Source organism: Lentilactobacillus buchneri (assembly GCF_018314255.1).
In the GTDB taxonomy this organism is placed as follows: Bacteria; Bacillota; Bacilli; order Lactobacillales; family Lactobacillaceae; genus Lentilactobacillus; species Lentilactobacillus buchneri.
Genome location: NZ_CP073066.1, coordinates 2,305,670 through 2,421,012, shown reverse-complemented (window position 1 = coordinate 2,421,012; position 115,343 = coordinate 2,305,670). Strand labels below are relative to the sequence as shown.

The window sequence follows — 115,343 nt, the reverse complement described above, 5'->3', positions numbered from 1 at the left end:
ATAGTCATTCTGGATGAATTCAATGTATTTCACATCCGCGTCACCCAACATGAGTTGATCCTTAATGTTGTTGGCACGGGTTTGATAGGTTTCGCTGTCGGGAACCAAGGCAATTTTCTTCATCACATTCCGGTAAAAATAAGGCTCACCATCGGCAGTTTCATTTTCCTCCGATAAGTATCGGAATAAGGCTGAGAGCGCGTTCAGGGAACGATTGACTGTCCGATGAGAAATTGGTGCTTGCGGATGGGAAGCCGTTTGCTTGCCACGGTTCAGCAGGTAAGACTTATACAGTTCCATATCCTGTTTTTTGAAGTGTTCCAGCGCGGAGAGTGGAATTTCTTTGACAGTTTTCACGTCAGTAATCCCAACGTCGATCATCCAAGTGAAGAAGCGGTAAAACTCATTTAGATACTGATATAGCGTGGCGGGGGATAATGGAACCGTTGATTTGTCAAGATAATATTCATTAATATAAGTTGGCAGGGTTTGAACCAGCTGTTGATTGTGTTGAATATATTGAGATGATTTCATTTTTAAGCTCCTTAATTCAGTTAATCATATCCCAGCAAATCGCAGTAAATTTGGTGGGGCTGTTTATTTTTTGGCGTATAACTTAATAAAATCTGTATTTTATTAAGTTAAGTATATCATAAATAAGCATATTAATTGACCCAATGTTGGAATCGATTAATATTAATAAGTGAACAATCCAATTTGAAAGAGGTTTAGATATGAGATCGGATTTCTGATTAAGGAGGTTCTAAATATGGTTGATTTAAAATTAATTCATCAAGTTCAACTGGGTATTCTGGCAAATGTGGCAGCAATCAATTCTAAATACCATCTGGAATATTTTCTAACTGGTGGTTCAGCAATTGGTGCCGTGCGTCATCACGGCTTTATTCCATGGGACGACGATATTGATATTGGTTTGCCGCGCACTGATTTTGAAAGGTTTCTACAAGTTGCACCGGCAGAGTTGTCACATCGAGGATACTTCGTTGAAGAGAATCGCCTTGATCCACAATACGAATACGATTTCGCTAAAGTGATGGCTGATGGCACGCGGATCTTGGAACATGGCCGTGAGTTGACAAAAGCCAAGAATGGCATCTTTATTGATGTATTTCCGTTCGATCGAATGCCAAATAAACGTCCGCAACAGGAAAAACAGCAAGCAAAATTGGCAATGCTGTTAGAAGAGATTCGAAAGCGATTTTATCCTGACCTGTATCAGCAAAGTATCACACAATCTAAGTATGCGGATTATAATTTGAGTGAGCTATACGATATTCGACTCAGCACAATGACCCAATATAACGGTCACTCGGAATTATCGTTGATTAACATGTCATCACCGTATCAGTACGGAAAAGAATTAATCAAGCCGACAGAGATCCATCATTTAATCCCAATGGCCTTTGAAAATTTACGGGTGCCAGTCCTAGCAGATTATGATGCATACTTAACACGCTTGTACGGTGACTATATGAAACTGCCACCGTTAAATAAACGCATTCAGCGTCACGTTTTAAAAGTACGAGTGGATAATTTACCAAACGAACACTCAAGTTGAATCCGGAAATCCTCTGGAGGAAGCCGTTGGTTAATTGTTCACGAAATTAAAGTAAAGAACCAGTTACCATTGCCGAGAGTGTTGGCTTTGGTAGCTGGTTCTTTTTACCTTTTCTCTACTTCGTATAATATATATTATGTAAAGTAGAATCCGTATCAAGAAAAATGAGTCTGCACCCCGCTTCTCTGATACGTATCTAAATAATTTTATTAAAACGAATCACGTCACTTCGTTTAACAAATTTTAGATGCTGCCAAAATGATTGGCCTGCAAGATTATCTTTCATGACATTGACAAAGATTTTATGAATACCGACAGCTTGGAGCTGTTCAATCACTTTATTGACCAGTTGAGTTCCCAAACCTTGATTCTGATAACCCGGAGCAACTGCCAAATGATAAATCGTCCCGCGCCGACCATCAGTTGCACCCAGAATGCTGCCGATGATCTGTTTGTCAGTCTTGGTCTCCGCTACAAAACAGAAATTGGGATTGAATCGCAATAATCGACTGATTTCTTCAAAACTATCGTCAAATTCCCGCAGATTCATGCCGGGAACTTGTTGCCACAATGCATAAGCATTTGGATAATCTTCTGCCTGCATTTTTCTGGTGATAATTTGATTGTCCATTGTGTTGAACCTTCTTTTTAAATAATTGTATATACCAATAACCGGTTTTACAGAAACTTTTCCTTGATTTGAATCGGCTAATTGTATATGGCAATAATCATGATCTCTTATTTTTGCCAATCATATTAGTGTAAAATATGGTTGAAACTCCACCGGGGCCTCCTGCCTGGTCAACTGAAATATTGGCAGCTCAGCATGATATTTGGTATGTGGTTCAATCGAGGAGAACCAGTAGCGGAAGTCCAGATGTTGATGAGCACCCTCGCCTTTTTGCGGATTAGCCGGAATATCAATGATGTTGACGTCGATTAACGAATTGGGACTAGTTTTTAAAACCAAACCGGTCTCTTCGGTAAATTCTCTGATGGCACAATCAATCGGCATTTCGTTTGGCTCAACGTGACCGGCAGGCAATAGAATTGTATGCAGGTATGGGTGCCGGATAAAGATCCCCTTACCTCCTTCAAAGACCATCGCACTTGCAGACAGATGAAATGGCGATTTCCGGTCGCGAAGTCCTTGGGAGTTTGCCCTCAGCAACTCGATAGCCGTCTGCACTTTTTGGGTATTTATCCAGGGATATGGCTGACTTTTTAGCGTTACGATTTGGGCGATTAATTGTTCAACTAAGATGGTTGATCACTTCCTTAATCACTTAATATGTCCTTGAAGATCTGATAGGTTTTAATCAGTTCTTGGGTTTCTTTGACGTTATGGACACGGATAATTCGCCCACCCAGTTGGGTCATGTATGCTTCAAACAGTAATGTTGGGATCAGTCGCTCATCTGAGCCTGCATCAAACAGTCGTTTGGCAAAACTTTTCTGAGAAATTGCGATCATGATCGGTGCTGCAAACTGGCGCATTTGTTTTGTGTAACGCATTTTAATCAAATCAAATTCAAGCGTATTGCTATCAGAGAAGCCAACCCCGGGATCAATAACAATGTTCTCTCTTTGAAGACCAGCTTGTTCTAAACGATTAATCGAGTCAGTGAAAAATGAATGCATCGTGTCTTCAAGTGTCGTTGGTTGTTCGTCAAAATTGCGACCATTAAACATCGTGACGACTGAGGGTTGATATTGTTGAACCAAATCCAGTTTGGCTTGAGAATTAAAGCCATCAATATCATTAATGATCTGAATTCCAGATTGCAACGCCCGTTCAATCACTGAGTTGGTATTCGAATCGATTGCCAATACAATATTTGGAAACCGTTTTTGAATCGCTTTAAGATAAGGTTCTACCCGCTGCCACTCTTCATCTGGACTAATGTCATCAAAATGGGGTTTGGACGATTTGCCACCCAGTTCAAAGATTTTGGCACCATAGCCCATTTCAGTTTCGATGCGGTCCAAAACTTGATCAATACTGGTATTGACCCCACCATCGTAAAATGAATCCGGGGTTAAATTGAGAATGGAATAGATAATTGGCGTTTTAGTCAGATTGAAATCAAAATTTTTCCCTTTGAAATGGACTTCATTAGAATTAGTCATTTGAATTGCTCCTTGTCTTTATTAAATAATCTCGAATTGGGTTGATGAGATAAAATGAACCCACCACCAAAATGAGCTGATCGGGGTGATTGGCTGATTCCTTGAGGCTTGCCTTAAGGGCAGCTATCGGGTCGGAAAAAATCGGGTAAATCTTGCCAGTAATGTTTTGGAAGACCGTTTGAAGACGACGTTCGTCCAGCTTGCGCTCAGGATTAGCAGGTTGCGTTAATTTGAAAGTTGCATTGGGAATCTCTGCCAGCAATCGCACATTATCGACATAATCTTTATCCTTCAGAAACCCGGTAATAATCATTTTGGATTGGCTGGAAAATGAATGTTTCACGGATTCAGCGAAAGCTGTGATCGCATCAACATTATGAGCACCATCGATGATGATCGTCGGTTGAGCGTGAATGGTTTCAAACCGTCCGGGGACATCCAGCTTCCCCAGCGCTTGGGTTAATAATTGACTGGCGTCCAGTGATAAGTGCTGCTTTTTTTGAAAATCATCCAACCACAACAACACGGTTCGGACATTTTCCAACTGGTAATCGCCCGGCAGTCCAAATTGAAAATGACCAGATTGATGACCGACTTGATAAACGAAATGAGTTGCTTTAGTTGACTGCCGATCAATTTGAACTGTGTTGGCATCAAGGAAGTTGGCGGCTTTGTGACTCGCTTCACCTTTCAAGACTGCCAGGACTTCCGGCCGTTGGTTGGGGGCCACAATGGTTGTGTTTCCTGGTCGAATAATTTTTGACTTTGTCGTCGCAATTTCTTCAATGGTATTTCCCAGAATGCCAATATGATCCATGCCAATTTTAGTAAAGATTGAATACATGGTTGTTTTCACTGCATTGGTTGCGTCGAGCTCCCCACCCAGACCGCATTCCAAAACCACATAGTCAACTTGTTGATCAGAAAAGTACTGCATGGCCGCAACAAACATAGCCTCAAATTCAGAGAGTTCCTGCTGTCCATCACCAAATGAAGTCATCAGCTGCTTGAGGCGATTGAGATACTTATCAAATTGATCAGTTTGGATTGCCTGGCGATTAATCTGAATACTATTGGTAACATCACCGATAAACGGGCTGGTAAATAAACCAACTCGTTTTCCCATCTGCTGGAGTATTGCGGCAATCATCGTTGCCGTTGACCCCTTGCCGTTGGTACCGCAGATATGGATGATTGGATAGTCAGCATCCGGGTTGCCCAATTGGCGCAGAACTTGCTTTAACAAACCAATGCGATCACCTTGATTATATAAAAATTCGGCAAAGTGACTGGTTAAATCATCGTTCATATTTGTCCCACCTGGATTGAATTCAAAAACTCACTTCTCAGCTCATCGTTTTGCTGGAAGACACCGGTAAATTTAGTGGTTCGGGTCACGGTGCCGGTTTTTTTGACGCCCCGCATTTCGATACACATATGGCGGGCATCAACAATTACCGCCACGCCTTTGGGATGGAGAATTTTTTCCATTTGGCTGAGAACATCATCCGTAATTTTTTCCTGCAGACTTAACTTGTGTGATACAAAATCAACCAGTCGCAGGATTTTACTTAGACCGATAATTTTCCCGTTATCAGGAACATAGGCGACACTGACTTTGCCCCAGAATGGCATCATGTGATGCTCACACATCGAATAAAATGGAATCCCTTTCACCATAACCGTCTTTGAGTCATCTGACTCCGGTGAATCAAACAGTTTATAGTCTTGAAAATCTTCCAGTCCGATAGAATCAAAGATGTTGGCATACATTCTGGCAACCCGATCCGGGGTTTCAATAAGTCCCTTTCTAGTCGGGTCGTCACCAATTGCAGCCAATATGTTAGTAACGTTATTGGTGATTTCGGTGTAGAAGTTATTAGCCGGACTGATTTTTTTGATTGATTGATCATCTTGTTGGAGAGACTTAATGGCCGTGGCAATCTTATCAGCGTCTGGAAATTGTCCATCAATCAATTCTTGAATCGGAATCAACACAAATAATCGATTAAACGCTTCGGGATGTGGAATCGACAGCCCTGGTTGATCAATTTGTTCATTGCCAAAGAAGATAATATCAATATCCACGGTCCTTGGACCCCAGTGAACCTGGCGAGTTCGATGGAGACCACTTTCGATTTCATGAATCACCTTTAAGAGTGCCAGGGGTTCATAGGTCGTCCCAATCTTGACAGCTGTGTTGACAAATGCCCGTTGCTTGACCCCACCAACCGGGGACGTTTCGTACAGACTGGCCTGCTTTTCAATCATAATCCGTGGGTCACTACCCAATGCCTCGATGGCCTGTTGCAAAAATGCCTCGCGGTTCCCAATATTACTGCCTAAACTTAAATATACATCTTCCATACTAATGCTCCATTTCTATTTCGACGTCGTCCAAAACACCATCAATCGGCGTTCCTTGTTTGCGGATCCGGACATTGACAGTCATAATCCGCGAATCAATATTTTTAATAGCGGCAATCACTGTCTGGGCCAAGGTCTCAACTAAGTCGACCTGATTATTGTCGATCACCTTGGCGATGGTTGGATAGAAATCCGCGTATGACACCGTCGACTTCAAATCATCATCAGTCGGATCGGCATCGACTTTCACTTTTAAATCAATTTGAATATTTTGACCAACGACTTTTTCCTCGGGCAAAACGCCAATATGACTGTGAAACCGCATGTTGTGTAATGAGATGTAATACATCATGATTCACTCCTTTGTATACGACAAAAAGCGGCCCGCCGACCAATATGTTGGTACGGTGCGTCGCTTCTCATTTTATTTAAACAACCGACTCTGAATATTACTCATTGTCTGGGAATTCAGCATATAGTAAAGAATTGCCATTTGAATCGGTGTCATGACCAATTCTTTTAACGCTCTAACCGGTAAAAATGCCCAAAACGGTGTCTTATATAAAATTGTCAACCAATAGGTATTCAAAATTGCGTTGACGACAACCGCAATGATTAATTGGGCAATGATCACGCGTTTCCATGTGATCTCTTTGCCATAGAAAAAATAGCCATAAATGGCAGCGCCTAAAATTGCAGAGATAGTAAACCCAGGGAAATAAACACTTCCAGACATCAAAGTGCCGATGATATCCGTTAATGCAGCGATTGTGGATGACCACAGTGGCCCATACAGCATACTGGCAATCGCAGTGACAACGAAGCCGAAGCTTAACCGCCAGGACTGAACACCGACAGTAAATCGACCGAGAATTAACAATAACGACATGAAAATTCCCAAGACAACAATATCCACAACCCGCAGCTTACGAAAACCCAATGACAATGACTTCATGATGCAGCATCTCCTTATAAAGGAGCTCACCATTATTTAGAGAACTAAATAACATAGCGAATGCGGAAACAACACCGCAAATGGTCGACAAGTCGAAGTCGATCATTTTTCGTTCGAAGTTCACATTCCGTTCCTCCGACACTTAACGCATTGAATCCTACCCCATATTTATTTTATGTAACTATTAAAGTTTATCACATGCACTAAAAAATGCAATCGCTTAGTTCGTGTTTTACTGAACAATAAGCGATTGCAAGTTAAAATAGTTCATTTTAAATGTTATCCTGATCAAAGTCTCGAAGCCACGCAAGAGCTAATGCTTTGTCGCCTAAATGGGTACCAATGGTGGGACCAAAATAACTTTGTTCGATTGTCATATCAGGATAAAGTTCGTGAATTTTATTTGCCCATTCATTTCCGGCTTTAGGATCATTGCCGTTAATGACCAATGCCCGCAGAGGATAATCAGCTTTTTGTTTGGCAGCAGCAAAGAGTTCCTCCACTCGTTTGAGGGCTTTTTTACGCGACCGGATCTTTTCAAAGGCGACAATTTCATTACTTTTATCATCAAATGTCAATAACGGTTTAATTTTAAGAATTCCGCCAATGAATGCCGAGGCGTTTGAAAGGCGGCCTCCGCGAACCAGGTTTTGCAGATCATCAACGACAAACAGTTCGTCAATTGTCTGCCGAAGCCCATCAAGATATGTAAGGATCTGGTCGGGCGTGCGCCCAAGTCGTGCCATTTTGCTGGCTTGGATGGCCATATAGCCCATTAACTTAACGGTGATTTTGGAATCATATGGGATGACTTTGATCCCTTCGATCGTTGGTGCAATTTGAGTCAGAGAACTATAGAAGCCAGAAATCGTGCTGGCAAGATGAATACTAATCACGGTGTCATAGCCTTGTTTAGCCAAAGAATTGTAGAGATCAATCATCTCACCGATTGGCGGCTGAGATGTACTGGGAAAGGCCTGAGAATTCTTTAACTTATCGTAGAATTCTGCCGTCGTCAAATCGACACCTTCCTTGTACTCACGGCCATCGATAATAACAGGGATTGGCACTTCGATAATGTTGTATTTCGCTTGTTCTTCCTTGGTTAAATACGCCGTGCTATCAGTCACGATCGCAATTTTCATTAAATTCACCTGCTCGTAATTAAATTCTATCCAAACTCTTTTCAAGACGATTGATCAATATCTTTAAAAGATTTTTCTCTTCATCAGTCCAATGATTAAATACCCGGTCAGTCAGCTTTTGAATTTCGGCGGCAACATATTGACTGGCCTGAGTTCCCTTGTCAGTCACCTTATAAATCAATTGTCGCTTGTCCCGACCAACCGCGGTCTTTTCGATCATATCTTTTTCTAATAGTCGCTTCAACTGCCGCGACAAGGTTGAAATATCCAATTTGGTACTTTCGGACAATAATTCCTGGGTGGTATTGCCGGCAATGACTTGATTTAACAACTTCCATTCAGAAATTGTCAGGTTCATTGCCTTAGTAATATTGAATATTTGAGATCGATGATTTTTGGCAGCAGAATTAAGTGCCACAAGAATATCTTTCATGATGAAAAGACCTCCGAAAAATTAGTATACGCTATTTGATAATGACATACAAATAACATGTGCCTTCCTTAGCATCAGTCAAGAAAGTGCGCTATACTAGTACATGCTACTTATACGAAAGTGAGTGATAAGATGTCATTTGATGGTTCTTTTACCCATTCTATGAAAAATGAATTAACCGATCTGCTGCAAACGGGTCGGATCAGCAAAATTAATCAACCCTATCCGAATGAACTCATATTAACAATCCGAGCTCACGGAAAGAATCAACAGCTGCTGCTGTCTGCCAACCCGACGTATGCCCGGGTACAGATTACCAAAGTTCCATATGTCAACCCCAGTGTGCCGACAAACTTTACAATGATTGTCCGTAAGCATCTCAGCGGTGGAATTCTCAGTGATATTTCCCAACAGGAAAATGATCGCGTGTTGACGTTCACCTTCACGGCGCGCAATGAACTGGGTGACCAGACAAAATTAGATCTGATTGTCGAAATTATGGCCCGTCATAGTAACATCATCCTGGTTGAGCAAGCCACGGGAAAAATTATTGACGCTATTAAACACGTTGGTTCTGACGTTAACCGATATCGCTTGTTGCTGCCTGGAGCAACTTATATCAAACCGCCGAAGCAGGACTTGGAAAACCCATTTACGATGACTGACTTTGACCGGGTCCGCCAATTGATCAAAGATTTTCCAAACGTGGACGTTTTAGCTGAAAATCTGCGGAAAACAATGCAAGGATTGGGCAACGACACATCTTTGGCATTAGCAACTAGTTTGCATAAGGACGAGAAAGTTGAGACTAATTTCAAGGATTTCTTCCAAAAATTCGACTCACCAGAGCCAACCTTTAGCCATGTTGCAGGTAACAAGATTAATTTTACCGCATTTCCCTATCCGGGTACAACTAAAAATCAAACTTTCTCAACATTGAGCGAATTGCTGGATGCTTTTTACGCCAGCAAAGCCCAAAGAGACCGGGTCAGAGAACAAGGCGCGGTGCTGATTCAAGTCGTTAAAAAACAGCTTAAAAAGAATCGCACGAAACTTAAGAAACTCCAGCGGGATATGAAAGAAACTGAAAATGCGGATGATTATCGGGTCAAGGGAGAGATTTTAACAACTTATCTCAACAAAGTTCAACGTGGAATGACCAGCATTGAACTGCCCAACTACTATGATGAAAATAAATTGATTACCATTCAGCTTTCCAATCAACAATCCCCTTCCCAAAACGCCCAACGATATTTCAAGAAATACCAAAAATTGAAGAACGCTGTTAAATTTGTTGGCGAACAAATTCAACTGACCAAGCAGGAGGTTGATTACTTCGAAAATATTCAATCCCAAATTGAACTGGCTGATCCCCAAGACCTGATCGACATCAAGTACGAATTGGAACAAGGTCATTATCTCCGTGATCATGAGCAGAACAAAAAGAAGAAAAATAAGCGACAAAAGATTAACAAACCAGAAAAGTTTGTCGCAAGTGATGGGACAGAAATTTTAGTCGGTAAGAATAATCTGCAGAATGAAAAATTAACTATGCATACCGCCGACAAACGTGATACCTGGCTGCATACCAAAAATATTCCTGGATCACACGTCATTATCCGCAGCTTTGACCCGTCTGAGAAAACCCTGGCGGAAGCTGCCAATCTAGCTGCCTATTTCTCGAAAGCGCGCGGATCCGCCAAAGTACAAGTCGATTACACAAAAGTCAAAAATATTCGCAAACCCAATGGTACTAAACCGGGGTATGTGATTTATGACAATCAAACGACATTGTTCGTCACCCCGGATGAAAATCTAATTGATCAGATGCGAAAATAAGCGGGTGAGTAATCTGCTTTCAATTTCTGGCATACAAAAAATGCGCGCCATAGATATACATCAGTTGCATTTAGGAGCGTCTTTCTCACATTGTCAGTCACACTATTTAGCTTGATAATATGTAGAATACACAAAGGGTCGGGGCAAAATATCAACTTTTGCCCCGACCTTTTTGTTGTAATCTTATTCAAAATTCTTAAATGATAGTGATGAACCGACTTCTTGCTTAGTGGTTCCCTCAGTGCGACTGGATTGGAGTTCTCTGAAGGGGAAATGAGCAGTCATAATCGATGCACGTTTGTGCTCCGTTGGCTTCAAGTCTTCCCGCAAGGCTTCCATATCCAATGTGTGCAGGTATTTACGGACCAAAACGTTAATCCAATTAATCCCGGTCGTTTTGGTGAGAAAGGCGGTCTCAGTAATTCGTACAGGCCGAATGCCGGTCATCTCATATTTAGAATCACCAGTTGTATTATACAAGACTTGAACCAGCCCCTGCCATTCTTTTGGATCTACCTTGTTAGTGGCATCGGCAATCAATTTTGCTTCGTCAGACTTCCAGTTATCCATCGGTTCTTTATAGTCGTTAATAAACCGCAGGTCAGTCCGTTGATCTTTCCCCACAAAAGAAATGGTCGTAACTGGTAAAATTTCATCGCCTTCGATGAACAGATCGACAGCTGTTGTCGCATACTTTTGATTGTATGTGGCAACTTTTTGATCCGGCGGCAAAACGATGATATTAAGATTTTGAAATTGTTTTAACTGTTTAGACAAGTAGTGTCGGTTCCCTGGGAGAATGACGACATCTGGTTTCTCCAAATTAATAATGTTGAGAATATTTCCGAGTTGGATCGGCTCAATGTATTGTTTGTCACTTAACTGTGGCGTTAGTGAGACGGCATTCGGATTTGTGTTCATGATAATTGTTTTATAGCCTGACTTGTGAAGCGCCCTGAGAATCTGTGAGGTGTAATAATCCGCTGCCGAATTGGGGCCGAGTTGGTTCCCACCCCGACCAATCACCAAAGCACTCTTTTCTTCAAATGGCCGGCTTTCATTTTCCAATTCATAACTGCTGTAAAAAATATTGGTTGATTCCAGCATCTCACCGGCGCTCGGCTCAACTGCCTTGTAAGTGACGTGATTCTGGTAGTTTTCGTTCAACTGCTGAATCTTTGAAATGTTGACTTGCCATAATTCAGCCAGCATGCCGTCACCAAAACCGTATTTGTGTCCAATTTCAATGGATTGCGGTGACATTGGGTTATTGACAACAAAATCCTGAGCTCTCAATAATTGATTCAACTTGTAGAAATAGAAACGATCAATTTGAGTCAGTTCAGATAGCTCATCAATTGAAAAGCCTCGCCGCAATGCCTCCATCAAAATTAATATTCGACTGGCCAATGGATGAATGAGTTGATTAATGACCTCGTCATCATTAACCGTCGACACGCTGGGCAAAATATCCCGTGGTGAAAACTGGGAACTATGCATGGATTTAATAATCGCTTCTTCCACTGTCCGGCCAATTCCAATGGTAGATCCAACCGATTTCATTAAAGTGTTCAAATGCTGGTCAACGTCCGTAATGTCTCTAAACGGCCATAATGGAATCTTAACGACCACATGATCCATGGTTGGCTCCATGAACGGCAGAAACTTGTTATATTTACTCGGTAACTTGATTTCAGTCAGATTGTACCCCATTTCAAGAAAGCTTGAGACGTACGTTAAGGGGTACCCAGTTGCTTTAGCAGCCAAGATGGTGTTTCTGGTAAAGAACGGACTCACCTTGGTCACAAAATAATTGGCATCGGTTCTAGACTGGGCGAATTGAACGTGACAAGTTCCCGTCACATTCAGAGCATCCATAATGCGAAAAGTTGCCGATCTGAGCGCTTGATATTCTTCATTAATCAAAGTCTGCGTTGGTGCAAAAATGATTGAATCCCCAGAATGAATCCCAATTGGATCCATATCTTCCATTCCCGAAACCAGCAGCTTATTGCCGCTTTCATCGCGGATACCGACCATTTCAATTTCCTTGTAACCCACAATACTCTGTTCAATCGAGCAGCGCTTAATGTAGGTTCGCTTGAAACTCACATCCAAAGCATCTTCTAATTCGTCAGTATTATTACAAATAAACCGACTGGTATCATGACTTGATGACATCGGTTTGACAATCACTGGGAAACCAACCTCACGGACAAAGTCCATGGCTTCGTCGTCATCGGCCACAATTTTCGAGGCAATGACTCTTTCATTAATTTCGGTTAAAGTATCACGAAGTTTCTGATTGTCCATAACCTTCCGCAAATCAGCCGGTTTGATGCCCAAGAGTGAAATGTTGTTAGAGGCCAAAATGCCACTTTCAGCCAGCTGCCAAGCAATTTGCATGCCGTTAAGTCCGCCAGTGGTTGCCATAATGGCGTCCGGATTTTCTTTATCAATAATGTTGACGATATTTTGAAAATTGGCCTCTTGAACATACACGTTAGCTGGTTGAATTTCTTCAGTAGTAACGGAAAATGGATTGTTATCCACATAAATTATTTTCGCACCGGTTTTTTTGAGCGCCATCAAGCGTTCAAAAGCGGCTGCATCAAGTTCATTTTCATGGCCAATGTTGGTTGGGCCACCGCCAAGCAGGAGGACCTTGTTAATATCTATCGTCATTGCTGTCCCTTCTTCTTGCCATGATTTCCATAAAGTCGTCGAACAAGCCAACACTGTCTTTGGGCCCTGGTGCCCCATCTGGAGAAAATTGAACCGAAAATGCGGGGTAATCTCTGTGCCGTAAGCCCTGAACAGTGCCATTCACCAAATCGATATGGGTGATAAACAGTTTGGCATGGTCAATTGATTTTGGATCAACTGCATACCCCTGTTCTTGACCTGAGAAAAAGATCTCATTGGTGATAATTTCCCGAATGGGATGATTACTGCCGTGATGCTCAACGGTTAGTTGGGAAACTTTAGCACCATTGGCAAGCGCAAACAGTTCATGGCCTAAGCCCATCGCAAACAATGGCGCCTGCGACTGAACCTCTGTAATCATGTCTAATACAGACTTTGGTAAATTCTCCGGCGAACCTGGACCAGTCGATAAAACAATGCCATCCGGATCCAAATCCAAAATTTGGGCGGCGGAAAAGTTCCAAGGGACCACCGTCACGTTACAGTCACGATGGGATAACTCCCTTAAAATGCCGCTTTTTAAGCCAAAATCGACTACGACCACGTTGGCGCCTTCATCAGGGTTGGGAAACGGCTTGGGAGTTGCCACTTGAGCAACTTGTTGATTTGTCAAAACCGTCGCGTGCAGCTGATCAAAAGCATGATCATCCGCGACGTCGACAATGCTTGCTTTCATATTGCCGCGCTTCTGTAGATGATGTCTGATTTCTCGGGTGTCGACGTCATAAATTCCGGGGATTTTGTGTTGTTTTAAATATTTATCCAAAGAAATCCGCTTAAAGTGGTCAGTTGCCAGATTTTCGTACTCCCTGACAATGACACCTTTTGCGGACGGCAAAATGGACTCGTACGCATTCTGGTCGAGTCCGGTATTCCCTATAGATGATTGGGTAAAAACGATAATCTGATTATGGTAAATCTGATTTGAGATAATCTCTTGATAACCGTTCATTGTTGAATTGGCAACAATTTCACCCGTCGTTGTTGCCAGTGATCCGAATGCCTTTCCAGCATACGCGGATCCATCTTCTAAAATTAAATATCTTTCCGTCATGCTGACTCCTCGCAATGAGAATTATTTGATGAGTTCAACAGCATCCTTGTCATCAATTTCTGAAACATAAACCTTAATCTTTTCCTTTTGAGAACTTGGGATATTCTTGCCGACAAAATCGGCCCGAATTGGTAATTCGCGGTGTCCACGGTCAACCAAAACTGCCAGATTGATACTCTTGGGACGACCCAAGTCCATGACCGCGGAAAGGGCAGCCCGAACAGTTCGGCCCGTGTATAAAACATCATCTACCAAAATAACCCGTTTACCTTCGATAGAAAAGTTAATCTTGTTATTGGACATTTTGACATCACTGCTCATGGCATCGTGTTCGATATCATCACGGTAGTTGGTAATATCCAATTCACCGACAGGAATCGAAACATTTTCCAATTGTTGGAGCCGATCGGCAATTCGGTTTGCCAAAAAGATTCCTCGGGTCTTGATACCAATTAAGACTAAATCTTCAACACCCTTGTTTTTTTCAACGATTTCATACGTAATTCTCGTTAAGGCCCGCTGCATAGCCATTTTATCTAGTATTATCTTTCCCATTAGTAAAAGCTCCTTAATTGAGTAACGTTTGTACCTGATGATTGCATAAAAATGCTATACCACTTCAGAATATGAAAACAGCGCCGGATTGTCAAGATCCAAGAGCGTTGTTTAATCGTAAATTATTAAGTGTTTGTTCAAATATTGGTGGCAGGGGCGCCGAAAAGATCATCAATTGATGCGTCCGGGGGTGTTCAAATCCCAACTCCTGGGCGTGCAGAAACTGTCCATTGCCACGAATGGTTTTTCTTGGCCCATATAAAGGATCCCCAACGATCGGATGCCCGATGTATTTCATATGAACTCGAATCTGGTGGGTTCTACCGGTTTCCAGTCGGCAGGCAACCAAAGTGTAGTCAGCAAATCGCTCCAACACCTCAAAATGCGTCACGGCACTTCTGCCGTCCGAAACAACTGCCTGCTTTTTTCGATCCTTTGGTGACCGGCCAATGGGCGCGTTGACGACTCCTGAATCTTCCTTAATGCGTCCATGGACGAGAGCAACATATTTTCGCAGATTTTTTTGGGCTTGCAACTGCTGTGACAAAAACTGATGTGCTTTGTCATTTTTGGCAACCATCAACAATCCTGAAGTATCCTTATCGATTCGGTGAACAATGCCCGGCCGAAACTCGCCATTAATCGTTGACAGCGGGCTATGGTACAACAGAGCGTTTACTAACGTATGGTCCGGATGACCCGGGGAAGGATGAACCACCATCCCCTGTGGTTTATTGACGACAATCACATCATCATCTTCATAAACAATATCAAGTGGCATGTTCTCCGGTTCAAGACTGATCGGAGTCGGTTGCACCGAATCGACCTGAATTTTATCCCCCGACTTAACTTGATACTTTGGTTTGACTGGCTCACCATTGATTTTGAGATGTTGATCGTCAATTAAATTTTTTGCCCGTGACCGGCTGATTGAAGAATCAAGTTCCGAGATGACTTTATCCAAACGTCCAGTCTGGTTGGTAATAATATACTCTTTCAAAATAATTGTTCCCCTTAATCAACTTTCACGGATGATTGCAATGGCCAAAATCAAAATTCCAAACGTCAAGTACATGTCAGCACAGTTAAAAATCGGAAAATTGATAAAGTCGAGTTGAAATATGTCGACCACGTGATTGTTCATGATGCGATCAATGACGTTCCCCAGCGTACCGGCTAGCAACAGCCCCAGACCAATTCGATACGGCATATTTGACCAGTACCTCACAATAAAGTAAGTCACTAAGATTGCCGCTAAAATCGCGATGATCACGAAAATAAATTGGTGGCCGGATAAAATGCTCCAAGCAGCCCCGGTATTGTTAATTCTGGTAATCGACAAAACACCGTTGATCACAGAAAATGAATCACCTAATGCCAAACTGGCAACCACCAAGTGTTTAACAATCTGATCAATCGCAATTAAGGCAATGATTCCGATAACATAAAGTACTGGCAAAATAAACGCTCCCTTTAGAACAGCCCGGTAATCCGACCCTGTTCATCAATATCCATGTCGAGTGCTGCAGGATGAGTCGGCAGCCCTGGCATGGTTAAAATTTTTCCGGTTAAGGCGACGATGAAGCCGGCCCCCAGTTTTAGTTGCAGATCTGAAACATGGATTTTGAAATTCTCAGGTGCCCCAAGCTGCTTGGCGTCATCAGTAAATGAATACTGGGTTTTCGCCATGCAGACAGGTAATTGATCGTAACCCAACTTTTTAATTCGCTTTAAAGCAGTTTTGGCTTTATTTGAAAATTCAATCCCATCACCCCCATAAATTTGGGTGACGATTTTGGCCATTTTGTCCTCTATTGAATCATCATCGCTATATAATTCGTGGAATTCGGCTGGCCGTTCACAAGCTTCAATGACATCCTTGGCAAGGTCGACTGCCCCTTTACCACCTTCAGCCCAGCTGTTGATGATCGTCCCAGTAACCTTCAAATCATTGGTGACATAGTTTTGTAAATAAGTTAATTCGTCTTCGGTATCAGTGGCAAACTTATTAATTGCGACAACCACCGGTTTGCCGTACTGCTGCATCCCTTCAACGTGACGTTTCAAATTGACAACGCCTTTTTTAAGGGCCTCAAGATTTTCTGTGTTCAATTCATGCTTATCAGCACCGCCATTCAGCTTCAACGCACGAACTGTGGCAACGACTACGACGCAATCAGGACTCTGCTTCAGCCGTGGGGTGACAATATCCATGAATTTTTCAGCACCCAAATCGGACCCGAAACCAGCCTCAGTGATCGCATAATCACCAAAATGCAAAGCCGCTTGGGTCGCCAAGATACTGTTACAGCCATGGGCAATATTGGCAAACGGACCGCCGTGGATAAATGCTGGTGTATGTTCGATGGTTTGGACCAGGTTGGGTTTAATCGCATCTTTAAGCAATAAAGTGAGTGCTCCTTGAACGTGCAAATCAGCCACGGTCACTGGTTGCCGGTCGTAAGTATAGCCAATCAACATCCGACTGATCCGTTGCTTCAGGTCAGGCAGACTGGTTGCCAGGCACAAAATGGCCATCAACTCACTGGCAACAGTAATATCAAAACCATCTTGACGCGGCACACCGGAGGTTCTCCCACCAAGACCGATGACGACCTGGCGCAATTCCCGATCGTTGACGTCCATCACCCGTTTCCAAGTAATTTGGCGCGGATCAATGTTTAATTGATTGCCGTGCTGAATATGGTTGTCGATTAAGGCGGCTAATGTGTTATTAGCCTCAGTCAAAGCATCAAAGTCCCCGGTGAAATGCAGATTGATATCATCCATTGGGACAACTTGAGCGTAGCCGCCGCCGGTTGCGCCGCCTTTCATACCCATGACCGGTCCCAGAGATGGTTCCCGCAATGCCAGAACCACCTTTTTATGTAATTCGTTGAAAGCATCTCCCAATCCAACTGTTACGGTGGTTTTACCCTCGCCGGCAGCAGTTGGATTGATCGAAGTAACTAAAATAAGCTTGCCATTTGCCTTTTCAGTGGTTGGGTCAAAATTGATTTTTGCTTTATACTGACCATATTGTTCAATTTGGTCTTCAGCAATCCCAATTTTTTCAGCTATCTTGGTAATTGGTTCCATAACAGTTTCTTGAGAAATTTCAACATCGCTCTTCATAATGATTATGACCCTCCTAAATAACTATCGACTGACAACGGAGCAGCAATTATTTGTTGGAAATCAATTCTTTGATCTCAATAACGGAGTTGGCGGGTAAAATGAAGCTGTAGATCTTGGTGTTGGCGACAAAGGCCAGTTGGTATTTCGAGGTCTGAACGTGTGAAATCTGGTCCAGATCAACGGTTAACCAGTGAGGATTCGTGATGCGACTGACGACAAATTTGTGATCGTAGACGTGAATACTGCGAAAATGAATTTCCGCCCAGACAATCACGGCAAACAACACAAAGAAAAATAACGTAATCCACTGAAAATGAGTAATTTCCAGCCAGATAATCACGCCAATGAAAAAGACGACAAAAGTCCAACTCCAACAAATAATACTGCTCAATGGGCTTGGTTGATAAAAGAAGTGACGCTTTTGGCTTATCATAAATAAACTCCTTAAAGAAAGTGTAGATAACATGATTAAACTATATACAGACGCAGCCGTCAATCAGCATACCGGACACACCGCCATCGGCATTCTCATTGTCAACAATGGCAAACAAATTCAACTTAATCAAGTGATTACGCCAACGGACAATCATGATGCAGAGTTTAGCGCAGCAATTGCCGGATTCCAAAAATTGATCGACTTACAAATTAATCCCAGCGAACTGATTTTTTTCTATACTGACAGCAAAATCGTCATTGACAGTCTCAATAAACAATATGCCAAACATTTCGAAAAACATCTGGACAAACTACTGGGACTGCAAAATCAATTCGCAACGGTGGTCAACACCTGGATTCCAGACAAACAAAACATGGGCGCGCATACACTGGCACTTCAAGCACTGCATTCAATCTAGTCAATATACTGGCTGACCGGCTTTGTGTAATCCTGCCAATGATCGATTTCCCGTTCAAACACTGCCTGAGCAAGAAGATAGCCAATCATCGGTCCGGTAGTTAAACCTGAAGACCCCAGACCGCCACCAATCAAAAAGTTGGGCAATGTCGGGACTGCTCCAAAGAAAGGCGCAAAATCTTCCGTGTAGGCTCTGGTGCCGACCCGCATGTCACTTACTTGGGCGTCCGTTAGCGTGTTGATAAATACTTTGGCATTGTTGAGTAACTGTCGGCGAGCAGCTGGCTGAGGCGTTAAATCGAATCCCTCGTCATTCTCGTGAGTCGCACCAATCACCAATTTACCGCCATTGAACGGGATAACGTCACTACTGCCCTCTGGCATCATAACTGGCATATTTCGCCATTTATGGGGCATCTTGACAGTTAAATCGATTAATTGTCCTTTCTGCGGCCGGACCTTCACGTTCAACCCCAATGGCCGAAGCGACTCATGCATCCAAGCACCGGTGGCAATAATCACAATATCAAAATGTTTGGGCCCCGCTGTCGTGTTAATGGCGCCATTAGCCGTCAAGGAAACCCGTTCATTTTTGACATCCAGGTTATTGGCAGCCGCCCGTTCCAGCAGCTCGGAAACAAAGTGGCCGCCGTCAATCCGTGCGCCACCACTGACAAAAACACCTTCCGGAGCATCGGTGAGCAACGGCATCCGGCGTTTTACCTCTTTGGCGTCCAGCAATTCGACCCGGCCCATCGCAGTTGTATGCTGCTCTTTGATCTTGGCCTCCTGATAAAGCGCCAATAAGTCACCGTGGTTCTTGCGAGTCACGATCGTACCTGTCTGCTGATAGGCTTGGTTGCTCAACTGAGCGTCAGAAACGAGGGATGGGTATAATTCTGCACCACGTTTGGCCAAAGCGTACCAGCGCTTATTTCTGCGCTTTGAGAGCCATGGCGAGATGATGCCGGAGGCTGCCTTCGTGGCTTGCCCCGTGTCGTCGTCAAATAGTGTCACTTGAATATTGTCATTACCTTGTAGAAAGCTCAAATAAAATGCGGCTGTTGCACCAATAATTCCGCCGCCAATTATCGCGACTTGTTTAACCATTTACCCACTTCTTTTCACCAAGTTGTTCTTATTTTAGCATATATTCCGGCTTATTTGCTCTTAATTTGGTCTAATTTACGTAAATCTCGAACTTTCTTTCCCCAGAACTGAAAATAGTCCGTCCTTATTGATCCGTTGTAGAGCTTTCGTCGTTTGGTTGCTTTTTCCCCATAATACTTTTCAAAGTCAAGGTCCGAGGTTAAAAAGTATTTTGACCAACTCGTGAGCGGATTGAAGACTTTCCCCATTTGTTTGTATAACTCATGGGCATGTTCTTCGTCACTCATTCGTTGTCCATAGGGTGGATTGCCGACAATCACGCCGTTGACCTTATCAGTTTTGAAATCGGCAACTGCCAATTGTTTAAACTGAATATCAGCCAGCAGGCCGGCCTCTTCGGCATTTCGTTTGGAAATTTCGATCATATTGCCGTCAATATCGCTGGCAGAAATATCAAGTTCAATGTCATAGTCAGCCTTCGAATCTGCCTCATCGCGAACTTTTTGGGCCATATCATGATCAATCCAAGGCCACTGCTCACAGATGAAGTCACGATTAAAGCCTGGAGCAATGTTGCGGCCGATCATGGCTGCCTCGATTGGAATCGTTCCCGAACCACAAAACGGATCTAGAAATGGCATGTCGGGATACCAGCTGGTTAACATCACCAGGGCGGCAGCCATGTTTTCCTTAAGGGGAGCAGACCCTTTTTCGATTCGATAGCCACGTTTGAAGAGGCTTGAACCGGTGGTGTCCATGGTCAGCATCACATGATCCTTATTAATTGCCACTTCCAGTGGAAATTCGGCACCGGTTTCTGGTAACCGGGTGTGGCGATGATAGGCAGTGCTCAATTCATTGACAATCGCTTTTTTGACAATTGCTTGAGAATCAGGAACGCTGTGCAATTTTGAGTTTCGCGAACGGCCCTCAACTGGAAAGGCGGCATCCATTGGCAACAACTTGTCCCAGGCAATTGCAGTCGTTTGTTCAAACAATTCATCAAACGTTTGGGCGTCAAATTCATCAACAACAATTTTGATCCGATCTGCCGTTCTCAACCACAGATTGGTTTTAATAATATCTTCTTCATTACCGGTGAATCGGACCCGACCATTTTCGACCTGGACGTCATATCCCAAGTCACGCATTTCTTTGCCAACTAAGGCTTCGATACCGGCGGCACAAGTAGCCATTAAATTAAATTTCATTTTATCTATCTCCTGCATTTTCTGGGTAACAAAAAAGTGGGAGCAAGCTCCCACTCAACCTGTTTGGTGTAAATCCCTATAAGCCATGTTTTGTGCTTATTATATCCCAGGACGACATAACAAGTAGTAATCATCTATCTGAGAAATATCGAAATACTTCTCCCCCACACTTGGTTCATTTACCGTGTGTGAAGCTCCCCTACCAAAAGTTTGGGTTTCCCGCTCGAGGGGTTTACCGCGTTCCATCAGTACCGTTTCCAATACTGTTCGTCACTGTGGCACCTTAGGGAATTAAAGCATAGCAAGCCTTAGCTTTAATATCCGCCGTAACTCACAAAGAGTCCCCCGGCTTATTTTTTCACCGAGCACGAACACTACGGGCATCGCAGCCCGTGCGAGAATGGACTTTCCTCAGCCGTAATGATACGACCGCAATTACTCAGGATTTACACCATATTAGTTATATGCAAGCTTTAAAGCCTGTGTGAATCATTGGTATTATTATCAAGTTGTGATCCGAATACTCGTCTTTCAAGGTTGGAAAGGCGCTTTAAAATGTCCATATTAGTCGCACTTGACATTGGCTGACTCGGAACACTTCTGGTTGGAGCAGTGCCACCAGCTGATGGCATTGGCTGCGAACCGGATACCGCAATCTGCTTATTCAATTCATCGACTTGAACTTTTAATCGCTCATTCTCATCACTGAGGGACTGGAGTTCTTTGTTGAAAGTTTCATAATCCTTGATGATGTCGTCTAAAAAGCCGTCAACATCATTGGGATCATAGCCACGCATCTTTTGCTTGAATTCCTTTTGAAGAATATCCTTCGGAGTATAATTAATGTTTTCCATGTATGGGTTACACCTCACTATTTGCAACAAACCAACTAAAATAATATCATAAATTAGTCATCTTGAACACTATTATTCAAGTTTTCCTGATATTCATCCGCAGCACTCTGTAAATCGTCGAAAGTAATTAGCTTATACGGATATGGATGGTTGTCAGCAAATCTTTTTATTTGATCATAATCGTATTGCGATTTCCCTGGATTATCTAAATCATATATCAATAATGCCTGATCGGTATGACTCAGCATGAATTCTTGGTAATTTCTTAACTGTTGGGGCGACTGATACGGCTTTTGAGAAACTGACGCCGAAAAATCGACCCGTGCCTTTAGCGTCTGCAGCTTGGTTTGATTGTTTTCGTTCCAATTACTGCCGAAGTCAGCGAACGGCAGCATCATTGACGTCTGAAATTCGTCTGGATAGGTCTTTTTCAAATTCAGGGCCATTTCCAACGACCACTGCTCAATTCCCAACTGTCCGCCGGAAATTAACCAATCCATGCCGTCAACAATTGCCTGATCAATTTCATTTTTTAAGACCAAATCAATGACTTTTCGTTTTGGATCGTCATCTTTAAAAATTCCTAATTCATAGCTTCGATAGCCGGTTACCCACAAGCGGCTCATGATATCACCCTAACGATTAAATATTTTAAATGAAGACTCTACTTGGTATAATAACATTATTGTGGTTATTATTAAGTTAAATGAAGTACAATATAACTATTCACAAAAAGGAAGCTAACGTTCAATGACTATCAGATACCCGAATGGAAACCAGTTTCATGAGCAGCCGACTTCTTCCGGTACCCACAATGATTCGATTAACTTCTCAAATCGAGGAATGACCTTGGAGGACGAAATCAACAAGAGCAATCAGTATTATCTTCGTGCAGGAATTGCAGTTATTCATAAGAAGCCGACTCCAATTCAGATCGTTTCTGTTGACTATCCCAAGAGAAGTGCCGCCAGAATTAAGGAAGCTTATTTTCGTCGTGCTTCCACTACAGATTATAATGGCGTATATCGCGGAAAATACATTGACTTTGATGCAAAAGAGACCAAGAATAAACAGTCTTTCCCACTCAAAAATTTTCATGAACATCAAGTTGAACATATGCGACAATGCTTACAACAGCAAGGAATCTGCTTTGCGATTATCAAATTCATTTCGGATCAGGCCGTGTTTGTTTTGAAAGCCACCGACCTGATTACCTATTGGGACGCCCAAAAAAGTGGCGGTCGCAAATCCATTCCCAGAAAAGTCATTGAAAAGGAAGGCTTTTTGATTCAATACAGAATTAACCCATTACTACCCTATCTTCGCGCGGTTGATTCTTTCATCGAATAAGTTACGAAGGAGAAGGCTATGTCACAGAACAATCCGAAAAACTCACGCGCTGAAGTTCGGCGCGGACGACAGTTTAGCAATACCCATAAAAAAGGCCCCTTTCGGCGAATCTTCAAATGGGCTTTAATCCTGGTTGGTGTCCTATTTCTGTTTGGCGCCGGCCTATTCACGTACTACGCTTCCAGTGCACCACGAATCACCCGGTCTGCGCTGACCAGTGATAACTCCACTAAATTCTATGATGCCAACGGCACAGTAATTTCACGTCTGGGAAGCCAGAATCGGGACTACGTCAAATCTAAAAACATTCCAAGAACCCTCAAACGGGCCGTCGTTTCCATTGAAGATCGGCGTTTCTATAAACACCATGGCGTTGACCCCATCCGAATCGCCGGAGCAGCCATCTCGAATTTGACCGGATCTTCTTTAGGTCTTCAGGGTGGAAGTACCCTCACTCAGCAGTTAGTCAAACTGTCGGTCTTTTCAACGGCTGCCAGTGATCGAACCTTTAAGCGAAAGGCTCAGGAAGCTTGGCTGGCAATCAAAGTTGAAAATCATTACAGTAAGAGTCAAATTTTGGAATTTTACATCAACAAGGTCTATATGGGCAACGGCGTCTATGGCATGCAGACGGCGGCAGAATATTATTACGATAAGACGCTTAATCACTTAACGTTACCTGAGTTCGCTTTATTGGCAGGTATGCCACAGTCACCTACGCTCTACAACCCTTATAAGTATCCTCAGTATGCGACTAAACGGCGAAATGAAGTCCTTGATGCGATGGTCAAAACCAAAGACATTACTGAATCGCAAGCCCAAGCTGCCAAAAATACCAGTGTCAAAGCCCATCTTTCAGCGACCCACGCGAAGGCGCGAACCTCTGAAAAGACTTCTAAATACATTGATTCTTATTTAAAGCAGACCATCGAAGAACTCGAGGACAAAGGCTACAAACCAAATAGCGGCCTAAAAGTTTACACCAATTTGGACATGAGTGCGCAAAAGAAACTTTATCAGGTAAGTAATAACGATCCGACCATTGCCTACCCCAACAACCGTTTCCAAGTCGGCGCAACCATTGTCGATGTCAATAATGGTAAAGTCGTTGCCATGCAGGGCGGCCGCAAAACCAAAGTGGCGTTCGGTTTGAACAGGGCTGTCCAAACCGGCAGGTCTTCTGGATCAACAGCTAAACCAATTATGGATTACGGTCCAGCCATTCAATATCTTAAATACCCGACCTACCAGCCGGTCAAAGATACGCCGTACGTTTATCCTGGAACCGACAAATCGGTCTATGACTTTGATAACAAATACCAAGGCACGATCACGATGCGAAAAGCACTGGTTGAGTCGCGAAATATCCCGGCAATTCGAACACTTGAAAATGTTGGGGTTCCTAAAGCAACCGGCTTTTTGAAAAACCTGGGGATGTCGTTTAGCAAACCACTCGAGATTCAAAATGGGATTGGGCTCTACATTTCCTCTGAACAGCTGGCCGCATCTTACGCAGCCTTCGCGAATGGCGGAACCTATTACAAACCGTACTTAATCAACAAGATTGTTCAAGTTAACGGTGTGACCCACAAGTATCACCAGCAAGGCAAACGCGCCATGTCGCCGGCGACCGCATTTATGATCACTAATATGCTCAAGGGCGTGATGACAGATTCTGCAGGTTCCGGGACTGCAGCCAAGGTGGCTGGTCTTTATGAAGCCGGTAAAACTGGTACGACACAGTATCCCGACGATTATTTGAACAAAGTGCCGGCGATGTCGACGATGGATTCCTGGTTCTCCGGTTATACCAAGAACTATTCATTAGCCATCTGGACTGGATACGACCATCAATTCAAAGCAAATTCCTATGTCACCTCGGCACAAACATCGATCGCCCAGGAAATCTATAAAAACGTGATGGGCTATATTTCTGAAGATAAACCCAACACCGATTGGGCCCAGCCAAGTGACGTTGTCGCAACCAACCGTGGCGGGACCACTGAGTATTATGTTGCCGGTTATCCTGGGACAGTCACCGATAATAGTTCAAATCAAACGACCAGTGGCTACACAACTGAAGGTGGTTCAAGTTCCAGCTCGGCAGTTGTCACGCAACCACGGGAAAATGAGAGTTCCAGCAGTACAGAAAGTTCCAACGAGTCATCCGCATCAACGCCATCTGAGCAAAAACCGAGTGGCGATGGTGGTAACGATGATTCAAACAGTAGTGCCGCATCATCGAGTTCCACTGACAATGGCGGTACGACGCCAGACAATGGTGGCGGCAATACCAATAACAATGACAATAACGGTGGTACTGACGAAACCCAATAAAATCAGCACAGTCCATCAGAGACTTTCGACAAACACATCATTTGTCGAGGGTCTCTTTTCGTTTACCAATATTTCCTGTGGACTTCCTTATCACGGGTTTCTGAATGCCACATTGAAGAACCGATTGTCCCTTTGACTATGTACGAAAAAATCGGCTAAAAGTTTAGCCGATTTCCTAATTGTTTATTTATCTGAATTACCTGACAAGTTGATAAACGGAATTTCCGGACCGTCGTAACCGGTTGAAATATCATCCGAATGTGGACTATTCCGGTTCTTTTTGGCGGCTTCAACTTGTTGTGGGGTCTTTAAATTTTTCTTGTACCAAGTACTAATGATTCGGTCCATATAATTTAAATTATAAACCTGACTTAAAACGGCTTCCTTCAACGCCAGCTGAATTAATTCCGGTGAATAATGATCAATATCCAACCACTGACTGATAGACTCCATCTCAATCGGCGACAAAGTTCGACCAAATTCTTGTTCAATACTTTGAAAGACTGCTTGGCGGTCGGTGCTGCTGACAGTCTTGGGCTTTTCGTTTGCCGACGCCTCAGGAGAGGTTCCCGTGGGCTTGACCAATGCCAATTTTTCATACATCGGCGTGAAATCGTAGGCATCGACCTGCTGACCTTCAATCACTACTTGCGTAATTTTGGTCAGCTTCTTTTCAATCATTTGATGAAATAAATTGAACAGCTGCTGTTCAGAATAATTCGTCTGGGCTTGCAGATCTGCCATTTCCGGCATTGGAACTACCAGGTCATGATTTCCCTTAATCAGCAGGTAAATGAAAAGCTCCTGATTGGTAATTCCAATCTGATGATAATGTTTTAACAGGTAGTTGCTGACAGTAGTTTGCCCCTCATTTAGTAGATTGCGTGCATAATCTTCCATCCAATTCACCTCGAATCCACCAAACCAGTGTTTAATTTCAATTTATGGGTAAATTCGGTTAAGCAGTCTTGGGAATGGAATTGCCTCACGAACGTGGTCTTCACCTGTTAACCAGGTCAAAGCCCGTTCAAGTCCCAAGCCAAAGCCGGAATGCGGCACACTGCCGTATTTACGCAAATCCAAGTACCATGAGTATTCTTTAGGATCCAAACCAGCCTTGACAATTTGATCATAGAGATAGTCGTAATCTGTTGCTCTTTCTGAACCACCGATAATTTCTCCATATCCTTCGGGTGCCAAGAGATCAGCACAAATCACCACGTCATCACGAGTTGGATGTGGCTTCATATAAAACGGTTTAATTGCTTTAGGGTAGTTGATCACAAAGACCGGTTGGTTAAATTGATCAGCAAGGTAGGTTTCTTCAGGAGAACCAAAGTCGACTCCCCACTCCAAATCAAAGCCACCCTTTTTGAGCATCGTAATGGCTTCATCATAACTGATTCGTGGATAAGGTAAAACAGTGTACTTCTTGAGAACTTCTGGGTCGCGTCCCAGTGTCTTCAGTTCCATTTGGCAATTTTCAAGCACTCGAGTCACCAAGTAAGCAATATAACGCTCTTGGATTTCAAGACTCTCTTCTTGATGCATGAATGCCATTTCCGGTTCAATCATCCAAAACTCGATCAAATGACGACGGGTTTTTGATTTTTCAGCTCTAAAGGTAGGGCCAAATGAGAACACTTTGCCAAACGCTTCGGCACCGGCTTCTTCATACAACTGACCACTTTGAGACAAATAAGCGTCGCGATCGAAGTATTCCGTATGGAAAAGCGTCGTTGTCCCTTCAGGCGCACTTCCAGTCAGGATGGGCGCATCGATTTTGATGAAACCTTCATCGTTAAAGAAATCATAAGTCGCCTTAATGACCTCATTACGAATCCGCATAACAGCGTGGGGCCGGCTGGATCTCAGCCAAAGATGACGATGATCCATTAAGAAGTCAACACCATGTTCCTTGGGCGTAATTGGATAGTCATGGGTTTCAGAAAGGACCTCGATGGTTTCAATTTCGATCTCGTAGCCAAATTTGGAACGAGCATCTTCATGAATGATCCCGGTTACCCACATGCTGGTTTCCTGCTTGACTTCCTTCGCCAACTCGAAAACTTCCGGGGTAACATTACTCTTCACGACGACGCCTTGGAAAAATGCCGTTCCGTCACGTAATTGCAGAAAGGCGATCTTACCACTTGAACGTTTGTTGGTTAACCAAACACCAATTTTAACTTTTTCGTTAACGTACTTAGGTGCGTCAACCATGTTAATTTGTTTCAATTCCGATTCCTCCAGATACTTGTTTTTCTAAAAACTGATTCATAAATTCAGTGATCCGCTCAACGGCGGTTACCAGGTCTTCCAAACTAGTGGCATAACTCAACCTGAGGTAGCCGGGCATGCCAAAAGCAGCTCCGTCAACCACCGCAACGTGGGCTTTGGCCAGCAGCTGATCGACCAATTCCCCTGAGTCATTAAGACCTGCCAGGTCAACAGCCGCTTCAACATTTGGGAATAAATAAAACGCCCCTTGCGGTTTAGCTGCCAACTTAAACCCCGGAATTTGTTGCACCAGCGGATAAATTTGATTTAACCGTTGTTCAAAGGCCTCTCGCATTGTCTCAACGGCTGATTGGTCCGACTGAAAGGCAGCAATCGCGGCATATTGACTTACCGTAGCTGGATTACCGGTTGAATGAGATAGAATCGAATTTACCTTGCCGATTAATTCCGGCGCCCCGGCTAAATAGCCAATTCGCCACCCCGTCATGGAATAGGCTTTGGAAACGCCGTTGACCAAAACAGTTGAAGCAGCAACCTCATCGCTGATTTGAACCAATGAAACGAACTGGTTTTGATTATAGACCAATTTGCCATAAATATCGTCAGCGATTAAGGTCACATTATGCAAGACCGCCCATTGACCAATTGCCGCCAGTTCATCCCTGGAATACACGGTTCCAGTGGGGTTTTGCGGTGAATTGATCACCAATACCTTAGCATTTTTAGTTACAGCTGCATCCAAGCTTTGAGTGGTAATCTTGAAGTCCGTCCCCGTCTCAACAATCACCGGCTTGCCACCTGCAAGATTGACCTGCTGGCGGTAACTGACCCAGCTTGGCCGTGGCAGCAAGACTTCCGTGCCGTCATCGACCAATACCTGCATTAACACGTACAGTGCCATCTTGGCACCGTTGGTCACACTAATTTGATCAGCTGGGTAGACAACGCCGTAGTCCTCCTTAATGCGTTCGGCGATGGCTTCTTTTAAATGAGGTAAACCACTGGCCGGGGTGTAAAAACTGGTTTTGCCCGATCGAATAGCGTCAATTGCTGCATCGGCAATGATTTTTGGGGTTGGAAAATCGGGCTCACCGATGCCCAAATTAATGACATCGATGCCCTTTCTGATCATCGCCTTGGCAGTATTGGAAACTTTGACGGTTGCTGAAGGCGTGACCTGCATCGCCCGTTTTGAAAATTTCATTGAAGTGTCCTTTCATTTCTAGATGTTTTCAATCGATTTGTAAATGGTGCCGTTTTTGAAGCTGATTGTCGTAAAGCACAAATGATTCTTGGCGTTCATATAGCTGACCACCCAGTATGGCTGGTTCTTAATCATCGTCAGGCCAATCCCGTTTAATTTTGATGGGTGTTTTTGCCGTTGAATCACATTTTTGGCCTGCTGCTCGCTAATACCGCTGCTGCTATTGATAACGTTGACCGTGCCGCCTTTTTTAGCGACGATGACGTAAACATTTTTGTTCTTGTTATCAACACCGGAAACGGAATAATAAGTCTTCCCCAAATTAGAGGTGTAAAACGAGTCGACTTTCGTTAACCCGGCGTACTTTTTAGCAATCGTTTCGGTCTGGCCGCGGGCAATTGTCATCGGCCGCTCCGCCGTGTGCAGGATAATGAAGAACGAAAAGCAGAGAATCAAAATGATCGAGATAACGATCCAGGAAATTTTAACGTATGATTGTTTTTTAACTCTTCGATGCCGTTGCATGGTAACTTCCTCTCAAATTTCGTTATTTCTAATTATAGCAAATATCGGACTGCTCAACCGCAGATTAATTTCTGCTTTCAAAAAACTTAACCATGTCTAATACACATTCATCAATTGAACCCTTCACAACAGGAATATCGTTGCGTAAATTGGCTAGAATGGTGCTGCCATACCGCTTGGATAATAACCTGGGATCCAAAATAAAAATGGTTCCGAAGTCATCTTTGGTTCTCAACAGGCGTCCCATGCCCTGACGCAGCCTGAGAGTCGCTTTGGGGAGCGTAATACTATAAAATGGGTTCTTACCCTTACTGCGCTCAATCGAGTACAGGGCGTGATTATAAGGGTCTGATGGCGTATCAAATGGCAGCTGGGCAACAATCAGGTTTTCCAGTAGATTTCTTGGGAAATCGACTCCCTGCCAGAAAGTATTGGCCCCTAACAGAATAGCGGGTTCATGATGGATGAACTGCTTGCTGATTTTGGCAGCTGTTCCATGAACGCCTTGGGCCAAAACAAAATGGGTCGCTGTGAAGCCACTTTCCTGAAGCAGCCGATACGTCCGTTCAATCGCATTGAGTGAGTTAAACAGTACCAAGGTCTGCCGCGGTTCATTCTTATAAATAACTTCGATATTGTCGGCAACCTTTTGAAGATAATTATCGGAATTGGTTGCGAATTGCCGGTCGTCTTGATCGGTAACCAAATAGAGTCGGGCTTGATCTTTTGGATTGAAGTCACTTTTGAGTCGTTTAATCGAAGAATCATCGCGACTAATCCCCAATAAGTTGTAAATGAACTGTGAACGTCGTGAAGAGAAAATTGTCGCCCCGGTAAAAGTTGCCGGTTCAAAGGCAGAATAGACATGGTCGCGGAGATAATCTTCTGTTTTCAAAATCCCCCGGTTAAGTGTCAGGCTATTGACGTCTTTGACATTATTGACGGTGACCCACGTCACATGCTGCTCAATTGACTGGTCGTCAACATCAACGATTGCTAAGAGCAAGCGTAGTTGATGATTGAACTCATTGTAGTTTTCAAAAAAAGAATAAATGCTTAAGAAATCGTGGTTGGTATATGCGCCGGCATTATGGTCAATTTGGGCATTTAAAGTGGCCAGCAGTCCGTCCAAGCTTTCGTGGAGCGCGCGGAGACGGTTGATCGGCTCTTGATTGGCAGCGGTGGCTGCCTTCATCTCATTAATTGGAATTAAGCGCTCGAAGAACTCGGCGTTGCGGTGGAGTCGTTTGCCCTTGACGACCATTTCAAAGAGGGTCGTCGTAACGGTCGAGACCAAGGCCTTAGCTTGTCGGAGTTTGCCGTCAAGGGCTTCGATCGCGTGGTCCAAGATGGCGTCGTCTTCCACAATTTCTTTGATATTATCTCCGTGAGTTCCATTAATATCTGCCAAGATTTTGTTAATTGCGGTTGTCAGTGATAACGGATTAATCCGCTCCTGATTGTTACGAATGGCGGTTTCGGCAAACTGTTGGGTTTCATCAATCAGTAAGTAGGGTTTGGTCGGCAGATCCTTGAAATACTGCCAATTTTTAATTAAATAGCTATGATTGACAATCAAGAAGTCAGCATTTTGTGCTTTTTTCAAGTTGTAACGCAAAAAGTCGTCGTCATAAAACGGTTCGTTTGGATCCAGCCATTTCACGCCGGTATGCTGAATTTTCCAGACAAATGGTGTTTGGTCGACGTTTAAGTGGAGTTCGTCCAAATCACCCGTAGTGGTAACCGTCAGCCAGACCAAGATCTGCGCTTTAATAAACGCGGTTTGGGTCGAGTTATCAGGAACGTTTAATAAATTGCGGAACTTGTAGAGGTCAATGTAGTGACTGGCCCCCTTCAAAATGACACTATTGACTTTGAAAGGCAGCCCCTCGTTGAGCATTGGCAACGTCTGATTTTGCAGCTGAAACTGCAGATAAGTTGTCGAAGTACTGATGACTGCCGGTTTGTGGGCGGACACCAAATAACTCAATGGCAGACAATACCCCAAACTCTTGCCAATCCCGGTTGGGGCCTCAATTAAGAGGGTCTTGGCTGCGTGATGCTGTTGATCGGCATAATTGTTATAGATCAAGTTCATCATTTTATTCTGCTCAAGTCGCGACTCCAAGTTGTCTGGAAGCAGTTTTTGCTTGGCCTTTTTTGTTTTTGGATAGTGAAGACGCTGTTTATCAGACTCATCAGTCACGACGATTGGGTCCTGTTTTCGTAAAACCAGTCCTGATGAGATTCTCAGGTGATCAGGCAATTTGGCAGCGTGCACCTGCCTTTTGTTGGTTTCATCGGCATCCAAAAAAACCTGCATCGTGTCTTGAGGCAGAGACGGATTAACACTGATGATCTGTTCCAAGGTCATTTTCGGCAGCATCTTAATTTGTCGTAGTAAAATAAGCAGGAGCTTGGCGGTTGCCAAAGCATCACTATCGGCTGTATGGGGATGGTCATGTTCGATATTGAAATAACTGCTGAGATCCTGCAGCCGATAACTGGATAACGTTGGCAGCAGGATTTGACTTAAAGTGACTGTGTCAATTGCTTCAATTTGTAATTCGGGGTAGCCGACGCGTTGAAATTCCGAGTTCAGAAACGGAAAATCAAAATTCACATTGTGGGCCACAAAAACCGTATTATTGAGTAAGGAATACAGCTGAGCGGCAACCTGGTCAAAAGTTTTGGCCTTTTGCAGCCGTTCGTTGGTGATTCCGGTTAACTGCACAATTCGGTTAGGGACTTCTCGTTGTGGATTGATATCGGTCACGAAGGTTTTTATAATTTTATTGTTGGAAACCAAGCAGCAGCTGAACTGAATTGTCCGATTATCGGCAGAAATGTCTGTTCCGGTCGTTTCAATATCAACCACGGCAAAGGTGGTTTTTGAATTCATTGTCATTCACCAATCTGTTTATGAGCTGACTTTTCTTAAATATTCACTAACTTTAATCATACTACAAGCAAGATGTGATAATCTACCATGGAAAGAAGTAGAATTATTTATGAATCTCTAAAAATATCGTTAAAACGTTCTCGAATCAGCGAACTATGATAAAATTGGAATGTTTGAAAGTGAGCGGATAAAGTTGAAAGATAAAGCAACTGGAAAAAGTTACGCAAAAATTATTTGGTTTGGTGAGCATAGTGTCGTTTACGAAAAGCCCGCCATCGCCATCCCAATCTACTCCGTTGATGTGGTTGCGACCATTCAAAGAATTCCAGCCGGCCAACAAATTCACTGTCGTTACTTTGACGGCCCAATTAGTGAAATGGCGGAGAATCTGCGGGGTGTTAAAACATTAATCACTCATCTCGTTAGTTTATTTGGCGCTCAAAGGCTTGCTTTTGATCTCGACATCCAAAGCAAACTGCCTGCCGAACGCGGAATGGGATCCTCAGCGGCAACGGCAATCGCAATTGTGCGGGCTTTTTTTGATTTTTTTGAGGTCAATTTGACCAGAAGCCAATTGCTGAAGTTAGCGGGTATTGAAGAAAAGATTACCCACGGCAATCCCAGCGGCCTGGACTCTGCGACCGCCAGCTCCAACATGCCGATTTGGTTTATCCGAAACGAAATCAACGAGCAGATTGACTTTAATTTGCCAACCTCATCATTGGTCATTGCCGATAGTGGGATTAAAGGAAAAACCAGTGAGGCCGTTTCGTTGGTTCATGATAACCTGGTCGACGAACCGGAAAGTTCTCAACCATTAATTGACGAGCTTGGCAAGATTGCCGAAACGGCTCGCAATGCTTTGGCAACCACCGACGATGTGCTACTGGGCAAACTAATGACACAATCCCAACGTGACCTGGCCCAACTCGGCGTCAGCAACCACACTCTGGACACATTCTGTCAAGTTGCTTGTGACAATCACGCTTTAGGTGCCAAACTAACCGGCAGTGGTTTGGGCGGCTGTGTCATCGCTCTAGCCAAGAACCAACGTGATGCTCAACAGATTTCGACTGCCCTTCGAAAAGCCGGTGCCACTCAGACTTGGATTCAATCATTTAAGAATTATCAATTTTCAACAGGAGAAGCTCATGACAACCTCGTCAGATAAGACCGTTACAGCAGTTGCTCACACGAATATTGCCTTAATTAAATATTGGGGCAAACAAAATCCTGAACTCATCATCCCCTACACTGGCAGTCTCTCTTTGACGCTGGATCAATTTTATACTCAAACCAGCGTGACATTTAACGCCAACCTGGATAAAGACCAGATTACAATTGATGGCCAGCCGGTAACCGGAAAAAGCGGTCAACGGGTTCACAACTTCTTAAGCATTGTCCGCCGAGAATCGGGAATTGATTTAAACGCCCAAGTCAAATCGACTAATCATGTGCCAACGGCAGCTGGCTTGGCATCCTCTGCCTCGGCGTTTGCTGCATTGGCCGCCGCTGCCAGCAAAGCCGCCGGCATGAATCTGAGTTTAACGGACTTGTCCCGATTGGCCCGCCGGGGATCCGGTTCAGCCTGCCGGTCAATCTTTGGCGGCTTTGTGGAATGGCAAAAAGGGTCAGACGATACCAATTCGTACGCCATTCCAGTTGAGACGACTCATTTGAACGACATCTGCATCGTTGCATTAACCATTGAAAAGCATCAAAAACCCATTTCCAGTCGGGAAGGCATGGCCCTTTCAGTCACCACCTCCCCTTACTATCCAACGTGGGTTAAGGTCGTCGAAGCCGATCTGGAGAATATCAAAGCCGCCATCCAAGATGATGACTTCACGCGTTTTGGCACAATTAGTGAGTTAAATGCCATGCGGATGCACGCCCTAACACTGAGTGCCGATCCGGATTTTCTCTACTTCAACGGCGACACCTTGACCGCCATGAACGAAGTTAAACGGCTCAGGCATTCCGGGATTGAATGTTACTATACAATCGATGCCGGCCCCAATATTAAAGTCATTTGTCAACAAGCCAATGTTCAAACCATCACCGATACCTTCTCAAACCTGTTTGGCCCAACCAAAGTGACCGTTGCCAAGCCTGGCCCGGGTGTCAAATATTTATAAACTAGAAAGGAAATGATCCGTTGATTAAGGTTAAAGCTCCGGGAAAATTATATATCGCCGGTGAATACGCGGTAGTCGAAACTGGCTACCCTTCTATTATTGTGGCTTTGGACCAATTCGTAACTGTCGAAATTTCTCGAAGCAAGTCCTATGGCAGTATCGTTTCAAAACAATACCGAGAAGATTCGGTCTATTGGCGTCGTCGCGGTGATCAAATGATTCTGGATAACCGTGACAATACTTTTAACTACATAATTTCAGCCATTCAGCTCACCGAGGAATATGCCCAGTCCCTCGGCCGGCAGATGGAGCTCTATGATCTGCGGATCAATAGTGATTTGGATAGCCCCAACGGAAAAAAGTATGGATTGGGTTCTTCAGCTGCCGTGACGGTGGCGACCGTCAAAGCTCTCTGTCAGTTCTATAACTTACCGCTGACTAAGAGTAAACTCTTCAAACTATCGGCAATTGCCCATTTGGACGTCCAAGGAAACGGTTCTTTGGGAGATATCGCTGCCAGTGTATACGGCGGCTGGATCGCTTACCGTTCATTTGACCGCAGCTGGCTCATGGCTGCTCGAATGCAGGAAGACCTGATTTCCTTAGTCAACAAGCCTTGGCCGCATTTAAAAATTACGCAATTAACGCCACCTGACGGGTTGAAGCTGATTATCGGCTGGACCGGTTCTCCGGCCTCAACTTCGCATTTGGTTGACAAGGTTGCAGTTCAAAAGAGCAATCAACATGAGACTTACATCCATTTTCTGGCCGAAAGCAAAGCCTGCCTGGACGAATTGATTGACGGTTTCAAAAATGGCAGCCTGTCGGTCATCAAAGAGGGCATCGCCCGTAACCGGGAAATCCTTCAACATTTGGCCGCTTTTACCAAAGTGCCGATTGAAACCCCAATTCTCAAGAAGATGTGCGACATTGCCGTCGACCATGCTGCAGCTGCCAAATCTTCCGGAGCTGGTGGCGGTGACTGCGGGATCGTGGTTGCCGACAAAGATACCGATGTTGATTCAATGATCGCCCATTGGCAGGAAAATGGCATCCAGCAGCTGGCCCTTAAAGTCCATCCCGTCATCGATCTTGACAAGGAGTAGCTTATGACTTCACAACATTCCCATCGTAAAGATGAACATGTGTCCCTGGCTGAAAAGTTCTACCAACCTGTCGACAACTCGTTTGCCGGCGTTCGCTTTGTGAATGCCAGTCTGCCCAAATATCGATTAGATGATATTGATTTAACCACTCAGCTTGGCTCCCTGTCGCTGACGACCCCTTTTTATATTGAAGCGATGTCTGGTGGCAGCCCCCGCACCAAAGAGATCAACCGGCGACTTGCTGTGGTGGCAAAAGCCTGTGGATTGGCGATGGCGGTCGGCTCTCAAAGCGTTGGGTTAAGTGATCCTGAGGTGCGCGATTCCTTCAGTATTGTCCGTCAAACCAATCCAAACGGAATTGTCTTGGCAAATATCGGTGCCAACCACAGCGTTGAAGATGCCCAAAAAGCCGTCGAGATGATCGCCGCCGATGCTTTGGAGTTGCACATCAACGTCGCCCAAGAGCTCGTCATGCCTGAAGGAGATCGGGGATTTCACTTTATTGACAATATTCAAGCAATTATTGCCAACGTCGGTGTCCCGGTCATTGTGAAAGAAGTTGGCTTTGGCATGAGCCAAGCAACTATTTCACAACTGGTTGACCTGGGAGTGAAGTATGTCAACGTCGGCGGGCATGGCGGGACCAATTTCGCTGCCATCGAGAACTTCCGCCGTTCCTCAAAAGACATGGCTTATTTGACGGATTGGGGACTGAGCACCGTTGAGTCTCTATTCGAAGCCCGCGCCTTTTCTGATCGGTTGGGCATTATTGCTGCCGGCGGTGTGAAATCACCGCTGGACGTGGCTAAATGCCTCACACTGGGTGCCTCAGCAGTTGGCGTTGCGGGTTACTGGCTTCATGAGATCATCCATAAAAGTGACAATGAAATTATTGACGATGTCAGAGAATGGCAGTACGGACTAAAAACAATCATGTTAATGCTGAACTGCCGAACCGTTGCTGACTTACAACGGCAAAGGTTGATCCTTGATCCACAATTATTGAGCTATTTAAAGCAAAGAAAATTAGCCTATTAAAAAAGAGTTAAATCAAAAATCAGAAGCCACAATCTTCTGATGGTGATTTAACTCTTTTTTACATCGCAAATCTCAGCCCCTTGGGGAAGAAATTCTTGGCCGTACCATTCACAACTTTGGCAAAGCCGACTGGCTGTTGCTGGCAAACCAGGAGGTACCACCCCTTTTTCAGATCTGGTGAGACTTGGAATGTATCGCCATGCACGTACTTTTGCCAATCCGCTAAGTCTATAGTGATTTTTTGACTGACTTGATTGGGATGCAGTGCCAAGGCTAAGCCATAACTAGGTTCAAAGCGGTTCTTTTTGAAAGTGCCAATTTCCAACCCAAGTCGGACAATTTTAATGCCAGACAAGTTCGGCGTATTTTCCGGTACTGAGTAAAGATGATCTTTGAAAACCACCAATTTGTCAAAGTGAACGTTCTTTAAGGTTGCTTTGGCAAACTGGTTGAACAATTGATTCTGATCTTTGGAGGGCATTTCAATATTTCGACTGATGCCGCGGAAGCGACGCGGTCCTTTTGCGTTTTCTGCGTTGGCAGGCTTTTTCAATTTGGCAATAAAATGGCCTTCTCCGTTAAAATGATGTGGAAAGATACGCACACAGTTGGTTAAATCCTGATTGCCATCAGCCCAATCTGGTTGACCGTCATCCATTCCGGCAAATTTTTTAATCGGTTGAATTTCAAATCCGTAAGTGTCAACCAGCCAGGCAATGATCTGCTCATCCTCTTCAGGGGCAAAGGTACAGGTGGAGTAAATCAATTCTCCGCCAGGTTTTAGATTCTTAACCGCCTGGGTCAAAATTGTCCGCTGACGGGCCGCACATTCAATTGGGTAATCGACAGACCAGTATTGGACGGCGTCCGGGTCTTTTCGAAACATCCCTTCTCCCGAACACGGAGCATCCACCAAAATCCGATCGAAGAATTCCGGTAATTGGGCTGCTAAATGGTCCGGATCCGTGTTGGTGACAATCGTATTGGTCATGCCAAATCGCTCAACGTTTTCAACCAACGCTTTGGCACGCTTGCTGTCAATCTCGTTAGCGATTAGCAGGCCGGTATTTTGCAGATAGCTGCCAAGATGGGTCGTTTTACCACCAGGCGCCGCACACAAATCCAATACCCTTTCTCCCAGGTTGGGGTGGGCAACTTCACCCACATACATCGCACTGGGTTCCTGACTGTAAACCGCCCCACTTTGATGATCGACGGTTTTGCCGCTGACCTGACCATGATAGCCAAATTGGCAGTGTTCCGTGGGCTCACTCAGGTCCAAATCAATTGGTTGACTGGCTTTCAATGGATTAAGCCGAAAACCCGGGGTTGTCGGTTCGTCAAAGCTGGCAATGAACTGGGCGGCTTCTGATTTGCCCATTAATTGCTGATACTTATTCACAAAATCAGTTGGTAAGTTCATTCTAATCTCCCTTTTTGGTACTAATAATTGACGTGGTAGGTGTTTTTGGATATTATAAGTGGATATGTTAGTAAGGAGTGATCACAATTACAAAGAAATTAATCGCCCTCGACTTGGACGGCACAACCTTAAATAACGATAGTCTAATCAGCGCCAAAACTGCCGAAACAATTCGGGCAGCTGCTGAGCAAGGATACATAGTCAGTATCGTAACCGGCCGTCCCAATAGACTCTCTGAAAATTTTTATGACGATTTAAAGCTAACGACGCCAATGATTAATTTCAATGGCAACCTTGGCATTTTACCACATCAACAGTGGAATCGTGAATACCAGTACACAATTGATAAAGAAATTGTGACTGAATTACTCGCAAAAAGCAAACCGCTCGGCCTGTCGTTGATTGCCGTTGAAGGCCGGAATATGTTTCTGGCCAACCAGGGATTAAGCAGTGGTTTCGGCTTCTTCCCCAGCACCTTGGCCACCAATCAGGTACTGAGTCGCAAAAGCCTAAAAGAAAACCCTATTAGTATCACAGTTCAAGTGGAACCCGAACTCAAGCAGGGGTTGATTGACTTCGTTGAACATCAATTTGGCGACGAGGTTGAAGTCTCCCCTTGGGGCGGCCCCAATCCAATTGTGGAAATCGCCACGAAAGGTGTCCATAAATCCACCGGCCTTAAATTTTTGGCCGATTACTATGGCATCCTGCAAAAAGACATTATTGCCTTTGGTGATGAAGGCAACGATTTGACCATGATGCAATACGCAGGCACCGGTGTCGCGATGAAAAACGCCATTGATAAAATCAAGGGCCAGGCCGATGAGGTCACGAAATTCACCAATGACGAAGATGGTGTTGCCCATTATCTCCAAGATCGACTGGACATTGCGGTTGGTGCTTAACTGAGAACTAAAAACCAACCATCGAGACGAACAGCGATTTAATCCCATAATTTAATGCAGAAACGCAGTCATTCCAAATGTTGGAGTGACTGCGTTTCTTTGTTAATGGTCAATTGTCGTAAGTTTGAGCAATCAAAAGTGGTCAGTGAACTCACAACGAAAAAATGATAAATGATTAGTCTTCGTCGGGATGATACTGAATCGTTGCCTGGACGGCCTTCTGCCAACCGGTATACAGTTTTGTGCGTGTCTGCTCGTCCATTTGCGGTTCAAAAGCATCGCGTGATTTAACGGTCAGGCGAATTTCTTCGATAGAATCCCAAAAGCCGACTGCCAAGCCTGCTAGGTAGGCTGCACCCAGCGCGGTGGTTTCTGAAATTGAGGCCCGCTGAATTGGCGTTCCCAAAATATCAGCTTGGAATTGCATGAGATAATTGTTATTAGCTGCCCCACCGTCAACTGCCAGCGACTTCAAATCGATTCCGGTTTCAGCTGCCATGGTGTCAACAACATCCCTGGTTTGATAAGCTAATGACTCAAGCGTAGCTCGAACAAACTGATTTTTGGTCGTGCCACGAGTCAGGCCAAAGACCGCCCCTCTGGCATCCTGATCCCAGTAGGGCGCACCCAACCCGGTAAAGGCTGGGACGACGTAGACGCCATCGGTACTTTTAGCATCAATCGCCATTTGTTCCGAGTCAGGGGATGACTTAACCATTTCCATTCCGTCTCGAAGCCATTGAATGGCAGAACCGGCGACGAAAATACTTCCTTCCAAGGCATAATTGACTTTGCCGTTGATTCCATATGCAATGGTCGTCAACAGTCCCCGCTTGGAAAGTGTCGGCTCCTCACCGGTATTCATGACGATAAAGGCACCGGTTCCATAAGTGTTTTTGATCATCCCGCGCTGCAGCGCCATTTGGCCAAACAAAGCTGCTTGTTGGTCACCGGCAATTCCAGCAATCGGAACCTGAACACCCGAGAAGGAATAACCAGCTGTATAACCATAAATTTCTGACGATGAGCGGACTTCCGGCAGCATGCTTTCAGGAATGTGCAGCAGGTCCAAAATATCTTTGTCCCAAGTCAACGTGTGAATGTTAAACAGCATCGTCCGACTGGCATTGGTATAATCAGTCGCATGAACCTTGCCGCCGGTCAACTTCCAAAGGACCCAGGTATCAATGGTTCCAAACAATAAATCGCCATTTTCGGCCTTTTGGCGAGCGCCGTCTACATGATCCAAAATCCATTGAATCTTAGTTGCGGAAAAGTAGGAATCAATGATCAAGCCGGTTTTTTCATGGATCATATCATCATAACCATCGTGCTTGAGCTGATCGGCTAACGCAGCGGTTTGTTTGGACTGCCAAACAATGGCATGATAAATCGGCTCGCCGGTATTTTTATCCCAAATGACCGTGGTTTCCCGCTGGTTGGTCACACCAATTCCCCGAACCTTGTATGGTTGGACATCCGCATTAATCAAGGCTTCTGAGATCACTGATTGAACGGCATTCCAAATCTCATTGGCATCGTGTTCAACCCAACCAGATTTTGGAAAATACTGGTGGAACTCCCGTTGTGCTTTACCAACGATATCACCATCATTATTAAACAATATTGCCCGGGTACTTGTTGTCCCCTCATCAATGGACATTATGTATTGCTGATCATTCATGTAAAGGTCTCCATTCCTATTATTCGTGCGTTTAAACGCTTTTTCTTTGTTAAGTATACAATAATATCGACTGGCAAACCAACCTTGAGATAAACTTTATCAAAGTAAAAGAATTTGATGATTGATCCCCGAATTAAACGCAAACAAAAAGCCCGCAACAGTTGCCTGGCGGACTTCCAAATTATTTGCGACTATTTTTCGTCACTCTTGAGCACACCGCCAACGCTATAACGGTTCTTTTCCATTTCACTTAAAATTACGTGAACATGTTCTGCAGGGGCACCGGTATTTTTAACAACGGCTGCGGTAACGTCTTCCACCAAGCCCTTCAATTGATCTTGAGAACGGCCGGCAATTAAATGAATATCTACAATTGGCATATTTTGATTCCTCCATTTGTTTCGAATGGCAAAAGTATACCTTAAATTATTTTTGCCTGCAATATCTTGATGGCACTTTGGACGTGTCAGGACCGTTTATGGATCAAAGATGATACAATAATTGGAGTAACATTTAACTGCGAATAGGAGATTTTAAAATGATACCATACAAAAACTTTTCCGCCTGTACCAGTATGATTGTTGGCAAGAAGGCCAGCATTGACGGGTCAATTATGATTGCCCGAAACGAAGATAGTAAATCCTCGTGGCCAAAGAATTATGTCATCCACGAGCATCAAGAATTTAGTGAAGCCCCGGTTTTCTCATCCAAAGACAACGGCTTCAAGTTAACCCTGCCTAAAGTGCGCTTTCAATATTCTGCCACCCCTGAATGGACTGACAAGTTCGGCCTGTTTGAAGAAAATGGTTTTAATGAGTTTGGAGTTGCCATGAGTGCCACCGAGAGCACCTATACCAATCAGCTGGCTTTGGGGGCCGATCCGCTCAACGAAGATGGCATTGGAGAAGAAGCAATGATTACGGTTGTCCTCCCCTACGTCAAAACCGCGCGTGAAGGAATTGCTCGATTGGGCCAAATTGTGGAATACTTCGGGACATCGGAATCCAACGGCATTTTGTTTGCCGATAAGAATGAAGCTTGGTATATGGAAACCGGCGGCGGCCACAACTGGGCTGCCCAACGCATTCCAGACGACGGTTACGCGGTGATTGCCAATCAAAGCGCCATTCAAGACGTTGATTTTAACGACCCTGACAACTTCATGTGGTCACCCAAGATTCGCCGGTTTGTCTCCGAAAATCACTTGAACCCGGATCCATCCGGGAAAACCTTCAACTTCCGTAAAATCTTTGGTACCGCTGACTTGTCGGACACGGTTTATAACACACCCCGCGTATGGTACGGCTTAAAAATGTTCTCACCGGAACTAAATTTTGAACCAACCAGTCAGGAAATGCCGTTCATCAATCATGCCAACCGCAAACTGAGCTTGTTTGACGTTGAAGATTTCTTAAGCTCTCATTATCAAGGCACACCGTTTGACCCCATTGGCGAGGGCTCTGAGCACGACAAGCACCTCTATCGACCAATTAGTCTCGCCAAGACGCAAGAGGCCCACATCCTCCAAATTCGGCCAAATATGCCCACTCCTGCTGCAGGGATTCAATGGTTGGCAATGGGCGTCGCTGCTCAAAGTTCTTTTGTGCCATTTTATGCCGGCGCAAACACCACGCCAAAATCCTATCAGAATGCTTCAGGCAGCTATGCCCCCAATCAAGCCTATTGGACTTACAAGCTTGCCGGTGTCTTAGTTGACCCGCATTACGTCAAATTCGGGCCCAAATTAAATGACACCAAAGCCAAACTGCGAGTGAATTTCCAACAAGCAGTCAAACAAGCTGATGCCTCACTTCAAGGTTTGTCCAATGTCGAACTCGCCAATTATCTGACCAAAGTCAACTTTGCCAATGCCAAGATGGGCCTGGATGCTTACAACCAATTGATTAGTGACATCATCACCAATTCAACAGACCTCTCACCAATCAATTTTACCCAAGATACGAACCTATAACGACTCGCCTCCAACAGTAAGATAATCTGTCTTAAAAATTGAATAACGAAATGAAGCCGGCCACAAATTCAATTTTGTGAGCCGGCTTCATTTCGTTATGATGACTGATTTAGTTTAGTAATGTTCCCGCGTAAATGAGCCTGGAAGATCCTGACTGGCTTTAACAACCAATTTTGTCAGCAGATCCTCGGTCGCTTTCATGACGTGATCAGCAGTCCGGGCATTGGCTTGACCAAGGGCTCGAACGACGTGTGAGCCGGAAGCCTCTTTTTCGGCCATCTGCTTATCAACTTGCGCAATTCGCTCGTGAGCATAACCCATTTCTTTAAGCTGATAGTCTTCAATGTCTTGCATCAAGGCCTGATAATGATCAGCAGCAATCAATGAAATCAGGCGGTTTGCCCAATAGGCGTTGTGGCTGTCCAGCGTCTCGGTGGTATCACGGTAGCAGTCCGGTGTATTGACGACGTTGGTAAAGAATGGCGTCAACGTGTTGAACGGATTGGAGGCAAATGTCAGCCACTGAATTGCTGAATAAGCCGAAGGAATTCCTGGACGCAACTGCAAGATTGACAGCTCTTGGTTGCGGTTGATGCCAATTGGTCGATATGGAACGGTCTTATAATCAGCTCCCGGCGCAAATGGATCGTAAGGCGTGTCCTGATAATGGGAGCTCAGAACGAATTTGATATCTTCAATCGTAATCTTGCGGTTGGCGTGGCAGATAAACGGCAAATCATTGCTCATTGGCGTCTTATCCTTCACTGATTCCGGATCGAAATATCGTTGACCATACCAAGCACGCGGCGTGTTGTAGTGACGGTCCAGCTGGGTATCAGAGCCAAAGACCTTCCTGAAGTTAAAGTGACTGGTTGGGTTGAGATGGTGCTCCTGGGCAAATTTACGCAAGTCTTTTGAGAACATAAAGCTGTCTGGATCATCGAAATCGATCTCTTGGATGCCTGTCTGGTTGGGCGCGATGACATAGGCATCATCTGGAATCCGTTGGGCTACCCAGTGATGGCCGCCGGCAGTTTCCATGTACCAAATTTCGTTGACATCTGAAAACAGGATTCCGTTGGACTCGTATGTGCCGTATTTCTCAAGCAGTTTACCCACTCGTTGAACCCCTTCTCGGGCAGAATTGATATATGGCAGGGTAATTGTTAACAGATCTTCTTCGCCAAGGCCGTCTTTTTCAAATGGGTCGGCACCGATCACCCGAGAATTGGTTGTAATCGTCTCTGTGGCACTCATTGCCACATTATGGGCATTGATGCCCGCCTCGCCCCAAACGCCCTTGTCAGGGACAGCATCGGGCACTGAGGTATATCTCAATGGATTGTCTGGCAGTTTAACACTAAACTTGGTTAATTTTGACTGATAATTGCGTGGTTGGTCTTCTGGTTCAACAACCACAAACTTCTTTGGATTAACGGCATCTCCGGCATCCTCATTTCTGGCGATGATGGTTGACCCGTCATAGCTGGCCTTCTTGCCGACTAGAATAGTTGTACAACTACTGTGTTTTGATGAAAACATTTTGAAGCCTCCCCTTGTCTTTCTATCACCTTGATTTTACACCCTTTTGTGCATTGTGGAACAAAAGACCGTTGAATGCAAAAATGGGGATTGCGGCGAGGCCCGCTTTCTGTCAAAGGGATCAATTTAACAGAAATGATTCCGACGGCCAAGGGACACTGCCTGAGTGAGGAGCACCAACAATGAACAAAATTCGTGCCCCGAAATTTATTCAAGATTGCTTTTACAGGGATACAGCAGTTAGTTTACTTCGTGCTTCCTTCGGCCTTTGAGTTCAGCTCCGACGCCCCTGACCCATACTGCACAAACAAAAACAACCAGCGATGAACAAAAAACGTTCATCAGGACTCATTCAAGATTGCTTTTACAGGGATACAGCAGTTAGTTTATTCCGTGCTTCCTTCGGCCTTTGAGTTCAGCTCCTACGCCCCAGGACCCTACTACATAAGTGAGGAGCACCAACAATGAACAAAATTCGTTCATTATTGGTGCTCCTCACTTATGCTCCGGGTCCTAAACAGGGCTCGTCGCATGCTTATTTTTGTGCCGGTTCCTCATAGTCGCCGTTTGGACAAACTACTTGTGTGCCGCCCTTGACCCGTTTTTCAACTAAGAAGTGACCATCCTTTGGACAATCTCTGCCGATTGGCTTGTCCCAAGAAACGAAATCACAATCCGGGTATCTTGAGCAACCATAGAAGATCCGGTTCTTTCTTGATTTTCGCTCAATGACCTGCCCTTTATGACACTTGGGACAAATCACACCGATTTCCTTAACAATTGCTTTGGTATTGCGACAATCCGGGAATCTTGAACAGGCATAGAATTTACCGTAACGGCCCATTTTGATGACCATTGGAGCGCCACAGATTTCACAGTTAATACCTGCGGGTTCATCTTTAATTTGGACCTTTTCCATATTTTTGGTTGCAGCATCAACCTCGTCGGAAAATGGTTTATAGAACGTATCGACTAATTTGATCCAGTTCTCTTTACCTTCTTCAACCTGATCCAGTTTGCCTTCTAAATTTGCAGTGAAGTCAATGTTTACCACGTCTGGGAAGTATTCAACAATAATCTTGTTGACAATTTCCCCCAATTCAGTCGGCTCAAATCGACGGCCAACTTCCTTAACGTAATACCGGCGCTGAATCGTATCAATGGTTGGTGAGTACGTTGATGGCCGGCCAACACCCTTTTCTTCAAGGGCTTTAATCAGCGTTGCTTCACTGTATCGTGCCGGTGGCTGAGTAAAATGCTGGTCCGGATTATTCTTGACCAACTTAACAACATCGCTACTCTCCAAATCGGGTAACAAGTTGTCCTTTTCTTTACTATCACCATAAACCTTCAAGAATCCATCAAACTTCATCTTGGACCCATTGGCTTTAAAGGTCACGTTATTTTGTTCAATTGTCACTGCCATGGTATCCATGATTGCCGGAGTCATTTGGCTGGCCACAAATCTTGACCAAACCATTTGATAGAGTCTAAATTGGTCGCGGGTCAGATATTGTTTCAAACTGGCCGGCGTTCTGAAAACGGAAGTCGGACGAATGGCCTCATGGGCATCTTGGGCACCCTCGGGCAATTTGCCTTTAATTGGTTTGGTTGCCGCATATTCGGCGCCGTATTTCTCATGTAGAAATTGGGACGCTTCGTGTTTGGCAATGACTGAAATTCGGGTTGAATCGGTCCGCATATAGGTAATCAGACCTTGACTACCCTCTTTACCAATATTAATTCCTTCATAGAGCTGTTGGGCAGCCATCATCGTCTTTCGTGTTCTGAAGTTGAGCTTTCGGTTGGCTTCCTGCTGCATTGTACTGGTGGTAAATGGCGGCTGCGGTTGGCGCTTCCGTTCACGACGGGTTACCTTGGTAATATCAAAGTCACCTTTGGGATCCAACTGCTGCAGAACCTTTTGAACCGCCTCGTTATTTGGCAGTTCCTTTTTCTTACCGTTTAAGCCGTAAAAGGCAGCTTTGAACTTACTGCGGCCCTTCTTAAATTCAGAATCAATTGACCAGTACTCTTCTGGGGTAAAGTCTTTGATGGCCTTTTCGCGTTGAATAATCAGCCAAAGGGCGATCGATTGAACCCGCCCGGCACTGAGCCCCTTTTTAACCTTTTGCCAGAGAAGCGGTGAAATTGAATATCCCACCAACCGGTCTAAAATCCGTCGGGCCTGTTGAGCATCAACGAGATTCATATCGATATTTCGGGGATGCTTGAATGATTCTTTGACGGCATCCTTGGTGATTTCATTAAATACCACTCGGTTATCTTCGTTAGGATCTAAATCCAAAATGTGCTGAAGATGCCAGGCAATCGATTCCCCTTCACGATCCGGATCGGCTGCCAGATACACTTTTTTGGCCTTTTTAGCGGCTGACCGTAATTCTTTAATTGTGTCACCCTTACCCCGAATGGAAATGTAGTGCGGTTCATAATCATGGTCGATATCAACGCCCATCTTACTCTTGGGCAAATCCCGCACGTGTCCTTTACTGGCGACCACCTTATATGAACGGCCAAGATATTTTTCTATGGTCTTGGCTTTGGCAGGTGACTCCACAATGACTAGATTTTTTTTAGGCGATTTTCGCTTAGTTTTTGATTTTGCTTTGGCTTTTGGTTTCGTTTTTGTAGAAGTTGCCATATTTTCTCCCCTCAAAACTGCTTATTTTTAGTTATATTATTGTAGGAATTTTTATTACAAATCTACCACATCATATTGCAGGAATTTTAAAGTGTCAACTCACTACCCTTAAATCCGCGTCTGAAAGTAGTCCTCCAAGATGTCCAACTCACGTAAAACCGGTTTTGCGCCAGCAGCGATTAATTCATTGGTACCAACGGAAAGCGGCATCATAATTGACCCCGGGACGGCTAAGACATTGCGATTATTTTGCAGGGCTAAATTGGCCGTGATCAAACTACCGGAATGTTTTTTGGCTTCAGTGACCAGAACACTTTGAACCAATCCGGCAATGATGCGGTTACGTTCCGGAAAGTGATTTCGATAGCCCTTGGTATGATTGGGATATTCACTGATTAACAGATGGTCGGCGGCAATCGTTGCTTGTAGTTCCTGATTGGTATATGGATAACACACGTCCAACCCTGTCCCAATCACGGCAATGGTTTTACCTTGGTTGGCGATGACACATTGGTGGGCCAACGTATCAACCCCTTTAGCCAGCCCCGACACAATAGCCATTGTATTGGAAACTCTTCCAGGAATCAAATTTTTTAGGATTTCAACTGAATATGAGGTGCAGTCCCGCGCCCCAACGATTCCTAAAAGTGGCTGGGATAAAAGCGACAAATCTCCGCGATAAAACAGCACTAACGGCGGCGCAAACGATTCTCGCAATTGAAGTGGATATTCAGCATCTGCAATGCTCAGCCACTGTTCACCATCGACCAGCTGGTCCACTTTGTCGTCGTTTCGCATTAACTGTTGATAGCTGATTTTGAAGTTAGCGGTGTTCTTAACGTTTAGTTGAGCGACGGCAGCCAAGAATCCTGAGGTCGGCAGTTGATCATCCCGCCAGTCGACCTGATTTACCCAAGTATAAATTTTTGACTTACCAATCATGCCGATTCCCTTACATAAATGTATTCTTAACAAAAAATCTCTTAAAAGCATTGTCATCATCCTTTTAAGAGTTATCTACGTAAAACATATTTATTTTTGGCTAAACTTTTTCACCGGGGCAAAACTCATTCGATGAATCGGCGTTGGTCCCAGTTCCTTGAGAGCTGCTAAATGCTTGGCCGTTCCATAGCCGGCGTTGTGTGGAAAATCGTATTCCGGGTACTGCTTGGCGTACTCGTCCATCAAATGGTCCCGATAGACTTTGGCGACAATGCTGGCTGCAGAAACACTGATGCTCTTGGCATCACCTTTGATCAGTCTGGTTTGCCGAATCGGAACGGGAATCTGCATGGCATCAACAATGATTTCATCCGGCTGTGGGGTTAAAGATTCCACAGCTTGTTTCATGGCAACACGAGTGGCTTGGTAAATGCTTAACTCATCGATCCCATGATTATCCACCGATCCAATCCCCACGCTCAGGGCTTCAGCTGAAATGAGCGGGGCCAACTCTGCGCGTTGGGTCGGTGTCAGCTGCTTGGAATCATTGACGGAAACCAGGTCAAAGTCGTGCGGCAGAATCACTGCAGCAGCCACCACTGGCCCCGCCAGAGGACCTCTGCCGACTTCATCCACACCGGCAACATATTGCAGCCCCTGATGCCAAAAAGACCGTTCATATTTAAACCGCTGTTCAAATTCATCCAGGGCTCTGGCCTGCTTTTGCAGGCGGTTTTCTGTTGACTGAATTGCCAATTGAACCCCTTTTCGCGGGTCAGCCTTTAACTCAATCAACCGCGGATCGGTGAGATCAGACATCTGGGATAAAAGCTGTTTAACGTCTTTAATTGTTAGCTTGGTCATCGTCACTCACCGTTTCAGGATCATCCAAAGTAAAACGACCAATTTTGCCGGCACGGAAATCTTGAATAATCCGATTGGAGCCACGTTCATAATCATCGCGCATGCCGACTTTCTTAGTAATTTGTAACAGCAGGTCAACGTCGGACAAATCCAAATCGTCGTCAGTTAAGTGATAACGGTCTTTGAGGCCTTCCGGGTGAAGCTGTCTGATCTGCTTTAAGCCAAACAAGGCAATGTCGTCACTGGCATAAACGCTCTCTTTAATTGCACCGGTCAATGCCAGCTTGTCGGCAACTTCTTGACTGGAAAATTTTGGCCACAGAATTCCCGGTGTATCCAGTAATTCCAACTTATCAGTCGATTTAAGCCACTGTTGCCCCTTGGTCACACCGGGACGGTTGCCAACCTGAGCGGCTCGACGGTTGACCAATCGGTTCAAAACAGTTGATTTCCCGACATTCGGTACCCCAACACTAATGGCTCGGATCGGTCGTTTCTTCATGCCTTTATCCTGTTCCCGCTGCAATTTGTCACGCAAAATGGGTGAAATCACCGAAATCACATTATTGATGCCAAATTTGGTTTTGGCATCAATGGCGATTGCCGGTTGGTTGTGTTCAGCAAAATACTGCAGCCAGGCATTGGTTAATTGAGGATCAGCCAAATCACGCTTTGTCATGATATAAAGATGCGGCTTATCGGCACTGATTCGTCGAATTTCAGGGTTTTGAGAAGTCAGCGGAATTCTAGCGTCAATCACTTCAAATACCACGTCAACTAAAGAAAGATTTTCTTCAAACTGACGAATTGCCTTGGCCATGTGTCCTGGAAACCATTGAATTGTTACTGCCATTGTTTCACTTCCTAAAAGCTTTCTTGATATTCCTTCCACACGGAATCAAAAATTTCCATGGTCGGAAGGTATGAAGCATTTTCTTCTAAATACTTGGATAACGCGTCAAACTCATCTTCTTGTTTGGGAAATGACTGATCATAAAATGCGTTGTTGGCAAATTCAGCCTCTGGATCAGTACTTCCGGGGTTGCGTTTGGTCATTAAATATTGGTAGAACGTTTTGTGCATATTAGTCCTCCTTGTCAGTGGTCGGCAAAAGAATCTCAAAGGCAAATTTTCCTTGGCCTTTCAAATCGATGGTCCGGGCCCGATAATTAATCCCATTCTTACCGTTCATGTGAATTATATCAAGTTTGATTGTTTTATCTTTAGGAATCAGTTGGACCCACTTTGGCAGTTTATAGTTTTGTTTGACATACATTAAAACAAAACTGATTGGGACCGGGAACTTCCCCAGTGCCAGCTTATTAGCGTGAAGTTCAATATTACCATTGGGCATCACTTTCGGGTCGAAGGTCAGTGAATAATCGACGTTGGAACCTAATAAAGTCAGTGAGCCATAGACAATCCCTTCGTTGGCGACTTCAAAGTGATATTGCGAAGGTCGGCCCTTCTGCAGCTTATCTAAATAATAATTGGATAGTTGATTGAGTTGAGCTTTATTGATAGTGGCGGAAATTGGCTCCGACTGGTTGGTCGACTTTTGATTTACCAATTTCGTTGTAGATGACGATAAAGAAACCGCCAAAAACATGCCGGCAACTAAAACAACCAGGAGGCCGATTAACGATATGAAGGCGATTTTCCAAGGATTGCGGGATTTCGTCTGCTTGGAGGCTTTTCTCATTTTGGATCACTCCTTTAACCAGGATATGTGCTTGGCCATTTGGGAATACAAGCGATTGGTCATAATTTGATACCCCTTCAAATTCGGGTGGAAATGGTCATCATTTGAGAGATATTTATTTGACTGGGCAGGTTGGCCACTCAATAACTGCTCAATGTCGGCAGGCGAATCATGATTTTCGGCGATAATGCTGGCAGCGGCCTTTTCTTCCAAAGCTTTTCTGGATTTGGCAGTGGTAAACTGACCGTCTGTAAGCGGTTTGTTAATCGAGACAAAGTACATCCTGTGCTGTTGGTGGATCACTTTATTGGTAATCTGGTTGGTATGAGCCACGGTGTCGTTGATGTAGTTGACCTGGGGGAAGTAAACGTAGACAGGATTGTAAATGCCAAAAACAAAAATCGGCGCCCGACGGTTTAAGTGGCGGATATTTCGGAATAGCCGGGTAACCCTAGCTTGATATGTTTGACAATAACTGGTCAATTTCTGGTTCAACTGATGTTTGTTCAAGCCAACAACGTTCGCCTTCAAAAACTTCAGTAAATCGTTTCCACCAGTGGTAATCGTGATCACATCGGCTTCTCGTATGCTGTGCTGCAGCCGTTTTGAATAAACCACCCGATGATTAATTTGGTTAGTAGTTTCCCCTGAAATGCCATAGTTGGCAGTGGACAGGTGAACATTGGGATTTTTTTGAATCACTTTTTGGCGAATCAAGTGGGTATAGCCGCCTTTGTTGGTCGGATCGCCAACCCCTTGAGTCAGTGAATCCCCAACAGCCGTTAATTTAACTTCTCTTGGCAGTGTTTCTTTGGCCGAGTTGAAATAATGGTAGCCGAAAAATGCGGCTGCCCCAATCACGATCAGGCCGATCAATCCGATAATCCAACGAAAATGATGCTGTGTCTGTTTAACATGTTTATTTTGACTCACAAAAACAACCTCTCAAATGGTGATCAAATCTAAAAGGGGTGACAACAAAACAGCCGCTTTGCCTCGCCCCTTTAAGCAATATTTCAGATCTGCAATTACTCGGGATCACTGTAATAAATCAACGCGAAAGCCCCTTTACCGGTATGCGTGGAAATGGTCGGTGACGTCACCCGTTCAAGAAATGATGCATCGGGAAAGTCAGCCTTAAGCTTTTGAACAGTGTCCTTTAATACTTCAGTTTCAGTGACGTATGAAACGCCAATCGACTTAACAGCGGCGGTGTTTTTCATTTCATCAATAATACCATTGAAAAACTTTTTAAGCGATTTATCGCCGCGACCTTTAGAAATAATTTTAAGTTTGCCGTCAGTGACTTGAAGCCCCAACTTAATGTTTAAAAAGTTGGTGATTGCCCCGGCAATCGGATGCAATCGACCGCCCTTGACAATATTATCCAGAGTCATGACACATAAATAAAGCTTGGTGTTATTACGAACCTGATTGACTCTGGCTAAAATGGTATCCATGTCGGCACCTTGCTGGGCCAGCTTAGCCGCTTCGAGCACTTGAAAGCCCAAGCCGCGGTCGGTACTTTGACTGTCAACCACGGTCACATCGGATTTGCTGATTGTGGCTGCTTGTTCGGCTGCGTGAACAGTGCCGCTGATGGCGGCCAACATATTCAAACAGAGAATTTGGCTGCCGTCTTCACCCAACCGGTCAAATGCTTCAACAAATTTACCAACTGGTGGTTGACTGGTCTTTGGCAGATCGTGAGCCGCCAACATTTGAGGAACAAAGGTTTCATTGGTGATCGTATCACGATCAACGTAGACCGTATCATCAATCATCACTGTTAATGGAACAATTGTAATGCCGTATTGTTTGAGTTCTTCATCTGTCAACTGGGCAGATGAGTCCGTCACAATTTTTACTTTTGCCATTTACGCCACTCGTTTCTTTACAAAATTAATAATTAATTGATAGTCCAACGACAATTATATCAAAGTTCTGCCAAAGATTCATAAGCATTTATGCCGGCGTTATTTTCTATCGAAAACTTCAAAAGTGTGGGGATACTTATTTTTGGCGTCAACAACACCAACGACCGATTTGCTCAATTCAAATAAAGAATAGTCAATGGCTGGCATATAGGTGTCACCGGAAAATTCAGCTTCAATCTTCGTGCGATAAAGCCGGTCGACTTTTGAACGTAATTGGGCAAATAGATTGGCACCACCGGTCACAATATATTGTTTATCGGGATTTTGAGCAATCAAGTCACACAGTTGTTCAATCGAAGGGATAACTTTGATGCCCGTTGGAAAATCAGTTTGGTGTGAAACCACAATATTCTCACGACCCGGCAGTGGCCGATTATAACTGCGGAAGGTTTTCGATCCGGAAATAATCGTATTGCCCATCGTGGTTTCTTTGAAGTAATGCATATCGTCCGGCAGATGCCAAGGAAGTTGACCATTGGCACCAATTAAACCGTTGGCGTCTTCAGCCCAGATAAAAGCTAACATCGACTTCCTCCTAAACCGCAACCGGCGCTTTAATGACTGGGTATGGGTCGTAATTTTTGACCTTGATATCAGCCATTTCGAATTCGTCCAAATGTTTCTTTTCAGGATTCAGCCACAATTCGGGTGCCTGACGAGGTTTACGGGAAAGGAGTTCCTCGACTTGGTCAATGTGGTTAAGGTAAATGTGGGCATCCCCAAAGGTGTGCACAAAATCACCAACTTCCAAGCCACACTCTCTGGCGATCATGGAGGTCAATAAGGCGTAACTGGCGATATTATAAGGCACGCCGAGGAAAATATCTCCTGAACGTTGATACAATTGGCAGCTTAACTTGCCATCGTTGACATAGAATTGGAATAAGGTGTGGCAAGGCGGCAAGGCCATTGTTGGCACATCCTCTGGATTCCATGCCGAAACGATCATCCGTCTTGAATCAGGGTGAGTTTTAATTAAATCAATCACATTTTGGATTTGGTCGATCGTTCCACCAGTGGAAGTCTTCCAGGCCCGCCATTGGCTACCGTAAACCAGACCTAAGTCGCCATACTTTTTGGCAAAATCATCGTCGTTGACAATTCGATCACAGAATAACTTTTTTTGCTCCTGATAAACTTTGTTGAATTCGGGATCTTTTTGTGCCCGATGAGAAAAGTCAGTCATATCCGGGCCGGTATAGTCATTTGAAGCGACAAACTTTTCAAAAGCCCACTCGTCCCAAATGTGATTCTTATGCTTCAATAAAAATTGGATGTTGGTGTCACCCTTCAAGAACCATAAGAGTTCACTTTTGATTAATCCAAATGGCACTTTCTTAGTGGTTAATAAAGGAAATCCCTTGGATAAATCAAATCGCATCTGATAGCCAAACGTACTGATGGTTCCGGTATGGGTTCGATCAGTTTTTTTGTGGCCATTTTCCAAAACATAACGTGCAAGATCTAAATAGGCGTCTTCTAACATGGCAATTCTCCTTTTTATCAGAACGTGACTGTTTTTAATTATTCAGCGTATTCGCTTAAATATTCCCAGCGTTTCATCTTTTTATCGGCTTCGGCAGACAACTGGTCCTTTTGTGCTTGAAGATCCGCCAGCTTATCATAATCCGAGCCATTGTTTTGCATCTGCTTATCAATGTCTTCAACTTGAGATTCGAGCTTTTCAATTTCATCTTCGATGTGATCATATTCAATCTTTTCAGAATATGTCAGTTTTTTCTTGGCTTTGGCATTTGAAGCGGTTGCGTCTTGACTTGAGATTGCCGAATCCGATTGAGAAGTTGACTGCCCGCTGTCTGACTTGGCAGACGATTTCGACGTCTTTTTCAATGAGGCCAGGTAATCGGTGAACCGACCGCGGTGTTCTTCAATCACACCGTTGCCTTTAAAAATCAGCAATCGATCAGCAACTTTGTCCAAGAAGTAACGGTCATGGGAAACGGTAATGACGGTCCCTTGGAATTTGGAAATGTAATCTTCCAAAACGGTCAAAGTCGCAATATCCAAGTCGTTGGTCGGCTCATCCAAGAGTAAAACATTTGGTTGCTGCATCAATAATTTCAACAGATACAGGCGTCGTTTTTCACCACCGGAAAGTTTACGGATTAACGTGCCGTGCATGAAACGGGGAAACAGAAATTCTTCAAGCAATTCGGCAACACTAATCTTGTTGCCGGTATTATCGGTGACCTGTTGGCCAATCTCACTCAAATAACTAATGACCCGCTTATCTTCAGGAATCGGCTCGGTCAGTTGCGTATAGTAGGCGATTTTGACGGTTTCGCCGACTTTGATAATTCCAGAATCCAATTTCAGCCGACCGGCAATGACGTTGAGCAGGCTGGTCTTACCGGCACCGTTCTCGCCACTGATTCCGATCCGTTCATTCGGCTGGACGAGAATATTGAAATCCTTGAGAATTGTTTTGCCGTCAATGGTTAAATTGGCATCTTTCATCTTAAGAACTTCCTTGCCCAATCGGGTCTGGCCAAGGGAAATATTGACATCCTGATCAAGCTGTAAGGTACCGACGTTTTCCTTTAAGTCATTAAACCGATTAATGCGGGCCTGCTGCTTGGTTGAACGGGCCTTCGCACCGGTCTTCATCCACGCCAATTCCTGTTTGTAGAGCTGCTGAGTCTTATGCTCGGCTTGAATTTCACCTTGAACCCGGGTCGCTTTTTGCTGGACATAATCTTGATAGTTGCCATCATACTGGTAAAGTTTGCCAAATGACAGTTCCCAGATTTTGTTAGCAACATGGTCCAGAAAATAACGGTCATGGGTAACCACAATCAGGGATCCCTTATAAGCCGCCAGATAATTTTCCAGCCAGTCGATGGAATCAAAATCCAAGTGGTTGGTCGGCTCATCCAACAACAGTAAGTTGGGCGCTTGAATCAGAACTTGTGCCAACCCCACTCGTCGTCTTTGACCACCGGATAATTCGGAAATCTTCTGGTTATAATCGGTAATCTTCAACTGGGTCAAAATCGTTTTAACGTCACTTTGCGCGTTCCAGGCGTCTTCTTCATTCATTCGGGCTTCAGCCTTGGTATATCGTTTGGCTGCTTCTGGGTCCTCTGGATGCGTTGAATAATCTTTCAAAGCAGCTTCGTAATGGCGAATTGTTCGATAGACCGTTTGCGATCCGGAAAAAACGGCATCCATAATTGACAGACTCTCGTCCAGTTCTGGATCCTGCTTTAAATAACCGATGGTGTAAGATTTCGAGGTAATAATGTCACCTGTCGAGTCATGGTCAATGCCGGCAATGGCATTCAATAACGATGTCTTTCCAGTCCCATTAGTCCCAATTAAGCCAATTCGGTCGTGTTCATTAATAATAAAATTCAGCTTATCAAAAAGCGTCTTCTCACCGTATGTTTTTGCTAAGTTCTCAACGCGCATTGTTTCCATTCAATTATCAGTCCTCATTTAAAAAGTCGATAGCTGCCTGAACAAGATCTTCAGGTTCATTGTTGATCTCATCGGCAACCACATTTTGTTCAAGATAATTCAAAACCTGGCCAAGCTGTGGACTGGGTTTTAAAACCCCTCTTTTAATTAATTCACCACCGGTTATCTTCAACTGGTGCTTATTTTTAATGGCAAGTCGGTTATAACGTTCAGATAGTCCAGTAGTTTTCGACTGGTCCGCAAACACTGCGATTGCGTTGTCGACGTTTTCACTTCCGGCATGATAAAGGGTTAAATTAGTCACTTGACCACGTTGAATTGCGAAAAGTAATTCAACCGTAAGTATAACATCATTAATTATTTTATTGGCAGTCTTCCATCTTTTTAAAAAGCGGGTAATTTGTTGGCTGTTGAATCCGAATTTAAAAGCCAGAAGGGCCCAAACCTGAACTTCATTGGTCAGGGTGAAATCAGTGTCGGCGATTTGTCTGAGTTGAACTAAATGTTCACCTAGTATCGGGACGTGTTGATATAAATTCGTCTGAATCATGATCTTGAGGCCGTGGTTGGCGTCTGATCCCAGCATCATTTTGACAAACTCGGTGTGGGAGCGTTCCACGGCAATTTTTGCCAATAACTGGCTATGGCGGGCAATGCCAGCCAGTGTGGCATCCTCAATCTTGAAGTCCAATTGGCTGGCAAACCGAACCGCCCGCATCATGCGCAAGGCATCTTCATTGAATCGCTCATTGGGATCGCCGACCGCGCGAATTATGTGTTTTCGCATGTCGCTAAGGCCCCCAAACAAATCAGTGACCTGTCCGTTCTCAGCCAATGCCAAAGCGTTAATCGTGAAATCCCGCCGTTTGAGATCCTCTTTCAGTGAGCGCACAAACGTCACGTGATCCGGTCTCCGGTAATCTTGGTAGCCGGACTCAGTCCGAAAAGTGGTGACTTCATACCCAGTCCCGTGATCAAGAATCATGACGGTGCCGTGCTCAATTCCTGTGTCAACCGTTCGTTTAAACAACGCCTTAACCTCACTGGGATAAGCGCTGGTCGCAATGTCGACATCGTGAATCGGCCGCTTTAAAATCGTATCTCGAACCGAACCGCCGACAAAATAGGCTTCATAGCCCGCTGATTCAATCTTTTGTAAAATTGGTAATGCTTCGTGGAATTCTTTTGGAATTTCTACCATCCGCACAATAATCGCCATCCATTTAATATTTATCCTGTTGTAATTTTAACAGAATTTCCGCTTGAAACAAAAAGTTCGGTGAAATGATTGCCAATTGTCAATTAGAATTGCTATGATGAGTTGTCAGATCATTCAGGGAGGAAAAACGATGGCACAAAAGCAAAGTCGCTTCAAATTAGATATTTCGTTAATTGATTTACTGGTAATCGCGGCTGGAACCGCCATTTATTCATTTGGAATCGTCTTCTTCAACATTTACAATCATTTAGCCGATGGTGGCGTGACCGGTATCACACTGATTCTCCGGGCCCTGTTTCACATTGACCCGGCCTATTCGACCATCTTGGTCAACGTGCCCCTGTTCGCGATCGGTTATCGCTACTTAGGAAAGAAAGATATGTTTTATACCTTATACGGAACAATTGCCCTGGCAATCTTTTTATGGATTTGGCAGCGGGTCCCAATCGTGATTAATATCGATCATGACCTGTTGTTGTCGGCAATTGGTGCCGGCTTATTTGGTGGCTTTGGCTGTGGAATTGTTTACCGTTTTGGCGGGACAACCGGTGGTGTTGATATTGTCGCCCGCTTGTTCGAGCGGTTTAAAGGTGTTCAAATGGGCCAAACGCTGCTCACAATTGATGTCTTGGTTTTGCTGTCATCACTCATTTATTTAAACGTCCGCCAGATGGCATATACGTTGATTTACGTCTGGATTTTTTCAATGATCGTCAACTTCACCCAACGCGGCGCTTACACGGCTCGAGGGATCTTAATCATTAGTAACGAATCAGAAAAAATATCCAATGCCATCCAAGACGAGCTCAATCGCGGCGTCACTTTTTTGAATGCCGAAGGAGGTTATTCCCACCGCTCCAAACAGATCATCTATTGTGTGGTCTCCCCAAGCGAACTGCACACTTTAAAAAAGCTGGTCGAATCAATCGATGAAGAGGCCTTTATTTCAATTATTGAAGTTAACGAGGCGATCGGTGAAGGCTTCACTTATAAACGGCCAAAGCGATTCAAACTGCTATAGAACTAGAGAACTGCAATAGTTTATATGTATGATAAAAGGTCACCCATTTGGGCTATCCCACTAAGGTTTACTTTAACTTTGGCGAGATCCCTAACTGGTGACCTTTTTCTGATGTTTAATTGCAGATCGTGAATCACATTTCATCCCACAATTCTGCCATTTCCATGTCATCGGGGACCAAATCCAAGTATTTTTTCAAGGACTGTTTTTCGAGATCCGGTTTGCCGATTTCGCGGTAAAACAGCGTGGCGTGTTTAAGAAAATCGGGATTATCGGAAAGTTCATTGGCGGCCAATTCGTAATTGTTGGCGGCTTTTTTGATTTCACCGGTATTTTGATAAGACAGTGCCAAATTATATGCAAGATGGGCATCGACGACGTGGTCTTCAAAAACCCCTTCTAAAAGCTTCAGATTGTCGCTGTAGCGTTCGTGGGCAACGTACCAGTCTGATAGTAAGGTCAGGATTTCCATGTCGTCAGGGGCGATCTCATGGCCCTTTTGGAAATAGGTCAAGGCTAAATCGTCTTCGTTCGCCATTTCCGCAATTTGGCCGGCCTTCTGCCAGATTTTTTCGTTAAATTGGTCAATGGAAATTCCTTCTTGGATCGCCTTTAATGCTTCATCAACCCGTTTGAGGTTAACATAGGCATCGGCCAAGTATGGATACAGTGAACTGTACTGGGGATCTGAATCACGCAAATCCTCGAAGGCTTTAATTGCCTTTTGATACTCTTTCAAATTAAAGTAGGTGAATGCCAGTTCAAATTTAACATCGGCGTTCATATTAATCGGCTTGATCTGTTCCAGATAACCCATCGCTTGTTCAAACTTACCAATTTCGGCATAGGAAACACCCAGACGTTCAACCAGGTTGACTGAAGACATTTCCAACGTACCAGAGGTGATTAGTGCTAAATATAAATTAATCGCTTTGCGGTAGTTTCTAGTCGTGAAATAAAATTCTGCCAGAGCAAACTTGATCACATCCTCATCAGGAGCCAATTTTTGGGCTTCTAAGAGCTTTTGTTCACTAATCTCGAACATTCCCTGGGTTTGGTACAGATCGGCCGCAACCATCAAGGAACGGACGTATTCGTCCGACTGCGGCGAAACCTGTGACAGATAATTGAGAGCTTTGTCGTCTTGATCATCATCAATGGCAAGTTCGGCGAGATTGATTTTTAGACCGTCATCGTTGGGATATTTTTTAAATAATTTTTCGTAAATAGTATTTGAGTAATTTGAAAAGCCGAGTGAATACAGCTCTTCGGCCAATGAGTACAGCAAATCATCCGAATCGTGATCCAAAGCTTGCTGAAATGATTTCTTAAAATCATCAATTTGGCCGCCTTCAAGTTGGTCTAAAGCAGTTTTTGAATAGCTCATATTTGTCCTCCAAAGTGTATAAAAAAAGCCAGCCCGACAAATGCCGTTCTGGCTTAACAGATGAATACTATTTAACAGCATCCTTGAGCGCCTTACCAGGTTTGAAAGCTGGTACCTTGCTTGCAGGAATTTGAATTTCTTGACCTGTTTGTGGGTTACGGCCCTTACGAGCGGCACGTTGACGTACTTCAAAGTTACCGAAACCGATTAATTGAACCTTGTCACCTTTTGCTAAACTAGCTTGGATTGATTCAAATACTGCATCCACAGCTGATGTAGCGTCTTTCTTAGTCAAACCAGTTGCTGCTGCAACATTGGTTACTAATTCTGCTTTATTTGCCATGAGTGTATTCACCTCCCTCAAAGATAGGTATGTAAACCATTGCAAGTCGAATTCTCACAAATCCGGAATGCTGAAATAACGCCGTTTGCCAACATCATTTCTTTTTCAAAGATAGCATAAGAATGCCGTCATTGCAATGGTTTTGCCCAATTTAGTGTCGATAAACGCCGAAAAATCAAGATTTTGTTAAGAATTGCTGATTTTTGGGCTATTTTCGGCTGCGTTTGATGATTCTGATTGGTGTTCCGGTGAAGTCAAAATTATCACGAATTTGGTTTTCAAGGAACCGGACATAAGAAAAATGCATCAAGTCCGGATTATTCACAAACACCACAAATGTTGGTGGCCCGGTCACGACTTGGGTCGCATAATAAATTCGCAGTCGTTTGCCATTAACCGTTGGGGTTGGATGAACAGCGACCGCCCCCATAATGACATCGTTGAGTGCTGAGGATTGAACACGCTTCTCATGATTGTCATAAACCTGTTTGATTAATGCCGGTAGTTTTTCGATTCTTTGCTTAGTAACGGCTGAAACGAAAATGATGGGCGAATATGACATGTACTGGAATTCATTTCTGATCAGGGTTTCAAAGTCCTGTTGCGTGTGGTTGGTCTTTTTGAGCGTATCCCACTTATTCACCACCGTGATGATTGCTTTTCCAGCTTCATGAGCGTATCCGGCAACTTTCTTATCCTGCTCACGAATGCCTTCTTCGGCGTTCATGACGAATAAGATCACATCACTTTGGTCAATGGCTTTCATCGCCCGCATGACACTATATCGTTCAGTGTTTTCGTAAACCTTCCCGCGTTTTCTGATTCCAGCCGTATCGACCATCGTGAACTTGATACCATCCGCCTCAAAGCGGGTATCGATTGCGTCTCGAGTGGTTCCGGCAATATCTGAAACAATGACCCGGTCTTCACCCAAAATGGCGTTAACCAGTGACGACTTGCCCACATTGGGCCGGCCAATAATACTGAACCGAATATCATCGTTATCCGTCTTTTCATCGGTCTTTGGGAATTTTTCAACAACCTTGTCGAGTAGATCTCCCAATCCCAGACCATGCACTCCGGAAATCGGCATTGGATCGCCAAATCCCAGTGAATAAAACTCATAGATATCTTCACGGCTCTCAGGATTATCGACCTTGTTAACCGCTAAAACAACCGGTTTGTCACTTCGATAAAGAATTTTGGCGACTTGTTCATCTTCTGCGGTAACCCCTTCCTTACCGCTGACGATAAAGACAATCACGTCCGCTTCGTCGATGGCAATTTCGGCCTGACTCTTAATCTGGGTTGCAAATGGTGCATCACTGATTTGAATTCCACCAGTATCGATCATTGCAAATTTAGTTGCCAGCCATTCACCATGAGAATAAATACGGTCCCGGGTAACACCCGGGGTATCTTCAACGATTGAAATTCGATCACCGGCAATGCGGTTAAAGATAGTCGATTTTCCCACGTTTGGGCGGCCAATAAAAGCCACTGTTGGCAATGCCATGTAAATCCCTCCTTTGCTTGGTTAATTCAGAAAGAAAGGAGCTGGGACAAAACTTGCGTTTTGTTTCCAGCCCCTTTTCATGATTAAAATAATTGATTATTTGTTATCATCGTCATCATTGTTGCCGGACTTCTTCAATTCGTCTCCAATGATATCGCCCAAAGTAAAGCCGGTTTCTTCTTCCGGTGCATTACTGATGGAACGGTCGTTAGACTTCCGTGAGCGTGATGGTCGGTTGTTTGACTTCTTTGGCTTGGCTTCTTCTTCAGGAGCATCGGTCAAAGCTTTGATTGATAATGCCAAACGCTTTCGGTCAGTGTCAACATCAAGAACCTTAACCTTAATCTTCTCGCCAACCTTCAAAACATCAGCAGGTGTATCAATGTGCTCATGGGCAATTTGGGAAATGTGAACTAATCCCTCAACACCTGGGAACACTTCAACAAAGGCACCGAAATCAACCAGGCGCTTAACTGTTCCTTCAAGAACACTGCCAACTGGAGCTTTTTCTTCGATTCCGTCCCAAGGTTCTGGAAGAGTTTGTTTGATTGAAAGTGAGATTCGGTTACGGTCGAAGTCAACGGATAATACCTTAACTTTAACTGTTTGGCCAACCTTTAATACATCTGAAGGCTTGTCAACACGTTCGTAAGCAATTTGAGAAACATGAACCAATCCGTCCATGCCGCCGAGATCTACGAAAGCACCGAAGTTGGTAAGACGAGCAACGGTTCCTTCAACAACGTCACCTTCGTGAAGAGTTTGCATTAACTTTTCACGTTCTTCAGCTTTTTCAGCTTGAACAATTGCCTTGTGAGACAAGATCAGGCGATTTTCAACTGGATCAATTTCAATAATCTTCAATTCAAGTTCTTGACCCTTGAATTGGTTTAAATCATCAACGTAATGGTCAGAAATCATTGAAGCTGGCACGAATCCACGGACACCGGCATCAACAACCAAGCCGCCTTTAACAGCTTGGCTGACTTTGGCAGTAATCGTTTCATCATTCTTTGACTTTTCAGCCAATTCATCCCAAACTTTGCGGGTTTCCAAACGCTTTGAAGAAAGCAGGAAACTGCCGCCTTCCTTGTCGCTGCCGATTCGAGAAGTAACAACCAACTTGAGCTTGTCACCCTGCTTGATATCGTCAACATTTTGGTCAGACGAAAGTTCACGTGGGGGAACAACGCCTTCAACACCGGAGCCTTCAATACCCACGATTAATTGTTGACTGTCATCTTTGGCCAATACTTCACCGGTGACAACATCGCCAACCTTTACTTCATTAACGCTGTTTAAAGCGTTTAATAAATCATTTTTATCATTATTTGCATTTTCACTCATCAAACAATTCCTCCTTGAAACAACTCTAATCATAATTTTATCTTAAATTGAACAATATTACCAGTCAATTGACTAATTAGTTGTTATTTCAGTGTTTTATTTATCACATCGGCAATCTTTGAAACCACCTGATCGATAGAAAGTGACGTTGTATCAATTTCTACAGCGTCTTTTGCTTTGGTTAGTGGTGAAATCTTTCTATGAGAATCTTTATAATCTCTGGCTTCAATTTCCAATTGTAGTTCATCCAAAGGGGTATTAATGCCTTTTTGAATGTTTTCTTTATATCGGCGCTGTGCCCGTTCGGCAACACTGGCAATCAGGAAGATTTTAACTTCGGCGTCAGGTAAAACGGCCGTCCCGATATCTCTTCCGTCCATGACAATGCCACCGTCTTTAGCGATTTCCTGTTGTTGAGCACTGAGCTGCTTTCGAACTTCGCCAATGGCAGCGACTGCCGAAACTGAATTGGTGACATCTTCTTGACGAATTGCCTCGGTAATTTCTTTGCCGTCAATGAAGACCTTTTGTCCGTCATCACTGGGTTCAAAAGTAATTTTTGAGGCATGGACAATTTTGCCGATCTCGTCAACGTCGTCAAAGGAGACGCCCTGACGAATTGCCTGCAGTGTAATTGCCCGATACATGGCACCGGTATCGCAGTAGATATAGTGAAATTGCTTTGCTACCCGCTTGGCGACAGTACTTTTACCAGCGGAGGCCGGCCCATCAATTGCTACTTGTAATCCATTTTTTCGCATTCTAACATTCCTTACCTGACATTATTTTTGAGTGATTCTTTAAAGCTACCGCACCCGAAGCCGTTGCCCCGGATACAGCTTGGAATTGGCATTTAGCCCGTTCATCCGCATCAGCTGTTCAGTGGTCAAACCGTTATTATAAGCAACCCGAAACATCCCCTGGCCGGCCTTGACAGTGGCGTATTGATGGCCGCTGGCAGCAGTCGTCTTGTTAGTCGTTGAACTGCTGGTTGCCGACTGGGCGTTACTAGATTGCACACTGGAAGCAGACGATGTCGAGCTCGAGGCTTTCGGTTGGGTTGAAGCGGCTTTACTGGCCGACTTTGGCTGCTCTTTCTTTACAGCTGGCTTGGCTTTGGCTGAATTCGATTTGGCTTTGGCCGCTGAAGAAGATTTTTTTTTTGCGTTATCCTGTCGGACGACCCTGACAGACGAAGACGCGGCACTCTTTGAATCATTGCCCATCGCACTTTGGCGAACCAGGCCGTAAACCAGCGCAACCACCGCAACGATAATGATTAACGCCGCTAAGACCATCGTAATCAGATGGTGATTTTGGCTCTGCTTTCTAAGTTTGACTCGCGAAAGATTACCATTTTCATCACGATCCTCAGAAAATGTTTGATTCCAGGGCTGATCTTCGTCAGTTTTTTTATGTTCATCATTCGAATTCATATTGACCCCCCTCTTGATCAGGATATAGACAAACTTATTTTATCATTAATTCACTTAAATTTACCTTAATTTTTTGATAAAAACAGCTGGTCAATGACTTGCTGCCAGCCTTTGGTTTCGTTTTGGCCGGATTTTTCCGGTTGAATCAAATATTGCCGGTTAAAATCCTGCCAGCGATTCCAAAAATCGACATCGTGATCGCAGCAAAATGCCGGGTTCCGCTCGCCATCCGGGACTGTTTCATCAAAATACTTCAGCAACTCATCACGCCGACATTTTTCCGTGTAGACGTATTGGACCATCGCCCCCAGTTCCTTCACCCGCCGAGTACGAGCATGATCAAAGATCGATTTGGCCTGCTCAAACGAGTCGCCGCTGTCATGATAATACTTGACCACCCGAAACTGATCATCGGTGGCTAATGCCTTAGGATGCTGATACAAATAACGCAATAGGCTTTCATCCGGGATCGTATGGTCGATCAGACCCATTTGTAGGCTGCGGTCATTGGGTTCATACATCAAAATTGCCAACCCCGGTTGTTGATCTCTCCCGCAGCGACCAATTTCTTGAACGTAGCTTTGAATGTTCGCCGGCAGGTGGTAATGAATGACAAAGCGGATGTTATCCTTGTCAATGCCCATTCCAAAGGCACTGGTGGCACAGACAATGTCCAAATTCCCTGCCAAAAACTGCTGTTGAATGTGAAACCGCGGCTGACTGTCCATCCCCCCATGATAAGCCATCACCCGGCGATTGGTTTCATTCGTCAACGTGTTGGCAGCCTGCTCGGCTTTACTCTTACTGGAAAAATAAATGATTCCAGGTCCATTGAGCTGCTTGACCAGTTCAATCAGAGCAGCGTCTTTATCATGTTGATTGGCAAAAATTTTCGCACTTAAAAATATGTTGGCTCGATTGACAGGCAAGACAATTTGGTGAACGTCCTCGAATCGAAAATTCATATGCCGAATAATATCTCGCCGAACCGGTTGGGTAGCAGTGGCTGTCATCATTAACGTCAGTGGCCGCCCCAGCATCTCCCGCACCGTCCCTAATTTGAGGTAATCCGGGCGAAAATCGGGCCCCCATTCAGAAATGCAGTGGGCTTCATCGACGACAAACAGGCCGATGCTCAGCCGCCTCAACCGCTGTTGAACCTGGTCATTTGCCAGCATTTCCGGAGAAACATAAATAAACTGGTAACGATTCAAATGATTTAAAATCGCCATTTTCTCTTGAAAATCTAACGCGGAAGTCAACGCAACCACCCGTTTGGATCCCAGAAATTGCAGTCGACTGACCTGATCCTGCATCAGAGAAATCAGCGGTGACACAATCATGACCCGTTGATGGGTGATTGCCCCATACATCTGATAAAGTAAAGTTTTGCCGCCGCCTGTCGGCAGAATCGCCAAGGTATCCTGATGGGCCAACAGATTCTGTAAGATTTTTTCTTGGCCCGGCCGGAAGGTGTCAAAGCCAAAATATTTTTTTAATTCACGTTTGAGATCAATGACCATCTGTCGTTTTACTCCTGTATATCTGAAAAAGTCGAAATTGGAAAAATGCCAATTGATTAACCACCTGACTGGCATCTTGGAAAGACCACTCGCCCACGTTTGCTGGCTGATGAGCTACTAGTTGATTCATCAAATCTTCTGAAATCAGGGTCCTATATGGAAACTTCGCCACCGGGGTCAGGATAGCTGCCTCCAAGAGATGTTCATAAACCGTTGTCAGCTTGATGTGACGTTGAGTTGCGATGGCGTGGGGATTTCGATCCGCTTGCCGGACAAACATCTTAAAGGTGGTTTGAGCACTGTTGGAGATAATTGGTTTGGCCAATCCGGCAGTCAATGGTGCAAATAAACTCGTCTTTCCTGCGCGCATGACTTTTTCCAGGAGCATCCCATACAACTGCAGCCACTGCAATTCGATAATTGTGGTCGGCACGTGGCGTTTGACTGCCACCTGCTCAGCTGTCAATCCTGAGAAGTCATGTCCAACCAGGCTTTGAACGAAGAGATCAGCCAGTTCATCCTGGTGGAGGTCACTCAAAAAGCTGTTTAACAATTGGCGGAAATGTTCCGGTAGATGGTCCTGCTTATGATCAATAAACCAGCGTTTTAACAGCTGATCTTCAAAATAATTAATTGACTGGGGATAGTATTGATTGTTACCATAGCTGAATTCTGAAACAATTTGGGTGGCAAAACTGAACCGCCGCATGAATTTGGCCACATCATAGCGCGACGAAACTGCCAGGGATTCGAGAGGCAGCAGCTGATTCAAATAAGCTTGCTGCTGTTCGACCCCCTTTGCAGTCAATTGGATTCTGAAGTCATCATCGGCTTGAGCCAACCCGTTGGCAGACAACTGGGCCAAGACTGGCTGGTCTTCACCGAAGTCGGCACCGTGGAGAACGTCGATAAAATCAAGCATCCCATATTCCAGTGCCCAGTATAAATTGGAAACAGTGCGGCGCCCCCGTAAGGTGTTTTTAATCGCCTTCACCCGCCGAAATTGCCGATCACTACCAAAAATTAACATGAGAATGCCTAAGTCCATGAACTACCTCCGAAACAAAAAGCCAGTCCAAACCCGCAAGTTTGTCCCAGCCTCTAAGATTACTCACTATTCAATTATACTATATCAAACAAATTTTGAATGGTTCTATCCACATTTAGCGAAGTTTTAAGCGTGGCAGGAAACTGTTCTTGATTAGGTAGAACACACCACCGACGACAATTCCTTTGATGAAGTTAAATGGTACAACACCGGACAAAATGACGGTTGCCAGTGGAAAGCCTAATTTCATGCCAATCAGGTTCATGTATAGGGGAATAACTCCCAGCCAGTTGGTCAATGACATGATAATTGTCAAGGCAATGGCCATGGTCAAAATTACCAGCCCTGCTTTCTTCCACCCCTTGGTAAATGAGAAAAGCCGGTCAGCCAGGTAGTATGCCCAAATGAGCACCAAAGATGAAACCAGGGATGAACCGACACCAATGAAGTTAATCACGTCGGCACCAGTCGTTACCCAGTAAAGCAAGGCCTTCAAACCAGCAATCGTCATGCCGCCAACCGGTCCAAACAAGACGGTTCCCAGTAAAATCGGCATGTCTGCCAAATCCAACCGCATGTAAGGCACGATTGGAATAATCGGCACTGACAAAAACATCAAAACATATGAGAGTCCCGCAAACACGGACATCTCAACCAAACGCGTTGTTGCAAACTGCGTATGCTTACCACTATTTTCCATTGAAAAAACCTCTCCTCCAATGGTCAATCTTCAAAATAATGCCCTGACAAAAAGAATTTGTCAGGGCATTACAAAAAATGTAAAATTTAATCTTCTACATACCAGACTTTACTGTCGGCACTGGAATTTCACCAGCTCAGCACGATCACTCGTGAGTCGCGGACTATCACCGCCGGTCGGGAATCACACCCTGCCCTGAAGATAAACCAATTTATTTAATTCAAATATAGCAGAACCAAGGCAAATGTCAACGATTTGTCTTGCCCGTCAATTCCTTTAATTCTTCGACTTCATGTGGTTTCAACGGCCGATAATCCCCCGGCTGCAAGCCTTTCAATGTCAAAAAGCCATAGGTTTCCCGGCTTAATTTTTCAACTGGGTGACCAATTTTTTCAAACATGTTTTTGACTTGGTGATTCCGACCCTCATGAATCGTCAATTGGACAATCGACGAGTCCTTGTTGGTGCGAATCAGCTTGGTCTTGGCCTTGGCCGTTTTTCGATGCTCGATTACCACACCCGTCCGCAAGTGTTTGAGGTCGTCATTGGTCACAATTCCCTTGACCTTGGCGACATAGGTTTTTTCAACCTCGTACTTTGGGTGGGTTAATTTGTTGTCCAGGTCGCCATCGTTGGTCAATAATAACAGGCCAGACGTGTCATAGTCCAAGCGGCCGACCGGATAAATTCGTTCGGGAACCTCTTCTAAAATATCAACCACGGTCTTTCGATGCTTGTCATCGGTTACCGCGGTGATGACCCCTCTGGGCTTGTAAAGCAGGTAATAGACTGGGGCTTCTTTTGAAATCGGCACTTCATCGACTTTCACCTCATCGTTTGGGGTGACTTTGGTTCCTAGTTCTTTAACCACCTCGCCATTGACCTTAACGTGTCCTTTGGCAATCAACTCTTCAGCCTTCCGTCGGGACGCAACTCCCGCGTGTGCAATCACTTTTTGTAAACGTTCTTCGTTCATACATCCACCTCCTAATTTTCTTTATCAATCTCTTTGTTAAAACGGGTTAATAGTGAATCACTGGTATCATCATCCAAGACTTCATCCTTTGGCAATGGCGGCAAATCTTTCAACGACTTCAACCCAAAATAATCCAGGCCAAAATTAGTGATCCCGTATTGTTTGGGGTTGCCGACCTCTTCTTTGACCCCAGTCACTTCAATCAAATCTTGATTGACCAGCCGGTGGAGAATCGCCGAGCTATTGACCCCTCTGATCTGATCAATTTCAATTCTGGTAATCGGTTGGTTATACATAATAATTGAAATGGTTTCCAATGCCGCTTCCGACAGAACCCGCGGTTTGGCATCGTTGACATAATCGCCCACTAGTTCTGACAATTCTTCCTTGGTTCCCAGCCGATACACATTGTCGCTGACGAACACCTTCAAGCCGCTGTCTTGATCTTGGCTATATTTTTGGACAATTTTTTCCAGCAGCTGCCGGCAGGCGGCCACCGTTAACGCGGTCCGCTGGGACATTTGCCGCAACGTGATGCCTTGGTCCCCCGAGGCGTAAAGCAGTGCTTCAATTTTTGCCAGATTACTGATCAAGGTATCCAGGCCCCTTTCGAATTTCAATGGTCGATTGTACGGTTGGTTGATTGAGCTGGACTTCGTTATACTTGGCCATTTCCAAAATCGCCAGAAAATCAGTGACGACCTCTTCTGTTTGAGTTGAATTGGCAACCAATTTATCAAAGGAAATCCGGTTATCAGTTTGGTTTAACAGCTCGCGCACCCGTTGACTCTGGCCTTCGATCGTAAAGGACCACTCATGAATCACCGTCGACATGGGTTGATTATACTTGAAGTGTTTCAAGGCATCCACGTAGCTGGCCATGATGTCGCCGCTGTTGAACGGAGATGGCTGAATCAATTCCGCTTTGGTCGGCGGGACGCTCAACTCGGAGCGGGTAAAACTCTCCCGCCGTTTCATTTCCCGCTTTTTCATGCTGGCCGCCACCAGTTTGTACCGCTTATAATTCAACAACTGGGACACTAATTCCTCACGGGGATCGGCCTGCTGTTCATCCGGTTGATCGTCAGTAATCGTCGGCAGCAGCATCTTTGATTTGATGACCATCAGCTTGGCAGCCATCACAAAGTATTCGCCAACAATTTCCAAATTCAATTGCTGGGCATCATAGATATACTGCATGTATTGCTCGGTAATCTTTGAAATCTGAATATCATAAATATCCATCTTGGATTCCTGAATCAAATGAAGGAGGACTTCCAGTGGCCCGTCAAAATCATTCAAATGTAATTCTGGCTGCTTGACTTCAGGCATGATTAATCGTATTCTCCCATTTTTCCCAGGCGGCTCGATTTTCAAAGCCGACCACAATTTGATATTTTGGATATAAATCCTGGAGGTCGTCAAAAATCCGGTTATAGTTCCCCTGACTGACGCTTTGCGGGGTTAACACCAATTGATGAACCAACAGCTGGTTTCCTTGAAGTTCAATTCCGACTAAGCCCGACCAATTATTGGATGGGTCCCGCCATAAATAAATCAGTCGGTCGTCTTTGGCGGCGTACCAGCTCATTTCTTGGGCAACCAGATCCATGTTCTGCAGTTCGGAAACCAACGAAAAGAGGCCCATGGTGATCTTTTCATAATCTTTTCGGTATTGATATAACATGTATTCAACCTCTTTCGTTATGCTCGCGGATGATATTTATTATAAACTTCCGTTAAATGCTTATGAGAAACGTGGGTGTAGATTTGAGTCGTCGAAATATCGGAATGCCCCAACAGTTCCTGAACGATTCTTAAGTCGGCCCCGTTTTCAAGCAGGTGGGTCGCAAATGAATGCCGCAGTGTATGTGGTGTGACATGGCGTTTGATGCCGGCCTGGTTGACATATTTTTTAATCATCTGCCAGATTGCCTGGCGGGTCAGTTGGTGACCGTGGGCATTTAAAAATAGGAACTCTGAGTTGGGCCTTCCCGAAAGTAGTTGGACACGCGTCGATTGAATGTATTGATTCAACCAGTCGATCGCCACGTCGCTGATGGGGATGATCCGCTCTTTGTCGCCCTTCCCAATTGTCTGCAGCAAGTTCATCGGCAAATGCAAATCACCCAACTTCAAGTTAACCAGTTCACTGACCCGCAGGCCGGTGGCATACAGCGTCTCTAAGATCGCGCGGTCGCGCAGACCTAATTTTTTATGAGTATCCGGCATCGATAGTAACTGATTAACTTGGGCCACAGTCAAAACGTCCGGCAGTGTCTGGGCCTTTTTAGGCGAATCAACCTTGAGCATCGGATCGTCAACAATCACGTGGAATTGAACCAAGTACTGGAAGAACCGCCGTAATGTCGAGACCACCCTGATAACCGTGTTCCGGGCTTTATGCTGCCGTTGAAGGGTTTCTAAATAATCCAAGATGACAAACTGGTCAATGTCAGCAATTGATTTGGCGTGTTTGTCAAAAAAAGCACCGGCCTCCTGCAGATCCTGCCGATAACTTTTAATTGTATTATCTGAAAGGCCGCGTTCGACCCGTAAATAATGAAGATAGTCCTCAATTTGTTCGTGCATCATAAAAGCCTACTTTTTCAAGGAAATGTGGCCATCAGCTTGTTCGATCAGGTTTTCCTTCAGCAGATGTCCCAACGCCCGTTTGAATGCGCCTTTACTGATACCAAAGTAATCTTTGATGGAATCCGGCGTACTTTTATCACTGAACGCCAGTTGTTTGTCGTCGGTATGTTCAATGGCCGCCAAAATCATCTGAGCGTCTTCACCAATTTCTTGGTAAGCCCGTGGCTTGGTGGAAATATTGACACTGCCATCCCGGAGCATGCCAATCACTCTGGCTTCAACTTCCTGTCCCAAACGTGGTTCCATGAGTCGTTCGTCAGGATGCAGAAAAGCCAAATTGTAATCCTCGGTCAACAAGCGCGTCCCGGAAATCTTCAGGCGGTATGCCCGAGCCTTAAGATTTTTGTTCTGCAGATCATCCTTGGCCGGCTTGGCAATTGCCGCAAAGATTTCTTCGTCAGCTAAGTGACCCCAAATTCGGTTCTTGTTATCCACCGTCAAATCAATCAGCAGTTGATCACCGTCTTGCGGCCACAATGACCGGACTGTCGGCAGTTCATCAATTGAGACAACGACGTCTTTATTGGGCAGGCCAATGTCGACAAAGACCCCTAAACCAAATTTTTCCTTCACAACGGTCGCAAAACCGTAATGATCACGACGGATATCCGGAATGTTTCTGGTTATTTGCATTTTATGCTGTTCATTTTCATACGTAAAACCAGTGAAAGACGCACCGATTCGCAAGGGTTTCTTGAGCTCAGTCTTATCAAGGAGAAATGTTTCTCCTTCAATCTGAACGTAATAGTCCTTGTCATTTTCATCGATGACCTTACCGGTTACAACTTGCGCAATAATATTATTCATGCTTATCTCCGATCTAATCGAGCTTAATCTTATTTTACACGTTTTTCAGTGAAAATTCGACCGCCCTTATCATAACAGGAAACAGGTCCGAACGGATTAACCGCCCGGACCTGTCATGATTAATTGTGATTACTCACAAGTTAAATTTAGATTGATGATGAAGCACCATGGTAAATAACGCCCCGATGTGAATCAACGGTAATCAATTCACCGTCAGAAATCTTGCTGGTAGCATCAGCTGCACCAACAACAACGGGGATTCCCATTGAAATACCAACAACAGCTGCGTGTGAAGTCAAGCCGCCGGTTTCAACAACTACGGCGCTTGCCTTTTCAATAGCTGGTAAGTATTCTTTGTCAGTTGACTTAGTAACCAAGATACTGCCTTCAGTTACTTTGCTCTTGGCATCAGCAGCGTTTTTAGCAACAACCGCTTTACCAATAACAGTCTTGTCACCAACTCCTTGACCTTGAACCAGCTTTGAACCGATCAGTTGGATTCTCATCAAGTTGGTGGTACCACTCTCACCAACAGGAACTCCGGCAGTAACGATAATCAAATCGCCTTCCTTAGCTAAACCAGTTTCGAGAGCCTTCTTTGAAGCTAATTCAAAGATTTCATCAGTGCTCTTAACTTCGTCAACCAAGATTGGGTGAACACCCCAGTTAACCATCAAACCGCGACGAGTACGTTCGTCGAAAGTAATGGCCAGGATGTCAGCATCTGGATGATACTTGGAGATCATTCGTGCAGTGTAACCAGAACGGGTAGCTGCAACGATGCAGTGAACGCCTAATTCTTTGGCAACACGGGCAACTGAGTCACCAATTGATTCAGTAACATCACTTGAGTCAAATTCTGGACGTGGGGTACCAAATTCGCTAAAGGCATTTTCAGCCTTAACATCGATACGAGCCATCGTTTGAACTGATTCAACAGGGTAATCACCATTAGCACTTTCACCAGAAAGCATCGTTGCATCAGTACCATCAAAGACGGCATTGGCAACATCAGAAGCTTCGGCACGAGTAGGACGTGGGTTTTCCTGCATTGAATCAAGCATTTGAGTAGCGGTGATAACCGGCTTGCCAAGTTGGTTACATTTCTTGATCAAAGTCTTTTGGACCAACGGAACGTTTTCTGCTGGAATTTCAACACCCATATCACCACGGGCAACCATTAAACCATCAGATACCTTGATGATATCGTCAAAGTTGTTGATACCTTCTTGTGATTCAATCTTAGGGAAGATTTGAACATGTTCCATATGCTTTTCTTCAAGCAATTCACGGATGTCCAAAACATCTTGGGCTTTACGAACGAATGAAGCAGAAATGAAGTCAATGTCATTGTCCAAACCAAAACGAATATCATCTGAATCTTTTTCAGTGATACCAGGCAGGTTGATTGAAACGCCGGGTGCGTTAACACCTTTACGTGAACCAAGAGTGCTGTCGTTTTGAACAGTGACAACTAATTCTTTGTTAGCATCGTCTTTTTTAGTGACAACAGTGTCCAACAAACCATCATCGAAAAGAACATGGCCGCCTTCGTGAACATCGTCAAAGAGTCCAGGGTAAGTAACCGCGATCTTGTCTTTAGTACCCTCAAGACTTGCGTCCATTGAAATACGGAAAACATCGCCAGTGTGGAATTCGATCTTGCCGTCTTTTTGAACAGTTGTCCGAATTTCAGCACCTTTGGTATCAAGCATAATTCCAACAGTCTTGCCAGTCTTCTTTTCAGCTTCGTGAACCTTGTTCATACGATCAAGATGTTCAGGGTGGTCACCATGTGAAAAGTTAAATCGGAAAACATTAGCTCCAGCTTCAATCAGCTTAGTAATTGTGTCTACATCAGTACTTGCTGGGCCTAATGTACTTACGATCTTAGTTTTCTTCATAAGTAAAATCTCTCCTTCGGTTTTTGGGCACGCAACACCTTATTAAAATGTCGCAAAACAATTTAAATAACGCATCGGTATCCTTTTAGATTTCAATCGTATTTTATCACTTTTTAAGCGGGTTGTCGCCCACCTTTTGGGGGTAAGCGGGCTTTCCAGCACCGACTTGGAATGGCAAAAGTTAGGTCTACCGCAAATGAAAGCCTTTACGTAATGAACCTGACTTCTGAAAAATTATTCCAAAAATTTACTTATAAACCACATTATTCCTGCCAAAGATTGTGATTAATTGCTCTTTGGTTTCAGAACTTGGATTTAGCCACAGCTTGTCCTCGAGCTGCCAAGTTTTTTTGGTTTCTGTTTCAAAAACGATAACCGGGACCTGGCCGTGATATTGGCTGCTCAGGTCGGCCAGTTTGTGAAACATTGTATTTTTGTCATGTTCGCGATCAATTCGCAAATACCATTTAGATTGCTGTTTTGATCGCTTGAGGTTCATCAGGGCGTTAGCCGCCGGCTGGATGTCATTGGCGACCACCTGAAGATCGTTGACTTTCTCGACGTTACCTTTGATCAAAATCACCAAATCTTTGTGAAGCCATGACTGGGTCTTGGTAAATAAGTTGGGAAAAACAGTCACCGAAGTCTGCCCCACCTGATCATTACCGTCTAAAAAGGCCATTTGTTTGCCGGTTTTGGTCCGAATAATCTTAACCTTGGTAATGTAGAGAATCAAGTAAATATTTTTCATACCTGAACTCAACGTAGCGGTTGTCTCAGCATTTAATCGCTGTGCCAAGGGGGCAAATCGTTCTGTCGGGTGACCAGATAAGTAAGCCCCTAAATAAGCATTTTCTTTTTCCAGCTTGTCCATCAGAGGCATCTCGGGCATCTTTGGCATTTTGGGCTCCAATGCTTTGAACAAGCTCATCGAATTGCCGCTTAATTCAACGGAGCTGATAAATTCAGGGGCGGCAGCGATTAATTCGGAACGGTTAAATGGAAAAACATCCAATGCGCCGGCATAAATCAAGGCATTGATCAATTCAACTTTGCGGTACTTGCCGGGCAGGCGGCTCAAAAAGTCCGGAAACGACTTAAATGGCCCGTTTTGTTGTCGCTCAGCCAATAAATCCACTACCATGTCGTGACGCACGCCTTTGATTGAATCAAGGCCAAACACAATTTGTTGATCTTGAAAGGTAAACCGGGCTTCACTATGATTAATATTTGGGCCAACAACCTTGACCCCCATTGATTTGGCAGCTTGGATGTATTCCTTGACCTTAACCGAATTATTGTTGACCGAATTTAACAGGGCAACGTGAAATTCGCCTGGGTAATAAACTTTCAAGTAGGCTAATTCATAAGCCATCTTGCTATAGGCAACCGCATGGGATTTGTTGAAGCCGTAGTTGGCAAACCGCTCGATATAGTCAAAGACCTTATTGGCGACTGAATCTGAATATCCCCGCTGTTTGGCGCCGGTCATGAACTGAGCCTTCATTTGTTCCATCACGCCAAGCTTTTTCTTACTCATCGCCCGCCGTAAAATATCAGCTTGACCTAGAGAGAAACCGGCCATTTTGGAAGCGACCAGCATCACTTGCTCCTGATAGACAATTACGCCATAAGTCGGCTGGAGAATATCTTTGAGCGAGTCGTCCGGGTAGGTTAACGCTTCATGATTGGTTTTTCGCTTAACCACCTCATCAATGTTCTGCATGGGTCCCGGTCGATAAAGCGCGTTGACCAGGGCAATGTCTTCGAACCGTTCGGGATGCAGACGCCTCAGGACATTTCGAATGCCGTTGGACTCAAATTGGAAAATGCCAGTCGTGTCCCCGTCGGCGAATAATTGAATCGTCTTGGCGTCATCCAAGGGCACAGCAGAAATGTCCAGAACCTTTCCGGTGGTTAGTTGAACCTGCTCCAGGGCATCACCCAAAATTGACAGATTCCGGAGTCCCAGAAAATCCATTTTCAACAACCCAACCGATTCAACATAATCTTTGGAATACTGAGTCATCAACAGCCCTTCGTTGCCATTTTGAAGCGGCACTAAATTCACCAGGGGATCGTCGCTTAATACCAGTCCGGCAGCGTGGGTCGAATAGTGTCTTGGCAAGCCTTCCAGCGCTTGGGCGGTTTGGTAGAGTGCTTCATTGAGCGGACTGTCAGCCACCAGATTCTTCAGTCGCTGGGAATTCGCCAAAGCGTCTTTGAGGGTCACGTGAAATGCGTTGGGAATGGCCTTACTCCACTGATCTTGCTGGGCAGTATTCAAGCCAAACACCCGGCCGACATCTCTGATCGATTGCTTCGCTGCCAAAGTGCCAAATGTGATGATTTGGGCAACCCGTTTGTGACCGTATTTTTGATGGACATATTGGATGACTTCATCGCGTTTGTCGTCTGGAATATCCAAATCAATATCCGGCATCTGAACCCGTTCAGGATTCAAGAAACGTTCAAACAGCAAATCATATTTAATTGGATCGACGTCGGTAATCGTTAAGGTATACGCCACTAATGACCCAGCGGCCGATCCACGCCCAGGGCCGGTAATGATGTCAGTCTGGTGAGCGAAATTAATCACATCCCAAACAATCAAGAAGTAATTATCAAAGCCCATCGAATGAATCACTGATAACTCTTGATCCAGCCGGCGATGATAAGGGGTCGCATCTGTAATCTGATTTTTCTTTAGTCGATCCGCCAGTCCCGTTTCGCAAAGCTGGCGCAGGTAAGTTCCGGAATCGATACCGTTTGGTGTGTCGAATTGGGGCAATTTGGGCTGCTGTTTCTTAATCTCGACATTGCAATCAGCGACAATTTGGTCGACTTGCGTCAGCGCGTCAGCGAGGTGAACCTGACGGTATTGAGCCTCAATTTGTGTCGCCGGACGCAGCCAGTAGGGCCCCACTTGCTTACTGAATTGGGCCACGTTGGCGATTTTTTCTCCCGCGCCGATATTTTTTAGAACCTGCATGGAAAAATAGTCGGTGGCGTTTAAGTATTCAACTGGCGAATCCGCCACCAAAGCAACTTGCTTGTCAGCCGCCAGCTTACTTAACATGTCATTTAAGCTGTCCGAGGAATGGTAGTCGACACCGATTTTAAGGGCATTAGGATCAATCCCGAGGGATTTGACCTGATCAATCAAATCAGCAGCGTCATCAGCCCGCCCTTGTAGAAGCAGGTCATTCATTTCTGCTGCCGGCGGCAAAATCAGAACTAAATCACTCAAATAGTCACCTAACTGAGAAGCTGTCAATTCGGGCATGGTCATCTTTAATGTTGATAATTTGAGAAGATTGGCATATCCTTGCTGGTTTTTGGCAATCAGCACCCACCCATATTCTTTATCGGTCAAAATCAAGCCGGGCAGCTGCAAAGTCAGACCGATCAGTGGCTTAATGGCGGCCTTTAAACAAGCGTCGTAGAATTCCACGGCCCCATACATCACGTTGAGGTCAGTTAACGCTAACGCCTGATAACCGCGATCCTTGGCTTCAGCAATCAAGTCCGCAATGCGAATCGGACTCTGCAGTAAACTGTATGAACTTATGACTTGCAACGGAACATAACTCACAGGATTGCCCTTCTTTCTTAATTAAAATTATACCAAATATATCAAGCCCACATTCAAATTGGCAAATTAAATAAATGATGATTTTTCACAAAATATATGCTAAAATGCTATTGATTGTGAGGTGGCATTAGACATGAAACTTATTAGTTCAAATATTGTAGCTGTTTTGTGGGCATACATCTTTGGAGAAATCATTGGTTACATAGGTTCCGCCCTCGAAGTTCGAACGTGGGATCCTTCCCAAATCGGAATTGCTGCCGCAATTACTGCATTTATTGCCGTAAACGGTATCTATCTGATCAGCAAGGATTCAGCAACATCAAGTAAATCAAAAGAATAGTTTTTCGAAACGTTAAAAGGCTATGGCAGATTTTGCCATAGCCTTTTTGTTGTCTCAATCAACTTTACTGGTGTGTGTCAAAGAACTGCAGCAGACGTTCAAAAACAACTTTCCGATGCGTTTCTTGAAGAACCTCATGCTTCATATGCGGCTCTTGCAGACTGATCACATTTCGATAGCCGATCCTATGCAGCGTTGCAACCGTGTCTGCCAAGCCCTTCTGACCACCACTGAACTTATCTTCACTGCCGACCAAACTCAGAATTGGCAGTTGTGGATTGTGACAGTCAAATTTTTGAAGGCGTTTCAGGGAATAATCGCCCTGCCACAGTGTTACCAAACTTTTAACCGGATATTCATCCATCATTAACGGATCTGTACTGACCCGGTGAATGTTTGCCTGATTATAGCTCAACCAGGAATGATCCCCCGGAGTTAGGCCGGAAATTTTAGATAGCAAGGACCATTTAGCATCTTCAGAATGGCATTTCAAAAAGACCCAACCAATGAATAAGCCAAGCGGCACCACCGGAATATAGTTGGTGGTCCCGGTTAACGCAACCGCATTGACTTCCTGGTCGTGGTGCTGTAAATACAATCTCGCCAAGATAGAACCAAAAGAATGACCAAACAGACTGACCGGCAGATTGGGATACCGGGCTTTGATGAATTGGGTAACCAACAGCTGATCATGGATTAATTGCGGCAGACTGCGCATCATCCCCCAAGGGTCATCGTCGGAAACTGATTGGCCGTGGCCGCGATTATCTGAGATCACCGCAACATAGCCATGGTCACTCAAAAACCGGCAAAATTCATAATACCGTTCCTTATGCTCCAAGGCGCCATGAATAAGTTGGACAATTCCCTTTGGATGATCAGCGGGAAAATACGCCACGGCTAATTGAGTTTGATTTTCAGTTGGAAGCTGGTAATTAATCGGCACACCGAATTCCTCCCCAGGTAGCTTGGTTTAAATCTGTGCGTCAGCAGGTAATTGTTCAGGAACAAAGCTTAACTGATCGTTATCAAGGTTAATGTGAACTACGCTATGAGGCTTGATCTGATCAGCCACGATCATTCGTGCCAGCGGAGTTTCCACGACGTTGGTCACATAACGCTGAAGCGGTCGAGCCCCATATTGCGGTTCATAGCCGTTATTGGCAATCCAGCGTTTGGCCTCGTCAGAAATTGACAATTTGATGTCTTGAGCCTTGGTACGGCCAGATAACTGATTAATCAGCTTCTGGACAATCTGTTCAATATCGGCCTTCGTCAACGGTGTAAAGGTGATCACATCATCGATTCGATTCAGAAATTCCGGTTTGAACGAAGCTTTTAATAATTGGTTAACCTGCTGTTGGGCTTTTTGGGAAATAACCCCGTTCTCATCGGTGCCTTCAAGCAAAATGTCTGAACCTAAGTTAGAAGTCATGATTAAAATGGTGTTTTTAAAATCGATCGTCCGTCCCTGACTATCCGTCAAACGGCCGTCATCCAAGACCTGCAGCAAAATATTAAAGACATCTGGATGTGCCTTTTCAATTTCGTCAAATAAGACAATCGTGTATGGATTGCGCCGCACGGCTTCAGTTAACTGACCGCCTTCTTCATAGCCGACGTACCCCGGAGCAGCGCCGACCAAGCGGGAAACCGATTCCTTTTCCATATACTCAGACATATCAATTCGAACCATGTGATTTTCCGAATCAAACAAGTCTTCGGCTAAAGCTTTGGCTAATTCGGTCTTACCGACTCCGGTAGGCCCCAGGAACAAGAATGAACCCAGTGGCTTGCTTGGGTCTTGAAGGCCAGCACGTGAGCGAATAACGGCATCTGAGACAGCTGTGACTGCAGCATCTTGGCCAATTACCCGTTTGTGCAGATTGTCTGCCAAGTGCAGCAATTTCTTTCGTTCACCCTCGACTAATTTGGTGACCGGAATGCCGGTCTCTCGGCTCACTACCGCCGCAATTTCATTGGCGGTAACAGATTCGCTGACCAGCCAATCGGAATGCTGATCGTTATCTTCAAGCTTCTTCAAATCGGCTTCCAACTGCGGAATGGTTCCGTGCTGCAACACGGCAGCCTGATTTAAATCATAGGTGTTTTCCGCCTGTTTCAATTCATTCTTGGCCTGATCGAGTTGTTTCTTTTTGTCGGAAATTTTCTTAATAGCTTCCTTTTCCTGCGACCAACGGGCATTTAACTGGTTGACTTTTTCCTTAATATTGGCCAGTTCTTCTTCGACTTCTTTCAGCCGCTTCTTGGATGCCTCATCGGTTTCCTGCTTGAGAGCAGCTTCTTCAACTTCCAGGCGCATCATCTGGCGCTTTGATTGGTCAAGTTCAGTTGGACTGGAGTTCATTTCGACCCGAATTTCAGCGGAGGCTTCGTCAACCAAATCAATGGCTTTATCCGGCAAATAGCGATCGGTAATATAACGGTCAGATAGTTTGGCAGCAGCCACCAACGCGTTGTCATGGATTCTGACGCCGTGGTGAATTTCCAAACTTTCGGACAAGCCACGCAGAATTGTCACCGTATCTCCAACGGAGGGTTCGTGGACCATGACCCGTTGGAAACGACGCTCAAGAGCCTTGTCTTTTTCCATGTACTTCCGGTATTCGTCAATCGTGGTGGCCCCAATTAAATGCAATTCGCCACGAGCTAACATCGGCTTTAGGATATTGCCGGCATCCATACTCCCCTCAGCTTTACCAGCACCGACGATGTTATGAATCTCATCGATGAACATGATGATTTGGCCCTCGGCTTTTTTGACCTCTTTTAACACCGCCTGCAATCGCTCTTCAAATTCGCCCCGGTACTTGGCGCCGGCGATTAATGATCCCATATCCAATTGAAAAATGGTTTTATTCTTCAAGTTTTCCGGGACGTCGTTAGAGGCAATTCGCATTGCCAAGCCTTCAACGACCGCCGTTTTGCCGACACCGGGCGCCCCGATCAGGACCGGGTTATTCTTAGTCTTTCGGGAAAGAATCCGAATCACATCGAGAATTTCCTCGTCCCGACCGATAATTGGACCGAGCTTATTGTCACGGGCAGCCTGGACTAAATCCGTCCCATATTTTTCAAGTGATTGATAACTGTCCTCTTGATTCTTGGTCGTCACCTTTTGGCCGCCACGAATTTTTTCCACAACGTTGCGCACCTTTTGCTCGGTAATACCTTGTTGAGAAAGATAATCGGCAAATTTGTCACCGTGTAACTGCATCACAGCAATCGTTAAGGTGTCAACAGCGATGTAGGTATCGCCAAATTCATTTTTAATCTGTTCAGCATTCTGCAACAGTTCGTATAAATTGGAAGAGAGTGACTGACCATAATTAATGTTGCTGCCTTCAACCGTCGCGATGGCATCAATTTCAGCATCCAGTTCATCATTCAGATCTCCCAAATTCAATCCGAGTTGAGAATAAATCTCTCGGGCCAACTCGCCGGGTTGAACCAAGAATTTGAATAAATGGGCCACGGTAATGTTTTGCTGTTTTCGAGTAGCCGCAATCTGTTGGGCCTGAGAAATTGCCTGCGTGACGGCTTCCGTTAAATTATCAGGATTCATTAAATTATCACCTTATTAATGTATTTTAGTTGACTAATGTTTCAAGAATTCGTTCTAATAAAAAGGTTCGAAACAAAAATCATTCTTTTCATTCCAAACCACTAACGCTATACTATCAAATTTTGAATGCCCTGAACAATAATTTGACCTTTTTTGACCTATTACTTTTCAGCGTATAATTTGGCGATTTCCAGTACCACGTCAACCGCTTTTTCCATGGTTTGCTCAGACACGTATTCAAAACGGCCATGCATATTCTCACCGCCAGCGAAAATATTCGGCGTCGGCAGTCCCATGTAAGAAATCTTAGACCCGTCCGTTCCGCCACGAACCGGGAAAACATGCGGTGTAACGTCAACGTTCTTCATCGCCTGTTCAGCAATTTTTACCGGTGTTGGATCCTTTTTGATAATTTCTCCCATGTTGTAATACTGGTCCTTGATGGTCACCTTAACCCGGTCCTCACCAAAGTCACTGTTCATCTGGTTGGCAATCCCCTTGAAAAGTCGTTTTCGAGCTTCAAAGCGATCTCGATCATGGTCACGGATGATGTAGCCCATTTCGGTGTGGTCGACGGTTCCCTGGAAATCATACAGATGGAAGAATCCCTCCCGATCCTGGGTCTTTTCAGGACGGTCAAAGTCAGGTAAGGCGGCGTGGAAATCCATTCCAACTTGGATGGCATTGACCATAATACCCTTGGCCTCAGCTGGATGAACATCGGTTCCTTTGATCACGACTTTTGCATCGGCGGCATTAAAGGTTTCGTAATTCAAATCCCCAAGTGGGCCGCCATCGACGGTGTAAGCAACATCTGCGCCGAAATCTTTAACGTCAAAATGGTCGGCGCCGGTACCAATTTCTTCATCCGGACCAAAGGCAATCTTAATGTCGCCATGTTTGACTTCCGGATGGGCTTGTAAATAAGTGATTGCAGCAACAATCTCTGCTACGCCGGCTTTGTCATCAGCACCCAACAACGTTGACCCGTCCGTGGTAATCAGGGTTTGGCCTGCATACTTCTTCAAACTTGGAAAGACTTTGGGGTCCAGCGTATATTCACCCTTCTCATCAAGTTTAATGACAGAATGGCCATCATAATTCTCAACAATTTGTGGTTGAATATTTTCAGCATTAAAATCAGCCGTATCAATATGTGAAATGAAGCCAACGGTTGGAACGGATTTGTCGACGTTTCCTGGAAGCGTCGCAAAGACATAGGCACTTTGCTCGTTGGTGTGAACGTCTTTTAAGCCCATTTTAGTCAGACGATCCTTTAGTTGATTCAAAAACTCTGTCTCTCTATCAGAGGACGGAATGCTCGTTGATTGAGGATCAGAACGGGTATTAATCTTTACAAACGTTAAAAAGTTGGGAATTAATTCGGCGTATTTTGCCATGACAGTTATCTCCTTTTATCTACATAAATGTGAATGGATCGGTATTGATGGTTGACTGATAAATAGCCAGCTGCCAGTGATACTGGTCGGACCACTGTTTGAACAGCTCGGCCAATTTGGGAATACAAATACTTTCAATGTGGTGGCCAGGGTCGATCACCGGGAAATTGGCAGCCAACATGTCGTGGCCGGTATGATAATAAACATCCCCGGTGACATATGCGTCGGCGCCCTTCTGCTGAGCCAAGTGGAAGAACTTGCCGCCATCGCCACCAAGAATGGCAACTCGTTTGATCGGCTGAGCCAGGTCAGAAGCGATTACCCGAAGGCCGGAAACCCCAAAGGTCTGCTTACAGTCTTCAGCCAATTCCTGGACAGACATGCTGTGCGGCAAATCACCGATTCGACCCATCGTAAAATGGTGCTTCTTGTCTTCCAGGCGAATCAAATTGTAAAGTGGTTTTTCCAGCGGATGAACATCTGACAAAGTCTTCAGAACTTGATGAAGATTTCTTTCGGGAACTTCAAATTCCAATCGCGAGTCTTCGATTTCATTTGGTTCACCGGCAGTCCCCATGGTTGGATCGGCGCCGGCCTTGGGAACATAGTAGACTGTCCCGTCAATTTCGTAGGTGTATCCACTGTACTGAGCGGCACTGGCTTGCGCACCGGCATCGACAAGCGACATTCTAACAGCCGTCGCATAGACTTTAGGCACTTGCACGGTTAATCGAAAGACCGATTCATCATAGGCAGGGACCATCCCACTTAGATTGTTTAACTGAAGTGCTTCGGCAAGCCAATCATTCATCCCACCGTCAGCAGCGTCCAAATTAGTGTGGGCAGCGTAAACAGTGATGTGGTTGGCAATTATTTTAGCGTACATCGCATTTTGCGGGTCATCGAGATCAAGATTATGAGCTGGATGAAACATCACCGGGTGATGAGCAAAAATAAAGTCAACGTGGTTGGCAATCGCCTCATCGACGACTTCCGGGCGAACATCCAAAGTGGTCATGACTTTGTGAATTTCCTGATTGAGTGAACCGATTTGTAAGCCGACCGGATCATTTTCCATTGCCAACTTTTTGGGGGCAAATTGCTCAAATCTTTCAATTAACTGCTTAGCTTTCAACCTTGATCACCTCATTGATTAGTTTAATTTCTGCCTGAATGGCCGCCATTTTTGCCGTATCGGGAGTGGTGGCCTGACGCATATTCTTAATCACCCGCTTTAGCAGGCCAATTTCTTCCTGCCATTTTTCAACGAACACCGGCGATTTTTCTTGTAATAAAAATGGACCAAACTGAAGGGCCAATTTTGAATAAGTGACGGGTTTGGCGGCCTTTTTAGCCGTAATGATTTCATAGATATGGCCGTCTTCTTTTAGGATCTGCTCAGCAAAGATTCGATATTGATTGGCCATCAGCCAGTTTCTGACGACCGGTTCGCCGACGTTGGGTTGGAGAATCAACTTTTCTTTTCCGGTTAATTTAGCCTTACCAGCTTCCAAAATGTGGGTAATCAGGTTGCCACCCATGCCGGCGATGGTGATGGCATCAATGTCGTCGCCGGGTTCAATGGCTGCCAAGCCATCGGCAAGTCGGGGATGAAGGATATCCAACAAATGGTCCTTAGTAATTTCTGATGTCGCGTTGGCAAGCGGTCCTTTGGCAACCTCACCGACGACGCCATAGTCGATAATATGATTTTGAGCCAAGTGAATCGGCAGGTAGGCATGATCCGAGCCAATATCTGCCAGCCGGCTGCCAGGTTCAACGTGGTCACTGACCGTTTGTAGTCGTTTCGATAAATGCGTGCTATTCATATTTTGCTCCTCATTTTGTGTATAAATTCATTATAAATTATCCTAATGGAAAATGACAGATTCCGAGAGGCATTTTACTTGGAAGGGCCATTTTAGCGGACAAAAAAAGTTGGAACACCGAAGTGCCCCAACTCGATTAATGATCATATTAAATTAATCCAAGAAATCTTTAAGCTGCTTGCTTCGTGATGGGTGACGCAGCTTTCTTAATGCCTTGGCTTCAATCTGACGAATTCGTTCGCGAGTCACACCAAAGACTTTACCCACTTCTTCAAGCGTGCGGGTACGACCGTCGTCAAGACCAAATCGCAATCGTAACACATTTTCCTCACGGTCGGTTAACGTATCAAGGACGCTCTCGAGCTGTTCTTTGAGTAATTCATAAGCCGCATGGTCAGCAGGAGAAGTTGCATCCTGATCTTCAATGAAATCACCAAGGTGACTGTCGTCCTCTTCACCAATTGGGGTTTCAAGGGAAACCGGTTCTTGAGCAATCTTTAGAATTTCTCGAACCTTTTCAGTTGGCATGTCCATCTCGGCACCAATTTCTTCAGGTAATGGCTCACGGCCAAGATCCTGCAGTAATTGTCGTTGAATTCGAATCAACTTGTTAATTGTTTCAACCATATGAACTGGAATTCGAATTGTCCGAGCCTGATCAGCAATCGCACGGGTGATAGCCTGTCTAATCCACCAAGTTGCATAAGTCGAGAACTTGAATCCTTTACGGTAATCAAACTTTTCAACGGCCTTCATCAAGCCCATATTACCTTCCTGAATCAGATCAAGGAATTGCATCCCTCGACCAACATACCGCTTGGCAATTGAAACCACCAACCGTAAGTTGGCTTCGGCAAGTTCCTGCTTGGCTTCTTCGTCACCGGCTTCAATTCGCTTGGCCAATGAAATTTCCTGGTCAGCACTCAGAAGTGAAACTCGACCAATTTCTTTCAGGTACATTCGGACAGGATCGTTAATTTTCACACCAGTGGGCGCGGAAACATCAGAAAGTTCCTTCTTGGTCACTTTCTTAGCCGCACCGATGGCTCGCGGATCCGGATCGCCGTTTTCATCAACGACACTGATCCCGGAGTCCTCGATACTCTCCAAGAGGCCTTCCATATCCTTTTCACTCAGAGAATAAGGCTTTTCAATCTTCTTTTCCAATTCGTCATAGGTAATATGGCCAATTGGCTTATTAGCCTTAACAATGGCGTCAAATTCCTTCTTGTATGGCTTGTCAGCTTTTTTGGTAGTCTTGGCCTTAGTTGTCTTCGCTTTGGTTGACTTGGCCTTGGTACTGGTCTTTGATGCAGTCGTTTTCTTAGCTGCAGTTGCCTTCTTAGCTGTGGCAGTCTTTGTTTCTGTTACTTTATCGTCGGTTTTTTTAGTAGCCATCAAAACGCCTCCTGAAGTTATACTTGTTGCTTCATTCTCTTCTGTTGTTCAAGCTTAACAATCTCAATCGTTAACGCACGTTGCTTGTCAACATCACCAATCTTAACGGCTTGCTTGAGTTCTGCCCGCTTTTTCTTTAACTTTTCCTCTACCGGGGCTCGATGCATTAAAATGTTTAAGTAGCTATCGATTTCAGCATTGGTCGGATTATCTGGAAGCTCGAGCATGTCAATATCAACTAATAGACTTTGCAGTGAGTCTTCCGAAATCAGGTTGCTGAACGTGGCAACATTATAATCATCGAATTTGGTAAAATACCCCTCGGCTAAAAGGTACAACATTTGGTACTGTTCATCAACAAATGCGAACCCCGAAACATTACTTACCTTTAACCAAATATCATGGTAGTGCAGCATGCGGTTCATCAGCTGCATTTCGGCTTTCTCAACTAACGAGAAATGCTTTTGCTGTTTAACGACCTGAACCTGCTTGTGGTATTGATGCGGTTCAGCCGCCGGGGCGGGTTGTCTGATCAATGGTGCTAACTGCTGTTGCAGCAGTTGCTTGGCCACTGAAAATTCATCCGCCAACCGGTTAAGGTAAAGATCCCGTGAAATGCCGGAATCCACTCGGCTAATCAGCTTTAAAGCTTCAGCAATGTAATTAGTTTGGTCAATCTCAGAATCCAAATTGTATTGTTTTTTGAGATAATTCAATTCAAACTCAACTGGAGCCTGAGCATGGTCAATCAACTGTTTAAAATCGTCGGCACCTTTTTTGCGAATGAACTCATCAGGATCCATTCCATCAGGTATCGAGATGATTTTCATCACCAAATTGCTCTTCTGTTCATTGAATGAATCAATGGCGCGTTTGATCGCCTTTTGGCCAGGCGTATCGCCATCATAGGAAATCACGACTTCGCGCGTAATCCGTTTGATGTCATAGATCTGCTGCTCGGTTAAACTGGTTCCCATCGACGCGATTCCGGACTTGATCCCTGCTTGAAAGGCAGTAATAACATCCATGAATCCTTCAAATAAAATTGCCGGCTCACCGGTGCGAATATTTGACCTGGCCAAATCTAGGTTGAATAACACTTTTCGTTTGTTGAAAATGTCAGTCTCAGGACTGTTCAGGTACTTCGGCATGTCGGAATCAGTGGTTAACAATCGCCCAGAAAAAGCAATCGTTTGACCGGAACCGTTTCGAATCGGATACATCACCCGGTCGACGAAACGGTCTCGCAAATTGCCATCCTGGTCTTCAGAAAACAGACCAGATTTTCGCAGCAGTTGAAAATCAACTTTGCGCTCGTCGAAAAATGGCTTCAGCAACCGCTGTGCCGGGGCATATCCCAACTGATAAGTGGTAATCGTCTGGTCGGTCAATCCACGTTTATGCAGATAATCGAGCGCTGGCTGGCCCATCTTGGTATTGGTCAAAATATGGTGATACAGCTTGACGCTTTGCTCGTGCAGATCAATTAATGCTTTTTGTTGTGTGTTTTCGGGACTTGATTGGGAACTGCCGCTTTCACGGAAATACTTCTCATCAACAGAAATATTTTCCATCTCAGCGACCTTTTTAACTGCCTCAGGAAAGGAAACATTCTGCAGCTCCATAATGAACTTAAAGACGTTACCGCCCCTGCCACAGCTAAAACAATGAAAAATCTGTTTATCTTCCGAGACGGAAAAAGATGGGGTCCGCTCTTCATGAAACGGACAAAGGCCAAATAAATTCTTTCCGGACTGTTTCAATTGAACAAACTGGGAGACAACGTCAACAATGTTAACCTGTGACCTGATTTCTTCAATCACATCTTCTGGGATCTTCGCCATTACTTCGCCTCCCATCTTCAAAACTGAATCAATACCTGTAAAAAGCCGCACCCAAAAGTGCGACTTGTTTTACTGGCGATACGTATTTAAATATTATCATAAAACATTAATTAGTACAAATATTAGCCCTCAAAATTAACCTTTGACAACTAATTTATCGAGATCACCGAGATACATAATCATGTTGGCAATCATTGTGAGTTGGCGCAAGTGATTGTTCTTCAGCTTTTCATCTTTGGCCATGACCATGGTGGCATCGAAATAGTCATTAATTTTATCTTTGAGCTGAGCTAAACGACCAAAGTCTTCTTCGGCGCTTTGGTGAGTGTAATCCTTGGCAGCAGCTGCTACAGCCTGATTCAAAGCCTTCTCGGAATCATTTTCAAACAATGCCGGATCAACCGTTAAATCATCAGCCTTGAAGGCGCCCTTCTTGGCAATCCGCTGAACTCGGGTCAGCGATTCGATAATGTCCTTGAAGTCGGGGTCGTCTTTATGATCCTGCAGTGTTTTGGCACTGGCAATGTTGAACAGGATATTGGTGTGGGAACCAGAGGTCACCGCATCGGCAATGTCGTAACGAACTCCCAAGTCGTCCAAGTACTGTTTGATCCGATCTTTGACAAAGTCACTGACGGCAGGAACTTGGGCTTTCATATCCAGTTTTGGTGCAACTGACGCTTGATCTTCTCGATCAATTAACAGATTCAAAGTCTGGTCCAAATCAAAGTTTAACTGCTTATCAGCCACAATTCGAACCACTCCGGTTGCTTGGCGACGGAGTGCATACGGATCGTTTGAGCCACTTGGGATCATCCCGGCAGCAAAGAACGTCAAAATACTGTCCAGTTTGTCAGCAATTGCCAAAATTGAACCGACGTTGGTCTTTGGCAGCTCACCATTTGCCGAAATTGGCATGTAATGTTCAGAAATCGCGGTGGCAACAGCTTGATCTTCACCCTTTAACAAGGCATATTTGTCGCCCATGACCCCTTGGAGTTCTGCAAATTCACCAACCATTCCGGTAACCAAATCAAATTTGTAAATCGAAGCGGCCCGCTCAAGGTCCTTGAGCTCCTGCTCGGATAGGCCGGCGAGATTCCCAAGGTGTTTTGAAATCACTTGGACTCGTTGCATCTTCTCATACATTGTTGAAATCTTATCGTGGAAGCTGACTTTCTTCAGCCGCTCAACGTAATCGGCAATCGATTTCTTTTGATCTTCTTGGTAGAAGAACATTGCATCATCGAGTCTGGCAGTCAAGACTTTTTCGTTTCCGGCAACCACATTTTGAATATCATAATCATTACCGTTACGAACTGAGATGAAGTGCGGCAAAAGTTTGCCGTCTTGATCGGTCACGTAGAAGAAGCGTTGATGATCCTTCATGGAAGTGATTAGGACTTCATCAGGGATGGCAAGGTATTTTTCATCAAAGTTGCCAAAGAACGCGGTTGGCCATTCAACCAAGTTATTGACTTCTTCCAATAAATCGGGATCCAGGTTGATCTGCCAATTGTTGTCGGCAGCAATCTTGTTAATCTGCTTGGTAATTAATTCCTTGCGTTTGACGGCGTCGGCGACGACATACTGTTCAGTCAGTTTTTCTTCGTATTCGTCGGCATTGGCAAGTTCAATATCCTTGCCTATGAAACGGTGACCAGATGTCATCCGATCCGTGTCGACATCCAAAATCTTGAAGGGAATCACCTTATCGTTCAACAAGGCCACCAGCCATTTGATTGGGCGGACATATTCAAACGAATACGTCCCCCATTTCATCATGGTTGGGAAAGTCATGGCGGTAATGACATCCTTCATCCCCGGCAAAATTTCTTTAAGTGATTTACCGGCAATGTGTTTTTCAACGAAGACGTACTCAACGCCCTTAACATCCTTAAAGGTGATGTCATCAGGAGTTGCACCCTGCCCGCGTGAGAAGCCAATCGCCGCTTTGGTCCAATTACCGTCACTATCCTGGGCAATTTTTTTGGCCGGACCCTTAACAGATTTGTCAATATCAGGCTGTTTGTCAGCTAAATCAGTAATGTAAAGTGCCAAACGACGGGGAGTACTGAACGTTTTAATCTCAGCAAATGAAATCCGTTGATCCTTCAAGAAATCACTGGCACGCTTCTTTAGTTGCTTGATGCTTGGGGTGACCACGTGCGCCGGAATTTCTTCCAATCCGATTTCTAATAAGAAATTATTAGCCATTATTTCTCCTCCTTGTCGTCTTTTAATAGTGCTTGGCGTTTCTTTTCGTCTTTAATGAGTGGGAAGCCGAGTCGTTTGCGTGCTTCCACAAACTCTTTGGCAACCGAACGGGCTAAGTTGCGAATTCTGGACAGATAGCCGGCTCGTTCAGTCACTGAAACAGCCCCTCTGGCATCCAACAGATTAAAAGTATGGCTGCACTTGAGGATGTAATCATAGGCCGGGTGAACCAAATCTTGGTCCAACAGGCGTTTGGCCTCACGTTCATAATCATTAAACAGGGTCAACAACATCTCTTGGTTGGAAACTTCAAAACTGTATTTGGAATGCTCATATTCAGGCTCTTTGAAAATATCACCGTATTTAACATCGTCAGACCAGTTCAAATCAAAGACCGAATTAACGTCTTGAACGTATGAAGAAAGGCGTTCCAATCCGTAAGTAATTTCTGAAGCGACCGGATCCATTTCCAGGCCACCAACGATTTGGAAGTAGGTGAACTGAGTGATTTCCATTCCGTCCAGCCAAACTTCCCAACCAACACCGGCACAGCCCATAGATGGGTTTTCCCAGTTGTCTTCAACAAACCGAATATCATGCTCCAAGGGATTGATTCCCAATTCTTTTAAACTGTTCAGATATAACTCTTGGATGTTTTCCGGAGAAGGCTTCATAATCACTTGGAATTGATGATGTTGATACAAACGGTTGGGGTTCTCACCATAACGACCGTCAGCCGGACGACGAGAAGGTTCCACGTAAGCGGCATTCCACGGTTCCGGACCGATTGCCCGTAAGAAAGTATAGGGGCTCATGGTTCCAGCACCCTTTTCGGTATCGTAAGCTTGCATTAACATACATCCCTGGGCTGACCAATATTGCTGCAGCCGCAGGATAATCTCTTGAACTGATAATTTTTCAGTCATAAATTTTCCTCCTAATTATTCAAACGCATAAAAAAAGTCCCTATGTTCAACGACTTATAGACTAAGCCACTCAACATAGGGACGATGAAATCGCGGTTCCACCCTACTTCTGGTATTACTACCAGCACTTAATTGTTCAACTCGAAAAGCGCCATTGACAGTACCGACGATAATCAGCTCCCACTATCCTGATTTCGCTACAAGGGTCCATCCTGTCATTTCTTTTGTCATCATTGAATTATTTATTTCAAAAATAATCATAGTTGACAATCAAAATATTGTCAACGCCGTTATCAGTTATAATTTGAATTTTCCCAACTGATCAATAAAGTGTTTACTTTTTGGAACGACACCGACACTTCTTGAATAAATCTGGTCGAGAACTTCCCGCAAAGCTTTTTTGGTCCGATCGTTAACCTTGATATGGGTTAGTTTGGATAAGTCAACTACCGAAAACAGCCGAAGATAGTAAATTGTGCGGGCATCCAAGTGCATCCGGTATGGATCCTTGTTCCAATGATTCTGACACAACAGCCCACCGTAGGCCTCAGAATAATCAAAAGGCAGATCCGTTCGGTGACAGATCGTGCAATCCACCCAATTTGGTGCAACGCCGTAAGCATTCAGCAGCTGGACCTCAAAGATATTCGTGATGATCTGTTCATCAAAGCCTTGGTCAATCAGTTGCAGGCCGGTCAACAGCTTGTCATACCAAGTGGCAATCGGCTCACCATCCGGATAAGCCATATCAATCAATGACATGATATAAGTGGCATAGGCATTCTTAGTGATATCTTCACTAATGTTTTGGAAGTGCACTAACTGTTTATCGTTGAGAATATACGACAATCCTGATTCTTTAATATCGCCGCCATATAGCCCGTAGGTAAACGGCAAAATTGCTGAACGCATCTTGAACCGTGGGCGTTTGGCGCCTCTAACCAGGAACATTTTTTTGCCGAATTCTCTGGTGAGAAATTTTATCAGCAGGTCATGTTCCCGATAGGCTTTTGTATAAAGCAAAATGCCATTAAAATCCGTTCGCTGACCTTTTGACAAACTGATTCACCTCTAATAATTATCTTTGCGGTAACCGTAAGAATTGAGCAGGTTGGCCTTATCGCGCCAGTGAGGTTCAACTTTGACCCACAGTTCGAGAAAGACTTTGTTGCCCATCATATTTTCGATGTCTTTTCTGGCAAGTGTCCCAATTTTCTTTAACATCGAGCCGCCTTTACCAATGACAATTCCCTTTTGGCCATCACGTTCCACAATAATTGTGGCCCGAATTCTCAAAAGACTGTCTTCTGTCTTGATACTTTCAATCACGACCGCAGTTGAATGAGGAATTTCCTGGCGGGTTAATTCAAGCACTTTTTCTCGGATCAATTCTGAAATCACAAATCGTTCGGGATGATCGGTTACCTCATCAGCTGGATAATATTGAGGTCCGTTGGGCAATTCTTTAATTAAGGTGTCGATCAATTCGGGCACATTATTGCCCTGAAGCGCCGAGATTGGATAAACATCCTTGAATTCCAAGGCGTTCTTGTGTTGCTCGATGATCGGCATAATGTCATCGGGAGAAATTTCGTCAATCTTGTTGATCAGTAGATAAATTGGCTTATCAACGTTTTTCAGCTGGTCGATAATGAAATTATCCCCTGCACCGCGATGTTCAGTGGCGTTGACCATAAACAACACCGCATCAACCTCTTTTAAAGCAGACAAAGCTGATTCCATCATGAAATCACCAAGTTTGTTCTGTGGTTTATGAATACCGGGGGTGTCAATAAAGACAATTTGAGCTTCTTTCGTCGTGTAAACCCCTTGAATCTTGTTTCTGGTGGTTTGCGGCTTGTCGCTCATAATCGCAATCTTTTGACCAATGACCCGGTTTAAAAAAGTTGATTTACCAACGTTTGGCCGACCAACAATGGCAATAAAGCCTGAATGAAAATCTGGATTATCCATTTCTTACTCCTCTTAATTTAATAATGCAATGAATCTCGGGACAAAGATCAACATCCCGATGATCACAGCAAACAGCGCTGATAGTAACACACCACCAGCAGCAACATCTTTCGCTCTTTTGGCCAAAGCGTCAAAGTGGTGACCAACAATGAGGTCAACGACGTTTTCAACAACGGTGTTTAAGACTTCCGACCCAATCACTGAGAAAAAAGCCGCGAACAGCCAGAGCCACTCGTTGATGCTAATCTTCATGACAATGGCGAAAGTTAATACAATGATTGCCACAACCAAGTCAATCCGAAAATTTCGCTCTTCCAACAGCAGTCGTTTAATGCCTTCAAGAGCGTGGCCGACTGATTGAAGAAACGACTTATTCTTATCCAATTGTGGCTTGCGGTTATCTTTTGAGTCCATAAGCATTTAAAATCTCTTTTTGAAGCGGAAACATGACATCCGCATCAGCTTTCTTCATATGATCGTAACCGTTCAGGTGTAAGAACCCATGAACGCACAGGAAACCCAATTCCCGTTCAAACGAGTGGCCAAGATAATCGGCCTGTTCGGCAACTTTATCAACGGAAACGAAGATGTCACCAATATTTTCAGGAATTGACTCTTTCAATTCTTCATCCATCACAATGGGGAAATCATCGTCATCATCGTCATCTTCAATGGCGAAACTAATGACGTCGGTTGCCCGATCGACGCCCCGATACTTCTTGTTGATTTGGTGAATTTCATCATTATTGACCAGGGTCACGGACATTTCGGTATTGTCGGCCAAATGAATGTAAGATCCGGCAAATTCCAAAACATCCCGAATCAATTTTTGATCCTTTTCCGAAACCCCTTTTTCAGTTTTATCGTAAATTTCTAAATCCATTAATTTAGTTCCTCAAGTCTATTCGAGATTAATTGCCACTTTTTTCGTAAGCGGTAATGATTTTAGCAACAACTGGGTGACGGACGACATCCTTAGCCGTGAAGGTTACAAATTCAATTTGATCAATATCCTTCAAGATCTTTTGAGCGGTAATCAATCCGCTGGTCGAATGCTTTGGCAAATCAATTTGTGAAATATCACCGTTAACGATCATCTTCGAGCCAAATCCCAATCGGGTTAAGAACATCTTCATCTGCATGTTGGTGGTGTTTTGGGCCTCATCCAAGATCACAAAGGCATTGTCCAAAGTCCGACCACGCATGTAAGCCAGCGGCGCGATTTCAATCGTCCCCCGGTCCATCAATCGTTCAGTGTGCTCGGCACCCAAAATGGCGTGCAGGGCATCGTAAATTGGTCGCAGATAAGGATCAACCTTTTCTTTCAGGTCACCAGGCAAAAAGCCCAAACTTTCACCAGCTTCAACCGCTGGTCGGGTAAGGACAATTTTGTCAACGGTGCCCTTCTTCAAAGCCGCGATCGCCATGACGACAGCCAAGTAAGTTTTCCCGGTACCGGCTGGGCCAATGCCAAAAGCGACATCATGATGCTTGATTGCCTGAATATACTGCCGCTGACCAAAGGTCTTAACGCGGACCGCCTTGCCCTTTGCGTCTTTGATGAGCACTTCATTGTATAAATCTTTAAAGTACTCCAGCGTGCCGTTTTGAGCCATATTCATCGCACTGATGAAGTCGCTGCTGTTAATATTAATTCCCTTTTGAATTAAAGAGAGAATATTCTCCAAAATGTGTAAGGTAATGCTAACGGGTTCATCCTGACCAGTCACTCGAAGTGAATTACCAAAGACATTGATGGAGACATCCATTCCCTCTTCGATAATTGTAATGAACTCGTCTTGAGTCCCGACAATTTGTAATAATTCGTTGGGGTCGGATACAATAAACTCTCTTGTAACTTGTTGAGTATCAGCCAAGTAAGTGAGCTCCTTTTTTATTAGTCATATTGGTTCAGATATTACCACAAAGTTGTGGTTATCTAAAGTATACTAGCTTTGCAGCTGCTGCTTAACCAATTTGTTGATAACACTGCCGTCAGCTTGACCTTTAACCTTTGGCATGATGGCACCCATCACTTTACCAAAGTCGGCCATTGATTCAGCACCAACCTGTGAAATAGTTTCTTGAACGATTTTTTCAACTTCAGCTTCGGAAAGCTGTTCTGGTGCATATTCCTCGGCAATCTTTAGTTTGGCTTCCTGTTCTTCTGCCAAATCTTTTCGGTCAGCTTTTTGGAATTCTTCCAAGGATTCCTTTTGCTGCTTAATTTCTTTCATAATGATATCGTTAATTTGATCTTCAGTTAAATCATGATTGCCATCGGCAACTTTGGCATTCATCACCTGAGCCTTAATGCCCCGAATGACACCCAAGCGGACCTTATCACGAGCCTTCATGGCGTCCTTCATGTCAGAAAGCAATTTATCATATACACTCATCAAAGTAACCTCTTTTCGCTTAATACTTAAATTTTAACATTAAAAAAGATCAGAGACTAATAAACATTAGCTCCGACCTTTAGTCATCATTTATTAAAAACGACGTTTCTTCTTGTTGTTACGCTTACGTGCTGCTTCAGACTTTAATTTACGCTTAACACTTGGTTTTTCATAAAACTCTCGTTTACGATATTCCTGTAATGTACCGCTTTTAGAAACTGTACGTTTGAAGCGTCGAAGAGCATCATCAAGAGACTCGTTTTTACGAACGACTGTCTTTGCCATATGAAATTCCCTCCCTCCGAGCTTAAATGTAACTGTTTAATCAACACTTTAAGTGCCTTCTAAAACGGTTCGAAGTAAATTATACATATTAATCAATACATCGTCAATGATTTAAGATAAAATTGATGTGTCATGTTAATATTTACTTAACAAATATAATTTTAGGAGTTATTTATCATGAAAACTCAAAACATTTTTATTATATCGGATTCAAGCGGCGCCACCGCCCAGACAATTGCCCAGACGGCTTTGTCACAATTTCCAGATGTGAAAGCCGAAATTCGCCGGTTCCCGTTTATTCAAACCGACTCAATTCTCAAAGGCATCTTAAAAATTGCTCTCAACAAACAGGCGATGATTTTTCACACGCTGGTAAGTACGGAGCTCAGCCAGATGGTTCAAGATTTCTGCCGTCAAAATGGCATTTATGACTTTGACTGCGTCCAAACGCCAATGGCAATGCTCAGTCAGGTTACTGGCCAACAACCGGCTCACGTCCCTGGGTTGATTCATGATTTAAATCAAAATTACTTTGAACGGATCTCTGCGATTGAATTTGCTGTAGAAAATGACGACGGCAAAAATCCCAAGGGACTGCTGGAAGCTGACATTGTGTTGCTTGGGGTTTCCAGGACGTCAAAGACGCCGCTGTCGCTTTATTTGGCCAACCAAAATCAACGGGTTGCCAATCTGCCAATCGGGCCGGACCTGCAACTCCCTGAAGAAGTCAACGACATCGATAAAGATAAAATGTTTGGCCTGCTGAACACCCCTGAGAAACTGAGCAAAATCCGTAAACAACGGATGATTTCTTACGGCTTGGACGCTGATACACCCTACTCGGATCCGGCCCATATCAAAACTGAATTGGCGTACGCGAAAAAATTATATCGTCAAATTGGCTGTTTAACAATCAACGTGGCCAACAAGTCCATTGAGGAAACGGCCACCATTATCTTGGAAAGCCTCAATTTAAATACCACTGAATTCGAAGATTGATTTGGCCTGACTAGTAAGGTCTTCCAGCTTTCATATCTTCAATAATATTGGGATTAAACTGCTGTTTTTTCAGCATTGCAACTTCATAACCATGAGGATTCCACTTAACGTTTTTATTGTCAGGATCCTTCAAAATTGGCGTTTCCATAATTTTGGGAACGCTTTTTAATTGTGCGTGATGGGCAATGTAGTTCAAGGTATCAAAACCAATTGTTCCCAACCCAAGAATTTGATGGCGGTCTTTATGGCTGCCCTGCGGATTTTTGGAATCGTTCAGGTGAATAACTTTGAGCCGGTCAAGGCCGATGATGTGGTCAAATTGATTCAAGACCCCATCAAAGTCATTTTTAATATCATAACCGGCATCGCTGGTATGACAGGTGTCGAAGGTCACGGAGAGTTTGTCGTTGTCACTGACCTTATCGATAATTTCAGCCAACTGCTCAAATGACGTCCCAACTTCGGTGCCTTTGCCAGCCATGGTTTCCAAAGCAATTTGGACGTGCTGGTCCTTCTCAATCACTTCATTTAAGCCCTTGGCAATTTGATCGATCGCTTTTTGCGGACCGGCACCAACGTGAGCGCCGGGATGAAGCACAATTTCTTTAGCCCCAATGGCTTGTGCACGTTGAATTTCCTGCCGCAAAAAATCAACACCAAAACTGAAATTTTCCGGTTTGAAAGTGTTCCCCAGGTTGATGATATAAGGCGCATGGACCACAACCGCTTGGAGGCCATGATCGGACATATACTGCTTGCCGGCATCGGCATTCAACTTCTCAATGGGTTTACGAACCGTATTTTGCGGCGCTCCGGTATAAACCATAAAGACGGTTTCACCGTAGGAAGCCGCCTCTTTGGCAGACCCGAGGAACATGTCCTTGCCGTTCATACTGACATGAGAACCGATTAAAAATGGTGTTTCACTCATTTGTATATCCCCCTTGTAAAATTAATTGACTGACTTTTTGGGAAGCCTGACCATCTTCCCAGGCACAGAATTTTTGGTTAAACCGGGTCAAATTGTCACTGAAATCAGTAAAAGCACCAGTTTGACGGTATTCACTTAACTTTTGATAAAAGTCAGTTTGATTTTCAACCATTGGTCCCGGCAGATTAGCTTGATCGTACTGAAAGTAAAAGCCCCGCAGCTGATCACGATAATGAGCCAGATCATAAGGATAAAACAGGATTGGCCGCTTGAGGTTGGCAAAATCAAACATCACTGATGAATAATCAGTAATGAGTAGATCGGTTATTAAGTATAGTTGGTTAATGTCGACATCAGCGAGTATTTTGACCCGGTCTTCAAACCCGCTAATATCAATATTGTCTTTAACCAAGTAGTGTGGCCGAATGACCAGAAGCGTTTGGGGATCGACATTTTCGAAAAATTGTGCCAGATCAAACGGCAGCGTGAATTGGTATTTCCCTTTCTCGGAAAAATCGTCATCCCGCCAGGTGGGTGCGTACATCATCACCTGTTTAGGCTGATAGCCAAATAGGGTTTGCTTGATTTTTCGAATGTCATCAGCGTTATTTTCAGTATATAAAATATCGTTTCTGGGATAGCCAATATCTAAGAATTGGCCTGAATAGCCAAAAGCGGATTTAAAAATATCGTGTGAATATTGATTTGGCGCAATTAAATAATCCCACCGGGCAGCCTCATCAATAAATTCCTGATGATATTCAGCTGTCTGGCTGCCAGGAATCTCAACGTTTTCAATATCGATTCCAAGCTTCTTTAACGGTGTTCCATGCCAGGTTTGAATGAAAGTGGTTCGCTTATTTTTGCGCCACCACTTTGGCATCCGCGAATTCATCACCCAATAATCAGCCTTGGCAATGTATTTCACCCATCCCGGCGTGAACCGTTTGACAAATTGAATATTTGGATACTGTTTAACCAGCCTGCCGTACTCACTGGGTTTGACACTGAAATAGCACCGCTTTCGGGCAGCCGGGTCATCTTGGATTAATTGATTGTAGATAGCAAATGGATTGTCACTGACATCTTTGCCGTTAAAACTTTCAAATAACACCGTCCCCTTTTTGACGGGCATACAAATAAACCCATCGTTCATCACGATGAGTACAATGCGGGCTATGAGTTTAATAAGATTGATCATTGAACGTTTCAAAAGCTCACCCTCAAAACTAGATTAAATCAACAAATCGAGAACGGAATTTGTAATGCAGATGAGAACCAACCAATAAGAAGAAGAGAATCATGCCCCAAAAGACAATCGTCAAAGTTGGTTTCTGCCAGAACCAGGCACTGCCCAGCATCCCGTCACGGAAACCGGAAACGACGTAGAAGAATGGATTTAACTGCAGAATATGAACAAACGGTGCTGGAAAGGCATCCGTCTGGAAATTGAAGAGAACGCCCGACATATAAAACAGCATCCGCATGAGTGACTGCAACAAGATCCGATAATCGCGAACCAGGACGGAAATTGTTGAATTAAAAATACCAAAAGCAATCAGCCAGGCAATCATACAAATGAAGTAATAAATCCACTGAATCCAGTAAATTGACGGCGTCACCCCATATAAGAAGCCAATCACAATTGAAAAGACCAGCATGGTCCAAAAGGCACTTAAGTTGCTGACAATCTTAATGGTTGGCAAAATACTGACGGGAAATTTCATTTTAGAAACCATACCAACCCGTTGGTAGATACTCTTGGAAGCATCCAGGCTGGCCCGGTTCATAAAGAACCAAGGTGTAATTCCGATAACCATCCAAACCAGATAATCGACACCATGGGTGGAATTACCGTGTTTCAGGCCGATACCGAAAACCAGCCAATAAATACCAATTTGAATCAATGGATATAAGTATTCCCAAATTAGGCCCAGATAATGGCTTTGATACTCGGCTTTATCTTCATACTTTGAGATTCGGAAGATAATGCCGATATTTTGAAATTGTTCTTTAATTAAAGTACTGACTTCTTTCAATTTGAGGCACTCCTTAATTAGACCCTAAGAATTTGACATAACGCGCAATGACTCTGTCAGTCGCCTGACCGTCGTTATAGGTGTTCCAATGGGCGTTAAATTTGTCGAAGTTAACGCTTGTCGCTGCCAGGATTTCGTTTCTGAGCTGCTCGACCTTATAAACCGGCTCTACCGGTAGCCAGTTGAGAAAATCATCCTGAATTCCTGGATCGCTTCGGTATCGATCAAGATCAAACATGAAAAAGATGATCGATTTGGCATTTGGCAATAAACTAAAATCAAATGCCACCGACGAATAATCAGTGACCAGTGTGTCAGCCACAGCTAATAAATCACTGGTCTCCAATTCGTGATAAAACTTAATCTTGGGATTACCAATACGGCGCATCGGCACTTCTTTATCCCGCAAAACAGGGTGCAGTTTGACAACCACCAAGGCAGTTGGATCTGCTGCCAAAGCACTGCCCAGTCCCTTGGGCAGCTTAAAGTCCTGATGCTCCCGATAAGTTGGGGCATACAAAATGACCCGGTGATTTTTCAGTTCAGGAGCTGATCGATAAATTCGCTCACGGGCCTTGTGCTGCCAATCTTGACTGAGATACTGGTCGGATCTGGGGTATCCCAGTAACTGCATCTTGTCAAAATTTTCGTGATAACTGTGCACAAACACCTGTCCCATTGCTTTTGATGCGACAATGTATTCATCAAAGTGATCATAAACTTTCTGAAAACGGCGCTTATCAGAACGGCTGCGTTTGTCGGTGGTCGGATCTTCCCAGCCAAACTTCTTAATCGCCCCGTCAGCATGCCATATCTGGACAATTTTGACGAATGGCAGCTTAACCAGGCCACCCAAAAAAGCGTAGTAGTTATCGCAAATAATCAGCTTTGCTGACATCAAAAGCGAAACATCGTCCATCACGAATTTAATGCCATCGCGAAACGGCCGCGTTTTAATACCAAAGGCTGCTAAATCCGTCGCAGCCGCTTCGGTATTGGCTCGATAAAGAACATATAAAACGTACTTCTGAGGCAGTCGTTGTGCCAATTGCTTAATGAAGTCAACATTATCATCAAAGCTCATCACATAAACAACTTTGTTCTTTGGCCGCCAAATATTCAGGACTGAGAATAATTTGATTAACCATAAGTAAACAACTTTCAAAATTTTCACCGTATTTCAATATTTTGTGATCACACACAAAAAATATTATAACATAATCCACTTGGAGAACTTGTTTCTTAGGAAATCTTTAAAAATGCCCTCAGGGTTTCGGCTCGTAAAACCTCCCCAAAATCTTGACCGAATCTGAAATGCTGGCAAACGCGTTGGGGTCGGACTCCAATAAAGCTTCCTCCAACTCCCCCATTTCATATCGTGAAATGACCGTGAACAAGATTGTTTTGGCATCGTGTTGATAAGCCCCTTCGGCATTATGAACGATCGTGATTCCCCGACGAAGATGGTTTTGAACACTATCGATCACCGTGTTGGGGCGGGTGGTAATAATCATCACCTGCATTCGCTGCTGTCTGGTATAGGTCATATCCATGATGCGCGCATTAACGATTAGACTGAGGACAGAGTAAAAGGCGTATGGCCATCCATACATGACGGCAGCTGAAACGATGATTAACGAGTTAAAGGCAATGTTAATCGTCCCAATCGAGTTACCGGTTCGGTGACGAATAACAATGCCCAGAATGTCCAGCCCACCAGTCGAAATCCCGTTTCGAAGCGCCAACCCGGTCCCAAATCCATTGACGGCCCCACCAAAGATTGCACAGATAATCGGATCATGGGTGAGCGGAATTGGTTTGAGTAATTGAATCATAAAACTGGATAAAAAGACGGTAATAATTGTGAAAATGGTAAATTCGTGGCCAATTGCCCGCCACGACAAGACAAATAATGGCAAGTTCAGCAGGAATAAAGCCAGCCCAGTTGAAATTTCAAACGGAAACGCCCGCGTACTGATGGTGTTCAACAACTGAGCGAACCCGGTAATCCCCGATGAATAAATATGTCCAGGTGTCCAGAAAAAATTAACCGCAATCGACACTAAAATTGCGTAAATAAATGAAGTTGAAATTTTGGTGACGTAGGTGTGCCTACGCATTAATTTTGAAACGTCATCCATAAAATAAATCCCCTTCGAAAACTTTTTGAACGTCTTGCCTAATGATAAACGTAAATGACAAAAATTACATTAAAAATCCTGTAATCAGTGACTAGATTACAGGATTTTATTGAAATCAGTTCATTTGAAACTCGAAACTACTTTTCACCATCAGGTTTGGCAACGAACAAGCCAAGATCTTCAAGCTGTTTGGTAGCAACAGGTTGTGGTGCACTGGTCAGTGGCTCAACTGCTTTGGAGTTCTTAGGGAAGGCAATCACATCACGGATGTTATCGCGATCAGCAAGCAAACGGACAAAGCGATCCAGGCCAATGGCGAGACCACCATGAGGCGGGAAACCGTAATCCAAAGCGTTCAGGAAGTAACCAAATTGAGCTTCGGCGCTCTCTTTGGTAAATCCAAGTGCTTCAAACATTTTTTCTTGAAGTGCCCGGGTATGGATACGGATTGATCCACCGCCTAATTCAAGGCCGTTCAAAATAATGTCATAACTTTGAGCGTAGGCTTTGTGTGGGTCTTCGCCTTCATTCATTAAGTAATGAACATCGTCTTCATTTGGCATCGTAAATGGATGATGGGCAGCCACGTAACGTTTTAAGTCGACATCCCAGTCGAATAATGGCCAGTTAACAATCCACAAGAAGGCAAATTTGGATTCGTCAATCATGTTCTGTTCTTTGGCAATCTCAACTCGCAGATAGGCCAGCGTGTTGGCAACAACCCGGCTGTTATCTGCAGCAAACAGCAATAGATCGCCAGGCTTTGCTTCAGCCTTGGCTAAAATCTTTTCACGCAGATCGGCATCCTTGAAGAATTTGGCGATCGGGCCGTTAAAGCCATCATCGGTCACCTTCAACCAGGCCAAGCCCTTGGCTCCGAAACGTACAACGTAATCGGCAAATTTGTCCAAATCTTTTCGGGAATACTTCTCAGCTCCGCCGGGAACGGCAATTGCCTTGACTTGGCCGCCATCTTTGACAGCACCGGAGAAAACCTTGAAATCAACATCCTTCATAATGTCTGAAAGATCTTTTAATTCCATGCCAAAGCGAACATCGGGTTGATCGGTTCCATAACGAGCCATTGACTCGTCCCAATCCATTCGTTTGAATGGCAGCTGAACGTCGATGCCCATGGCGTCTTTCATGACCTTGGCAATGAATCCTTCAGTGACATCTTCGATTTCTTCTTGATCGGCAAATGACATTTCCATATCAATTTGGGTAAATTCTGGTTGACGATCACCACGCAAGTCCTCATCACGATAACAACGCGCAATTTGATAGTATTTATCAAAACCGGCACCCATCAATAACTGCTTAAATTGCTGGGGTGATTGTGGCAAAGCGTAAAAGGAACCAGGATAGACCCGTGAAGGAACCAGATAATCTCGAGCCCCTTCAGGAGTTGACTTCGTCAGTGTTGGGGTTTCGATATCAATGAAATCATTTTGGTCGAAGTAACTGTGAATCGACTGAATAATCCGGTTTCGCAGCAAAATGTTTTTTTGCATCTCAGGGCGGCGAAGATCCAAGTAACGGTACTTGAGCTTCAGGTCCTCGGAAACGTTAATGCCGTCTTGGATATAAAATGGCGGTGTCTTAGCGGTGGCCAAAATCTTGGCATCGGTGATGTCAACTTCAATCTTACCGGTTTTCATCTTAGGGTTGATTTCTTTAGGATCCCGGGCAACAACTTTACCCTTGGCTTCCACAACGTACTCACTGCGCAGTTTATCGGCAACTGCTAAAGCATCTTGGCCAAATTCCTCACTGAATACTAACTGAACAATTCCTTCACGATCACGCAGTTCAATAAAAATTAAGCCGCCGAGGTCACGACGTTTTTGGACCCAGCCTTTTAAGACAACTTCTTGGCCGATGAGCTGTTCATCAACAAGGCCAGCATAAGTAGTTCTCTTCATGTCTAATCAATCTCCTCATCATCTGTAAAATATTTGGTAATGATCTCATCAAAATCTTTGAAAATCTCAGCCAGCGGTACTGAAACCTCGGTCCCGGTCCGCATCTGTTTGACGTTCGCGGTCTTTTTTTCCAGTTCACTTTCACCAATGGTAATTGTGTACTGAGCATTCAGCTTATTGGCAGTTTTAAACTGCGCTTTTGGTTTGCGGTCAAGGTAATCACGGTCAGCTGCGAAACCGTCTGCCCGCAATGCTTGAACGATTTGTAAGGTCAAAACACTGGTCTGTTCGCCAATCCCAACTACGTAAGCATCCAATTGGTCAAGAACCGGGAATTTAACCCCTTGGGCTTCCATCAAAAGCATCAGCCGTTCCATCCCAAGACCAAAACCGATTCCGGGCATTTCAGGGCCGCCAAGCTGCTCAACCAAGCCATTGTATCGACCGCCGGCACAAATGGTTGTATAGCCTTCGCCCAAGGCCTTGGAATCAACCATGATTTCAAAAATCGTGTGGTTGTAGTAATCCAGGCCCCGAACCATATCAGGGTCAACGACATACGGAATGTTGAGTGATTCCAAAAGGTGTTTGACCTTATCAAAGTGCTTTTGGGAATCTTCATTCAAGTAGTCCAAAATTGATGGCGCACCCTTGACGATTTCCTGGTCGCGTTTGTCTTTGCTGTCCAATACCCGCAACGGGTTCTTGTGCAGACGAACCTTGGAATCATCACTCAACTCATCAAAGTGCGGGTCAAGATAGTCAATCAACGCTTGACGATATGCGTCACGGGAGGCTTTATCACCCAGACTATTAATTTCCAACCGGAGGCCAGACAAGCCAAAGTGTTTCAGCAAATCCATCCCCATGGCAATCACTTCGACGTCCAATTCGGGCTCATTACTACCAAAAGCTTCTACCCCAATTTGGTGAAATTCACGCTGGCGGCCGGACTGTGGCCGTTCATAGCGAAACATCGACCCCATATAAAAGACTTTGACTGGGCGGGGATGTTCAGGCCCGTAAAGCTTATTTTCGACAAATGCCCGCACAACACCGGCGGTCCCTTCAGGGCGTAAACTCATGTGCCGGTCGCCCTTATCATTGAAATCATACATTTCTTTTGTGACAACGTCGGAAGTATCACCAGACGTTCTGGAAAAGACATCAAAATTTTCAAACATTGGTGTCCGAATCTCCTGATAACGATAATCGTCAAACAGCATCCGGGCAGTCTCTTCGACATAGTTCCATTTTTGAGCTTCACCTGGCAAAATATCGGCCGTTCCTTTTGGTCGTTGATATCGCATAATTGTTTCCTCCCACTTAAATTCCGAAAAAAAAACCCCTGTCCATAGACAAGGGTGCATTCGCACGGTACCACCTTAATTAATTCTCAAGGATAACGCTCGCACGAATAGCATTTCGCTATTAACCATCATAAGCAAAAAGTGTCACTTCAAAATAATCGACGCATCCTTCCACCAAATGAATGCTCTCTGTATGCCGCTTATTTCGATAGTTCTTTTTATCGGTTGGATATTTAACTGTCTATAAGACTAGTGTACCAGCCAGAAAATGTCAAGGGAACATCGGCGTTATTTCCATTCAGACTGGCCTCTCAGGCTTATTTCAACTATAATATGATTATTTGAGTGAGGGAACGATTGAACTGTGAAAAAAATTTGGGAAAACAAAAGCTGGATTGTTGCCACCCTGACGATCATCATCACATTTTTGGTGTTGATCGTCTCGCTGGAATCCAATTCAGTGACTGTTAAGGTCAATCAATTAAATATTCGAAGCGGGCCAGACGTTACCTACTCGGTAAAAGCCAAAGTTCAGCATGGACAGCGATTGCAGGTGATTAGTCGAAAAAGTAACTGGATCAAGGTCATCTATAAGCATCGCACCATTGGCTGGGTAGCGTCCTGGCTGGTTCAAAACAGCAACGTTCAAAATGTCAGCAGCTTATCGGAAGCGACAATTGTTTTAGATCCGGGCCACGGCGGATCGGATACGGGGGCACTGTCAATGACCGGGCAACCCGAAAAACGGTACACTTTGGAAGTTGCCAAACGAGTCGAACGACTGCTCCAGGCGAGAGGTGCCCGGGTCGTCATGACGCGCAGTTCCGATAAAACCGTCCCACTAGCGGCCAGGCCGGAAATTGCCAATTCATCATCGGCCAACCTCTTCGTCAGTTTCCACTTTGACTCTTCGGATGAGAACAACGTTGCGTCTGGCTACACCTGTTACTTTTACCATAGCGGCGACTCCAAACATTTGGCAGAATCAGTCAACCAGCAGATGAAAAATCTGCCGTTAAGTTCGCGGGGCGTGGAATTCGGTAACTTCTTGGTAATCCGGGACAACTCGGTTCCAGCTATTTTGATTGAGGGCGGCTACATCAATACCAAAAAAGACTTTAACCAAATTCAAAAGCCGGCCTATCAAAAAAAGCTTGCGAAAGACGTTGTCGACGGCATCGCAAACTATTTTAAAAACAATCATTAATTATTTGTTGGTCAACCATGGGACGAGTTCATTGATTTCGGTGACCCGAATCTCGGGATTGCCGGAATCAATGATTGTGCCATCAGGATCAAACAAACACGAAGCGATATTTGCATTGTGGCCCGCAGCAACATCCAACTTGCGGTCACCAATCATGATCGCTTTTTTTCTGTCTACCTGATTGGTCTTAATTAACCAGTTAATTGAATCAGGCTGTGGTTTCCGCGGAAAATTCTGATCCGATGTGACAAAGCCGCTGAAATCGTCCAGCAGATCAAACTTTCTCAGCATGCTTTTAGCCTGGTCATCCCTGTGTGTCAGCAAAAAGTTGCGTCCCTTCATTGATTTAGCCAATTCCAAAACCTCTTTAACACTGGGAAACGGCAGGGCATCTTCGACCAATTTGGTTTGATGGGTGCGATTCAATTTTCGAAGCTGTTTTTCATCAATCCCATAAAAGGCCGAGAACTTTCGAATGGCTGTCCCAACGTCGTGTTGGCGCATGGTGACATAAATCTGGTCTTGATCGATTTCAACATCGTCAATTCCTAAATCACCCAATGCTTGGACAAACGCGGAAACCATTTTTGGATAGGTATCGAACAACGTGCCGTCAAAATCCCAAAATAATTGATTAATCATTTCGTTACTCCTTAAAAAAGCCGAACCACACGATTCGACTTTATTTTTATCTGATCATTTTTTATTTGTTATCCGTATCAAAGATAATCGTCACTGGACCATCATTTTGAATATTCACCAGCATATCGGCTCCAAAAACGCCCGTTTGAACTTCCAAACCGGTCTGCCGCAGACGTTCATTGAGTTGCTCATACACCCGATCAGCGTGTTGCGGTTCGCCTGCCTTGGTAAAGCTGGGGCGATTCCCCTTTTTGGTATCTGCATATAAGGTGAACTGCGAAATCGACAAAATTGCGCCATTCACGGCATTGATGTCCAAATTGAGTTTACCGGCATCATCTTCAAATACCCGCAGTTTACTAATCTTATGGGTTAAATAGTCAACTTCTGCCTCACCGTCGGCATCGCTGACACCAACCAGCAGAACGAATCCCCTGCCAATTTTGCCATGAATCTGACCGTCAATACTGACCGACGCTTCCTTGACTCGTTGCAAAACCACTTTCATCCAGCAAAACTCCTATCTGAATTTTCGTTCAACTAAATAAACATCGTGAACGTTCTTAATTGCCCCAATCAACCGCTCCAGCTGCTCCAAATTGCGGACGCCAACTGAAAGGGAGATGGTGGCCATCTTATTATTATCGACCTGACCATTAACTGACGAAACGTTCTTCGTGACACTATTAACGGCGGTCAAGACATTCGTCAGCAGGCCGGCCCGATTATATCCTTGGACGGCCAAACTGGCATCATAAATCGTCCGTTCCTCAGGATTGTCAGCCCAGGCGACCTCAATCAGCCGCTCACCGTTTTCTTCCGCAGTTTTAATGTTCGGGCAGTCAACCCGGTGGATTGACACGCCGCGTCCCTTGGTGATGTAACCGACAATTTCATCGCCGGGAACCGGGGTACAGCAGTGACTCAATCGCACTAGGAGATTATCGACGCCTTCGATCACGATACCATTTGAGGACTTGCGTTTTTTCTGCTTCTTAGCGCTGTCGGAATCTTCAGAAATGGTCTGATGGCCTTCCAAAACTTCTCGTTCAGCTTGGTCCTGACGCTCTTTTTTGAGTTGGGCCCGGGCATCCTCTGTCAATCGGTTAACCACCCCGGTCGGCTGCAAATCCCCAAAGCCGACCGCAGCCAACAAATCATCAGCGTGTTGGTAATGCATGTTAACGGCTGCCTTGGTCAATTTATCCGGTACCATGATCCGGTTGGGCTCAAACCCGGCTTCCCGTAGTCTTCTGGAAATCAGGTTCTTACCGTCCTCAATGTTTTTCTCACGGTCTTCTTGTCTGAAGTACTGTTTAATCTTATTTCGTGCCCGCCTGGTGTGAACCAGCTTCAGCCAATCACGACTCGGGCCGGCTGAACCAGTGGCAGTAATAATATCGACAATGTCACCATTTTTAACTTGGTGATCCAGAGGGACAATCTTGCCGTTGACCCGGGCACCAGTGGTGTGATTACCAACCTCGGTATGAATCATGTAGGCCATATCAAGCGGACCGGCTCCTTTTGGCAGCTCATAAACGTCGCCCTTAGGGGTAAAGACATAGACGTGGTCGCCAAACAATTCACCTTTGACACTATCCATGAAATCGGCGGCATCGTCGGTATCTTCCTGGAGTTCGATAATTTGCTTAAACCAGTTGAGTTTATTGTTATCCTGCGAGGTTTTGACCCCGTTTGTGATTCCCTCTTTGTAGGCCCAGTGAGCAGCAATACCAAATTCAGCCACGCGGTGCATCTCTTCGGTTCGAATCTGGACTTCCAAAGGCTTGCCTTCCGGGCCAATAACGGTCGTATGCAGCGATTGATACATGTTGGCTTTGGGCATTGCAATATAGTCTTTAAACCGGCCAGGCATGGGTTTCCACTCTGAATGGATGGCGCCCAAAACGGCGTAACAGTCTTTAATTGAATCAACAATTACCCGAATGGCCAACAGGTCATAAATTTGACTAAATTGTTTGTGCTTTTCAACCATTTTTCGGTAAACGGAATAGATGTGCTTGGGTCGGCCATAAATCTCAGCCTTGACGCCCAATGCAGAAATCGCCTTTTTGACCTCTTTGATGGCTTTTTCAATATAATCCACCCGTTGATCACGACGTGAATTCATCAAGTGCACAATGCGGTAGTATTGCTGGGGATTGAGATACCGAAGTGAAATGTCTTCCAGTTCCCATTTGATGGTTCCAATACCTAATCGATCGGCAATCGGGGCGTAAATCTCCAAGGTTTCACTGGCAATCCGCCGCTGCTTGTCAGGCCGCAGTGATTTTAATGTCCGCATGTTGTGCAGGCGATCAGCCAGCTTGACAATCATCACTCTGATGTCTTTACACATTGCCAGCAAAAGCTTACGGTGGTTCTCAGCCAATCGTTCTTCGCTGGATTTATATTTAATCTTGGACAGTTTGGTAACCCCGTCGACAATCAAGGCGATATCGTGGCCAAACAGCTCTTGGATGTCGCCTAAGGTAGCCCCGGTATCTTCGACTACATCATGAAGAAAACCGGCTGAGACGGTCTCAGGATCCATATGCAGGTCAGCTAAAATACCAGCCACCTGAGTCGGATGGGTAATATAGGGCTCACCAGACTGCCGTTTTTGGTACTGGTGAGCAATTTTTGCAAATTGGTAAGCTTTTCGAATCTCATCAACATGTTCCTTGTTCATATACTCAGAAACCTTATTAATGACATCGTCCGGTGTCCAAATTTTAGTCGCCATTGTATCAACTCTTCTCTCATTTGCCCAAAGGCATCATCAAATCATCTTTATCATAATAATATCATTGTTGTCAAAGTTATTCAGCAAACTAAATCAGTTCGGTCAGCGTTGAAACGGCACTGAGAAAGTACAGTGGGGCTGTTTCAGTCCGCAAAATCCGTGGCCCAAGACCAGCTAACACAAAGTCGTGATCGACTAATTGGGTAACTTCAGCCGGACTAACGCCGCCTTCCGGACCGAAGACAGCCGCCATGGTGCCGCCTGAAGCAGTTTGCCTGACGGCCTTCACCAAATTGGTTTCCTCGCCTTGCTTGGCGGACTCCTCATAAGCGACCAATTGGGTATCAAAATCTAATTGGAATAAAGCATCTAATCCGCTTAAATAAGCCACTGTTGGCACGACGTTTCGATGAGACTGCTCAGCAGCGCTCAACGCAACTTCATTCAGCCGGGTAATTTTTTTAGTTGCTTTTTGATCCCATTTAACAATCGACCAGTCCATCGGCAGGAAAATCACGTGAGCCACACCAAGTTCAGTAGCCTTTTGAACAATCCATTCGGGCTTGTTGCCCTTGGACAGACCACTGACAATCGTGACATCGACCGGCAATTCAACGTTGTGATCAAGTGGCTTGATAATATTGGCGGCGACTTGGTTTCCCTCCAGTCGACCAATTTCAGCCTCGTACACCTGGTGGTCATCGCCAACCAGTTCAAACCGGTCACCAACTTCGGCACGCAAAACTCTGCATAAATGATGAGAAATTGTTTTGGGAAGTTCAATCGACTGTCCCACAGTTAAATGTTCACTTACAAAATAGTGTTGCATTATTTGTCCTCATCCTTTGGCTTTTGGGCGATGACCCCATACCAATCTTTCATTCTCAAGGTTTCAATGATTTGAAATTCTTGTGAGGTCATCGCATTTTCAACGGTTGCAAATTTGTCCTTGATAATCCCGGATGTGAGGAAAAAGCCACCAGGAACGAGATTATCCCATGCTTGGGGAACCAGCGGCACGATAATTTCGGCCAAAATGTTGGCAACCACGATATCAACTTGAGTGTGAATTCCGGCCAGCAGGTCGTTTGCCGCGACGTGGATTCCTTTAGCACCTGGATTGAGTTGAATGTTCTTTTCTGCAGATTCAACAGCGATGTCGTCAACGTCGAACGCGTGGATTTCCCCCGCGCCCATCAACTTGGCGGCGATGCTTAAAACACCGGAACCAGTGCCGACATCCAGAATTGATTCGCCGCCCTGCATGACCATTTCCAAAGCCTGAAGTGATAGTCGGGTAGTTGGATGGGTTCCAGTTCCAAAGGCCATTCCAGGATCCAAGCGGACAATTTTTTCCTGAGCGGATTTTGGCTGATAGTCTTCCCAACTGGGAACAATGGTGATGAATCGCGAAATTGATACTGGATGGTAATACTTCTCCCAGGCAGTTTGCCAATCTTGATTCACGACTGGCGTCAGGTGAACTTCTGCTGGTCCGGGATTCAAATCAAACTTCGCCAAACCTCGGACCTTGGTGGCAATTTGGTCTGCTTGGGCATCAATATGCTGATTGTTGGGATAATAAGCGGATACAATCGCCCCCTGCCTAACGTGAGTCAGGTCTTTAGGATCGACAATTTCACCATGATCTCCGTAGCGGCCGGGTTTTAATTTCTCAAAATCTTTGGCATCTTCGATTGAAACCCCGGTCGCCCCGTATGCCATCAAAATGTTGGCAACGGCCTCAACCGCTTCACTTGTCGTCATAATTGATAATTCTGTCCAGTCCATGGAATTCTCCTTTGTCGGTTGATTCTAAAATGAAAGCTGGCTTCACCCCACAATGAGGCAAAAACCAGCTTTGATTTCGAATCCATATCACTTAGATGCACCATCTGATATTTCATGTTGTTTTTCTTTCTCACGCGCACGGACCTTTGCCTCGTGCTTCAATAGGTGTCCTTCCAAGTAGTTCAATAGTTCGGATTCGTTCTCGAAAATCCGGGGATGCTTTTGCTTATGCAGCCGTAAATCAATTTCGTTGATTCGCTGTCTGCCAGTCCACTTATGACTGTAGCGAATAATAAGCCGGTTATCCAAGCGGTCGCGGCCAAATCTGAAAATATAAATATTATCCGGTGTCAGTAAGGGCCGAATATATTCTTTTTTATAGAAGTAACCGTTTTTTCTTAAATATTGTTTTGTTCGACTTAGAATCATTAACACCTCCCAGCTTATTAAATTTTAATTTTTCGAATCGAATAAAAAAACAATTAATATATATAATAATTGAATGTGAGAAGAAACGCAAACATTTTCTCATAATGAATCAAAGTTGCACTCCTTAACAAGTTTAGCATATGATGTAGGAAAGGAGCTGAGAATAATGGAATTATTCCGCATTCGATTTATCAATAAGATTCGACCCGACACGATTGAGATTCGCTACCGGGCAGTGTTGGAATCACATTCAAGTGATACGGTTTTTGAGGGCCATCAGTTATTCCTAAGAAGTTATTTGGATACCACCATTTTGAAATCAGGTGAAGTCGCCCTTAAAGCAATTTATAATATTTTTTCTGCCACTCCAAAAGACTTGGTCTTGGATCAAGTGGCTTTTGAACAGTCGCATGACCGAAGCCTCCTGCAGGTCCCAACCAAGCAGTTCTTTGATCAATACGTCATCGATAATGGCATGTTGGGTCGCGTCGTTCACCACCAGGGAGAGGACGGCAAGCCGGTTATCGATACCAAATTAGTCACCGAATTGCGGATTGGTTAGCAGACACACCGCTATTGAGATAGCGAAAAATTTGACAATTATATGTCACTTGTCATATGGTAAATGTGACAAGATATACATACGCCGAAGCAACCTTTTTATGGTAGATTGCAAATTTAATCCGAATTTTTTGACAAATTGGTCAGCATGACCTGATAAGGTGTTTGCCAGTCAAGTATTTTAAGTGGTCTCTGATTAATTTCGAGTAAGGTGGTTTTCAAGCCTTGAGCACTAATGTGCTCAAAATAAGTCCCCTTAGGATAAAAATAGCGTAAGTTCCGATTAAATCGTTCATTACTGCCGCGCTCAGCTGGCGTATAAGCATGGCAGTAATAGGTCTTAATACCATATTGTGATTCAAGTGATACTAGCCCACTAAACTCAGTGCCACGGTCCACAGTAAAGCTGTGCACCGGACCATTAAAAGTGGTTAGGAACTTAGTTAGTGCTTCATTAACAGTCGCTGTCGTCCGATCTTTTAACCGGTATGCCCAAAGGAACCGTGATTTGCGATCGATTAAAGTTAATAAAACTGCCTTACTATGCCCACGAGGACCAACGACTGTATCTAGTTCAAAATCGCCGATGCGATTACGTTGATTAATCATCATGGGACGCTGTTCAATTGATCGCCCCAAAGATTGATTATATTTGGATCGTTGGTCAACGTTACGCCGTTGGCGTACGCCATGTTCAGGTAGATCATTCAAGGAGAAATCAATTCTCCCCTGATTTAGCCAATTATAAATAGATTTAGTAGCTAGTTTAAATTCGTGAGCAATCATTCCTGGTGACCAGCTTAGACGTAAATGGTTGAGAATTTTTTGCTTTAACTCATCGCTCAGCTTAGTTTTCCGACCACATCGTGATCGCTTGTATTCGGCATCTGTTTGTGCTAATTCAGCCTGATAAGGTTGACATCGAGATAATTCATAAGAAATTGTTGACGGTGATCGGTTCAGCCGAACGCCCATTTGGATATTGGACAGCCCTAGTTCACAAAAGGTTTCGATTTTAATTCGTTCGGAATAGGTTATACTAGACAAAAGATCAGCTCCTAAAAGATGGGTTTGTGGTAAACACCATTTTAAAGGAAGCTGATCTTTTTTGCCCGAACAGCGTTCGGATTAATTTTACAATCTACCTTATCATCAAATTCTAAATTTCCGGGGGAATGAATATGGATGCAAGACAAAAGGTTCAAGCTGTCCTCGACAGTGAAGACAGTGCCTATCAGATCCAGAAGTTGACCGGGGTGAACTCATCAATTATCATCCGACTCAGAAATCACACGCGACTGGTGGATAACTTATCACTGGGGACGGTTGAAAAACTGGAACGGTATTTTGATTACCATGTCAAACACGAAAATGATGACCTGCCTCATTCGGTACAGTTATCCCATTTTCGTCATCGACTCATTAATCTCCTGCAGGAGTTATACCAAATGCAACAGGCCAAGGCTGAGGCCACAAATGCCCTGCCGGACGAAAAAGCTATGACAGCGGCCATTGAACAGTTATTTAACGATGTTATCGCCAACAAGCTGGAGCTGGAACACTTAGAGACCATTTACAGCCGCGCGTTATCTGATAGTACACAATTAACGAGTCCAACAAAATAGTTTGAAGACATCTGATCGCAACGAGTTATTTCGCTGCGGTCTTTTTTGACGTCATAAAGGCTGTCTCAATAGAAAAGGCGCCTAGTAAGACGTCTTTTAAATACCAAAATTATCTTAATTTAGTGTCGCAACCATCAACCAACGCTCCCGTTTACTCAAACGAAGTGTCGTTGCTAACAAGCATCGCCTGCCTGAAACGAATCAGTGATTTGATTTCCTCAATATCACTGGCTGTTGCTTGCTTTTTTATGAAATTTCTAGCTGTACTACGGTTCCTCAGGTAACGGGCATGGGCAAGGGTTATTGACCTGAATAAATAATTGTCGTTAAGACCAATGGTCCAGTAAAAGTACCTATTTGTCGCCTTTTTCTTCCTCATCAGTCTGCAAAACAGCCATAAAGGCCTCCTGAGGAATATCCACTTTTCCAACAGCCTTCATCCGCTTTTTACCAACCTTTTGCTTCTCCAAGAGTTTCATCCGCCGGGTTCGATCACCACCATATAACTTGGCGGTCACATCCTTGCGATAGGCCTTAATATTGGTTCTGGCAATAATTTTGGCGCCAATGGCTGCTTGGACGGGAATTTCAAAGTTCTGTCGGGGAATGATATTCTTGAGTTTACCAACGATGTCCCGAGCTCTTGGTGCGGCAAATTGACGGTGAGAAATGAAGCTTAAAGCATCCACCTTTTCACCATTCAGCAAAATATCAATTTTGACCAGGTCGCTGGGTTTGTAGTCCTCCAACTCGTAGTCAAGGGATGCATAGCCTTTGGTGCTGGATTTTAATTTGTCAAAGAAATCAAAGATAATTTCGGATAAAGGCATGTGATAAATCACGTTGACCCGATACTCATCAAGGTATTCCATTGTGTCAAATTCACCCCGTCGTCTTTGACAAAGTTCCATAACTGGGCCGACATAATCATTGGGTACCATAATGGTTGCTTTGACGTATGGCTCAGAAATTTGCTTGATAGCAGAAACATCCGGCATTTCAGATGGATTTTCAACTTCTTTGGACTCGCCATCCGTTAGCTTGACCTCATAGGTTACTGATGGTGCCGTGGTGATCAGCTCCAGATTAAATTCCCGTTCCAAACGTTCCTGAACCACGTCCATATGCAGCAGGCCCAAGAATCCGCAACGAAAACCAAATCCCAGCGCCTTGGAAATTTCCGGTTCAAACTCCAGTGCTGCATCATTCAACTTCAATTTTTCCAATGCTTCACGTAAATCGTCAAACTTGGCATTGTCAGTTGGATAAAGTCCGGCATAAACCATCGGGTGCATTTCCCGATAACCCGGGAGTGCTTCATCTGCAGGATCAAGGGCATTGGTGACGGTATCACCAACTCGGGTTTGGGTAATATCTTTGATGCTGGCGGTGATGTAACCAACGTCTCCAGACATCAGATAGTCGCGTTTAACAGGTTTAGGCGAGTTAACCCCCACTTCAGTGACTTCATATTC

General features: G+C 44.5%; 107 protein-coding genes, 1 other RNA gene and 2 riboswitches (2 of these 110 running past the window's edge). Of the genes, 17 read left to right on the top strand and 91 right to left on the bottom strand.

Features of this window, described 5'->3' with window-relative positions; all coding sequences use genetic code 11:
• On the bottom strand, positions 1–534 hold the 5' portion of the coding sequence (gene xerS, locus KE627_RS11595) for a tyrosine recombinase XerS (protein WP_013727912.1). The gene continues 564 nt to the left of window position 1, outside the view; the window shows 534 of its 1,098 coding nt (coding positions 1–534); it begins with the start codon at positions 532–534; its stop codon lies off the left edge, out of view.
• 235 nt (positions 535–769) lie between these two features.
• On the opposite strand from xerS, the gene KE627_RS11590 reads away from it, so the two are divergent.
• A complete protein-coding gene (locus tag KE627_RS11590) occupies positions 770–1,579 on the top strand; it encodes a LicD family protein (RefSeq protein WP_225424152.1) in 810 nt (269 codons plus the stop codon).
• Positions 1,580–1,775: 196 nt separating this feature from the next.
• Here KE627_RS11590 and KE627_RS11585 read toward each other — a convergent pair whose 3' ends face one another.
• The 9 genes from KE627_RS11585 to KE627_RS11545 form a co-directional block, all read right to left on the bottom strand.
• Positions 1,776–2,210: a GNAT family N-acetyltransferase gene (locus tag KE627_RS11585; RefSeq protein WP_013727910.1), complete on the bottom strand. Its 435-nt coding sequence runs from the start codon at positions 2,208–2,210 to the stop codon at positions 1,776–1,778.
• Between the two features lie 120 nt (positions 2,211–2,330).
• The gene (locus tag KE627_RS11580; protein ID WP_041805649.1) at positions 2,331–2,783 is read right to left on the bottom strand and encodes an NUDIX domain-containing protein; all 453 of its coding nucleotides are present in this window, start codon (positions 2,781–2,783) and stop codon (positions 2,331–2,333) included.
• Positions 2,784–2,857: 74 nt separating this feature from the next.
• On the bottom strand, positions 2,858–3,709 hold the full coding sequence (folP, locus tag KE627_RS11575; protein ID WP_013727907.1) for a dihydropteroate synthase: 852 nt from the start codon (positions 3,707–3,709) through the stop codon (positions 2,858–2,860).
• Positions 3,702–5,018: a bifunctional folylpolyglutamate synthase/dihydrofolate synthase gene (locus KE627_RS11570; protein ID WP_013727906.1), complete on the bottom strand. Its 1,317-nt coding sequence runs from the start codon at positions 5,016–5,018 to the stop codon at positions 3,702–3,704. The genes folP and KE627_RS11570 overlap by 8 nt, the downstream gene beginning before the upstream one ends.
• The gene (gene folE, locus KE627_RS11565) at positions 5,015–6,076 is read right to left on the bottom strand and encodes a GTP cyclohydrolase I FolE (RefSeq protein WP_013727905.1); all 1,062 of its coding nucleotides are present in this window, start codon (positions 6,074–6,076) and stop codon (positions 5,015–5,017) included. The genes KE627_RS11570 and folE overlap by 4 nt, the downstream gene beginning before the upstream one ends.
• Position 6,077: 1 nt before the next feature.
• On the bottom strand, positions 6,078–6,425 hold the full coding sequence (folB, locus tag KE627_RS11560) for a dihydroneopterin aldolase (protein WP_041805645.1): 348 nt from the start codon (positions 6,423–6,425) through the stop codon (positions 6,078–6,080).
• Positions 6,426–6,500: 75 nt separating this feature from the next.
• Positions 6,501–7,031, bottom strand: a complete 531-nt coding sequence (locus tag KE627_RS11555) for a folate family ECF transporter S component (protein WP_013727903.1) — start codon at positions 7,029–7,031, stop codon at positions 6,501–6,503.
• Between the two features lie 52 nt (positions 7,032–7,083).
• A riboswitch (THF riboswitch) is annotated at positions 7,084–7,198 on the bottom strand.
• Between the two features lie 105 nt (positions 7,199–7,303).
• On the bottom strand, positions 7,304–8,176 hold the full coding sequence (locus KE627_RS11550) for a DegV family protein (RefSeq protein ID WP_014939974.1): 873 nt from the start codon (positions 8,174–8,176) through the stop codon (positions 7,304–7,306).
• Positions 8,177–8,195: 19 nt separating this feature from the next.
• Positions 8,196–8,609 carry a MarR family winged helix-turn-helix transcriptional regulator gene (locus KE627_RS11545; RefSeq protein WP_013727900.1) on the bottom strand — a complete coding sequence of 138 codons (414 nt, stop codon included), beginning with the start codon at positions 8,607–8,609 and terminating at the stop codon, positions 8,196–8,198.
• A 132-nt stretch (positions 8,610–8,741) separates the two neighbouring features.
• Between KE627_RS11545 and KE627_RS11540 the strand changes: the two genes are divergently transcribed.
• On the top strand, positions 8,742–10,448 hold the full coding sequence (locus KE627_RS11540) for an NFACT RNA binding domain-containing protein (RefSeq protein WP_056938610.1): 1,707 nt from the start codon (positions 8,742–8,744) through the stop codon (positions 10,446–10,448).
• A 183-nt stretch (positions 10,449–10,631) separates the two neighbouring features.
• Here KE627_RS11540 and KE627_RS11535 read toward each other — a convergent pair whose 3' ends face one another.
• From KE627_RS11535 to KE627_RS11505, 7 genes are all read right to left on the bottom strand, one after another.
• Positions 10,632–13,133 (bottom strand): carbamoyl phosphate synthase preATP-grasp domain-containing protein, encoded by a 2,502-nt coding sequence (locus tag KE627_RS11535; protein ID WP_013727898.1) that lies wholly within the window; start codon positions 13,131–13,133, stop codon positions 10,632–10,634.
• Positions 13,117–14,208 carry a carbamoyl phosphate synthase small subunit gene (locus tag KE627_RS11530; protein ID WP_013727897.1) on the bottom strand — a complete coding sequence of 364 codons (1,092 nt, stop codon included), beginning with the start codon at positions 14,206–14,208 and terminating at the stop codon, positions 13,117–13,119. Before KE627_RS11530 ends, KE627_RS11535 begins: the two co-directional genes overlap by 17 nt.
• A 21-nt stretch (positions 14,209–14,229) precedes the next feature.
• A complete protein-coding gene (pyrR, locus tag KE627_RS11525; RefSeq protein WP_013727896.1) occupies positions 14,230–14,763 on the bottom strand; it encodes a bifunctional pyr operon transcriptional regulator/uracil phosphoribosyltransferase PyrR in 534 nt (177 codons plus the stop codon).
• Positions 14,764–14,854: 91 nt separating this feature from the next.
• On the bottom strand, positions 14,855–15,763 hold the full coding sequence (locus tag KE627_RS11520) for an RluA family pseudouridine synthase (protein ID WP_013727895.1): 909 nt from the start codon (positions 15,761–15,763) through the stop codon (positions 14,855–14,857).
• 18 nt (positions 15,764–15,781) lie between these two features.
• Entirely contained in the window at positions 15,782–16,222 is a 441-nt protein-coding gene (lspA, locus tag KE627_RS11515; protein WP_056938609.1) for a signal peptidase II, read from the bottom strand.
• Between the two features lie 14 nt (positions 16,223–16,236).
• On the bottom strand, positions 16,237–17,898 hold the full coding sequence (locus KE627_RS11510) for a formate--tetrahydrofolate ligase (RefSeq protein WP_013727893.1): 1,662 nt from the start codon (positions 17,896–17,898) through the stop codon (positions 16,237–16,239).
• Positions 17,899–17,947: 49 nt separating this feature from the next.
• Complete coding sequence (locus KE627_RS11505) at positions 17,948–18,334, bottom strand: EbsA family protein (RefSeq protein ID WP_013727892.1); 387 nt, start codon at positions 18,332–18,334, stop codon at positions 17,948–17,950.
• Between the two features lie 31 nt (positions 18,335–18,365).
• Between KE627_RS11505 and KE627_RS11500 the strand changes: the two genes are divergently transcribed.
• Complete coding sequence (locus KE627_RS11500) at positions 18,366–18,755, top strand: ribonuclease HI family protein (protein WP_013727891.1); 390 nt, start codon at positions 18,366–18,368, stop codon at positions 18,753–18,755.
• Here KE627_RS11500 and KE627_RS11495 read toward each other — a convergent pair.
• The 5 genes from KE627_RS11495 to KE627_RS11475 all read right to left on the bottom strand — a co-directional run bounded on the left by KE627_RS11495 (position 18,752) and on the right by KE627_RS11475 (position 22,555).
• Complete coding sequence (locus KE627_RS11495) at positions 18,752–19,864, bottom strand: NAD(P)/FAD-dependent oxidoreductase (RefSeq protein WP_056938608.1); 1,113 nt, start codon at positions 19,862–19,864, stop codon at positions 18,752–18,754. The genes KE627_RS11500 and KE627_RS11495 overlap by 4 nt on opposite strands.
• Positions 19,865–19,914: 50 nt before the next feature.
• Positions 19,915–21,075 (bottom strand): THUMP domain-containing class I SAM-dependent RNA methyltransferase, encoded by a 1,161-nt coding sequence (locus KE627_RS11490; protein ID WP_013727890.1) that lies wholly within the window; start codon positions 21,073–21,075, stop codon positions 19,915–19,917.
• Positions 21,076–21,149: 74 nt separating this feature from the next.
• Positions 21,150–21,522: RNase P RNA component class B (gene rnpB, locus KE627_RS11485), an RNA gene on the bottom strand.
• 26 nt (positions 21,523–21,548) lie between these two features.
• Positions 21,549–21,929, bottom strand: a complete 381-nt coding sequence (gene gpsB, locus KE627_RS11480; RefSeq protein WP_014939966.1) for a cell division regulator GpsB — start codon at positions 21,927–21,929, stop codon at positions 21,549–21,551.
• Positions 21,930–21,982: 53 nt separating this feature from the next.
• A complete protein-coding gene (locus tag KE627_RS11475) occupies positions 21,983–22,555 on the bottom strand; it encodes an SLOG family protein (RefSeq protein ID WP_013727888.1) in 573 nt (190 codons plus the stop codon).
• Positions 22,556–22,679: 124 nt separating this feature from the next.
• Between KE627_RS11475 and recU the strand changes: the two genes are divergently transcribed.
• The gene (recU, locus tag KE627_RS11470; protein WP_013727887.1) at positions 22,680–23,279 is read left to right on the top strand and encodes a Holliday junction resolvase RecU; all 600 of its coding nucleotides are present in this window, start codon (positions 22,680–22,682) and stop codon (positions 23,277–23,279) included.
• Between the two features lie 18 nt (positions 23,280–23,297).
• Entirely contained in the window at positions 23,298–25,616 is a 2,319-nt protein-coding gene (locus tag KE627_RS11465; RefSeq protein WP_013727886.1) for a PBP1A family penicillin-binding protein, read from the top strand.
• A gap of 183 nt (positions 25,617–25,799) precedes the next feature.
• Here the strand turns inward: KE627_RS11465 and KE627_RS11460 are convergent, their stop codons facing one another.
• The 5 genes from KE627_RS11460 to KE627_RS11440 all read right to left on the bottom strand — a co-directional run bounded on the left by KE627_RS11460 (position 25,800) and on the right by KE627_RS11440 (position 32,488).
• A complete protein-coding gene (locus tag KE627_RS11460) occupies positions 25,800–26,516 on the bottom strand; it encodes a DnaD domain-containing protein (protein ID WP_013727885.1) in 717 nt (238 codons plus the stop codon).
• Positions 26,517–26,558: 42 nt separating this feature from the next.
• A complete protein-coding gene (asnS, locus tag KE627_RS11455; RefSeq protein ID WP_371862026.1) occupies positions 26,559–27,839 on the bottom strand; it encodes an asparagine--tRNA ligase in 1,281 nt (426 codons plus the stop codon).
• Position 27,840: 1 nt separating this feature from the next.
• Positions 27,841–29,061 (bottom strand): pyridoxal phosphate-dependent aminotransferase, encoded by a 1,221-nt coding sequence (locus tag KE627_RS11450; RefSeq protein ID WP_056938607.1) that lies wholly within the window; start codon positions 29,059–29,061, stop codon positions 27,841–27,843.
• An 18-nt stretch (positions 29,062–29,079) separates the two neighbouring features.
• Positions 29,080–29,586 carry a cell wall elongation regulator TseB-like domain-containing protein gene (locus tag KE627_RS11445; RefSeq protein ID WP_013727882.1) on the bottom strand — a complete coding sequence of 169 codons (507 nt, stop codon included), beginning with the start codon at positions 29,584–29,586 and terminating at the stop codon, positions 29,080–29,082.
• A 64-nt stretch (positions 29,587–29,650) separates the two neighbouring features.
• Positions 29,651–32,488: a helicase C-terminal domain-containing protein gene (locus tag KE627_RS11440; RefSeq protein WP_056938606.1), complete on the bottom strand. Its 2,838-nt coding sequence runs from the start codon at positions 32,486–32,488 to the stop codon at positions 29,651–29,653.
• Positions 32,489–32,681: 193 nt separating this feature from the next.
• On the opposite strand from KE627_RS11440, the gene mvk reads away from it, so the two are divergent.
• From mvk to fni, 4 genes are read left to right on the top strand one after another with little or no spacing between them, the layout of a single operon-like run.
• Entirely contained in the window at positions 32,682–33,659 is a 978-nt protein-coding gene (gene mvk / locus KE627_RS11435) for a mevalonate kinase (protein ID WP_056938626.1), read from the top strand.
• On the top strand, positions 33,640–34,626 hold the full coding sequence (mvaD, locus tag KE627_RS11430) for a diphosphomevalonate decarboxylase (protein WP_013727879.1): 987 nt from the start codon (positions 33,640–33,642) through the stop codon (positions 34,624–34,626). Before mvk ends, mvaD begins: the two co-directional genes overlap by 20 nt.
• Before the next feature lie 20 nt (positions 34,627–34,646).
• Positions 34,647–35,732, top strand: coding sequence for a phosphomevalonate kinase (locus KE627_RS11425; protein WP_013727878.1), 1,086 nt, complete (start codon positions 34,647–34,649; stop codon positions 35,730–35,732).
• Positions 35,733–35,735: 3 nt separating this feature from the next.
• A complete protein-coding gene (gene fni / locus KE627_RS11420) occupies positions 35,736–36,770 on the top strand; it encodes a type 2 isopentenyl-diphosphate Delta-isomerase (protein WP_013727877.1) in 1,035 nt (344 codons plus the stop codon).
• A 58-nt stretch (positions 36,771–36,828) separates the two neighbouring features.
• On the opposite strand, the gene KE627_RS11415 is transcribed toward fni, so the two are convergent.
• The gene (locus tag KE627_RS11415) at positions 36,829–38,193 is read right to left on the bottom strand and encodes an RsmB/NOP family class I SAM-dependent RNA methyltransferase (RefSeq protein WP_056938605.1); all 1,365 of its coding nucleotides are present in this window, start codon (positions 38,191–38,193) and stop codon (positions 36,829–36,831) included.
• 77 nt (positions 38,194–38,270) lie between these two features.
• Here KE627_RS11415 and KE627_RS11410 point away from each other — a divergent pair, with 77 nt between their 5' ends.
• Positions 38,271–39,098: a Cof-type HAD-IIB family hydrolase gene (locus tag KE627_RS11410; RefSeq protein ID WP_056938604.1), complete on the top strand. Its 828-nt coding sequence runs from the start codon at positions 38,271–38,273 to the stop codon at positions 39,096–39,098.
• Between the two features lie 175 nt (positions 39,099–39,273).
• On the opposite strand, the gene glpK is transcribed toward KE627_RS11410, so the two are convergent.
• Together glpK and thmT are read right to left on the bottom strand one after the other, a co-directional pair.
• A complete protein-coding gene (gene glpK, locus KE627_RS11405) occupies positions 39,274–40,782 on the bottom strand; it encodes a glycerol kinase GlpK (RefSeq protein ID WP_056938603.1) in 1,509 nt (502 codons plus the stop codon).
• A gap of 191 nt (positions 40,783–40,973) precedes the next feature.
• Entirely contained in the window at positions 40,974–41,189 is a 216-nt protein-coding gene (gene thmT, locus KE627_RS11400; protein WP_225424027.1) for a 2-hydroxymuconate tautomerase, read from the bottom strand.
• A 131-nt stretch (positions 41,190–41,320) separates the two neighbouring features.
• On the opposite strand from thmT, the gene KE627_RS11395 reads away from it, so the two are divergent.
• Positions 41,321–42,754, top strand: a complete 1,434-nt coding sequence (locus tag KE627_RS11395) for a C69 family dipeptidase (RefSeq protein WP_013727872.1) — start codon at positions 41,321–41,323, stop codon at positions 42,752–42,754.
• Positions 42,755–42,868: 114 nt separating this feature from the next.
• Here the strand turns inward: KE627_RS11395 and KE627_RS11390 are convergent, their stop codons facing one another.
• From KE627_RS11390 to KE627_RS11330, 13 genes are all read right to left on the bottom strand, one after another.
• The gene (locus tag KE627_RS11390) at positions 42,869–44,296 is read right to left on the bottom strand and encodes a C69 family dipeptidase (protein ID WP_013727871.1); all 1,428 of its coding nucleotides are present in this window, start codon (positions 44,294–44,296) and stop codon (positions 42,869–42,871) included.
• A 535-nt stretch (positions 44,297–44,831) separates the two neighbouring features.
• Entirely contained in the window at positions 44,832–46,958 is a 2,127-nt protein-coding gene (gene topA, locus KE627_RS11385) for a type I DNA topoisomerase (protein WP_013727870.1), read from the bottom strand.
• 108 nt (positions 46,959–47,066) lie between these two features.
• A complete protein-coding gene (gene dprA, locus KE627_RS11380) occupies positions 47,067–47,951 on the bottom strand; it encodes a DNA-processing protein DprA (RefSeq protein WP_013727869.1) in 885 nt (294 codons plus the stop codon).
• A 39-nt stretch (positions 47,952–47,990) separates the two neighbouring features.
• Positions 47,991–48,764 carry a ribonuclease HII gene (rnhB, locus tag KE627_RS11375; RefSeq protein WP_056938602.1) on the bottom strand — a complete coding sequence of 258 codons (774 nt, stop codon included), beginning with the start codon at positions 48,762–48,764 and terminating at the stop codon, positions 47,991–47,993.
• Positions 48,745–49,617, bottom strand: coding sequence for a ribosome biogenesis GTPase YlqF (gene ylqF, locus KE627_RS11370; protein WP_013727867.1), 873 nt, complete (start codon positions 49,615–49,617; stop codon positions 48,745–48,747). Before ylqF ends, rnhB begins: the two co-directional genes overlap by 20 nt.
• 11 nt (positions 49,618–49,628) lie before the next feature.
• A complete protein-coding gene (locus KE627_RS11365) occupies positions 49,629–49,847 on the bottom strand; it encodes a YozE family protein (RefSeq protein WP_013727866.1) in 219 nt (72 codons plus the stop codon).
• A 1-nt stretch (position 49,848) separates the two neighbouring features.
• Positions 49,849–50,466, bottom strand: a complete 618-nt coding sequence (locus KE627_RS11360) for a YpmS family protein (protein WP_014939945.1) — start codon at positions 50,464–50,466, stop codon at positions 49,849–49,851.
• Positions 50,467–50,472: 6 nt separating this feature from the next.
• Positions 50,473–51,399 (bottom strand): GDSL-type esterase/lipase family protein, encoded by a 927-nt coding sequence (locus KE627_RS11355; RefSeq protein WP_013727864.1) that lies wholly within the window; start codon positions 51,397–51,399, stop codon positions 50,473–50,475.
• Between the two features lie 95 nt (positions 51,400–51,494).
• A complete protein-coding gene (locus KE627_RS11350) occupies positions 51,495–52,343 on the bottom strand; it encodes a DegV family protein (RefSeq protein ID WP_013727863.1) in 849 nt (282 codons plus the stop codon).
• 99 nt (positions 52,344–52,442) lie between these two features.
• On the bottom strand, positions 52,443–52,928 hold the full coding sequence (locus KE627_RS11345) for a dihydrofolate reductase (protein WP_013727862.1): 486 nt from the start codon (positions 52,926–52,928) through the stop codon (positions 52,443–52,445).
• Between the two features lie 10 nt (positions 52,929–52,938).
• Entirely contained in the window at positions 52,939–53,889 is a 951-nt protein-coding gene (locus KE627_RS11340) for a thymidylate synthase (protein ID WP_056938601.1), read from the bottom strand.
• Between the two features lie 38 nt (positions 53,890–53,927).
• Entirely contained in the window at positions 53,928–55,844 is a 1,917-nt protein-coding gene (locus KE627_RS11335) for an ABC-F family ATP-binding cassette domain-containing protein (protein WP_056938600.1), read from the bottom strand.
• A 7-nt stretch (positions 55,845–55,851) separates the two neighbouring features.
• A complete protein-coding gene (locus KE627_RS11330; RefSeq protein ID WP_056938599.1) occupies positions 55,852–57,063 on the bottom strand; it encodes a CCA tRNA nucleotidyltransferase in 1,212 nt (403 codons plus the stop codon).
• Positions 57,064–57,193: 130 nt separating this feature from the next.
• Here KE627_RS11330 and KE627_RS11325 point away from each other — a divergent pair, with 130 nt between their 5' ends.
• Positions 57,194–58,084: a YitT family protein gene (locus tag KE627_RS11325; RefSeq protein ID WP_013727858.1), complete on the top strand. Its 891-nt coding sequence runs from the start codon at positions 57,194–57,196 to the stop codon at positions 58,082–58,084.
• 133 nt (positions 58,085–58,217) lie between these two features.
• On the opposite strand, the gene KE627_RS11320 is transcribed toward KE627_RS11325, so the two are convergent.
• From KE627_RS11320 to dnaE, 17 genes are all read right to left on the bottom strand, one after another.
• Positions 58,218–59,471 (bottom strand): tetratricopeptide repeat protein, encoded by a 1,254-nt coding sequence (locus tag KE627_RS11320; RefSeq protein ID WP_013727857.1) that lies wholly within the window; start codon positions 59,469–59,471, stop codon positions 58,218–58,220.
• A gap of 67 nt (positions 59,472–59,538) precedes the next feature.
• Complete coding sequence (locus KE627_RS11315) at positions 59,539–59,814, bottom strand: HU family DNA-binding protein (protein ID WP_013727856.1); 276 nt, start codon at positions 59,812–59,814, stop codon at positions 59,539–59,541.
• A gap of 208 nt (positions 59,815–60,022) precedes the next feature.
• On the bottom strand, positions 60,023–61,330 hold the full coding sequence (gene der / locus KE627_RS11310; protein ID WP_013727855.1) for a ribosome biogenesis GTPase Der: 1,308 nt from the start codon (positions 61,328–61,330) through the stop codon (positions 60,023–60,025).
• Positions 61,331–61,426: 96 nt separating this feature from the next.
• Positions 61,427–62,677 carry a 30S ribosomal protein S1 gene (gene rpsA, locus KE627_RS11305; RefSeq protein WP_013727854.1) on the bottom strand — a complete coding sequence of 417 codons (1,251 nt, stop codon included), beginning with the start codon at positions 62,675–62,677 and terminating at the stop codon, positions 61,427–61,429.
• An 83-nt stretch (positions 62,678–62,760) separates the two neighbouring features.
• Positions 62,761–63,438 carry a (d)CMP kinase gene (cmk, locus tag KE627_RS11300; protein WP_013727853.1) on the bottom strand — a complete coding sequence of 226 codons (678 nt, stop codon included), beginning with the start codon at positions 63,436–63,438 and terminating at the stop codon, positions 62,761–62,763.
• Between the two features lie 45 nt (positions 63,439–63,483).
• Complete coding sequence (locus tag KE627_RS11295) at positions 63,484–64,113, bottom strand: LysM peptidoglycan-binding domain-containing protein (RefSeq protein WP_013727852.1); 630 nt, start codon at positions 64,111–64,113, stop codon at positions 63,484–63,486.
• 65 nt (positions 64,114–64,178) lie between these two features.
• The gene (locus KE627_RS11290; protein ID WP_056938596.1) at positions 64,179–65,636 is read right to left on the bottom strand and encodes a RecQ family ATP-dependent DNA helicase; all 1,458 of its coding nucleotides are present in this window, start codon (positions 65,634–65,636) and stop codon (positions 64,179–64,181) included.
• Positions 65,626–66,684: a helix-turn-helix domain-containing protein gene (locus KE627_RS11285; RefSeq protein ID WP_056938595.1), complete on the bottom strand. Its 1,059-nt coding sequence runs from the start codon at positions 66,682–66,684 to the stop codon at positions 65,626–65,628. The genes KE627_RS11290 and KE627_RS11285 overlap by 11 nt, the downstream gene beginning before the upstream one ends.
• Positions 66,685–66,799: 115 nt before the next feature.
• Positions 66,800–67,384 (bottom strand): ECF transporter S component, encoded by a 585-nt coding sequence (locus tag KE627_RS11280; RefSeq protein ID WP_013727849.1) that lies wholly within the window; start codon positions 67,382–67,384, stop codon positions 66,800–66,802.
• A gap of 85 nt (positions 67,385–67,469) precedes the next feature.
• A riboswitch (FMN riboswitch) is annotated at positions 67,470–67,591 on the bottom strand.
• Between the two features lie 40 nt (positions 67,592–67,631).
• Positions 67,632–68,360 carry a pseudouridine synthase gene (locus tag KE627_RS11275; protein WP_014939933.1) on the bottom strand — a complete coding sequence of 243 codons (729 nt, stop codon included), beginning with the start codon at positions 68,358–68,360 and terminating at the stop codon, positions 67,632–67,634.
• 11 nt (positions 68,361–68,371) lie between these two features.
• Entirely contained in the window at positions 68,372–68,953 is a 582-nt protein-coding gene (gene scpB, locus KE627_RS11270; RefSeq protein ID WP_013727847.1) for an SMC-Scp complex subunit ScpB, read from the bottom strand.
• The gene (locus tag KE627_RS11265) at positions 68,943–69,692 is read right to left on the bottom strand and encodes a segregation and condensation protein A (RefSeq protein WP_056938594.1); all 750 of its coding nucleotides are present in this window, start codon (positions 69,690–69,692) and stop codon (positions 68,943–68,945) included. Before KE627_RS11265 ends, scpB begins: the two co-directional genes overlap by 11 nt.
• Positions 69,685–70,047 (bottom strand): hypothetical protein, encoded by a 363-nt coding sequence (locus KE627_RS11260; RefSeq protein ID WP_013727845.1) that lies wholly within the window; start codon positions 70,045–70,047, stop codon positions 69,685–69,687. Before KE627_RS11260 ends, KE627_RS11265 begins: the two co-directional genes overlap by 8 nt.
• A 17-nt stretch (positions 70,048–70,064) precedes the next feature.
• Positions 70,065–70,952, bottom strand: a complete 888-nt coding sequence (xerD, locus tag KE627_RS11255; protein ID WP_041805642.1) for a site-specific tyrosine recombinase XerD — start codon at positions 70,950–70,952, stop codon at positions 70,065–70,067.
• A gap of 9 nt (positions 70,953–70,961) precedes the next feature.
• Positions 70,962–71,822: a CvfB family protein gene (locus KE627_RS11250; RefSeq protein ID WP_014939930.1), complete on the bottom strand. Its 861-nt coding sequence runs from the start codon at positions 71,820–71,822 to the stop codon at positions 70,962–70,964.
• 146 nt (positions 71,823–71,968) lie between these two features.
• Positions 71,969–73,726, bottom strand: coding sequence for a pyruvate kinase (pyk, locus tag KE627_RS11245; protein ID WP_013727842.1), 1,758 nt, complete (start codon positions 73,724–73,726; stop codon positions 71,969–71,971).
• 247 nt (positions 73,727–73,973) lie between these two features.
• On the bottom strand, positions 73,974–77,321 hold the full coding sequence (dnaE, locus tag KE627_RS11240; RefSeq protein WP_013727841.1) for a DNA polymerase III subunit alpha: 3,348 nt from the start codon (positions 77,319–77,321) through the stop codon (positions 73,974–73,976).
• A gap of 133 nt (positions 77,322–77,454) precedes the next feature.
• Between dnaE and KE627_RS11235 the strand changes: the two genes are divergently transcribed.
• Positions 77,455–77,661 (top strand): DUF2929 family protein, encoded by a 207-nt coding sequence (locus KE627_RS11235; RefSeq protein ID WP_013727840.1) that lies wholly within the window; start codon positions 77,455–77,457, stop codon positions 77,659–77,661.
• Between the two features lie 64 nt (positions 77,662–77,725).
• Here KE627_RS11235 and KE627_RS11230 read toward each other — a convergent pair whose 3' ends face one another.
• From KE627_RS11230 to rpsU, 16 genes are all read right to left on the bottom strand, one after another.
• Positions 77,726–78,607 carry an alpha/beta fold hydrolase gene (locus KE627_RS11230; RefSeq protein ID WP_056938593.1) on the bottom strand — a complete coding sequence of 294 codons (882 nt, stop codon included), beginning with the start codon at positions 78,605–78,607 and terminating at the stop codon, positions 77,726–77,728.
• Between the two features lie 27 nt (positions 78,608–78,634).
• Positions 78,635–81,247, bottom strand: coding sequence for an ATP-dependent chaperone ClpB (gene clpB, locus KE627_RS11225; RefSeq protein WP_013727838.1), 2,613 nt, complete (start codon positions 81,245–81,247; stop codon positions 78,635–78,637).
• 161 nt (positions 81,248–81,408) lie between these two features.
• The gene (gene pepT, locus KE627_RS11220) at positions 81,409–82,647 is read right to left on the bottom strand and encodes a peptidase T (protein ID WP_056938592.1); all 1,239 of its coding nucleotides are present in this window, start codon (positions 82,645–82,647) and stop codon (positions 81,409–81,411) included.
• 19 nt (positions 82,648–82,666) lie between these two features.
• A complete protein-coding gene (locus KE627_RS11215; RefSeq protein ID WP_013727836.1) occupies positions 82,667–83,782 on the bottom strand; it encodes a Nif3-like dinuclear metal center hexameric protein in 1,116 nt (371 codons plus the stop codon).
• Positions 83,772–84,476, bottom strand: coding sequence for a tRNA (adenine(22)-N(1))-methyltransferase (locus KE627_RS11210; RefSeq protein ID WP_056938591.1), 705 nt, complete (start codon positions 84,474–84,476; stop codon positions 83,772–83,774). The genes KE627_RS11215 and KE627_RS11210 overlap by 11 nt, the downstream gene beginning before the upstream one ends.
• Positions 84,477–84,629: 153 nt before the next feature.
• Complete coding sequence (gene rpoD / locus KE627_RS11205) at positions 84,630–85,874, bottom strand: RNA polymerase sigma factor RpoD (protein ID WP_013727834.1); 1,245 nt, start codon at positions 85,872–85,874, stop codon at positions 84,630–84,632.
• A 17-nt stretch (positions 85,875–85,891) separates the two neighbouring features.
• Positions 85,892–87,718, bottom strand: a complete 1,827-nt coding sequence (gene dnaG, locus KE627_RS11200; RefSeq protein ID WP_013727833.1) for a DNA primase — start codon at positions 87,716–87,718, stop codon at positions 85,892–85,894.
• Between the two features lie 135 nt (positions 87,719–87,853).
• Positions 87,854–89,935 (bottom strand): glycine--tRNA ligase subunit beta, encoded by a 2,082-nt coding sequence (glyS, locus tag KE627_RS11195; protein ID WP_056938590.1) that lies wholly within the window; start codon positions 89,933–89,935, stop codon positions 87,854–87,856.
• Positions 89,935–90,861, bottom strand: a complete 927-nt coding sequence (glyQ, locus tag KE627_RS11190) for a glycine--tRNA ligase subunit alpha (protein WP_013727831.1) — start codon at positions 90,859–90,861, stop codon at positions 89,935–89,937. The genes glyS and glyQ overlap by 1 nt, the downstream gene beginning before the upstream one ends.
• Before the next feature lie 297 nt (positions 90,862–91,158).
• Positions 91,159–91,920: a DNA repair protein RecO gene (gene recO, locus KE627_RS11185; RefSeq protein ID WP_013727830.1), complete on the bottom strand. Its 762-nt coding sequence runs from the start codon at positions 91,918–91,920 to the stop codon at positions 91,159–91,161.
• A 12-nt stretch (positions 91,921–91,932) separates the two neighbouring features.
• On the bottom strand, positions 91,933–92,835 hold the full coding sequence (era, locus tag KE627_RS11180) for a GTPase Era (RefSeq protein WP_056938589.1): 903 nt from the start codon (positions 92,833–92,835) through the stop codon (positions 91,933–91,935).
• A 12-nt stretch (positions 92,836–92,847) separates the two neighbouring features.
• Positions 92,848–93,249, bottom strand: coding sequence for a diacylglycerol kinase family protein (locus KE627_RS11175; protein ID WP_041805898.1), 402 nt, complete (start codon positions 93,247–93,249; stop codon positions 92,848–92,850).
• Complete coding sequence (gene ybeY, locus KE627_RS11170; RefSeq protein WP_014939918.1) at positions 93,233–93,718, bottom strand: rRNA maturation RNase YbeY; 486 nt, start codon at positions 93,716–93,718, stop codon at positions 93,233–93,235. Before ybeY ends, KE627_RS11175 begins: the two co-directional genes overlap by 17 nt.
• Before the next feature lie 28 nt (positions 93,719–93,746).
• On the bottom strand, positions 93,747–94,712 hold the full coding sequence (locus tag KE627_RS11165; protein WP_013727826.1) for a PhoH family protein: 966 nt from the start codon (positions 94,710–94,712) through the stop codon (positions 93,747–93,749).
• 72 nt (positions 94,713–94,784) lie between these two features.
• Complete coding sequence (locus KE627_RS11160; RefSeq protein WP_013727825.1) at positions 94,785–95,234, bottom strand: GatB/YqeY domain-containing protein; 450 nt, start codon at positions 95,232–95,234, stop codon at positions 94,785–94,787.
• A gap of 93 nt (positions 95,235–95,327) precedes the next feature.
• Positions 95,328–95,519, bottom strand: a complete 192-nt coding sequence (gene rpsU / locus KE627_RS11155) for a 30S ribosomal protein S21 (protein ID WP_003553874.1) — start codon at positions 95,517–95,519, stop codon at positions 95,328–95,330.
• A gap of 177 nt (positions 95,520–95,696) precedes the next feature.
• Here rpsU and KE627_RS11150 point away from each other — a divergent pair, with 177 nt between their 5' ends.
• A complete protein-coding gene (locus KE627_RS11150) occupies positions 95,697–96,518 on the top strand; it encodes a pyruvate, water dikinase regulatory protein (RefSeq protein ID WP_013727824.1) in 822 nt (273 codons plus the stop codon).
• 10 nt (positions 96,519–96,528) lie between these two features.
• Here the strand turns inward: KE627_RS11150 and KE627_RS11145 are convergent, their stop codons facing one another.
• The 7 genes from KE627_RS11145 to hisS all read right to left on the bottom strand — a co-directional run bounded on the left by KE627_RS11145 (position 96,529) and on the right by hisS (position 104,864).
• The gene (locus tag KE627_RS11145; protein WP_013727823.1) at positions 96,529–97,449 is read right to left on the bottom strand and encodes a deoxyribonuclease IV; all 921 of its coding nucleotides are present in this window, start codon (positions 97,447–97,449) and stop codon (positions 96,529–96,531) included.
• Positions 97,442–98,662, bottom strand: coding sequence for a CDP-glycerol glycerophosphotransferase family protein (locus tag KE627_RS11140; protein WP_082602297.1), 1,221 nt, complete (start codon positions 98,660–98,662; stop codon positions 97,442–97,444). Before KE627_RS11140 ends, KE627_RS11145 begins: the two co-directional genes overlap by 8 nt.
• A 16-nt stretch (positions 98,663–98,678) precedes the next feature.
• On the bottom strand, positions 98,679–99,488 hold the full coding sequence (locus tag KE627_RS11135; protein WP_013727821.1) for an ABC transporter permease: 810 nt from the start codon (positions 99,486–99,488) through the stop codon (positions 98,679–98,681).
• Positions 99,489–99,501: 13 nt separating this feature from the next.
• Positions 99,502–100,653, bottom strand: a complete 1,152-nt coding sequence (locus tag KE627_RS11130; protein ID WP_056938588.1) for a CDP-glycerol glycerophosphotransferase family protein — start codon at positions 100,651–100,653, stop codon at positions 99,502–99,504.
• 100 nt (positions 100,654–100,753) lie between these two features.
• Positions 100,754–101,629, bottom strand: a complete 876-nt coding sequence (locus KE627_RS11125; RefSeq protein WP_013727819.1) for a YitT family protein — start codon at positions 101,627–101,629, stop codon at positions 100,754–100,756.
• 137 nt (positions 101,630–101,766) lie between these two features.
• Complete coding sequence (gene aspS, locus KE627_RS11120) at positions 101,767–103,554, bottom strand: aspartate--tRNA ligase (protein ID WP_013727818.1); 1,788 nt, start codon at positions 103,552–103,554, stop codon at positions 101,767–101,769.
• Between the two features lie 2 nt (positions 103,555–103,556).
• Positions 103,557–104,864: a histidine--tRNA ligase gene (hisS, locus tag KE627_RS11115; protein ID WP_013727817.1), complete on the bottom strand. Its 1,308-nt coding sequence runs from the start codon at positions 104,862–104,864 to the stop codon at positions 103,557–103,559.
• A 364-nt stretch (positions 104,865–105,228) separates the two neighbouring features.
• On the opposite strand from hisS, the gene KE627_RS11110 reads away from it, so the two are divergent.
• Complete coding sequence (locus KE627_RS11110; protein ID WP_013727816.1) at positions 105,229–106,071, top strand: N-acetylmuramoyl-L-alanine amidase family protein; 843 nt, start codon at positions 105,229–105,231, stop codon at positions 106,069–106,071.
• Here the strand turns inward: KE627_RS11110 and KE627_RS11105 are convergent, their stop codons facing one another.
• The 6 genes from KE627_RS11105 to KE627_RS11080 all read right to left on the bottom strand — a co-directional run bounded on the left by KE627_RS11105 (position 106,072) and on the right by KE627_RS11080 (position 111,682).
• On the bottom strand, positions 106,072–106,713 hold the full coding sequence (locus tag KE627_RS11105) for an HAD-IA family hydrolase (protein ID WP_013727815.1): 642 nt from the start codon (positions 106,711–106,713) through the stop codon (positions 106,072–106,074).
• Positions 106,714–106,774: 61 nt separating this feature from the next.
• Positions 106,775–107,221: a D-aminoacyl-tRNA deacylase gene (gene dtd, locus KE627_RS11100; RefSeq protein WP_014939911.1), complete on the bottom strand. Its 447-nt coding sequence runs from the start codon at positions 107,219–107,221 to the stop codon at positions 106,775–106,777.
• Positions 107,222–107,233: 12 nt separating this feature from the next.
• On the bottom strand, positions 107,234–109,462 hold the full coding sequence (locus tag KE627_RS11095; protein WP_013727813.1) for a RelA/SpoT family protein: 2,229 nt from the start codon (positions 109,460–109,462) through the stop codon (positions 107,234–107,236).
• A gap of 88 nt (positions 109,463–109,550) precedes the next feature.
• Positions 109,551–110,291 (bottom strand): 16S rRNA (uracil(1498)-N(3))-methyltransferase, encoded by a 741-nt coding sequence (locus tag KE627_RS11090; protein WP_013727812.1) that lies wholly within the window; start codon positions 110,289–110,291, stop codon positions 109,551–109,553.
• Positions 110,291–111,253, bottom strand: a complete 963-nt coding sequence (prmA, locus tag KE627_RS11085) for a 50S ribosomal protein L11 methyltransferase (RefSeq protein ID WP_013727811.1) — start codon at positions 111,251–111,253, stop codon at positions 110,291–110,293. Before prmA ends, KE627_RS11090 begins: the two co-directional genes overlap by 1 nt.
• Before the next feature lie 87 nt (positions 111,254–111,340).
• Positions 111,341–111,682: a hypothetical protein gene (locus KE627_RS11080; protein ID WP_013727810.1), complete on the bottom strand. Its 342-nt coding sequence runs from the start codon at positions 111,680–111,682 to the stop codon at positions 111,341–111,343.
• Between the two features lie 166 nt (positions 111,683–111,848).
• On the opposite strand from KE627_RS11080, the gene KE627_RS11075 reads away from it, so the two are divergent.
• Positions 111,849–112,244 carry a hypothetical protein gene (locus KE627_RS11075; RefSeq protein WP_013727809.1) on the top strand — a complete coding sequence of 132 codons (396 nt, stop codon included), beginning with the start codon at positions 111,849–111,851 and terminating at the stop codon, positions 112,242–112,244.
• Between the two features lie 116 nt (positions 112,245–112,360).
• Here KE627_RS11075 and KE627_RS11070 read toward each other — a convergent pair whose 3' ends face one another.
• The gene (locus KE627_RS11070) at positions 112,361–113,290 is read right to left on the bottom strand and encodes an IS30-like element ISLpl1 family transposase (RefSeq protein ID WP_146971951.1); all 930 of its coding nucleotides are present in this window, start codon (positions 113,288–113,290) and stop codon (positions 112,361–112,363) included.
• 134 nt (positions 113,291–113,424) lie between these two features.
• Here KE627_RS11070 and KE627_RS11065 point away from each other — a divergent pair, with 134 nt between their 5' ends.
• Positions 113,425–113,868, top strand: coding sequence for a hypothetical protein (locus tag KE627_RS11065; RefSeq protein WP_013727808.1), 444 nt, complete (start codon positions 113,425–113,427; stop codon positions 113,866–113,868).
• 353 nt (positions 113,869–114,221) lie between these two features.
• Here KE627_RS11065 and lepA read toward each other — a convergent pair whose 3' ends face one another.
• Positions 114,222–115,343, bottom strand: the 3' portion of a protein-coding gene (gene lepA / locus KE627_RS11060; protein ID WP_013727807.1) for a translation elongation factor 4. It continues 717 nt past the right edge of the window; the window shows 1,122 of its 1,839 coding nt (coding positions 718–1,839); its start codon lies beyond the right edge, outside the window; the stop codon is at positions 114,222–114,224.

What these genes read in the sequence shown, in the direction of transcription:
- KE627_RS11590 (WP_225424152.1), top strand. Translation starts at nt 770, where the DNA reads ATGGTTGATTTAAAATTAATTCATCAAGTTCAACTGGGTATTCTGGCA.
- KE627_RS11585 (WP_013727910.1), bottom strand. Translation starts at nt 2,210, where the DNA reads ATGGACAATCAAATTATCACCAGAAAAATGCAGGCAGAAGATTATCCA.
- folP (WP_013727907.1), bottom strand. Translation starts at nt 3,709, where the DNA reads ATGACTAATTCTAATGAAGTCCATTTCAAAGGGAAAAATTTTGATTTC.
- KE627_RS11570 (WP_013727906.1), bottom strand. Translation starts at nt 5,018, where the DNA reads ATGAACGATGATTTAACCAGTCACTTTGCCGAATTTTTATATAATCAA.
- folE (WP_013727905.1), bottom strand. Translation starts at nt 6,076, where the DNA reads ATGGAAGATGTATATTTAAGTTTAGGCAGTAATATTGGGAACCGCGAG.
- folB (WP_041805645.1), bottom strand. Translation starts at nt 6,425, where the DNA reads ATGTATTACATCTCATTACACAACATGCGGTTTCACAGTCATATTGGC.
- KE627_RS11555 (WP_013727903.1), bottom strand. Translation starts at nt 7,031, where the DNA reads ATGAAGTCATTGTCATTGGGTTTTCGTAAGCTGCGGGTTGTGGATATT.
- KE627_RS11550 (WP_014939974.1), bottom strand. Translation starts at nt 8,176, where the DNA reads ATGAAAATTGCGATCGTGACTGATAGCACGGCGTATTTAACCAAGGAA.
- KE627_RS11545 (WP_013727900.1), bottom strand. Translation starts at nt 8,609, where the DNA reads ATGAAAGATATTCTTGTGGCACTTAATTCTGCTGCCAAAAATCATCGA.
- KE627_RS11540 (WP_056938610.1), top strand. Translation starts at nt 8,742, where the DNA reads ATGTCATTTGATGGTTCTTTTACCCATTCTATGAAAAATGAATTAACC.
- KE627_RS11535 (WP_013727898.1), bottom strand. Translation starts at nt 13,133, where the DNA reads ATGACGATAGATATTAACAAGGTCCTCCTGCTTGGCGGTGGCCCAACC.
- KE627_RS11530 (WP_013727897.1), bottom strand. Translation starts at nt 14,208, where the DNA reads ATGACGGAAAGATATTTAATTTTAGAAGATGGATCCGCGTATGCTGGA.
- pyrR (WP_013727896.1), bottom strand. Translation starts at nt 14,763, where the DNA reads ATGGGAAAGATAATACTAGATAAAATGGCTATGCAGCGGGCCTTAACG.
- KE627_RS11510 (WP_013727893.1), bottom strand. Translation starts at nt 17,898, where the DNA reads ATGAAGAGCGATGTTGAAATTTCTCAAGAAACTGTTATGGAACCAATT.
- KE627_RS11505 (WP_013727892.1), bottom strand. Translation starts at nt 18,334, where the DNA reads ATGATAAGCCAAAAGCGTCACTTCTTTTATCAACCAAGCCCATTGAGC.
- KE627_RS11500 (WP_013727891.1), top strand. Translation starts at nt 18,366, where the DNA reads ATGATTAAACTATATACAGACGCAGCCGTCAATCAGCATACCGGACAC.
- KE627_RS11495 (WP_056938608.1), bottom strand. Translation starts at nt 19,864, where the DNA reads ATGGTTAAACAAGTCGCGATAATTGGCGGCGGAATTATTGGTGCAACA.
- KE627_RS11490 (WP_013727890.1), bottom strand. Translation starts at nt 21,075, where the DNA reads ATGAAATTTAATTTAATGGCTACTTGTGCCGCCGGTATCGAAGCCTTA.
- gpsB (WP_014939966.1), bottom strand. Translation starts at nt 21,929, where the DNA reads ATGGAAAACATTAATTATACTCCGAAGGATATTCTTCAAAAGGAATTC.
- KE627_RS11475 (WP_013727888.1), bottom strand. Translation starts at nt 22,555, where the DNA reads ATGAGCCGCTTGTGGGTAACCGGCTATCGAAGCTATGAATTAGGAATT.
- recU (WP_013727887.1), top strand. Translation starts at nt 22,680, where the DNA reads ATGACTATCAGATACCCGAATGGAAACCAGTTTCATGAGCAGCCGACT.
- KE627_RS11465 (WP_013727886.1), top strand. Translation starts at nt 23,298, where the DNA reads ATGTCACAGAACAATCCGAAAAACTCACGCGCTGAAGTTCGGCGCGGA.
- KE627_RS11460 (WP_013727885.1), bottom strand. Translation starts at nt 26,516, where the DNA reads ATGGAAGATTATGCACGCAATCTACTAAATGAGGGGCAAACTACTGTC.
- asnS (WP_371862026.1), bottom strand. Translation starts at nt 27,839, where the DNA reads ATGGTTGACGCACCTAAGTACGTTAACGAAAAAGTTAAAATTGGTGTT.
- KE627_RS11450 (WP_056938607.1), bottom strand. Translation starts at nt 29,061, where the DNA reads ATGAAATTTTCAAAACGGGCGATGCAGGTCACGCCTTCAGCAACCGTC.
- KE627_RS11445 (WP_013727882.1), bottom strand. Translation starts at nt 29,586, where the DNA reads ATGCAACGGCATCGAAGAGTTAAAAAACAATCATACGTTAAAATTTCC.
- KE627_RS11440 (WP_056938606.1), bottom strand. Translation starts at nt 32,488, where the DNA reads ATGAATTCAAAAACCACCTTTGCCGTGGTTGATATTGAAACGACCGGA.
- mvaD (WP_013727879.1), top strand. Translation starts at nt 33,640, where the DNA reads ATGACAACCTCGTCAGATAAGACCGTTACAGCAGTTGCTCACACGAAT.
- fni (WP_013727877.1), top strand. Translation starts at nt 35,736, where the DNA reads ATGACTTCACAACATTCCCATCGTAAAGATGAACATGTGTCCCTGGCT.
- KE627_RS11415 (WP_056938605.1), bottom strand. Translation starts at nt 38,193, where the DNA reads ATGAACTTACCAACTGATTTTGTGAATAAGTATCAGCAATTAATGGGC.
- glpK (WP_056938603.1), bottom strand. Translation starts at nt 40,782, where the DNA reads ATGAATGATCAGCAATACATAATGTCCATTGATGAGGGGACAACAAGT.
- KE627_RS11395 (WP_013727872.1), top strand. Translation starts at nt 41,321, where the DNA reads ATGATACCATACAAAAACTTTTCCGCCTGTACCAGTATGATTGTTGGC.
- KE627_RS11390 (WP_013727871.1), bottom strand. Translation starts at nt 44,296, where the DNA reads ATGTTTTCATCAAAACACAGTAGTTGTACAACTATTCTAGTCGGCAAG.
- topA (WP_013727870.1), bottom strand. Translation starts at nt 46,958, where the DNA reads ATGGCAACTTCTACAAAAACGAAACCAAAAGCCAAAGCAAAATCAAAA.
- dprA (WP_013727869.1), bottom strand. Translation starts at nt 47,951, where the DNA reads ATGCTTTTAAGAGATTTTTTGTTAAGAATACATTTATGTAAGGGAATC.
- rnhB (WP_056938602.1), bottom strand. Translation starts at nt 48,764, where the DNA reads ATGACCAAGCTAACAATTAAAGACGTTAAACAGCTTTTATCCCAGATG.
- ylqF (WP_013727867.1), bottom strand. Translation starts at nt 49,617, where the DNA reads ATGGCAGTAACAATTCAATGGTTTCCAGGACACATGGCCAAGGCAATT.
- KE627_RS11365 (WP_013727866.1), bottom strand. Translation starts at nt 49,847, where the DNA reads ATGCACAAAACGTTCTACCAATATTTAATGACCAAACGCAACCCCGGA.
- KE627_RS11360 (WP_014939945.1), bottom strand. Translation starts at nt 50,466, where the DNA reads ATGAGAAAAGCCTCCAAGCAGACGAAATCCCGCAATCCTTGGAAAATC.
- KE627_RS11350 (WP_013727863.1), bottom strand. Translation starts at nt 52,343, where the DNA reads ATGGCAAAAGTAAAAATTGTGACGGACTCATCTGCCCAGTTGACAGAT.
- KE627_RS11345 (WP_013727862.1), bottom strand. Translation starts at nt 52,928, where the DNA reads ATGTTAGCTTTTATCTGGGCTGAAGACGCCAACGGTTTAATTGGTGCC.
- KE627_RS11340 (WP_056938601.1), bottom strand. Translation starts at nt 53,889, where the DNA reads ATGTTAGAAGACGCCTATTTAGATCTTGCACGTTATGTTTTGGAAAAT.
- KE627_RS11335 (WP_056938600.1), bottom strand. Translation starts at nt 55,844, where the DNA reads ATGGAAACAATGCGCGTTGAGAACTTAGCAAAAACATACGGTGAGAAG.
- KE627_RS11330 (WP_056938599.1), bottom strand. Translation starts at nt 57,063, where the DNA reads ATGGCGATTATTGTGCGGATGGTAGAAATTCCAAAAGAATTCCACGAA.
- KE627_RS11325 (WP_013727858.1), top strand. Translation starts at nt 57,194, where the DNA reads ATGGCACAAAAGCAAAGTCGCTTCAAATTAGATATTTCGTTAATTGAT.
- KE627_RS11320 (WP_013727857.1), bottom strand. Translation starts at nt 59,471, where the DNA reads ATGAGCTATTCAAAAACTGCTTTAGACCAACTTGAAGGCGGCCAAATT.
- KE627_RS11315 (WP_013727856.1), bottom strand. Translation starts at nt 59,814, where the DNA reads ATGGCAAATAAAGCAGAATTAGTAACCAATGTTGCAGCAGCAACTGGT.
- der (WP_013727855.1), bottom strand. Translation starts at nt 61,330, where the DNA reads ATGGCATTGCCAACAGTGGCTTTTATTGGCCGCCCAAACGTGGGAAAA.
- rpsA (WP_013727854.1), bottom strand. Translation starts at nt 62,677, where the DNA reads ATGAGTGAAAATGCAAATAATGATAAAAATGATTTATTAAACGCTTTA.
- cmk (WP_013727853.1), bottom strand. Translation starts at nt 63,438, where the DNA reads ATGCGAAAAAATGGATTACAAGTAGCAATTGATGGGCCGGCCTCCGCT.
- KE627_RS11295 (WP_013727852.1), bottom strand. Translation starts at nt 64,113, where the DNA reads ATGAATTCGAATGATGAACATAAAAAAACTGACGAAGATCAGCCCTGG.
- KE627_RS11290 (WP_056938596.1), bottom strand. Translation starts at nt 65,636, where the DNA reads ATGGTCATTGATCTCAAACGTGAATTAAAAAAATATTTTGGCTTTGAC.
- KE627_RS11285 (WP_056938595.1), bottom strand. Translation starts at nt 66,684, where the DNA reads ATGGACTTAGGCATTCTCATGTTAATTTTTGGTAGTGATCGGCAATTT.
- KE627_RS11280 (WP_013727849.1), bottom strand. Translation starts at nt 67,384, where the DNA reads ATGGAAAATAGTGGTAAGCATACGCAGTTTGCAACAACGCGTTTGGTT.
- KE627_RS11275 (WP_014939933.1), bottom strand. Translation starts at nt 68,360, where the DNA reads ATGAACGAAGAACGTTTACAAAAAGTGATTGCACACGCGGGAGTTGCG.
- KE627_RS11265 (WP_056938594.1), bottom strand. Translation starts at nt 69,692, where the DNA reads ATGCCTGAAGTCAAGCAGCCAGAATTACATTTGAATGATTTTGACGGG.
- KE627_RS11260 (WP_013727845.1), bottom strand. Translation starts at nt 70,047, where the DNA reads ATGTTATATCAATACCGAAAAGATTATGAAAAGATCACCATGGGCCTC.
- xerD (WP_041805642.1), bottom strand. Translation starts at nt 70,952, where the DNA reads ATGCACGAACAAATTGAGGACTATCTTCATTATTTACGGGTCGAACGC.
- KE627_RS11250 (WP_014939930.1), bottom strand. Translation starts at nt 71,822, where the DNA reads ATGAATAATATTATTGCGCAAGTTGTAACCGGTAAGGTCATCGATGAA.
- pyk (WP_013727842.1), bottom strand. Translation starts at nt 73,726, where the DNA reads ATGAAGAAAACTAAGATCGTAAGTACATTAGGCCCAGCAAGTACTGAT.
- KE627_RS11235 (WP_013727840.1), top strand. Translation starts at nt 77,455, where the DNA reads ATGAAACTTATTAGTTCAAATATTGTAGCTGTTTTGTGGGCATACATC.
- clpB (WP_013727838.1), bottom strand. Translation starts at nt 81,247, where the DNA reads ATGAATCCTGATAATTTAACGGAAGCCGTCACGCAGGCAATTTCTCAG.
- pepT (WP_056938592.1), bottom strand. Translation starts at nt 82,647, where the DNA reads ATGGCAAAATACGCCGAATTAATTCCCAACTTTTTAACGTTTGTAAAG.
- KE627_RS11210 (WP_056938591.1), bottom strand. Translation starts at nt 84,476, where the DNA reads ATGAATAGCACGCATTTATCGAAACGACTACAAACGGTCAGTGACCAC.
- rpoD (WP_013727834.1), bottom strand. Translation starts at nt 85,874, where the DNA reads ATGGCTACTAAAAAAACCGACGATAAAGTAACAGAAACAAAGACTGCC.
- dnaG (WP_013727833.1), bottom strand. Translation starts at nt 87,718, where the DNA reads ATGGCGAAGATCCCAGAAGATGTGATTGAAGAAATCAGGTCACAGGTT.
- glyS (WP_056938590.1), bottom strand. Translation starts at nt 89,935, where the DNA reads ATGGCTAATAATTTCTTATTAGAAATCGGATTGGAAGAAATTCCGGCG.
- glyQ (WP_013727831.1), bottom strand. Translation starts at nt 90,861, where the DNA reads ATGACTGAAAAATTATCAGTTCAAGAGATTATCCTGCGGCTGCAGCAA.
- era (WP_056938589.1), bottom strand. Translation starts at nt 92,835, where the DNA reads ATGGATAATCCAGATTTTCATTCAGGCTTTATTGCCATTGTTGGTCGG.
- KE627_RS11175 (WP_041805898.1), bottom strand. Translation starts at nt 93,249, where the DNA reads ATGGACTCAAAAGATAACCGCAAGCCACAATTGGATAAGAATAAGTCG.
- ybeY (WP_014939918.1), bottom strand. Translation starts at nt 93,718, where the DNA reads ATGGATTTAGAAATTTACGATAAAACTGAAAAAGGGGTTTCGGAAAAG.
- KE627_RS11160 (WP_013727825.1), bottom strand. Translation starts at nt 95,234, where the DNA reads ATGAGTGTATATGATAAATTGCTTTCTGACATGAAGGACGCCATGAAG.
- rpsU (WP_003553874.1), bottom strand. Translation starts at nt 95,519, where the DNA reads ATGGCAAAGACAGTCGTTCGTAAAAACGAGTCTCTTGATGATGCTCTT.
- KE627_RS11150 (WP_013727824.1), top strand. Translation starts at nt 95,697, where the DNA reads ATGAAAACTCAAAACATTTTTATTATATCGGATTCAAGCGGCGCCACC.
- KE627_RS11145 (WP_013727823.1), bottom strand. Translation starts at nt 97,449, where the DNA reads ATGAGTGAAACACCATTTTTAATCGGTTCTCATGTCAGTATGAACGGC.
- KE627_RS11125 (WP_013727819.1), bottom strand. Translation starts at nt 101,629, where the DNA reads ATGGATGACGTTTCAAAATTAATGCGTAGGCACACCTACGTCACCAAA.
- aspS (WP_013727818.1), bottom strand. Translation starts at nt 103,554, where the DNA reads ATGAAGAGAACTACTTATGCTGGCCTTGTTGATGAACAGCTCATCGGC.
- hisS (WP_013727817.1), bottom strand. Translation starts at nt 104,864, where the DNA reads ATGCGATATCAACGACCAAAAGGAACGGCCGATATTTTGCCAGGTGAA.
- KE627_RS11105 (WP_013727815.1), bottom strand. Translation starts at nt 106,713, where the DNA reads ATGATTAATCAATTATTTTGGGATTTTGACGGCACGTTGTTCGATACC.
- dtd (WP_014939911.1), bottom strand. Translation starts at nt 107,221, where the DNA reads ATGAAAGTGGTTTTGCAACGAGTCAAGGAAGCGTCGGTCAGTATTGAC.
- KE627_RS11095 (WP_013727813.1), bottom strand. Translation starts at nt 109,462, where the DNA reads ATGGCGACTAAAATTTGGACACCGGACGATGTCATTAATAAGGTTTCT.
- KE627_RS11090 (WP_013727812.1), bottom strand. Translation starts at nt 110,291, where the DNA reads ATGCAACACTATTTTGTAAGTGAACATTTAACTGTGGGACAGTCGATT.
- prmA (WP_013727811.1), bottom strand. Translation starts at nt 111,253, where the DNA reads ATGGACTGGACAGAATTATCAATTATGACGACAAGTGAAGCGGTTGAG.
- KE627_RS11080 (WP_013727810.1), bottom strand. Translation starts at nt 111,682, where the DNA reads ATGATTCTAAGTCGAACAAAACAATATTTAAGAAAAAACGGTTACTTC.
- KE627_RS11075 (WP_013727809.1), top strand. Translation starts at nt 111,849, where the DNA reads ATGGAATTATTCCGCATTCGATTTATCAATAAGATTCGACCCGACACG.
- KE627_RS11065 (WP_013727808.1), top strand. Translation starts at nt 113,425, where the DNA reads ATGGATGCAAGACAAAAGGTTCAAGCTGTCCTCGACAGTGAAGACAGT.